Source organism: Ideonella sp. (genome assembly GCF_041287625.1).
Lineage (GTDB): Bacteria > Pseudomonadota > Gammaproteobacteria > Burkholderiales > Burkholderiaceae_C > Ideonella.
Genome location: NZ_JBGGNH010000070.1, coordinates 1 through 96,594, shown reverse-complemented (window position 1 = coordinate 96,594; position 96,594 = coordinate 1). Strand labels below are relative to the sequence as shown.

At 68.3% G+C, this 96,594-nt stretch carries 86 protein-coding genes and 1 tRNA gene; 44 read left to right on the top strand and 43 right to left on the bottom strand.

All coding sequences use genetic code 11. The annotated features are described in order from the left end of the window. A partial coding sequence (locus ACAH41_RS26325) for a DUF3400 domain-containing protein (protein ID WP_370538666.1) occupies nt 1-2,379 on the top strand: 2,379 nt, incomplete at its 5' end. Continuing rightward, on the top strand, nt 2,376-2,849 hold the full coding sequence (locus ACAH41_RS26320; protein WP_370538665.1) for an HIT family protein: 474 nt from the start codon (nt 2,376-2,378) through the stop codon (nt 2,847-2,849). The genes ACAH41_RS26325 and ACAH41_RS26320, both read left to right, overlap by 4 nt. A gap of 1 nt (nt 2,850) precedes the next feature. Here the strand turns inward: ACAH41_RS26320 and ACAH41_RS26315 are convergent, their stop codons facing one another. Then, on the bottom strand, nt 2,851-3,750 hold the full coding sequence (locus ACAH41_RS26315; protein ID WP_325654808.1) for a LysR family transcriptional regulator: 900 nt from the start codon (nt 3,748-3,750) through the stop codon (nt 2,851-2,853). Nucleotides 3,751-3,853: 103 nt separating this feature from the next. Here ACAH41_RS26315 and ACAH41_RS26310 point away from each other — a divergent pair, with 103 nt between their 5' ends. From ACAH41_RS26310 to ACAH41_RS26250, 13 genes are all read left to right on the top strand, one after another. Beyond that, the gene (locus ACAH41_RS26310) at nt 3,854-4,084 is read left to right on the top strand and encodes a hypothetical protein (protein WP_325654806.1); all 231 of its coding nucleotides are present in this window, start codon (nt 3,854-3,856) and stop codon (nt 4,082-4,084) included. A 162-nt stretch (nt 4,085-4,246) separates the two neighbouring features. Beyond that, on the top strand, nt 4,247-5,197 hold the full coding sequence (locus ACAH41_RS26305; protein ID WP_325654804.1) for a sugar ABC transporter substrate-binding protein: 951 nt from the start codon (nt 4,247-4,249) through the stop codon (nt 5,195-5,197). Nucleotides 5,198-5,213: 16 nt separating this feature from the next. Continuing rightward, complete coding sequence (locus ACAH41_RS26300; protein ID WP_325654802.1) at nt 5,214-6,791, top strand: sugar ABC transporter ATP-binding protein; 1,578 nt, start codon at nt 5,214-5,216, stop codon at nt 6,789-6,791. Next, nucleotides 6,788-7,789 (top strand): ABC transporter permease, encoded by a 1,002-nt coding sequence (locus tag ACAH41_RS26295; RefSeq protein WP_325654800.1) that lies wholly within the window; start codon nt 6,788-6,790, stop codon nt 7,787-7,789. The genes ACAH41_RS26300 and ACAH41_RS26295 overlap by 4 nt, the downstream gene beginning before the upstream one ends. 6 nt (nt 7,790-7,795) lie before the next feature. Further along, complete coding sequence (locus tag ACAH41_RS26290; protein ID WP_325654799.1) at nt 7,796-8,821, top strand: LacI family DNA-binding transcriptional regulator; 1,026 nt, start codon at nt 7,796-7,798, stop codon at nt 8,819-8,821. Then, on the top strand, nt 8,818-9,768 hold the full coding sequence (gene rbsK / locus ACAH41_RS26285) for a ribokinase (RefSeq protein WP_370538664.1): 951 nt from the start codon (nt 8,818-8,820) through the stop codon (nt 9,766-9,768). Before ACAH41_RS26290 ends, rbsK begins: the two co-directional genes overlap by 4 nt. After that, nucleotides 9,765-10,154, top strand: a complete 390-nt coding sequence (gene rbsD / locus ACAH41_RS26280) for a D-ribose pyranase (RefSeq protein WP_325654797.1) — start codon at nt 9,765-9,767, stop codon at nt 10,152-10,154. The genes rbsK and rbsD overlap by 4 nt, the downstream gene beginning before the upstream one ends. Nucleotides 10,155-10,185: 31 nt before the next feature. After that, nucleotides 10,186-10,584 (top strand): DUF971 domain-containing protein, encoded by a 399-nt coding sequence (locus ACAH41_RS26275; RefSeq protein WP_325654796.1) that lies wholly within the window; start codon nt 10,186-10,188, stop codon nt 10,582-10,584. 23 nt (nt 10,585-10,607) lie between these two features. Beyond that, nucleotides 10,608-11,339 (top strand): bifunctional demethylmenaquinone methyltransferase/2-methoxy-6-polyprenyl-1,4-benzoquinol methylase UbiE, encoded by a 732-nt coding sequence (ubiE, locus tag ACAH41_RS26270; protein ID WP_325654795.1) that lies wholly within the window; start codon nt 10,608-10,610, stop codon nt 11,337-11,339. Nucleotides 11,340-11,504: 165 nt separating this feature from the next. Beyond that, on the top strand, nt 11,505-12,542 hold the full coding sequence (gene galE / locus ACAH41_RS26265) for a UDP-glucose 4-epimerase GalE (RefSeq protein WP_325654793.1): 1,038 nt from the start codon (nt 11,505-11,507) through the stop codon (nt 12,540-12,542). Nucleotides 12,543-12,666: 124 nt separating this feature from the next. Beyond that, nucleotides 12,667-13,194: a hypothetical protein gene (locus ACAH41_RS26260; RefSeq protein ID WP_325654792.1), complete on the top strand. Its 528-nt coding sequence runs from the start codon at nt 12,667-12,669 to the stop codon at nt 13,192-13,194. A 17-nt stretch (nt 13,195-13,211) separates the two neighbouring features. Then, entirely contained in the window at nt 13,212-14,765 is a 1,554-nt protein-coding gene (ubiB, locus tag ACAH41_RS26255) for a ubiquinone biosynthesis regulatory protein kinase UbiB (RefSeq protein WP_325654786.1), read from the top strand. Between the two features lie 121 nt (nt 14,766-14,886). Next, nucleotides 14,887-15,042 carry a DUF3309 family protein gene (locus ACAH41_RS26250; protein ID WP_325654785.1) on the top strand — a complete coding sequence of 52 codons (156 nt, stop codon included), beginning with the start codon at nt 14,887-14,889 and terminating at the stop codon, nt 15,040-15,042. 58 nt (nt 15,043-15,100) lie between these two features. Here the strand turns inward: ACAH41_RS26250 and ACAH41_RS26245 are convergent, their stop codons facing one another. Beyond that, nucleotides 15,101-16,216, bottom strand: a complete 1,116-nt coding sequence (locus ACAH41_RS26245) for a polyamine ABC transporter substrate-binding protein (RefSeq protein ID WP_325654851.1) — start codon at nt 16,214-16,216, stop codon at nt 15,101-15,103. A 156-nt stretch (nt 16,217-16,372) separates the two neighbouring features. On the opposite strand from ACAH41_RS26245, the gene ACAH41_RS26240 reads away from it, so the two are divergent. The 3 genes from ACAH41_RS26240 to aspS all read left to right on the top strand — a co-directional run bounded on the left by ACAH41_RS26240 (nt 16,373) and on the right by aspS (nt 19,333). Continuing rightward, nucleotides 16,373-16,729 carry an FmdB family zinc ribbon protein gene (locus ACAH41_RS26240; protein ID WP_325654784.1) on the top strand — a complete coding sequence of 119 codons (357 nt, stop codon included), beginning with the start codon at nt 16,373-16,375 and terminating at the stop codon, nt 16,727-16,729. A 13-nt stretch (nt 16,730-16,742) separates the two neighbouring features. Continuing rightward, complete coding sequence (locus tag ACAH41_RS26235; RefSeq protein ID WP_325654783.1) at nt 16,743-17,402, top strand: DUF502 domain-containing protein; 660 nt, start codon at nt 16,743-16,745, stop codon at nt 17,400-17,402. 140 nt (nt 17,403-17,542) lie between these two features. After that, the gene (gene aspS, locus ACAH41_RS26230) at nt 17,543-19,333 is read left to right on the top strand and encodes an aspartate--tRNA ligase (protein ID WP_370538663.1); all 1,791 of its coding nucleotides are present in this window, start codon (nt 17,543-17,545) and stop codon (nt 19,331-19,333) included. A 69-nt stretch (nt 19,334-19,402) separates the two neighbouring features. Here aspS and ACAH41_RS26225 read toward each other — a convergent pair whose 3' ends face one another. Further along, entirely contained in the window at nt 19,403-20,092 is a 690-nt protein-coding gene (locus ACAH41_RS26225) for a hypothetical protein (protein WP_370538662.1), read from the bottom strand. A 144-nt stretch (nt 20,093-20,236) separates the two neighbouring features. On the opposite strand from ACAH41_RS26225, the gene nudB reads away from it, so the two are divergent. From nudB to clsB, 3 genes are read left to right on the top strand one after another with little or no spacing between them, the layout of a single operon-like run. Continuing rightward, a complete protein-coding gene (gene nudB / locus ACAH41_RS26220) occupies nt 20,237-20,734 on the top strand; it encodes a dihydroneopterin triphosphate diphosphatase (RefSeq protein WP_370538661.1) in 498 nt (165 codons plus the stop codon). Next, nucleotides 20,731-21,558: an endonuclease/exonuclease/phosphatase family protein gene (locus tag ACAH41_RS26215; protein ID WP_370538660.1), complete on the top strand. Its 828-nt coding sequence runs from the start codon at nt 20,731-20,733 to the stop codon at nt 21,556-21,558. The genes nudB and ACAH41_RS26215 overlap by 4 nt, the downstream gene beginning before the upstream one ends. Further along, nucleotides 21,558-22,871, top strand: coding sequence for a cardiolipin synthase ClsB (gene clsB / locus ACAH41_RS26210; RefSeq protein WP_370538659.1), 1,314 nt, complete (start codon nt 21,558-21,560; stop codon nt 22,869-22,871). Before ACAH41_RS26215 ends, clsB begins: the two co-directional genes overlap by 1 nt. Nucleotides 22,872-22,886: 15 nt before the next feature. On the opposite strand, the gene ACAH41_RS26205 is transcribed toward clsB, so the two are convergent. Next, nucleotides 22,887-23,378 (bottom strand): DUF805 domain-containing protein, encoded by a 492-nt coding sequence (locus ACAH41_RS26205; protein ID WP_370538658.1) that lies wholly within the window; start codon nt 23,376-23,378, stop codon nt 22,887-22,889. Between the two features lie 146 nt (nt 23,379-23,524). Between ACAH41_RS26205 and ACAH41_RS26200 the strand changes: the two genes are divergently transcribed. The 4 genes from ACAH41_RS26200 (at nt 23,525) to ACAH41_RS26185 (ending at nt 29,017) form a co-directional block, all read left to right on the top strand. Then, a complete protein-coding gene (locus ACAH41_RS26200; protein WP_370538657.1) occupies nt 23,525-25,441 on the top strand; it encodes a PAS domain-containing protein in 1,917 nt (638 codons plus the stop codon). Nucleotides 25,442-25,525: 84 nt separating this feature from the next. Beyond that, nucleotides 25,526-25,942: a response regulator gene (locus ACAH41_RS26195; RefSeq protein ID WP_370538656.1), complete on the top strand. Its 417-nt coding sequence runs from the start codon at nt 25,526-25,528 to the stop codon at nt 25,940-25,942. Between the two features lie 20 nt (nt 25,943-25,962). Continuing rightward, the gene (locus ACAH41_RS26190; protein WP_370538655.1) at nt 25,963-28,494 is read left to right on the top strand and encodes an EAL domain-containing protein; all 2,532 of its coding nucleotides are present in this window, start codon (nt 25,963-25,965) and stop codon (nt 28,492-28,494) included. 61 nt (nt 28,495-28,555) lie between these two features. Further along, on the top strand, nt 28,556-29,017 hold the full coding sequence (locus ACAH41_RS26185) for a metallophosphoesterase family protein (RefSeq protein ID WP_370538654.1): 462 nt from the start codon (nt 28,556-28,558) through the stop codon (nt 29,015-29,017). A 31-nt stretch (nt 29,018-29,048) separates the two neighbouring features. On the opposite strand, the gene ACAH41_RS26180 is transcribed toward ACAH41_RS26185, so the two are convergent. From ACAH41_RS26180 to hutC, 5 genes are all read right to left on the bottom strand, one after another. Further along, nucleotides 29,049-30,446, bottom strand: a complete 1,398-nt coding sequence (locus tag ACAH41_RS26180) for a formimidoylglutamate deiminase (protein ID WP_370538653.1) — start codon at nt 30,444-30,446, stop codon at nt 29,049-29,051. Beyond that, nucleotides 30,443-31,255, bottom strand: a complete 813-nt coding sequence (hutG, locus tag ACAH41_RS26175; RefSeq protein WP_370538652.1) for an N-formylglutamate deformylase — start codon at nt 31,253-31,255, stop codon at nt 30,443-30,445. Before hutG ends, ACAH41_RS26180 begins: the two co-directional genes overlap by 4 nt. Before the next feature lie 62 nt (nt 31,256-31,317). Continuing rightward, a complete protein-coding gene (hutI, locus tag ACAH41_RS26170; protein ID WP_370538651.1) occupies nt 31,318-32,595 on the bottom strand; it encodes an imidazolonepropionase in 1,278 nt (425 codons plus the stop codon). A gap of 4 nt (nt 32,596-32,599) precedes the next feature. Beyond that, entirely contained in the window at nt 32,600-33,214 is a 615-nt protein-coding gene (locus ACAH41_RS26165) for a HutD family protein (RefSeq protein WP_370538650.1), read from the bottom strand. After that, nucleotides 33,211-33,930: a histidine utilization repressor gene (gene hutC / locus ACAH41_RS26160; RefSeq protein ID WP_370538649.1), complete on the bottom strand. Its 720-nt coding sequence runs from the start codon at nt 33,928-33,930 to the stop codon at nt 33,211-33,213. The genes ACAH41_RS26165 and hutC overlap by 4 nt, the downstream gene beginning before the upstream one ends. A gap of 95 nt (nt 33,931-34,025) precedes the next feature. Between hutC and hutU the strand changes: the two genes are divergently transcribed. Both hutU and hutH read left to right on the top strand, forming a co-directional pair. Next, nucleotides 34,026-35,732: a urocanate hydratase gene (gene hutU, locus ACAH41_RS26155; RefSeq protein ID WP_370538648.1), complete on the top strand. Its 1,707-nt coding sequence runs from the start codon at nt 34,026-34,028 to the stop codon at nt 35,730-35,732. Between the two features lie 6 nt (nt 35,733-35,738). Next, nucleotides 35,739-37,289 carry a histidine ammonia-lyase gene (gene hutH / locus ACAH41_RS26150; protein WP_370538647.1) on the top strand — a complete coding sequence of 517 codons (1,551 nt, stop codon included), beginning with the start codon at nt 35,739-35,741 and terminating at the stop codon, nt 37,287-37,289. Nucleotides 37,290-37,293: 4 nt separating this feature from the next. Here hutH and ACAH41_RS26145 read toward each other — a convergent pair whose 3' ends face one another. Then, on the bottom strand, nt 37,294-38,340 hold the full coding sequence (locus tag ACAH41_RS26145; RefSeq protein ID WP_370538646.1) for a ParA family protein: 1,047 nt from the start codon (nt 38,338-38,340) through the stop codon (nt 37,294-37,296). Further along, complete coding sequence (locus tag ACAH41_RS26140) at nt 38,337-39,554, bottom strand: ATP-binding protein (RefSeq protein WP_370538645.1); 1,218 nt, start codon at nt 39,552-39,554, stop codon at nt 38,337-38,339. Before ACAH41_RS26140 ends, ACAH41_RS26145 begins: the two co-directional genes overlap by 4 nt. A gap of 151 nt (nt 39,555-39,705) precedes the next feature. Here ACAH41_RS26140 and ACAH41_RS26135 point away from each other — a divergent pair, with 151 nt between their 5' ends. After that, nucleotides 39,706-41,298, top strand: a complete 1,593-nt coding sequence (locus ACAH41_RS26135) for an alkaline phosphatase (RefSeq protein ID WP_370538644.1) — start codon at nt 39,706-39,708, stop codon at nt 41,296-41,298. A 60-nt stretch (nt 41,299-41,358) separates the two neighbouring features. On the opposite strand, the gene ACAH41_RS26130 is transcribed toward ACAH41_RS26135, so the two are convergent. The 4 genes from ACAH41_RS26130 to ACAH41_RS26115 all read right to left on the bottom strand — a co-directional run bounded on the left by ACAH41_RS26130 (nt 41,359) and on the right by ACAH41_RS26115 (nt 46,038). Next, nucleotides 41,359-41,655: a hypothetical protein gene (locus tag ACAH41_RS26130; protein ID WP_370538643.1), complete on the bottom strand. Its 297-nt coding sequence runs from the start codon at nt 41,653-41,655 to the stop codon at nt 41,359-41,361. 134 nt (nt 41,656-41,789) lie between these two features. Further along, a complete protein-coding gene (locus ACAH41_RS26125) occupies nt 41,790-44,219 on the bottom strand; it encodes a YgiQ family radical SAM protein (RefSeq protein WP_370538642.1) in 2,430 nt (809 codons plus the stop codon). A 167-nt stretch (nt 44,220-44,386) separates the two neighbouring features. After that, nucleotides 44,387-45,526: a DUF748 domain-containing protein gene (locus tag ACAH41_RS26120; RefSeq protein WP_370538641.1), complete on the bottom strand. Its 1,140-nt coding sequence runs from the start codon at nt 45,524-45,526 to the stop codon at nt 44,387-44,389. Between the two features lie 47 nt (nt 45,527-45,573). Next, nucleotides 45,574-46,038 carry a C40 family peptidase gene (locus ACAH41_RS26115; protein ID WP_370538640.1) on the bottom strand — a complete coding sequence of 155 codons (465 nt, stop codon included), beginning with the start codon at nt 46,036-46,038 and terminating at the stop codon, nt 45,574-45,576. 45 nt (nt 46,039-46,083) lie between these two features. On the opposite strand from ACAH41_RS26115, the gene ACAH41_RS26110 reads away from it, so the two are divergent. Then, nucleotides 46,084-46,959 (top strand): DUF429 domain-containing protein, encoded by an 876-nt coding sequence (locus ACAH41_RS26110; RefSeq protein ID WP_370538639.1) that lies wholly within the window; start codon nt 46,084-46,086, stop codon nt 46,957-46,959. Between the two features lie 12 nt (nt 46,960-46,971). Here the strand turns inward: ACAH41_RS26110 and ACAH41_RS26105 are convergent, their stop codons facing one another. The 5 genes from ACAH41_RS26105 to ACAH41_RS26085 form a co-directional block, all read right to left on the bottom strand. After that, entirely contained in the window at nt 46,972-47,682 is a 711-nt protein-coding gene (locus ACAH41_RS26105; RefSeq protein ID WP_370538638.1) for a hypothetical protein, read from the bottom strand. Between the two features lie 84 nt (nt 47,683-47,766). Then, nucleotides 47,767-48,681, bottom strand: a complete 915-nt coding sequence (rocF, locus tag ACAH41_RS26100; protein WP_370538637.1) for an arginase — start codon at nt 48,679-48,681, stop codon at nt 47,767-47,769. 88 nt (nt 48,682-48,769) lie between these two features. Further along, on the bottom strand, nt 48,770-49,708 hold the full coding sequence (locus ACAH41_RS26095; RefSeq protein ID WP_370538636.1) for a TIGR00730 family Rossman fold protein: 939 nt from the start codon (nt 49,706-49,708) through the stop codon (nt 48,770-48,772). Nucleotides 49,709-49,782: 74 nt separating this feature from the next. Next, complete coding sequence (locus ACAH41_RS26090) at nt 49,783-50,544, bottom strand: ThiF family adenylyltransferase (RefSeq protein WP_370538667.1); 762 nt, start codon at nt 50,542-50,544, stop codon at nt 49,783-49,785. A gap of 132 nt (nt 50,545-50,676) precedes the next feature. Next, nucleotides 50,677-52,107: a S41 family peptidase gene (locus tag ACAH41_RS26085; RefSeq protein WP_370538635.1), complete on the bottom strand. Its 1,431-nt coding sequence runs from the start codon at nt 52,105-52,107 to the stop codon at nt 50,677-50,679. A 252-nt stretch (nt 52,108-52,359) separates the two neighbouring features. On the opposite strand from ACAH41_RS26085, the gene ACAH41_RS26080 reads away from it, so the two are divergent. Beyond that, a tRNA-Arg gene (locus ACAH41_RS26080) sits at nt 52,360-52,434 on the top strand. 248 nt (nt 52,435-52,682) lie between these two features. Next, nucleotides 52,683-53,666, top strand: a complete 984-nt coding sequence (locus ACAH41_RS26075; RefSeq protein WP_370538634.1) for an aldo/keto reductase — start codon at nt 52,683-52,685, stop codon at nt 53,664-53,666. Here the strand turns inward: ACAH41_RS26075 and ACAH41_RS26070 are convergent. From ACAH41_RS26070 to ACAH41_RS26045, 6 genes are all read right to left on the bottom strand, one after another. Continuing rightward, nucleotides 53,654-54,316: a GntR family transcriptional regulator gene (locus ACAH41_RS26070; RefSeq protein ID WP_370538633.1), complete on the bottom strand. Its 663-nt coding sequence runs from the start codon at nt 54,314-54,316 to the stop codon at nt 53,654-53,656. The genes ACAH41_RS26075 and ACAH41_RS26070 overlap by 13 nt on opposite strands. A gap of 10 nt (nt 54,317-54,326) precedes the next feature. Next, on the bottom strand, nt 54,327-58,595 hold the full coding sequence (locus ACAH41_RS26065; protein ID WP_370538632.1) for a translocation/assembly module TamB domain-containing protein: 4,269 nt from the start codon (nt 58,593-58,595) through the stop codon (nt 54,327-54,329). Between the two features lie 13 nt (nt 58,596-58,608). After that, nucleotides 58,609-60,732: an autotransporter assembly complex family protein gene (locus ACAH41_RS26060; RefSeq protein WP_370538631.1), complete on the bottom strand. Its 2,124-nt coding sequence runs from the start codon at nt 60,730-60,732 to the stop codon at nt 58,609-58,611. Continuing rightward, entirely contained in the window at nt 60,729-61,898 is a 1,170-nt protein-coding gene (locus tag ACAH41_RS26055) for a VWA domain-containing protein (protein WP_370538630.1), read from the bottom strand. The genes ACAH41_RS26060 and ACAH41_RS26055 overlap by 4 nt, the downstream gene beginning before the upstream one ends. 140 nt (nt 61,899-62,038) lie before the next feature. Then, nucleotides 62,039-64,066, bottom strand: a complete 2,028-nt coding sequence (locus ACAH41_RS26050) for a prolyl oligopeptidase family serine peptidase (protein WP_370538629.1) — start codon at nt 64,064-64,066, stop codon at nt 62,039-62,041. Nucleotides 64,067-64,142: 76 nt separating this feature from the next. After that, on the bottom strand, nt 64,143-64,997 hold the full coding sequence (locus ACAH41_RS26045; protein WP_370538628.1) for an AAA family ATPase: 855 nt from the start codon (nt 64,995-64,997) through the stop codon (nt 64,143-64,145). Nucleotides 64,998-65,200: 203 nt separating this feature from the next. On the opposite strand from ACAH41_RS26045, the gene ACAH41_RS26040 reads away from it, so the two are divergent. Together ACAH41_RS26040 and ACAH41_RS26035 are read left to right on the top strand one after the other, a co-directional pair. Beyond that, nucleotides 65,201-65,851 carry a cytochrome c gene (locus ACAH41_RS26040; RefSeq protein WP_370538627.1) on the top strand — a complete coding sequence of 217 codons (651 nt, stop codon included), beginning with the start codon at nt 65,201-65,203 and terminating at the stop codon, nt 65,849-65,851. A gap of 206 nt (nt 65,852-66,057) precedes the next feature. Continuing rightward, nucleotides 66,058-67,311 (top strand): HD-GYP domain-containing protein, encoded by a 1,254-nt coding sequence (locus tag ACAH41_RS26035; protein ID WP_370538626.1) that lies wholly within the window; start codon nt 66,058-66,060, stop codon nt 67,309-67,311. A 105-nt stretch (nt 67,312-67,416) separates the two neighbouring features. Here ACAH41_RS26035 and ACAH41_RS26030 read toward each other — a convergent pair whose 3' ends face one another. Next, a complete protein-coding gene (locus ACAH41_RS26030; protein WP_370538625.1) occupies nt 67,417-67,848 on the bottom strand; it encodes a DUF1841 family protein in 432 nt (143 codons plus the stop codon). A 43-nt stretch (nt 67,849-67,891) separates the two neighbouring features. On the opposite strand from ACAH41_RS26030, the gene ACAH41_RS26025 reads away from it, so the two are divergent. Then, nucleotides 67,892-68,470 carry a malonic semialdehyde reductase gene (locus ACAH41_RS26025; protein ID WP_370538624.1) on the top strand — a complete coding sequence of 193 codons (579 nt, stop codon included), beginning with the start codon at nt 67,892-67,894 and terminating at the stop codon, nt 68,468-68,470. Next, nucleotides 68,467-69,222 (top strand): sulfite exporter TauE/SafE family protein, encoded by a 756-nt coding sequence (locus ACAH41_RS26020; protein WP_370538623.1) that lies wholly within the window; start codon nt 68,467-68,469, stop codon nt 69,220-69,222. Before ACAH41_RS26025 ends, ACAH41_RS26020 begins: the two co-directional genes overlap by 4 nt. Here ACAH41_RS26020 and ACAH41_RS26015 read toward each other — a convergent pair. The 5 genes from ACAH41_RS26015 to ACAH41_RS25995 all read right to left on the bottom strand — a co-directional run bounded on the left by ACAH41_RS26015 (nt 69,199) and on the right by ACAH41_RS25995 (nt 73,549). Then, nucleotides 69,199-69,831 (bottom strand): YceI family protein, encoded by a 633-nt coding sequence (locus tag ACAH41_RS26015; protein WP_370538622.1) that lies wholly within the window; start codon nt 69,829-69,831, stop codon nt 69,199-69,201. The two genes, ACAH41_RS26020 and ACAH41_RS26015, sit on opposite strands and share 24 nt — an antisense overlap. Beyond that, entirely contained in the window at nt 69,828-70,409 is a 582-nt protein-coding gene (locus ACAH41_RS26010; protein WP_370538621.1) for a YceI family protein, read from the bottom strand. Before ACAH41_RS26010 ends, ACAH41_RS26015 begins: the two co-directional genes overlap by 4 nt. A gap of 31 nt (nt 70,410-70,440) precedes the next feature. Then, nucleotides 70,441-71,286: a PhzF family phenazine biosynthesis protein gene (locus ACAH41_RS26005; protein ID WP_370538620.1), complete on the bottom strand. Its 846-nt coding sequence runs from the start codon at nt 71,284-71,286 to the stop codon at nt 70,441-70,443. Beyond that, nucleotides 71,283-72,506: a PLP-dependent aminotransferase family protein gene (locus tag ACAH41_RS26000; RefSeq protein ID WP_370538619.1), complete on the bottom strand. Its 1,224-nt coding sequence runs from the start codon at nt 72,504-72,506 to the stop codon at nt 71,283-71,285. The genes ACAH41_RS26005 and ACAH41_RS26000 overlap by 4 nt, the downstream gene beginning before the upstream one ends. Before the next feature lie 101 nt (nt 72,507-72,607). After that, nucleotides 72,608-73,549 carry a DMT family transporter gene (locus ACAH41_RS25995; RefSeq protein WP_370538618.1) on the bottom strand — a complete coding sequence of 314 codons (942 nt, stop codon included), beginning with the start codon at nt 73,547-73,549 and terminating at the stop codon, nt 72,608-72,610. A 101-nt stretch (nt 73,550-73,650) separates the two neighbouring features. On the opposite strand from ACAH41_RS25995, the gene ACAH41_RS25990 reads away from it, so the two are divergent. Next, nucleotides 73,651-75,147 carry a PLP-dependent aminotransferase family protein gene (locus ACAH41_RS25990; protein ID WP_370538617.1) on the top strand — a complete coding sequence of 499 codons (1,497 nt, stop codon included), beginning with the start codon at nt 73,651-73,653 and terminating at the stop codon, nt 75,145-75,147. 128 nt (nt 75,148-75,275) lie between these two features. Then, nucleotides 75,276-76,427, top strand: a complete 1,152-nt coding sequence (locus ACAH41_RS25985; RefSeq protein ID WP_370538616.1) for an ABC transporter substrate-binding protein — start codon at nt 75,276-75,278, stop codon at nt 76,425-76,427. 13 nt (nt 76,428-76,440) lie between these two features. Here the strand turns inward: ACAH41_RS25985 and ACAH41_RS25980 are convergent, their stop codons facing one another. Next, a complete protein-coding gene (locus ACAH41_RS25980) occupies nt 76,441-78,405 on the bottom strand; it encodes an aminotransferase class I/II-fold pyridoxal phosphate-dependent enzyme (RefSeq protein WP_370538615.1) in 1,965 nt (654 codons plus the stop codon). A gap of 342 nt (nt 78,406-78,747) precedes the next feature. On the opposite strand from ACAH41_RS25980, the gene ACAH41_RS25975 reads away from it, so the two are divergent. Both ACAH41_RS25975 and ACAH41_RS25970 read left to right on the top strand, forming a co-directional pair. After that, the gene (locus ACAH41_RS25975) at nt 78,748-79,551 is read left to right on the top strand and encodes a TenA family transcriptional regulator (protein ID WP_370538614.1); all 804 of its coding nucleotides are present in this window, start codon (nt 78,748-78,750) and stop codon (nt 79,549-79,551) included. Between the two features lie 44 nt (nt 79,552-79,595). Further along, the gene (locus ACAH41_RS25970; protein ID WP_370538613.1) at nt 79,596-82,244 is read left to right on the top strand and encodes an ATP-binding protein; all 2,649 of its coding nucleotides are present in this window, start codon (nt 79,596-79,598) and stop codon (nt 82,242-82,244) included. Here ACAH41_RS25970 and kefC read toward each other — a convergent pair. The 3 genes from kefC to ACAH41_RS25955 all read right to left on the bottom strand — a co-directional run bounded on the left by kefC (nt 82,231) and on the right by ACAH41_RS25955 (nt 85,336). Next, entirely contained in the window at nt 82,231-84,285 is a 2,055-nt protein-coding gene (gene kefC / locus ACAH41_RS25965) for a glutathione-regulated potassium-efflux system protein KefC (RefSeq protein WP_370538612.1), read from the bottom strand. The genes ACAH41_RS25970 and kefC overlap by 14 nt on opposite strands. 30 nt (nt 84,286-84,315) lie before the next feature. Beyond that, a complete protein-coding gene (locus tag ACAH41_RS25960) occupies nt 84,316-84,486 on the bottom strand; it encodes a hypothetical protein (RefSeq protein ID WP_370538611.1) in 171 nt (56 codons plus the stop codon). A 214-nt stretch (nt 84,487-84,700) separates the two neighbouring features. Then, on the bottom strand, nt 84,701-85,336 hold the full coding sequence (locus ACAH41_RS25955; RefSeq protein ID WP_370538610.1) for an NAD(P)H-dependent oxidoreductase: 636 nt from the start codon (nt 85,334-85,336) through the stop codon (nt 84,701-84,703). 72 nt (nt 85,337-85,408) lie between these two features. On the opposite strand from ACAH41_RS25955, the gene ACAH41_RS25950 reads away from it, so the two are divergent. After that, a complete protein-coding gene (locus ACAH41_RS25950) occupies nt 85,409-86,032 on the top strand; it encodes an AAA family ATPase (RefSeq protein WP_370538609.1) in 624 nt (207 codons plus the stop codon). 1 nt (nt 86,033) lies between these two features. Here ACAH41_RS25950 and ACAH41_RS25945 read toward each other — a convergent pair whose 3' ends face one another. After that, nucleotides 86,034-87,137, bottom strand: a complete 1,104-nt coding sequence (locus tag ACAH41_RS25945) for a M14 family metallopeptidase (protein ID WP_370538608.1) — start codon at nt 87,135-87,137, stop codon at nt 86,034-86,036. Between the two features lie 192 nt (nt 87,138-87,329). On the opposite strand from ACAH41_RS25945, the gene ACAH41_RS25940 reads away from it, so the two are divergent. Continuing rightward, nucleotides 87,330-88,784 carry an NAD-dependent succinate-semialdehyde dehydrogenase gene (locus tag ACAH41_RS25940; RefSeq protein WP_370538607.1) on the top strand — a complete coding sequence of 485 codons (1,455 nt, stop codon included), beginning with the start codon at nt 87,330-87,332 and terminating at the stop codon, nt 88,782-88,784. Nucleotides 88,785-88,787: 3 nt separating this feature from the next. On the opposite strand, the gene ACAH41_RS25935 is transcribed toward ACAH41_RS25940, so the two are convergent. Beyond that, a complete protein-coding gene (locus tag ACAH41_RS25935; RefSeq protein ID WP_370538606.1) occupies nt 88,788-89,534 on the bottom strand; it encodes a DUF4337 domain-containing protein in 747 nt (248 codons plus the stop codon). Nucleotides 89,535-89,690: 156 nt separating this feature from the next. On the opposite strand from ACAH41_RS25935, the gene ACAH41_RS25930 reads away from it, so the two are divergent. The 3 genes from ACAH41_RS25930 to ACAH41_RS25920 all read left to right on the top strand — a co-directional run bounded on the left by ACAH41_RS25930 (nt 89,691) and on the right by ACAH41_RS25920 (nt 92,771). Further along, entirely contained in the window at nt 89,691-90,185 is a 495-nt protein-coding gene (locus ACAH41_RS25930; protein ID WP_325648727.1) for a MaoC family dehydratase, read from the top strand. Between the two features lie 121 nt (nt 90,186-90,306). Further along, the gene (locus ACAH41_RS25925) at nt 90,307-90,993 is read left to right on the top strand and encodes a response regulator transcription factor (RefSeq protein WP_325648725.1); all 687 of its coding nucleotides are present in this window, start codon (nt 90,307-90,309) and stop codon (nt 90,991-90,993) included. After that, complete coding sequence (locus ACAH41_RS25920) at nt 90,990-92,771, top strand: ATP-binding protein (RefSeq protein WP_325648723.1); 1,782 nt, start codon at nt 90,990-90,992, stop codon at nt 92,769-92,771. The genes ACAH41_RS25925 and ACAH41_RS25920 overlap by 4 nt, the downstream gene beginning before the upstream one ends. A 111-nt stretch (nt 92,772-92,882) precedes the next feature. On the opposite strand, the gene ACAH41_RS25915 is transcribed toward ACAH41_RS25920, so the two are convergent. The 5 genes from ACAH41_RS25915 to ACAH41_RS25895 all read right to left on the bottom strand — a co-directional run. Continuing rightward, nucleotides 92,883-93,698, bottom strand: a complete 816-nt coding sequence (locus tag ACAH41_RS25915) for a ScpA family protein (protein ID WP_370538605.1) — start codon at nt 93,696-93,698, stop codon at nt 92,883-92,885. Nucleotides 93,699-93,754: 56 nt separating this feature from the next. Further along, entirely contained in the window at nt 93,755-93,958 is a 204-nt protein-coding gene (locus ACAH41_RS25910) for a DUF3460 family protein (protein WP_370538604.1), read from the bottom strand. A 36-nt stretch (nt 93,959-93,994) separates the two neighbouring features. Then, nucleotides 93,995-94,516 carry an NADH-quinone oxidoreductase subunit B family protein gene (locus tag ACAH41_RS25905; protein WP_370538603.1) on the bottom strand — a complete coding sequence of 174 codons (522 nt, stop codon included), beginning with the start codon at nt 94,514-94,516 and terminating at the stop codon, nt 93,995-93,997. Next, nucleotides 94,516-96,018, bottom strand: coding sequence for a Ni,Fe-hydrogenase III large subunit (locus tag ACAH41_RS25900; RefSeq protein WP_370538602.1), 1,503 nt, complete (start codon nt 96,016-96,018; stop codon nt 94,516-94,518). The genes ACAH41_RS25905 and ACAH41_RS25900 overlap by 1 nt, the downstream gene beginning before the upstream one ends. Before the next feature lie 3 nt (nt 96,019-96,021). Further along, on the bottom strand, nt 96,022-96,594 hold a 573-nt coding region (locus tag ACAH41_RS25895), incomplete at its 5' end, for a proton-conducting transporter membrane subunit (RefSeq protein ID WP_370538601.1).

Here is a 96,594-nt window from a genome sequence, read left to right as displayed (position 1 = left end):
GGCGAGGGCTTCGTGGCGGTGTCGGCGGATGCGCGCAAGAAGTTCTGGCTCGATCGCAAGCGCACCGCGGCCATCAGCAAGCACACCAACGCCTTCAAGGTCAATGAAGACGTGGTGATCCCGCTCGAACGCATGGGCGAGTACACGCTGGGCATCGAGCGCATCAACATCGAGCTCAGCCTGCGCAACAAGCTGGCGCTGGTCGACAAGCTGGAAGCCTTCTTCGCCAAGGGCACTTTGCCGCTGGGCAAGACCGACGACGCCGGCGAGATCCCGAGCGCTGAACTGCTGGAAGACCGGGTGCAGCAGGCGCTGGCGCTGCTGCGCGAAGTGCGTGCGCTGTGGTTGGGTTGGCTGCAGGGCCTGGACGTGGTGCAAGCGGACGTTCAGCGCAGCTTCTTCGACCAGATCCAGGACGGCTCGTTGCGTGCCTCGTGGAAGCGGCAAATCCTCAAACCCCTGCAAGAGCTGTTTGCCGGTGCGGCCTTCACGCCGCTGCTCGAAGAGTGCAAGCGCATCCATCAGGAGGTGCTGAAAGGCCGCGTCTGGATCGCGTTGCACATGCATGCCGGCGACGGCAATGTGCACACCAACATCCCCGTCAACTCCGACAACTACGAGATGCTGCAGACGGCGCACCAGGCCGTGGCCCGCATCATGGTGCTGGCCCGTTCGCTGGATGGCGTGATTTCCGGCGAGCACGGCATCGGCATCACCAAGCTCGAGTTCCTGACCGACGACGAGTTGGCCAACTTCACCGCCTACAAGCAGCGCGTGGACCCGGAAGGCCGCTTCAACAAGGGCAAGCTGCTGCGCGGTGAGGCCTTGCAACGCCTGGGCGACGACGTGCATGCGGCCGACCTGTCACGCGCCTACACCCCCAGCTTCGGGCTGATGGGGCACGAGTCGCTGATCATGCAGCAGAGCGACATCGGCGACATCGCGAACTCGGTCAAGGACTGCCTGCGCTGTGGCAAGTGCAAACCGGTCTGCGCCACGCACGTGCCGCGTGCCAACCTGCTGTACAGCCCGCGCAACAAGATCCTCGCGACCTCGCTGCTGGTCGAGGCCTTCCTGTACGAGGAGCAGACGCGCCGCGGCGTGTCGATCAAGCACTGGGAGGAATTCGAGGACGTTGCGGACCACTGCACCGTCTGCCACAAATGCCTCACGCCATGCCCGGTCAACATCGACTTCGGCGACGTCTCGATGAACATGCGCAACCTGCTGCGCAAGATGGGCCAGAAAAGCTTCCGGCCCGGCAATGCCGCGGCGATGTTCATGCTCAACGCCACCAACCCGCAAACCATCAAGCTGGCCCGTGGCGCGATGGTGGGCGTGGGCATGAAGGCCCAGCGCCTGGCGCATGACGTGCTGAAGCTGGCCGCCCGCAAGCAGACCAGCGCGCCGCCGGCGACCGTGGGCACCGCGCCGATCAAGGAGCAGGTGATCCACTTCATCAACAAGAAGATGCCGGGCGGCCTGCCGAAGAAGACGGCGCGCGCGCTGCTGGACATCGAGAACGCCGACTACGTGCCCATCATCCGCAACCCGGTGACGACCACGCAGGAAACCGAGGCGGTGTTCTATTTCCCCGGCTGCGGCTCGGAGCGGCTGTTCAGCCAGGTCGGCCTGGCCACGCAAGCCATGCTGTGGCATGCCGGCGTGCAGACGGTGCTGCCGCCAGGCTACCTGTGCTGCGGCTACCCGCAGCGCGGCTCGGGCCAGTTCGACAAGGCCGAGAAGATCATCACCGACAACCGGGTGCTGTTCCACCGCGTGGCCAACACGCTGAACTACCTGGACATCAAGACCGTGGTCGTCTCCTGCGGCACCTGCTACGACCAGCTGCAGGGCTACCAGTTCGACAAGATCTTCCCCGGCTGCCGCATCATCGACATCCACGAGTTCCTGCTGGAAAAGGGCATCCGCCTGGACACCTCCAGCGGCGCCGGTTACCTCTACCACGACCCCTGCCACAGCCCGATGAAGCTGCAGGAGCCGATGAAGACGGTGAAGGCGCTGGTCGGCAGCGAGGTGGTCAAGAGCGAACGCTGCTGCGGCGAAAGCGGCACGCTGGGCGTGAGCCGGCCCGACATCGCGACCCAGGTGCGCTTCCGCAAGGAAGAGGAGATCCGCAAGGTCGAGACCCAGCTGCGGGCCGACGGCACCGTGAGCGCGGACCAGAACCTGAAGATCCTGACCTCCTGCCCGAGCTGCCTGCAAGGCCTCTCGCGCTATGGTGACGACCTGAAGAGCGGCCTGCTGGAGGCCGATTACATCGTCGTCGAGATGGCGCGCAAGATCCTCGGCGAGGACTGGATGCCCAAGTACGTGGCACGCGCCAACGCCGGCGGCATCGAACGGGTGCTGGTGTGACTGCCGCCACCCCAGCGCTGTTCCGTCACCCCGGCTGCGCGCTGTGCGAGCCGGCCGCTGCCGGCACCGCGCTGCGCATTGCCGAAGACGCGCGGCTGCAGGTCATTCGCGTGCTGGATGCGCCGGACTTTCCCGCCTTCTACCGCGTGATCTGGCACAGCCACGTCGCGGAATTCAGTGGCCTCAATGCGGCCGACCGCTTGCACTGCATGGACGTGGTCGCCGCGGTCGAGCAGGCCTTGATCGAGACGCTGGCGCCCACCAAGGTCAACCTGGCGGCGCTGGGCAACATGGTGCCGCACCTGCATTGGCATGTGATCGCCCGCTTCAACTGGGACGCCCAGTTCCCGCAGCCGATCTGGGGCGCGAAGCAGCGCGAGGTGGCGGATGCCGCGGCGCGCCTGGCCGTGCCGCTGGCCACGCTGGACCAGCGCGTGCGCGCGGCGGTCGGGCCGCTGCTCGGTCGCTGATTCAGCCCGGCTGGCCCATCTCGGCCAGCACCGCCAGCACCTGGCGTGTTGCGGCATCGAGCCGCTCGGGCACGCGGTGGGCCACGCCGAGGTGGCGTGTCAGCGGCGGGTCCAGCGGGCGCAGCTGCATCACTTCCGGCGAAGGCAGCGGCGTGTCGGCGCTGCGTTCCAGCGGCAGCACCGCCGCGCCATAACCGGCGCTGACGAGGCTCTTCATCGCCTCGGTGTAGTTGAGCTCGATGCGCGCCCGCGGCGCCAGCCCGGCCGCGCCGAACCAGCCGGCCACCAGGCCGTGCATCATCGTGGTCTTGTCGTTGGCGACCAGCGGCTGCGTGGCCAGCCAGGCAGGCGTGACGACTTCCGGCACGGTCCAGCGCGGTGGCAGGAAAGCCATCATCGGATCGCTGCGCCAGGGCTGCAGCAGCAGTTCCGGCAGCTCGGCCTGCGGCAGCGCCACGATGCCGATGTCCAGCGTGCGCGCCGCCAGCCGGTCCATGGTGTCCAGCGAGCCGAGGATGGCGACCTCCACGTCAATGCCCGGATGCCGCTCGTTCAGCACCGCCAGCACCCGCGGCAGCAAATGCACCAGCACGCCGGTGGACGTGCCCAGCCGCACCTTGCCTTCGCGGCCTTCGGCGAAGCGCCGCACCTGGTCGACCGCGTCGTCCGCCTCCTTCAGCAACTGCCGGCCGCGTTCGATCAACGCCGCGCCGGCCGCGCTCATGCGCACCTGCTTGCCGCCGCGTTCCAGCAGCGGCGCACCCAGCCGCGCCTCCAGTTCACTCACGTGCAGGCTCACGGTGGGCGCCGCCAGGTGCAGCGCCTGCGCGGCGGCGGCGAAGGTGCCCAGGTCGGCAATGGTGACCAGCGTGCGCAGCTGGTCAAGGTTCAGGCTTCGCATCAGCTTTCCTGAAGGGTTTGCTCAGTTCTTTCAACTTTTCAAATCTTAATCCCGCCGCGAGCATGGTGAGCCGGCCTTCAAAGGCCTTTCAACGGAGCACACCATGTCCACGCAGGCTTCCCGCATTGCCACCCAGCCGTCCTTGTTCGCCGCGTTGCGCCGCCGGGCGGCCGCGCTGTGGTCTGCCGCCTGCGCGCTGCGGGCCCGGGCACGCGAGCGGGCCGAGGCGCGCCGCGCCCACGCGCTGCTGCGTGAAATGGGCACGCGCGAACTGGCCGACCTAGGCATCGGGCCGGACCAGGTCGACTGGTTCTGCCGCGGTGAAGGGCGCTGAGCCCCCGTCTTGCGGCCGGTGGTTTGGGGTTTTCACTGACAAGCAAACGTTTGCGCAAACGTTTGCTTTCGGTAGGATGGCGTCCGCTGACGATCCTGTCGCGTCCTGAACCGGGCGGACGGGCGATCAGCCGGACACACCAACACAGACCCAGGAGACACCATGTCCTTCACTCGCCGCTCCCTCCACATTGCCGCGGCCCTGGCCGTCACCGGCCTGCTGGCCACGCCCGCGATGGCGCAGGACAAGCCCAAGGTCGCGCTGGTCATGAAGTCGCTGGCCAACGAATTCTTCCGCACCATGGAAGACGGCGCCAAGGCACACCAGAAGGCCCATGCCGGCGAGTACACGCTGGTCACCAACGGCATCAAGAACGAGACCGACACGGCCGCGCAGATCAAGATGGTCGAGCAGGCCGTGGCGCAGAAGGTCAGCGCCATCGTCATCGCGCCGGCCGATTCCAAGGCCCTGGTGCCGGCCATCAAGGCCGCGGTGGACAAGGGCATCCTGGTGGTCAACATCGACAACCGGCTGGACACCGATGCGCTGAAGGAAAAAAGCCTGAACGTGCCGTTTGTCGGCCCGGACAACCGCATGGGCGCCAAGCTGGTGGGCGACTTCCTGGCCAAGTCGCTGAAGGCGGGCGACAAGGTAGGCATCGTCGAAGGCGTGTCCACCACCTTCAATGCGCAGCAGCGCACGCTGGGCTTCCAGGATGCGATGAAGGCGGCCAACATCACCGTGGTCGGCGTGCAGTCCGGCCAGTGGGAGATCGAGAAGGGCAACACCGTGGCCGCCGGCATGCTGCGCGAGCACCCGGACCTGACGGCGCTGCTGGCCGGCAACGACAGCATGGCGCTGGGCGTGGTGGCGGCGGTGAAGGCCGCGGGCAAGACCGGCAAGGTGCAGGTCGTCGGCTACGACAACATCACCGCGATCAAGCCGATGCTGGCCGACGGCCGCATGCTGGCCACGGCCGACCAGTTCGCGGCCAAGCAGGCCGTGTTCGGCATCGAACTGGCGCTGAAGGCGCTGGCCGCCAAGACGCCGCAGGCCCAGCTGCCCGCCGAAGCCAAGACCGACGTGGTGCTGGTGACCAAGGGCAGCAAGTAAAACTGCCGCGAACGCCATGTCCCAAGCACCAACCCCGTCCAGCGTGCCGCTGCTCGAGATCGACGGCGTCGGCAAGGCCTACGGCGGCACGCCGGTGCTGCACGAACTGAGCTTCTCGCTGCATGCCGGCGAGGTGCTGGCGCTGACGGGTGAAAACGGCGCGGGCAAGAGCACCTTGTCCAAGCTGATCTGCGGGCTGGAGCGGCCCACGCTGGGTCGCCTGCGGCTGGCCGGCCAGGCTTATGCGCCAGCCACGCGGCAGGAGGCCGAGCGCCTGGGCGTGCGCATGGTGATGCAGGAGCTGGGCTTGGTTGGCACGCTGACGGTGGCCGAGAACCTGTTCCTCGGCCGTTTGCCAAGCCGCGCCGGCTGGCTGCGGCGCGGTGCGCTGCATGCGGCGGCCAGGCTGCAGCTGGCCAAGATCGGGCTGGACGACATCGACCCGGCGACGCCGGTGTCGCGGTTGGGCATTGGCCAGCAGCAGATGGTGGAAATTGCCCGCAACCTGCAGGACGACACCCGCGTGCTGGTGTTGGACGAACCCACCGCGATGCTCACGCCGCGCGAAACCAGCCGGCTGTTCGAGCAGATCGCACGCCTGACCGCGCGCGGCGTGGCCATCGTTTACGTCTCCCACCGGCTCGAAGAGCTGCGTCGCATTGCCGATCGCGTGGCGGTGCTGCGCGACGGCCGGCTGGTGGACTTGCGCGCGATGGCGGGCCTCAGCGAGGCCGACCTGGTGCAGCGCATGGTGGGCCGCTCGGTCAGCGAGCTGGAGCACCGGCCGCGCCGAGAGGCCGGCGCTGTGCTGCTGCGCGCCGAAGGCCTGGGCCGCGGCACGGTGGTGCAGGACGTGAGCCTGGAGGTGCGCGCTGGCGAGGTGTTCGGCATTGCCGGGCTGGTCGGCTCCGGCCGCACCGAGCTGCTGCGGCTGCTGTTCGGCGCCGACCGGGCAGACAGTGGCACGCTGGTGCTGAATGACGATTCGGGCGAGGTCCAGCGCCGCATTCCGCGCGGCTTTGCGTCGCCGGTGCAGGCGATTGCGGCCGGCATCGGCCTGGTTGCCGAGGACCGCAAGTCGCAGGGGCTGCTGCTGTCGCAATCGATCCGCATCAACGCGACGCTGTCGGACCTGGCTGCCGTCTCGCGCGGCGGCTGGCTGCGCGGTGCACACGAACACACGCTGGTGCGCGGCTTCATCGAGCGGCTGCGCGTGCGCTGCCGCGGCAGCGAGCAGCCGGTCGGGCAGCTGTCTGGCGGCAACCAGCAGAAGGTGGTGTTCGCCCGCTGGCTGCACCGCAGCACCCGCGTGCTGCTGCTGGACGAGCCGACGCGCGGCGTGGACGTGGGCGCCCGTGCCGACCTCTACGCCGAGCTGGACCAGATGGCCTGCGACGGGCGCGGGCTGCTGATGGTCTCGTCCGACCTGCGCGAGCTGATGGCCATGGCCGACCGCATTGGCGTGATGAGCGCCGGGCGCCTGGTGGCCGTGTTCGAACGTGGCGAATGGACCGAATCCTTGCTGCTCTCGGCCGCTTTCTCGAAGTCTTCCGAGCCCGGTCAGGCCGCGGCGACAGCATCCTCTCTTTCATGAACCAAGCCGTGACCTCACAACCCGCCACCCAAACGCCGCCCGCCAAGGCCGCAGCGCCGGTCTGGCGCACCCAGCTCGGCACTTACCTCGGGCTGGCCCTGGTGCTGGTCGGCATGGTGGGCCTGTTCTCCTGGCTATCCGAATACTTCTGGAGCCGCGAGACCTTTGTCACCATTGCCAACGAGATCCCCGCGCTGGCAGTGATGGCGGTGGGCATGACCTTCGTGCTGATCATTGCCGGCATCGACCTGTCGGTCGGCTCGGTGATGGCGCTGTCGGCCGCCACCTCGGCAGCGGCCATCCTGCAGTGGCACTGGAGCGTGCCGGCGGCTGCCGTGCTGGCGCTGGCCACCGGGCTGCTGTGCGGCGCGGTCACCGGTGCGGTGGCTGTCGCCTGGCGGCTGCCGTCCTTCATCGTCTCGTTGGGCATGCTGGAGGCGGTGCGGGGCAGCGCCTACCTGGTGACCGATTCGCGCACCCAGTACGTGGGCGATGCCATTTCCTGGCTGGCCGCGCCGGTGGCCTTCGGTGTGTCCTCGGCCTTCGTGCTGGCGGTGCTGATCGTCATCGCTGCGCAGCTGGTGCTGTCGCGCACGGTGTTCGGCCGCAGCATGGTCGGCATCGGCACCAACGAAGAGGCCATGCGCCTGGCCGGCGTGGACCCGCGGCCGATCCGCATTGCGGTGTTCGCGCTGATCGGCCTGTTGGCCGGCCTGGCGGGCCTGATGCAGTCGGCCCGGCTGGAAGCGGCGGACCCGAATGCCGGCACCGGCGTGGAGCTGCAGGTCATTGCCGCGGTCGTGATCGGTGGCACCAGCCTGATGGGCGGGCGCGGTTCGGTCATCACCACCGCGTTTGGCGTGCTGATCATCGCGGTGCTGGAGGCCGGCCTGGCGCAGGTCGGTGCCAGCGAGCCGAGCAAGCGCATCATCACCGGCGCCGTCATCGTGGCCGCCGTCATCGTCGACACGCTGCGGCAGCGCCGCGGCGCCGCCTGAACGGCCATGGCGACCATCAAGGACGTTGCCCGCCAGGCCCAGGTGTCGGTGACGACCGTGTCGCACGTCGTCAACGGCACGCGGCATGTCAGCCCCGAGAGCCGCGAGCGGGTGGAAGCGGCGATCCGCGAGCAGGGCTACGTGCCCAGCGCGATCGCGCGCAGCCTGAAGAGCAACAACACGCGCACGCTGGGCATGCTGATCCCGAACAGCTCCAACCCGTATTTCGCCGAGGTGGTGCACAGCGTGGAAGACCGCTGCTTCGGCGCCGGCTACAACCTGATCCTCTGCAACACCAAGGACGAGGCGAACCGCCAGGGCAGCTACCTGCAGGTGCTGGCTGAGCGCCGCATCGACGGGCTGATCGTTGTCTCCACCGGCCGCGACGCGTCGCTGGCGCAGCAGCTCGTCGGCCTGTCGATTCCTACCGTGCTGGTGGACCGCGAGATCGAGGTCGGCGAGCAGCCTTGCGACCTGGTCGAGACGGCGCACCGCCAGGGCGGGCTGCTGGCCACGCAGCACCTGCTGGACCTGGGCCACCGTCGCATCGCCTGCATTGGCGGGCCCGAGGGCCTGGTGCCCAGCGAGCAGCGCATTGCCGGCTGGCGCGAGGCGCTGGCCGAAGCCCGCCTGCCAGCACCGGAGCTGCTGACCCACGGTCAGTTCACCAGCCAGGGCGGCTTCGAGGCGATGCAGGCGCTGCTCGCGCTGGCCGTGCCGCCCAGCGCGGTGTTCGTCTGCAACGACCTGATGGCGATGGGCGCGCTGTGCGCCGCGCACGAGCGGCACCTGCGCGTGCCGGAGGCGCTGTCCATCGTCGGCTTCGACGACATCGAACTCGCCGCCTTCACCAGCCCGCCGCTGACCACCGTGGCCCAGCCCAAGCAGCGCATTGGCGCGCTGGCGGTGGACATGCTGCTGGAGCGCATCCACGGCAAGCGGCGCGAGCCGCGCAAGGTGCTGCTGCAGCCCGAGCTGCGGCGGCGCGGCTCGACGGCGGCCTTTCAGACTTCAGATTCCTTGACTGCATGAATGACGCTTTGACGGATCGACCTCGCATCGTGGTGGTCGGCAGTTTGAACATGGACTTGGTGCTGCGCGTGGCGCGGGCGCCCGAGGCCGGTGAGACCGTGATGGCCCAGTCGCTGAACCACCTGCCGGGCGGCAAGGGCGGCAACCAGGCCGTGGCCTGCGCGCGGCTGGGTGGCGAGGTGCAGCTGTTCGGCCGGCTGGGGGCCGACGGCCATGGCCAGGCGCTGCGCACGGCGCTGCAGGCCGATGGCATCGACGCGATAGGCCTGCAGATCGACACGCAGGCACCCACCGGCGTGGCGACCATCCTGGTCGACGATGCGGCGCAGAACCGCATCGTGGTTGCGGCCGGCGCCAACGGCCGTTTCGTGCTGGATGCGGGCGCGCTGACCCACGTGCTGTCGCAGGCGGACTGCCTGGTCGCCCAGTTTGAAGTTCCGTTGGCCGAAGTGCTGGCCGCAGCGCGGCTGGCGCAGGCCGCTGGCTGCCGCGTGCTGCTGAACCCATCGCCGGTGCAGCCCTTGCCGGCAGCGTTGTGGCCGCTGGTGGACACGCTGGTGGTCAACGAGACCGAGGCTGCGGCGCTGGCCGGCGGCGAGGTGGACACGCCGGCCGAGGCCGCGCTGGCGGCGCAGGCGCTGTTGGGCCGCGGGCCGGCGCGCGTGGTCGTCACGCTGGGCGCGGCCGGTGCCGTTGCGGCAGACAGTGCAGGTTGCCGGCACCACCCCGGCATGCACGTCACCGCGGTGGACACCACCGCTGCCGGAGACACCTTCATGGGCGCGCTGGCCGTGGCACTGGGCCAGGGCCAGGCGCTGGACACCGCCGTGCAGCGCGGGGTGCGCGCCGCGGCGCTGTGCGTCACCCGGCCCGGCGCCCAGCCTTCGATTCCCACCGCGGCCGAGGTCGACGCCTCGCCGCAGCCTTCGCCCTGGAGCCCGCTGTGAAACGCACTGCCTTGCTGCATGCCGAGCTGTCCCACGCCATTGCCAGCCTGGGCCATGGCGACATGCTGGTGATCGGCGATGTCGGCCTGCCGATCCCGCCCGGCCCGCGCCGCATCGACCTGGCGCTGACGCCGGGCATACCGTCCACCGCGGAGGTGCTGAAGGCGGTGCTGAGCGAGATGCAGGTCGAGCGCGCGGTGATCGCTACCGAGGCAGTGGAACGCACAGGCGGCGACTTGCCCGATTGGTGCAGCTTGCCCGTGAAGCCGGAAACGGTGACGCATGCGCACTTCAAGCAGCTGTGCCGGGAGGCGCGCGTGATGGTGCGCACGGGCGAATGCACGCCATATGCGAACGTGCTGCTGATCGCCGGCGTCACCTTCTGAGGGCAAGGCCAGCCCGGCTAAACTGCCGGCTGTGCCCACCCCCACTCCCACCGCCCTGACGCTGCACCAGGCCTCGCGCCAGCTGGAAATCAGCTTCGACGATGGCCAGGTCTTCCACATTCCGTTCGAGCTGATGCGCGTGATGTCGCCGTCCGCCGAGGTGCAGGGCCACGGGCCCGGCCAGGAGACGGTGCAGACTGGCAAGCGCGAGGTCGGCATCAGCGGCGTGGCGCCGGTCGGCCACTACGGCATCCAGCCCCAGTTCGACGATGGCCATGAGTCCGGCATCTTCACCTGGGCCTACCTGTACGAGATGGGTTCGCAGCAGCCGGCCTTCTGGGCCCGCTACGAGGCGCAGCTGAAGGCCAATGGCGTGGACCGCGACAGGCCGATGCCGCCCAAGCCCGGCAGCGCCTGCGCGTCGCATTGAACCGAGCAAACGAGAGCCAGCAAATGTCAGAAACCCACTTCGGCTTCAACAAGGTTGACGAGGCCGAGAAGGCAGGCAAGGTCAAGGGCGTGTTCGATTCGGTTGCGTCCAAATACGACGTGATGAACGACCTGATGTCCATGGGCATGCACCGCGCCTGGAAGGCCTACACGATTGCCGTGGCCAACCTGAAGCCGGGCGACAGCGCACTGGACATTGCCGGCGGCACCGGCGACCTGGCCCGCGCCTTCGCCCGCCAGGTCGGACCGACCGGCCTGGTGCTGCACACCGACATCAACGAGGCCATGCTGCGCACCGGCCGCGACCGGCTGCTGGATCAGGGCCTGACGCTGCCGACGACGCTGTGCGACGCCGAGAAGCTGCCGTTCAAGGCCAACACCTTCGACCTGGTCAGCGTGGCCTTCGGCCTGCGCAACATGACCCACAAGGACCAGGCGCTGTCCGAGATGAACCGGGTGCTCAAGCCCGGCGGCCGGCTGCTGGTGCTGGAGTTCTCCAAGGTCGCCAAGCCGCTGCAGAAGCCGTATGACTGGTACTCCTTCAACATCCTGCCCAGGCTGGGCCAGTGGGTGGCCGGCGACGCCGAGAGCTACCGCTACCTCGCCGAGTCCATCCGCATGCACCCGGACCAGGCGACGCTGAAGGCGATGATGAAAACCGCCGGCTTCGGACATGTGGACGTGCACAACATGACCGGCGGGCTGGTTGCCTTGCACGTCGGCATCAAGTGCTAGGGAAGGTGCCAATGAACCGGACAAGCCCGCTCGAGCCGCCACAACGCGCCCACTCGTCGTTGCAAATGCTCGCTGTAGCCCGAGCTACAGCTGTGCTTTGCGCCTAGATTGGACTCGTTCTGACGACCCGCTCTGGCTCGCCCGATCCATTCACACCTTCCAGTCATGCCCACCATCCTGCTCACCGGCGCCACCGGCTACATCGCTTCCCACACCTGGCTGGCGCTGCTGTCGGCCGGCTACGACGTGGTCGGCCTGGACGATTTTTCGAACAGTTCGCCCGAGGTGCTGAGGCGGCTGACCGAGCTGTCCGGCCGTGACTTGGCCTTTGTGCAGGCCGATGTGAACGACAGCGCCGCGCTGGACCGGGTGTTCAGCCAGCACCGGATTGCCGCGGTGATGCACTTCGCCGCCTTCAAGGCCGTGGGCGAATCGACCGCGCAGCCGCTGAAGTACTACGCCAACAACCTCGGCGGCCTGGTCAACACGCTGCAGGCCATGGGCCGCGCGGGCGTGAAGACTTTCGTTTTCAGTTCCAGCGCCACCGTCTACGGCGAGCCGCAGTTCCTGCCCTACACCGAGGCGCATCCGCTCGCCGCGATGAACGTCTACGGCCGCACCAAGCTGATGGGCGAGCAGATCCTGCGCGACCTGGAAGCGGCCGAGCCGGACTGGCGCATTGGCTGGCTGCGCTACTTCAACCCGGTGGGCGCGCACGAGAGCGGCCGCATTGGCGAGGACCCACAAGGCATCCCGAACAACCTGATGCCGTTTGTGCAGCAGGTGGCTGTAGGCCGGCGCGAATTCCTCTCCGTCTTCGGCGGCGACTACGACACACCGGACGGCACGGGGGTGCGCGACTACCTGCATGTGATGGACCTGGCCGATGGCCACGTGGCGGCGCTGCGCTACCTGCTGGAAAAACAGCTCTCGCTGACGGTCAACCTGGGCACCGGCGTGGGCTACAGCGTGCTGGACCTGGTCAACGCCTTCAGCCGCGCCGCCGGCAAGCCCATCCCGTACAAGATCGTGGACCGCCGGCCGGGTGACCTGCCGAGTTATTACGCCGACGCCACCCTGGCCAAGTCGTTGCTGGGCTGGGAAGCCACACGCAGCCTGGACGACATGTGTGCCCACAGCTGGCGCTGGGCCTCACAGAACCCTCGGGGCTACATGTCAGCACCCGGCATCACGGGGACGTGATACCACCCGCCGGGCGGGTTGCGCAGCCGCCCTGGGGCGGCCCGGCGCCGGCTGCTTTCGGAGATGGGCCAGGGCATGCTGTAGCCATCCTGGTCTCGCAATGGCCGTTCCCTACAATCCGAACATGCCTGATCCCCTGACCGCCTTGAGCGACCTGGTGCTGCCTGCAGCCACCGCCCGTTTTGTCCTGCTGGCCAACCATGTGCTCACCGCCGCGCCGGTGGCGCCGGCCCGCCTGAAGGCGCATGCCGGCCGTGTGCTGCGGGTCGAGGTCGAGAACTGGCGCGGCCCCTTGCCGCCACCGCCGGCCCTGACGTTGCGGGTCAGCCCGGCCGGCCTGCTGGAAGCGCGGGAAGAGGGCACCGGAGCGGCCTTGCCCGACCTGCGCCTGCGGGTCGACGCTTCGAAGCCGTTTGCCGCCGCCACCAAGCTGGCGCAGGGCGAACTGCCGCCGCTGCAGATCGAAGGCGACGTGGCGTTTGCCGCCGATGTGAACTGGGTGATTGCCAACGTGCGCTGGGACATTGCCGCCGACCTGGAAAAAGTCGTCGGCCCGACGCTGGCCGAAGGCCTGTCACGCGCCGGCACGCAGGTGCTGGGCGCCGCCCGCCAAGTGGCGCAAGGCGTGGCCAGTGTGCTGCGCCGGCCCTGAGCGGCGGGCGCGTCCAGATGCGGTATTTCGCCCGGCTGGTTTTCATTGTCGTCACGCTGCTGCGGCATGGCGTGGACGAATTGGTGCTGTCCGGCTTTCGCCATCGCTGGATCCGCAGCCTGTCGTGGGTCGTCACGCTGGGCCGCAATTTCGATCAGCCGCGTGGCCAGCGCCTGAGGCTGGCACTCGAATCGCTGGGGCCGATCTTCATCAAGTTCGGCCAGGTCCTGTCGACCCGGCCGGACCTGGTGCCGCCGGACATCACACGCGAACTCTCGCTGCTGCAGGACCGCGTGCCACCGTTCCCGGCCTCGCAGGCGCGGGCTTTCGTCGAAGCTGCGCTGGAGAAGCCGATCGAGGCGATCTTCCGCCACTTCGAGGCGGAGCCGGTGGCCAGCGCGTCCATCGCGCAGGTGCACTTCGCTACGCTGCACGACGGCCGCGAGGTCGCGGTCAAGGTGCTGCGCCCCGGCATGCGCGCGGTGATCGATGACGACCTGGCGCTGCTGCACACGCTGGCACGCTGGGTCGAGCGGCTGTCGGCCGACGGCAAGCGCCTGCGGCCGCGCGAGGTGGTGGCCGAGTTCGACATGTACCTGCATGACGAGCTGGATCTCGTGCGCGAAGCGGCCAACGCCGCGCAGCTGCGCCGCAACATGGCCGACCTGCCGCTGATCATGGTGCCCGAGATGCACTGGGACTGGTGCACCTCGACGGTGATCGTGATGGAGCGCATGCACGGCGTGCCCATCAGCCAGATCGCGCGGCTGCGCGAGGCCGGCGTGGACATCAAGAAGCTGGCGCGCGATGGCGTGACCATCTTCTTCACCCAGGTCTTCCGCGACGGGTTTTTCCATGCCGACATGCACCCCGGCAACATCCAGGTCAGCCTGGCGCCTGCCACTTTCGGCCGCTACGTGGCGCTGGATTTCGGCATCGTGGGAACGCTGACCGAGGTCGACAAGGAATACCTGGCGCAGAACTTCATCGCTTTTTTTCGCCGCGACTACAAGCGTGTGGCCGAGCTGCACGTGGAGTCCGGCTGGGTGCCGCCGGGCACGCGCATCGAGCAGCTGGAGCAGGCCATCCGCGCGACCTGCGAGCCGCAGTTCGACCGGCCGCTGAAGGAGATCTCGCTGGGCCAGGTGCTGATGCGGCTGTTCCAGACCTCGCGCCGCTTCAACGTCGAGATCCAGCCGCAATTGGTGCTGTTGCAGAAGACGCTGCTGAATGTCGAAGGCCTGGGCCGCGAACTGGACCCGGACCTGGACCTGTGGTCCACCGCCAAGCCTTTCCTGGAGCGCTGGATGAACGAGCAGGTCGGCTGGCGCGCGATCTGGCGCCGGCTCAAGGACGAGGCGCCGCTGTATGCCAAGCTGCTGCCCGAGCTGCCGCGGCTGCTGCACCACCGCCTGGCCGCGCCGCAGCAGCAGGACGCGCCGCTTCTGGCCGCGCTGCTGCGCGAGCAGCGCCGCACCAACCGGCTGCTGTCCATGCTGCTGTGGAGCGGCGCGGGTTTCCTGGGCGGCGTGGTGCTGGCCCGCTGGCTGTTGCACTACGGCTTTTATTGAAGGCGGCGTTTCGCTTTCACGTCAGCTTCGCCTGACAAGCAGACCCGCTGACGGACTACCCGCAGGCGCCCAGGGGTGACGTGCAATGCATGCAACACCACTCCTCACCAGGGACGCCAAGATGCTAGGCACCATCCTCCTCGTTGTATTGATCCTGCTGCTGCTCGGCGCACTCCCGACCTGGCCGCACAGCCGCGGCTGGGGCTACTACCCCAGCGGTGGCCTGGGCTTGGTCGTGATCATCCTGATCGTGCTGCTGCTGATGGGCAGGATATAGCGCTCAACCCATGAAAAACGCCACCCGAGGGTGGCGATTTGCTGTGTGGCGCGACCGGCTACTTGCCAGCCTTGAAGCGCGTGAACAACCGGGTCTGCACGCGGCGGATGTCCTGCGGCACACTGTCGGGCGCCGTCATCTTGGCCATGTCGGTCGGACTGAGGAAGACGCTGGGATTGTCGGCCACCTCCTTCTTGACGAACTTCAGCGAGGCCTTGTTCGGGTTCGCGTAGAAGACCTGGTTGGTCAGCGAAGCGTGCACTTCCGGACGCAGGATGTAGTTGATGAAGACCTGCGCATTCTTCGGATGCGGCGCGTCGGCCGGGATGGCCATCGAGTCGAAGAACAGCGTGGAGCCCTTGGGCGGGATCAGGGCCTGCAGGTTGACCTTGTTCTTGGCTTCCAGCGCACGCGACCTGGCGATGTTGATGTCGCCCGAATAACCCATCACCACGCACAGCGCGCCCTGGGACATCTCCTCGATGTAGCCCGAGGACGAGAAGCGCGTCACGTAGGGGCGGATCTTCATCAGCATCTCGCCCGCGGCCTTGTAGTCGTCGGGCGTGCGGCTGTAACCGGGCTTGCCCGCGTACAGCATGGCCACCGGCAGCACTTCCGAGGCCGAGTCCAGGAAGTTGATGCCGCAGCTTTTCAGCTTGCTGGCGTACTGCGGGTCGAACACTAGCGACCAGGGGTTCTCCGGCATCGGCGTGCTGCCCAGCGCGGCCTTGACCTTGTCGACGTTGATGCCCACCGTCACAAAGCCCCACAGCCAGTCGACCAGGTACTGGTTGCCCGGGTCCACGCTTTCCATCTGCTTGAGCAGCGCCGGGTCCAGGTTGGACCAGTTGGGCAGCAGGCTGCGGTCCAGCTTGCGGAAAAGGCCTGCCTCGATCTGCTGCTTGGCGAAGTGCGCGCTGGGCACGACGATGTCGTAGCCGGTCTTGCCGGTCACCAGCTTGGCATGCAGGATCTCGTTGTTGTCGTAGTTGTCGTAGCGGACCTTGATGCCGGTTTCCTTCTCGAAATTGGCAATCGTGTCGGGTGCGATGTAGTCCGACCAGTTGTAGATGTTCAGGACCTTGGGCTCGTCGGCGGCCTGGGCTGCCGACAAGGCGGCCAGGCTGCTGCAGAGGACGGCCAGCGCCGCCGGCCACAAGCGGTTCCACACCATGCGCTTCACATCGTTCTCCTTGGGTGTCGGGTTCAGGGAATTCAGGGGTCAGGGGCGACGCGCGCAGACTGCACGGCCACGGTCCATTCAATTCTAGGATGGCAGCTGCGCTCCGTATAATCACGGGTTTTCGCTTTCTGAATCAAAGATTTAGCCATGCCGATCTACGCCTATCGCTGCGCAGCCTGTGGCCATTCGCGTGATGTCCTGCAAAAGATGTCCGACGCCCAACTGACGGTCTGCCCGGCCTGCGGTGCCGAACAGTTCCAGAAGCAGGTGACCGCTGCCGGTTTCCAGCTCAAGGGCTCGGGCTGGTACGCAACCGATTTCCGCGGCGGCAACAGCGGTGCACCGGCGCCCGCGGCCGCTGGCACGCCAGCCGCACCTGCGGCCGGGGACAGCTCATCTGGCAGCCCCTCTTCCGGGGGCGGCGAATCTTCCAGTGGTGGTGGCACTTCGGCCAGCGCCTCTTCTCCGTCCACTGCCTGCGGCGGCTCCTGCGCTTGCCACTGAAACCGACCCATTCGTGAAAAAGTACCTCCTCGCCGGCCTGCTGACCTGGCTTCCCATTGCCGTCACCCTCTGGGTGTTGCTGTGGGTTCAAGGCCTGCTGGACGGCATGTTCAAAGGCCTGCTGCGTCCGGTGCAGGCCCTGGTCTCGAAGGAGGCCGCGGACGGCCTGGCAGGCTTCAGCCAGTTGCCCGGCGTGGGTGCGCTGGTGATGGTGCTGCTGCTGCTGCTCACCGGCGTGTTCGTCGCGAACATCTTCGGCCAGTGGTGGCTGCGCCAGTGGGACATGCTGATGGGCCGCATTCCCATCGTCAAGTCCATCTACAGCTCGGTCAAGCAGGTTTCCGACACGCTGTTCTCCAGCAGCGGCAATGCCTTCCGCGAAGCGGTGCTGGTGCGCTACCCGCACGGCGAGTCGTGGACCATCGCCTTTGTCACCGGCCGCCCCGGCGGCGAGGTGGCCGAGCACCTGGCGGGCGAACATGTCAGCCTCTACGTGCCGACCACGCCGAACCCGACCTCGGGCTTCTTCCTGATCATGCCGCGTGCCTCGGTGCGACCGCTCAGCATGAGCGTGGACGAGGCCTTGAAATACATCATCTCGATGGGCGTGGTTGCGCCCCCGGCCGGCCTGCTGCCGTCGCCGGAGGGGGCCGACCCCAATCGGGTGGGCTGAACGCGCCCAGACGCCCCGCGTTCAGTCCTGAGGGTTGATCACCCCACCCAGGCCGACCCAAGCTTTTCCCCTCACGGTCCCTGGCGCATCCGGCGCCGAGGTCGACCGCTTCCCGAATACCGACGCACAGGAGTGCACTGATGAGAACCGAATACTGCGGCAAGGTCAGCGAAGCGCTGATGGGCCAGACCGTGACGCTGATGGGCTGGGCGCATCGCCGCCGCGACCATGGTGGCGTGATCTTCATCGAACTGCGTGACCGCGAAGGCCACGTGCAGATCGTCTGCGACCCGGATCGCCCGGAGATGTTCAAGACGGCCGAGCTGGTGCGCAACGAGTTTTGCCTGAAGGTCGTGGGCCTGGTGCGTGCCCGTCCGGCCGACAAGGAAAACACCAACCTCGCCAGCGGCAAGATCGAGATCCTCTGCCATGAACTGGAAGTGCTGAACGCCTCGGTCACGCCGCCGTTCCAGCTCGACGACGAGAACCTCAGCGAGACCGTGCGCCTGACGCACCGGGTGCTGGACCTGCGCCGCCCGCAGATGCAGAAGAACCTGATGCTGCGCTACCGCGTGGCGATGGAAGTGCGCAAGTTCCTCGACGCCAACGGCTTCGTCGACATCGAAACCCCGATGCTGACCAAGTCCACGCCCGAAGGCGCGCGCGACTACCTGGTGCCCAGCCGCGTCCACGACGGCCACTTCTTCGCGCTGCCGCAGTCGCCCCAGCTGTTCAAGCAGCTGCTGATGGTGGCCGGTTTCGACCGCTACTACCAGATCACCAAGTGCTTCCGCGACGAGGACCTGCGCGCTGACCGCCAGCCCGAATTCACGCAGATCGACATCGAGACCTCGTTCCTGGACGAGGAAGAGATCCGCGGCATGTTCGAGGGCATGATCCGCACCGTCTTCCGCAACGCGATGAACGTGGAGCTGCCGGTCTACCCGGTGATGACCTACGCCGACGCGATGTTCAAGTACGGCTCGGACAAGCCGGACCTGCGCGTGAAGCTGCAGTTCACCGAGCTGACCGAGGTCATGAAGGACGTGGACTTCAAGGTCTTCTCGACCCCGGCCACGACCAAGGGCGGCCGCGTGGTGGCGCTGAAGGTGCCGGGCGGCGGCGAGATGAGCCGCGGCGAGATCGACGGCTACACCGAGTTCGTCAAGATCTACGGCGCCAAGGGCCTGGCTTGGATCAAGGTCAACGACGTGGCCAAGGGCCGCGAAGGCCTGCAGTCGCCGGTGGTCAAGAACCTGCACGACGCTGCGATCGCCGAGATCCTGGCGCGCACCGGTGCCTGCAACGGCGACCTGATCTTCTTCGGTGCCGACAAGGCCAAGGTGGTCAACGATGCCATCGGCGCGCTGCGCGTGAAGATCGGCCACAGCGACTTCGGCCGCAGCAAGGGCTTGTTCGAGGACAAGTGGGCACCGCTGTGGGTGGTGGACTTCCCGATGTTCGAGTACGACGAAGGCGAAGGCCGCTGGAACGCGACCCATCACCCGTTCACCTCGCCGAAGGACGGCCATGAGAACCTGATGGACACCGATCCGGGCGCCTGCATCGCCAAGGCCTACGACATGGTGCTCAACGGCTGGGAACTGGGCGGCGGCTCGGTGCGGATCCACCGCGCCGAGATCCAGAGCAAGGTTTTCAGCGCGCTGAACATCAGCAAGGAAGACGCCCAGGTCAAGTTCGGCTTCCTGCTGGACGCGCTGCAGTACGGCGCGCCACCGCACGGCGGCCTGGCCTTCGGCCTGGATCGCCTGATCACGCTGATGACCAAGGCCGAATCCATCCGCGACGTGATCGCCTTCCCGAAGACCCAGCGTGCCCAATGCCTGCTGACCGGCGCCCCGTCACTGGTCGACGAGAAGCAGCTGCGCGAACTGCACATCCGGCTGCGCAACGCGCAAGCGGCGGTCTGAGACCGCCGTCGCGTTGACCAAAGGAAAAGGGCCCTCGGGCCCTTTTTCAATTTCAGATGCGTGGCCTGATCACTGGAACGGCTTGATCAGCGCAGTCTTGCCCAAGGCCAAGGCGTCGAAGTAGCTGCGAGTGAGGGCCGGGAAGTGCGGCGAGTCGTCCCAATCACGTTCCACCTGCACCACCGCCTCGACTGGCTGATAGCTCTCCAGTGTGTTGTCGCTGAGGTTGACGACATACGCGGCGCCGGTCAGCACGCCCTCCGGGTCTCGCAGGGGCCTGTAGTCAGCGTAAGCACGGCGCACACCAAGCGACGTCACCTCGATCACCGCCAGCTTGTCCACGCCGTGGCTTGCTTTGAGGCCGCGGAAGTCGCGCAATGCGCTTGCGGGCTGGCGGCCGGTGAATGCAGGCAGCTGCCCGAGGTCCAGCGCCGCGTCCATCACGCGCACCTGCATGCCTTTGGCCTCCAACAGTCGCGCGATCTCGACCTTGGCCTGGGTGAGGTCCTCGGCCGTCAAGGGCTGCATGTGGTTCGTGAGGCTCAGATGCGTCGTCGCGGCGGCGGCCATGCAGTCCGTGCATGCAGCGCCGGGGAATTCGGTGGTGATCTTGGGCAGCACCACCATCACGATGCCAATCTTGGTGCCAGGCGTGGCGGTGAAGCTGCCCGTTGGGGTGAACAGGGGAGAGGTCGGCGCAATGCCGCAGGCTGCGAGGCAGATGGATGCCGTCAGCGCGGCGAGGAAGGAAAGTCTCATGGGATGACGGCGGTTCAGGCGGGCGGGACCGCTTTGATCCTAGTCGTCGTTCGTGTCATTTCGCTGCACGAGTCACCCTTCTCCTGTGCGCCGTGTAGGCCCCGTCCGGCACGCGGCGGGCGCTGGTCGCGCTAGCATCGCCCCATGACCGAAGCAGTCCATGAAGCGGTGGCGCCTCGGCCCGCCAAGATCCCGGAGTCGGTGCTGGTGGTGATCCACACTGCGGCGCTGGACGTTTTGCTGATGGAGCGTGCAGATGCGCCCGGCTTTTGGCAGAGCGTGACCGGCTCCAAGGACGGCCTGGACGAACCGCTGGACGTGACCTGTGCCCGCGAAGTGGCGGAGGAGACCGGCATCGTGATCGGCGCTGGCGGCGTGCCGGCCAGTGCGCTGCACGACTGGGACCTGGCCAATGTCTACGAGATCTACCCGCGCTGGCGCCATCGCTATGCCGAAGGCGTGACGCACAACACCGAGCATGTGTTCGGGCTTTGCGTGCCGGCCGGGACCGCGGTGCGACTGGCGCCCCGTGAGCACACGGCTTACGCTTGGCTGCCTTGGCGCGAGGCGGCAGACCGCTGCTTCTCGCCGTCAAACGCCGAAGCCATCCTGCAACTCCCCAACTTCCCCGAGATCCGATGACACCACCGGTGCAAGCCCATTCGTTCCGCTCGTCCGCATTCGCCAGCAGCTACGCACCGGGCAGCACGCTGGGCGGGCCGCTGCGCGTGGCGACCTACAACATCCACAAGGGTGTGCGCGGCATGGGGCCGACGAAGCGGCTGGAGATCCACAACCTCGGGCTGGGCATCGAGTCGCTGGACGCGGACCTGGTGTTCCTGCAGGAGGTGCGCCTGTTCCACGCCCGCGAGTCGCGGCAGTTCCAGCGCACCCATGGCGGCTGGCCGGAGCAGGGGCAGGCCGAATTCCTGGCACCTGACGGTTACGGTGCGGCGTATCACACCAACTGCGTGACTCGCCACGGCGAGCATGGCAACGCGCTGCTGTCGCGCTGGCCCATGGGCAACATTGGCCACCACGATGTGTCGGACCACCGTTTCGAACAACGCGGCCTGCTGCACGTGCCGGTGAAGTGGCAGGGCATGGAGGTGCACGCAGTCGTCGCGCACTTCGGGCTGATCCATTCCAGCCGGCTGCGCCAGGTGCAGCGGCTGGCGGCCTTCATCGAGCAGACCGTGCCGGCCGGTGCGCCGCTGCTGGTCGCCGGTGACTTCAACGACTGGGGCGAGCGGCTGGACGGGCCCATGCAGGCCATGGGCCTGCAGCGCGCGACGCCGCCGCAGGCCACGAACACGCCGACCTTCCCGTCACGCGTGCCGGTGTTCGCGCTGGACCGGGTCTACATGCGCGGCTTTCGCTGCGTGCGCACCACCGTGCCGCGCGGCAGTGCCTGGGCCCGCATGTCCGATCACCTGCCGTTGCTGGCGGAACTGGAGCCTGCCTGATGGCCGTGCAGCCGGCCGCGTCGGTCCCCGATGAAGCGCCCGCATCCGACGGCTTCCAGTTTCCCGGTGCCTGGTACACCCAGTCCAAGCCCGTTTTCCTCAGTGGCAACGAGGTGGCGCTGCTGCGCGGCGGCGACGAGTTGTTTCCCGCGATGGTGCGCGCCATCGAGCAGGCGCTGCACGAGGTCTGGCTGGCGACCTACATCTTCCATGACGACCCCGCCTCCGAGGCCGTGGCCAAGGCGTTGATCGCGGCTGCCCGGCGCGGTGTGCGGGTCAGGGTGGTGGTGGACGGCTTTGGCAGCAGCCACAGCCTGACGACGGTCAAGCGCTGGTTCAGCGACAACGCTGTGGACCTGGCGGTCTTCCGGCCGCTGACGCGCTGGTGGAACTGGCTGCAGCCGGGCCAGCTGCGGCGGCTGCACCAGAAGCTGTGCGTGGTGGACGGCACGCGCGCATTTGTCGGTGGCATCAATGTGATCGACGATCGCAACGACCTGCACCATGGCTTCAGCGATGCGCCGCGGCTGGACTTCGCGGTGGCGCTGCACGGCCCGGTGGTCGCGCCCATCGAGCAGACCGTGCGCGCGGTGTGGACCCGCGCCACCTTCGGCCGCGATTGGCGCAAGGAAACGCTGCAGCTCGCCCGCAGCGCCGAGCCGGTGCGGGCCGCGCGCAAGCTGCTGCGGCGCATGCACCTGCTGCCGGCCACGCCGCCACCCTTGGCCGACGACACGCCGGTGGTCGCAGCCTTCGTGGTGCGCGACAACCTGCGCCAGCGCCGCACCATCGAGCGCTGCATGATCGATGCGATCCGCATGGCGAATGCCCGCGTCCAGCTGGTGACGCCGTACTTCTATCCCGGCCGCAGTTTCAGGCGCGCACTGATCAAGGCCGCGCGGCGTGGCGTTCAGGTCCGCCTGCTGTTGCAGGGCAAGCTGGACTACCGGTTGGCCGGACTGGCGGCGCGTGTCATGTACGACGAGTTGCTGACCGCGGGCGTCGAGGTCTACGAATACACCCCCGCTTTCCTGCATGCCAAGGCGGCAGTGGCCGACGATGAATGGGCCACGGTCGGCAGTTCCAACGTCGACCCGCTGTCCCTGCTGCTGAACCTGGAAGCCAACATCGTTGTGCGCGACACCGGCTTTGCCGCCGCCCTCAGCGAGGAACTGGACCAGGCCATGGCCGTGTCCAGCCGCATCCTCGTCGCCCCGCTGCGCACCGGCCTCAGCGCGATGCTGGGCCGCGGCCTGGTGGCCTGGCTGGCGCATTGGTACCTGCGGCTGGCGGGGTCCAGCGAGCGGTACTGACTCTGGCGCCGCGGGTCAGCCCAGGCGGATGTGCTGCGGCTGTGGCCCGAACCGGTTGTCGCCCTTCATGCCGGGCAGCAGGCCGTTGACCACCAGCAGCCACAGGAAGCCGACCACGGGGACCAGGGCCACGAGCACCCACCAGGCGCTGCGGTCGCGGTCGTGCCAGCGCTTGGCGGACACGGCGAAGGCCGGCCAGGCCAGCAGCAGATTGACCAGGCCCTCGACCCGTTCGCCGCGGAAGCCAGCGATGTTCAACAGTGCGGCCAGCACGACGCCCAGCGCCGCCAGTCCCAGCATGCCGCCCCAGAAGCCGCGGCGCGAGATGCGGCCTTTTGCACTGAAGAACAGCTGGCCTGGCGGCATGGCCTCGGCAATCGGCGGCACGGCCTCGGCGGCGAGCAGGTCCTGCCGGATTTGCTTGCCGCTTGGCGAGACTGCGCCGCGGCTTTCGGGCAGGCCATGGGCGCCGAGCGGCGAGGCGTAGGGGGCGGAGCTGCTGGACATGCTGCAAGTATTCCACGCTTGCCGGCGGCGCGAGGGCTGCTGCGTGGCATTGCGGATGGTGCGGCGCGCGGCGGCATCGCAGAATCCAGCGGTCCCTTGCGCTCTTCGCGGCGCGAGCAGTCGCAGCGAATCGGTGGGAGGTTTGCATGAGATCCGGAGCGCCGAACCAGGCCGATGTCGATGCCGTGGCCGCCGCCTGCTGGCAAGCCGCCACCGAGCCGATGGCGGTGGTTGACGAGCATGGCAAGCTGCTGCAGGTGAACCTGGCACTGGCGCAGGCGCTGGACAGGCCGGTTGAAGCGCTGGCTGGCCAGGCGCTGGCCGATTGGCTGGCGCAACCTGGGCAGTCTTTGGACCCGCTGCTGGCCATGCCGGGCGGCGCGGCCTTGCCGTTGGCGGTGCCGGCCTTGCCGCTGCGCGGTCCCTCGGGCCCGGTGCTGACCGGCCCTTTGCAGGCCGGCCCCTGGGCGATCCGCGAAGGCGGCTGGATGCGTTGCCTCAGCTGGCCCGGCGGCAGTGCCGCGGCCGACTGGGCGGTGCTGCGGCAAAGCGAACAGCACTTCCGGTTGTTCACCCAGGCGACAGGCGATGCCATCTGGCTCAGCCGGCCGGGTGAGCGGCGCACGCTGTATGTCAGCCCGGCCTTCTGGCGCATGTGGGGCCAGGAATGCCGGCCGGACCTGGCGGACTGCCATGCCGTGTGGCTGGCCGGCATCCACGCCGAGGACCGGGACCAGGTCGCGGCCGACTTTGTGGCCGCTGCGACGACGGGCCAATACGAGACAGAGTACCGGGTGCTGCGGCCGGACGGCTCGATGATCTGGGTGCGCGACCACGCCTACCCGGTGCGCGACGCGACCGGCCAGATGACCCACATGGCGGGCCTGATCGAAGACATCACCGCGGCGCACGAAGCCCAGCAGCAGCAGCGCCAGCGGCTGGCGGCCGAGGCCCAGTTGCTGCGCCTGGTGGCCACCGCGCCGGGTGTGCTGATGACCTACCGCCGCGCCGCGGACGGCATGGTCAGCGTGCAATTGGCCAACCCCAAGGTGGCAGAGGCCTACGGCCTGAGTGCTGGCACGAGCGCGGGCGCGCACGACCCGCGCGACGTCATCGTGCCGGAGGATCGCGAGCGATTGCGCCAGTCCATGGAGGCCTCGGCGCAAAGCATGGCGCGTTGCCGGGAGGAGTTCCGGGTGCGGCATCCGCAGCGCGGCCTGCTGTGGGTCGAGATGCATGTCACGCCGGTCACCGAGGCAGACGGCGCGATCGCCTGGCACGGTTTCCTGCACGAGGTCACGGCGCGCAAGCAGGTCGAGGAGCAAGTCCTGCGCACCAACGCCGAACTGGAAGCCCGCGTGGCCGAGCGGACTGCCGAGCTGGAGGCGCGGCACCGGGAGATGGAGGCGTTTTCGTATTCCGTCTCGCACGACCTGAAGGCCCCGCTGCGCGGCATCGACGGCTACAGCCGGCTGCTGCTGACCGACCATGCCGACAAGCTGGACGAGGAGGGCCGGTTTTTCGTCGACACCATCCGCAAGGCCACCGTGCACATGGGCCAGTTGATCGACGACCTGCTGGCCTACTCACGTGTCGAACGCAGCCGGCCCACGCTGAGCAGCATCGACCCGGCCGCGGTCATCAACCGCCTGGTGGGCGAATACCAACGCGAGCTGGACCAGGGCCAAGTCACGCTGGAACAGGACTTGAGCTGCACCCGGGCCACCGGCGAGCGCGAGGGCCTGACGATGGCCGTGCGCAACCTGCTGGACAACGCGCTGAAGTTCACGCAAGGGCAGGCGGAGCGCCGCATCCGGCTGCGCTGCGCCGAACATGAAGGCCGCTGCCGCATCGAGGTGCGGGACAACGGCTCGGGCTTCGACATGCGCTATGCCGAGCGCATCTTCGAGATCTTCCAGCGCCTGCACCGCGCCGAGGACTACCCCGGCACCGGCGTGGGCCTGGCCATCGTGCGCAAGGCGGTCGAGCGCATGCAGGGCCGGGTCTGGGCCGAGAGCGTGACTGGTCAAGGTGCGCACTTTTTCATCGAGCTGCCGCTCTGATGCCGGTGCCCACCCTGCTGCCAGCCAGGGCTTGGCTGTATTCTCAGGTTTTCCAACCTGGGCCCTGGGGCCGGAGCATGGGCAATGAGCGGTAACCGGCCTATCCTGCTGGTCGAGGACAACCCGATGGACGTCGACCTGACGCGCCGGGCCTTTGCCAAGCGGCACATTGCCAACCCGCTTGCCGTTGCCCGCGATGGCGAAGAGGCACTGGATTGGCTGCCCCGCTGGGAAGCCGGCGAGCCGCTGCCGGTGGTCATCCTGCTGGACCTGAAGCTGCCGCGCGTCTCGGGGCTGGAGGTGCTGCGCCAGTTCAAGGCCCACCCGCTTTGTTCGCGCATCCCGGTCGTCGTGCTGACCACCTCGCGCGAGGATGCCGACGTGGCCACCGCCTACGGCCTGGGCGTCAACTCGTACATCGTCAAGCCGGTCGAGTTCGAGAAGTTCATCGAAGTCGCCGCGCAGATCGACCTGTACTGGTGCGTGCTGAATCAAAACTGAGCCAGGAAGTCCGGTCGCGCATGAAGGTGCTTTATGTCGAAGACAACGCGCAGGACGCCGACCTGACGCGCCGCAGCCTGGCCCGCAGCGCGCCGCATCTGCAGCTCACCACCGCGGGTGACCTGGCCAGCGCCCGCCGCCTGCTGGACGAAGGCGAGCTGCCGGACATGCTGCTGCTCGACATGCGCTTGCCCGATGGCAACGGCCTGGAGCTGCTGCAGCGCGTGCGCGAGCGCAACCTGCCGCTGGCTGTCGTGATGCTGACCGGCTCGGGCGACGAGGCCACCGTGGTCGCCGCCTTGCGCGGCGGGGCCGATGACTACATCGTCAAGCAGGGTGCCTACCTGGACCGCCTGCCGCTGCTGCTGCAGGTCGCCTGGACCCGGTTCCGCTTTGCCAGCGACCAGCGCGCCAAGCCCATCCGCGTGCTCTACGCCGAGCGCAGCGCCACCGACGTGGACCTGCTGGCCCGCCACCTGATGCGCTTCGCGCCGCACATCCTGGTTTCGGCCGTCAGCACCGGCGAGCAGGTCATTGCGCGCCTGGATGCGGGCGGCCCCGAGATGCCGCAAGTGCTGCTGCTGGACTTCCAGCTGCCGGGCATGAACGCGTTGGAACTGGTCAAGCTGCTGCGCCAGGAGCGCGACCTGGACCTGCCCATCCTCATCATCACCGGCCATGGCGACGAGGACAGTGCGATCCAGACCCTGAAGCTCGGCGCCACCGACTACCTGGTCAAGCAAGACGACATGTTGCGCCGGCTGCCGATGGCCATCGAGAGCGCGCATTTCCGGGTGCAGCTGGAGCGCGAGCGCGGCGCGCTGCGCGACAGCGAGGCCCGCTTCCAGCAGATGGCCAGCGCCATTGGCGACACCTTCTGGCTGGCCGACCCACAGCGCCGCAGCGTGCTCTACGTCAGCCCCGGTTTCGAGCGCATCTGGGGCGAGCCGCCCACCGCGCTGCAGCAAGACTGGATGGCTTGGCAGCGCGTGGTGCATCCGGACGACCTGGGCATGGTGACGAAGGCGCTGGCCGCCGCGGTGGACGGCCATTTCTCGCTTGAATGCCGCATCCTGCGGCCCGACGGCCAGCTGCGCCACATCGCCATGCGCGGCTACCCGGCCAACGACGAGTCGGGCCAGCCCTTCCGCCGTGCCGGCGTGGTGCAGGACATCACCGAGCGCAAGCAGCAGGAAGCGCGCATCCAGCATCTGGCGTATCACGATGCATTGACCGGCCTGCCCAACCGCAGCCTGCTGATGGACCGCCTCGCGCTGGCGCTGGCCCATGCGCAACGCCAGCGCGGCCAGATGGCGCTGCTGTTCCTGGACCTGGATCGGTTCAAGACCATCAACGACACGCTGGGCCACCTGGTCGGCGACGAGATGCTCAAGTGCGTGGCCGAACGGCTGCGCGCGGTGCTGCGCGAGGACGACACCGTCGCCCGCCTCGGTGGCGACGAATTTGTCATCGTGCTGCCGGACATCGAGGACCTGGCCGATCCGGCGCACGTCGCCGAGAAGCTGATGGCCTCGCTGTCGCGCCCGTTCCAGATCGACGGCCACGAGCTGCACGTCACCTGCAGCCTGGGCGTGAGCCTGTTCCCGCGCGATGGCGACGATGCCGAGACGTTGCTGAAGTTCGCCGACACCGCGCTTTACAAGGCCAAGGGCGCTGGCCGCAACGACTACCGCTTCTTCAGCCCCGAGATGGACGCCCGCGCGCACGACAAGCTGCGCCTGGAAAACGACCTGCGCCGCGCCATCGAGCGCCACGAACTGCTGCTGCACTACCAGCCGCAGATGGACCTGTTGACGGGCAGGGTGCGCGGCGTCGAAGCGCTGGTGCGCTGGCTGCACCCGCGCGAAGGCCTGATCCCGCCGAACGACTTCATCCCGCTGGCCGAGGAAACCGGCTTGATCCTGGACATTGGCGACTGGGTGCTCAACGAAGCCTGCCAGCAGCTGCGCCGCTGGCGCGAGCAAGGACAGCTGGGTCTGCTGCTGGCCGTCAACCTCTCGGCCCGCCAGCTGCAGCGCCCCGGGCTGGACCTCAGCGTGGCCCGCGCCTTGGCTGCCAGCGGCGTGCCGGCGAACCGCCTGGAGCTGGAGATCACCGAGTCCAGCGTGATGCAGGACCCTGAGCAGGCGCTGGCGCTGTTGCGCCGGCTGCACCAGATGGGCGTGCTGTTCGCCATCGACGACTTCGGCACCGGCTACACCAACTTCGCCTACCTGAAGCAGCTGCCGCTGCAGGCCCTGAAGATCGACCGCAGCTTCATCCAGGGCATCTCGCAGGCCGGTGGCGACGACGCCGCGATTGCCGAAGCCATCATCGCCATGTCGCGCAAGATGAACCTGCGCGTGGTCGCCGAGGGCGTCGAGAACGCCGAGCAGCAGGCCCGGCTGCAATCGCTCGGCTGCGATGGCATCCAGGGCTACCTGCTGGCCCGGCCGATGCCCGCCGAAGCCATGATGGCCTGGCTGGCCGGCCATGCGGCCAACCACGCGGCTGCAGACGACCCGGCTGCCACGGAACCCGCATCCCTTTGAAGGTTCGAGACCGTCATCCCATGCGGACGAACCAATCGCGCTGGCGGTGCTCCAATCGGCCATGCTCCGCATTGGCCTGATCTCCGACACCCACGGTTTGCTGCGCCCCGAGGCGCTGTCCTTCCTGCGCGGCAGCGACCACATCGTGCACGCCGGCGACATCTGCGACCCGTCGGTGCTGGACCGGCTCGCCACCATCGCACCGGTCACGGCCGTGCGCGGCAACAACGACCGCGGTGCCTGGGCCGAGGCCTTGCGCACCGTCGAGTACCTCACGCTCGGCGGCGTGACGATGGCCGTGGTGCACGACCTGCCCGACCTCGACGTGGACCCGCAAGCCGCCGGGCTGCGCGCAGTCATCTCCGGCCACTCGCACCAGCCGACGATGGCTGAGCGCGACGGCGTGCTCTACCTGAACCCCGGCAGCGCCGGGCCGCGGCGCTTCAAGCTGCCTGTCTCGGTGGGCGAACTGCAGATCAGCGGGGACGCCGTGAGCGGCAAGCTGGTCGAACTCATGAGCTGATCGCAGCAGCGTCGCCCACCCGCCGCCGGCCTCAGTTCCACAGCTCCTCCATCGCGCTGACAAAGCCGGAGGTGATCGCATCGCTGCCGGGCATCTGGTGCTCGCGCAGCTTCCATTGGCCGGCGACCATCACGTCGCGCCAGGGCAGGGTGGGGCTGGAGAAGATCAGGGCGTCCAGGCTGCGGGCGGCGGGGATGCCGGCGAGGCTGGTGTCGCGTGGGTCGGCGACCAGCAGGTCGGCCCGGGCGCCGGGCGTGAAGCCCCAGAGGGGAAAGCCTGCCGCCAGGCGGCCACCGTCGAGCACGCCGCGCCACAGCCGCTCTGCCGTCGACGGCTGGCCGCGTTCGGGGGCGGCCGCCACGTTGCGCTGGCGCAGGCCCAGGCGCTGCCCGTATTCCAGCCAGCGCAGCTCTTCACGCCAGCAGCGGCTGACATGGCTGTCCGAGCCCAGCGAGATCGGCACCTCGGCCTGCAGCCAGCCGGCCAGGTCGGTCAGGCCGTCGCCCAGGTTGCCTTCGGTGCTGGGGCAGATCACCACGGCCGAGCCGCTGTAGGCCACGGTCATGATCTCGGCCTGGTTGATGTGCGTGGCATGCACCAGCTGCCAGCGCGCGTCCAGCAGGCCTTCGCTGGCCAGGTATTCGACCGGGCGGCGGCCGGTGGCCTGGAGACAGTCCTGGACCTCGGCGGTCTGTTCGGCGACATGGATGTGCACCGGGCCGACAGTCTGCTCGGCCATCTTGGCCAGCGTGTGCAGCGAGGCCGGGCGAGCGGCGCGCAGCGAGTGGATGGCCAGGCCTGCGTTCAGGCAGGCATGGGTGCGCTCCTGCACCGACTGGTGCGCGGCCAGCACGCCTTCGGCATGCAGGCGGAAGCGCTGCTGGTCGGGTCGCAGCATGGGCTGGTCGAAGCCGGCGCGCTCGTACAGCACCGGCAGCACCGTCAGGCCGATGCCGACCTCGGCGGCCGCTTCGATCAGCGACTGGGTCATCGCCATCGGCGCGCCATAGGGCTTGCCGCCAGGCGCGTGGTGCAGGTAGTGGAACTCGCAGACCTGCGTGTAGCCGCCGCGCAGCAACTCGGCATAGAGCTGGGTGGCGACCGCGCGCAGCTGGTCCGGCGTGATCTTGCCGGCCACGCGGTACATGCGGTCGCGCCAGCTCCAGAAGTTGTCGGCCGCGGCCTCGCGGCGCTCCGCCAGGCCTGCGAAGGCACGCTGGAAGGCATGGCTGTGGCCGTTGACCAGGCCGGGCAGCGTGAGGCCGGCCAGGCGCTCGGCGTCTGCCGGGCAAGGCTGGCCAGGGACCACGCGGGACCAGCGGCCGTGCGCGTCCACCTCCAGCAGCACTTCCTCGCGCCAGCCTTCGGGGAGCCAGGCGCGTGGCGCCCAGAAGCGGCGAGCGGAGGGGCTTGTTGTGCCGCCGCTCATGCCTGGCTTTCTCCGGCTTGCGGCTGCCAGGCCAACAGCGTGTCCATCATCTGGCGCAGCAGCGGCATGGCGCCCGCGGCTCGCTCGGGCGACCAGTTGAAGGGCGGCTGTTCGTCCATGTAGCAGCACCAGCACATTTCCAGCTGCACCGCATGCCAGCCGCGCGCGGGCTGGCCGTAGTGGCGGGTGATGTAGCCGCCCTTGAAGCGGCCGTCGACCACCTGCGTGAAGTCTTGCTGCGCGGCCAGCAACTGGCCCAACGTGTCGCGCATCGACGGGGCGCAGCTCGCGCCGTTGGCGGTGCCCAGGTTCAGGTCCGGCAACCGGCCCTCAAACAGCCAGGGCAGCTGCGAGCGGATGCTGTGGCCATCGAACAGCACGGCGTGGCCATGCTCGGCCCGCAGCCGCGCGAGTTCGGCCGAGAGCGCGTCGTGGTACGGCTGCCAGTAGGTGGCGCGGCGCTGCTGGACTTCGATGGCGTCAGGCGCCTGCCCTTCGAGGTACAGCGCTTCGCCGGTGAAAAAGCGCGTGGGGCACAGCTCGGTATTGTTGGCGCCGGGGTACATCGGCGTGTTGTCGGGCGGCCGGTTCAGGTCGATCACGTAGCGTGAGTGGCGCGGCACGATGAGGCTGGCGCCGAGTTCGCGCACGAAGTCGTAGAGCTTGTCGAGGTGCCAGTCGGTGTCTTCGACGGTGGCCGCGTGCGGGTGCATGCGGGCCAGCAGGTCGGCGGGAATGTGCTGGCCTGCATGCGGCACGCTGACCAGCAAGGGGCGCGTGCCGCGGTGCAGGGTGTAAATCTCGTCCATCAGGTCTCCGACATCGGACCGGGCTGCCGCTGCAAGGCGTGGGGCAGTGCTCGGCACTTTTTTCAAAACTCGGGGGCGGGGGCGATCCGCGCCAGGTCGGCGGCATCGGGCACGCCCGCATGGACCCGCAACTGGCAAGGCCTGTGCCCGAACGGGTAGGCCAGCTCGTTCGGGTGGTCCACGGCCCAGTGCACGAAGTCGGCCTGCCGGCCGGCACTCAGCTGGCCATGGCTGTGGCCCAGGCCCAGCGCCTGCGCGGCATGGCGCGTCATGCCGGCCAGGGCTTCCTCGGGTGTGAGGCGGAACAGCGTGCAGGCCATGTTCAGCATCAAGAGCGGCGACAGCGTGGGCGACGAGCCGGGGTTGTGGTCGGTGGCAATCGCCATCGGCACGCCGGCCTCGCGCAAGGCGCCCACTGGCGGCAGCTGCTTCTCGCGCAGGAAATAGAAGGCGCCGGGCAGCAGCATCGCCACCGTGCCGCTGGCGGCCAGGGCCTGCACGCCGGCCGGGCTGAGGTATTCGAGGTGGTCGCAGCTCAGCGCGCGGTACTGCGCGGCCATCACGCTGCCGCCGCAGTCGCTGAGCTGCTCGGCATGCAGCTTGACCGGCAGGTCCAGCGCGCGCGCCGCGTCGAACACGCGCTGCATCTGGCTGGCCGAGAAGGCGATGTTTTCGCAAAAGCCGTCGACCGCGTCGACCAGGCCCTCGGCATGCCAGCGCGGCAGCCAGTCGATGATGGCGGCGATGTAGGCGTCCGGCCGGCCCTCGAACTCGGGCGGCAGCGCGTGCGCGGCCAGCGCGCTGGTGCGCACCGTCAGCGGCAGGCGCTGGCCCACGCGCCGGGCCACGCGCAGGCAACGCGCCTCGTGGTGTTCGCTCAGGCCGTAGCCGCTCTTGATCTCCAGCGTTGTCACGCCTTCGGCCATCAGCACGCTGGCCCGTTGGAGTGCGCAGCGCAGCAGCTCGTCGTCGGTCGCCGCGCGGGTGGCGGCGACGGTTGAGCGGATGCCGCCGCCGGCTCGCGCGATCTCTTCGTAGGTCGCGCCTTGCAAGCGCAACTCGAATTCGCGCGCCCGGTGGCCGCCGTAGACGAGATGGGTGTGCGCGTCGATCAGCCCCGGCGTCAGCACGCCGCCTGGGAGTTCGATCTCGTCGTCGGTGCGCAGGCCTGCGGGCAATTCGGTTGCCGATCCGACCCACGCGATGCGCGCGCCTTCGGTCAGCAGCGCGCCGTCTTCGATCCAGCCCCAGGGCTTGCCCGGGGCCATCGTGGCCAGACTGGCACCCCGCCACAGGGTGCGGGGGGCGTCGGCTCGGGAGGGCAGGAAATCGGCGGGCATGGGGTCAATTCTCCAGGGCGATCCACCAGGCGCGTGGCAGGCGTGCGGCAGGCTTGAGTTGCCAGCGTTCGGTCAGCGCTGCGGGATCCTGGCCATCGACCCATCCGGCAGCTTGCCATGCCAGGCTCATGGCCGGCAGCGCGAGGGTGTCAGCAGGTGTGAGCAGGGTGCAGGCCTCGGCGCAGAACAGGCCGCGCCAGCGCAGTGTGCGCTGACCCGCTTCGGCTTGCCACGGACCTTCTGCTGGCCACAGGCGTCCACTGGCGGGTGTTTTCAGCATCAGGTTCAGGTCACGCGTGGCGCTGCCCAGCAGCGTGCAGCCGGGCGGCTGGCCGCCGTCAAAGGCATGGGGCGCGTCGCCAGGCCGCAGGTCGATTGGCTGGCCGCCGTGGTCCAGGCGCACGCCGTCGCCACTCAGCACCAGGAACCAGCGTGCAATGCCAGGGAAGGCCGAGAACGGGCCGTCGCGTTCGATGTCGGCCACGCTGAGGCGCAGCTGCCAGTCCGCTGCGCCCGGCCATGCGGCGAACTCGCGCGTCACGCCACCGCCGTTGCGCCACGGCTGAGCTGGCACTTCGTCGAAGCGCACCAGTTGCAAGCGGGGGGAGGTCGTGATCACGGTGCGAACTGGCCGGTGAGCTGGTAGAGCCGGCCGGGGTGCACGAGGCGCGCCAGCGTGATGGCTGCGTCGCGCGTGAAGGTGCGGCGCACCATGATCAGGCAGGCGTCGGTGGCGGCCAGGTTCAGCAGGCCGGCTTCCTGCGCGGTGGCATGGCCGGCCTCGATCGAATATTGGGCGCGCCAGAGGGCCGTGACCTCGAACAGGTACTGCGTGGGCGTGCTGTGCTGGAAGTCCTGCGCCAGGTAGTGCGGCGCGCAGGCCGGATTCACGTAGCGGTCCTCGCACTGCAGCGGCACGCCGTTTTCCAGGTGCACGATCAGGCTGTGGAACACCGTGTCGCCCTCGTTCAAGCCCAGCTGCGCCGCCAGTGCCGCGCCAGCGGGTTCGGGCTCCTGCAGGTGCACGACAGCCTCGTGCCGGTGGCCGCGCTCGGCAATCTCGTCCTGCAGGTTGCGCAGCGTCAGCGTGGCCGAGACTTTGTGCAGCTGCGCGGCAAACGTGCCTACGCCCTGCACCCGCTCGATCAGGCCTTCGTTCTGCAACTCCTTCAGCGCCCGGTTCACCGTCATGCGGCTCACGCCGAAACGCGCCACCAGCTCGGCCTCCGAAGGCATCAGCACGCCCGGTGCCCAGTCGCCCGCGGCCAGACGGTCCTTCAGGTACTGCTTGACCTGGGCATAAGGCGCCAAGCCGGTTCGGGGCAAAGTGGACATGGCTGCATGCTACTTGCGCCGCCTTGTCTAGACAAGTAGGATGCGCTCGTTCGTTCATCCTTGTTTGACTTCATCCGCCCTTTGCTGGAGCTGCCATGCCCGACCTGAGCTCGCCTTCCGCTGCCACCATCGCCGGACCGCGTCCGGTCAAGGCGCCTACCGGCACCACGCTGCACTGCCAGAACTGGCTGATCGAAGCGGCCTACCGCATGGTGCAGAACAACCTGGACCCGGAAGTGGCCGAGAACCCGGACGCACTGGTGGTCTACGGCGGCATCGGCAAGGCGGCACGCGACTGGGCCTCGCTGGAGCAGATCCTCGCGACGCTGCGCACCTTGAAGCCGGATGAATCGCTGCTGATCCAGAGCGGCAAGCCGGTCGGCGTGTTCCGCACCCATGAAGACGCGCCGCGCGTTTTGATCGCCAACTCGAACCTGGTACCCAAGTGGGCCACCTGGGAACACTTTCACGAGCTGGACCGCAAGGGCCTGATGATGTACGGCCAGATGACGGCCGGCAGCTGGATCTACATCGGCAGCCAGGGCATCGTGCAGGGCACTTACGAGACCTTCGTCGAAGCGGCGCGTCAGCACTTCGACGGCAAGGCGCAAGGTCGCTGGATCTTGACCGCCGGCCTCGGCGGCATGGGTGGCGCGCAGCCTCTGGCCGCGAGCTTCGCCGGCTTCTCGTCGCTGACCATCGAGTGCCAGCAAAGCCGCATCGACTTCCGCCTGCGCAGCCGTTACCTGGACGAGCAGGCCACTGACCTGGACGACGCGCTGGCCCGCATGGCGAAGTACGCGGCCGAAGGCAAGGCCATCTCGGTCGGCCTGCTGGGCAATGCTGCCGACGTGCTGCCCGAGCTGGTCAAGCGCGTCAAGGCCGGTGGCGTGAAGCCGGACCTGGTGACCGACCAGACCTCGGCGCACGACCTGGTCAACGGCTACCTGCCGGTGGGCTGGTCGGTCGAGCAATGGCGCGCCGCGCAAGCCGATGCCGGCCAGCACACCAGGCTGCGCGACGCCGCGGCACAAGGCTGCGCAGTGCACGTGCAGGCCATGCTGGACTTCCAGGCCATGGGCATCGCCACCGTGGACTATGGCAACAACATCCGCCAGGTCGCCTTCGACCAAGGCGTGACAAACGCCTTCGACTTCCCAGGCTTCGTGCCGGCCTACATTCGCCCGCTGTTCTGCCGCGGCAAGGGCCCGTTCCGGTGGGTGGCGCTGTCGGGCGACCCGGAAGACATCCGCAAGACGGACGCCAAGATGAAGGAGTTGTTCCCCGACGACGAAGGCCTGCACCGCTGGCTGGACATGGCCGGCGAGCGCATCGCGTTCCAGGGCCTGCCGGCGCGCATCTGCTGGATAGGACTGGGCGACCGCGACCGCGCGGGCCTGGCCTTCAACGAGATGGTGCGCAGCGGCGAGCTGAAGGCGCCCATCGTGATCGGCCGCGATCACCTGGACAGCGGCTCGGTCGCCTCGCCCAACCGCGAGACCGAAAGCATGATGGACGGCTCGGATGCCGTGTCCGACTGGCCGCTGCTGAACGCGTTGCTCAGCACCGCCGGCGGCGCCACCTGGGTCAGCCTGCACCACGGCGGCGGCGTCGGCATGGGCTACTCGCAGCATGCCGGCGTGGTGATCGTCTGCGACGGCACCGAAGCCGCCGACAAGCGCATTGCCCGCGTGCTGTGGAACGACCCGGCCACCGGCGTGATGCGCCATGCCGACGCCGGCTACGAGATCGCCCGCCAATGCGCCCGCGAGCACCAACTGAACCTGCCGATGCTGGGCTGAACCGACATGACGACCGAACTGACCCTGACCCCCGGCGCGCTGACGCTGGAACAACTGCAAGCGCTGCACGCTGGCGGCGTGACCCTGAAGCTGGACGACGCCGCGCGCCCGGCCATCCGCGCCAGCGCTGCAGTCGTGCAGGCCGCCGCCGCGGGCGACGCGCCGGTCTACGGCGTGAACACCGGCTTCGGCAAACTGGCCAACAAGCGCATCAGCAACGAAGACCTGGCGCTGCTGCAACTGAACCTGATCCGCTCGCACTCGGTGGGCGTGGGCGAGCCGCTGCAGCCAGCAGTGCTGCGGCTGATGCTGGCGACCAAGGCCGCCAGCCTCGCGCGTGCGCACTCGGGTGTGCGCGAAGTCGTGATCGACACGCTGCTGGCCGTGCTCAACGCCGGCCTCGTCCCTTATGTGCCCAGCCAGGGTTCGGTCGGCGCTTCGGGCGACCTCGCCCCGCTGTCGCACATGACGCTGGCGTTGCTGGGCGAGGGCGAGTTCCTGGTGGACGGCAAGCGTGTGCACGCGGCCGGCGTGTTGACCGATGCCGGCATCGAGCCGCTGGTGCTGCAAGCCAAGGAAGGCCTGGCGCTGATCAACGGCACGCAGACCTCCACCGCGCTGGCGCTGCACGGCCTGTTCGCCTTCGAACCGGTGCTGGAAGCCGCGCTGGTGATTGGCGCTTTGACGGTGGACGCCGCGCGCGGCTCGGACGGTCCGTTCGACCCGCGCATCCACGCGCTGCGCGGCCAGCCTGGTCAGATCGACGTCGCCCAGTACTACCGCGCCTTGCTGGCCGGAAGCGCGATCCGCGCGTCGCACGAAGAAGGCGACGACCGGGTGCAGGACCCGTACTGCCTGCGCTGCCAGCCGCAAGTCGTCGGCGCCTGCCTGGACCAGTTGCGCCATGCCTCGCTGGTGCTGGTGCGCGAAGCGAACGCCGTGACCGACAACCCGTTGGTGTTCCCTGAAGACGGGGCGATGATCAGCGGAGGCAACTTCCACGCTGAGCCCGTCGCTCTCGCGGCTGACGCAATGGCCGTGGCGATTGCCGAAGTCGGCGCCATCGCCGAGCGCCGCATCGCGATGCTGATCGACGCCAGCGTCTCGCGCCTGCCGGCCTTCCTCAGCGCCGATGCCGGCCTGAACAGCGGCTTCATGATCGCCCACGTCACCGCCGCAGCGCTGGCCAGCGAGAACAAGTCGCTGGCCCACCCGGCCAGCGTGGACAGCCTGCCCACCAGCGCGAACCAGGAGGACCACGTCTCGATGGCCACCTTCGCCGCGCGGCGGCTGCAGCCGATGGTGTCCAACGTCTCGCACATCCTGGGCATCGAGCTGCTGGCCTCGGCCCAGGCCATCGAATTCCTGCGCCCGCTGCAAAGCTCGGTGGTGCTGGAATGGGTGCACGCACTGCTGCGCCAGCACAGCGCCGCCATGCCCACCGACCGCTACCTCGCACCCGAAATTGAACGCGCGACCACGCTGGTGCGCAGCGGCGAAGTGGGCAGCGTGCTGCGCACGCTGCCGGGCCTGCCAGCGTTGTGGGTGCCCGCTTGAGTCTTCAGGAATCGCCGACTGTGTCCAGATGGATGCGGTCGGCGATCGTCGTCGCCAGCGCCTTGAAGTCTTGCCAGGCGTCTTGCACTGCTTGCGAATGGCTGCCGATGGCGCCGTCCGCCGAGTTCAGGTGAAAGATCGGCTTGCGTACCTCCTGGGACATGGGGATGAGGCTGCGGTAGTGCTTCAGCTGGGCCAGGCAATGGGTGTCCTGGTCCAAGGTGGGGGCCATACCGGGTTGTCCCAACACGCTTTCGCGATAGATCGCGGGAATTTGGTCTGCCCATTTCTTGTAGGGCGAGACTGGGCGGGAAAGCAGCGTGGTGTGGCGCATCACGACATAGCCTGTAGGGGACATGCTTCCAGAAGGCAAAGGGAACTCCGGAGCTTCCCAGTTGTCGGCGCGCTTGCGCCATTCCTCTCGCCAGGTCGTCAATGTGGGGCCCAATTTGCGCAGCCCTTGGAGTGAGAAGAGACTGGCATCCAGCGGAATCACGACGTGGTCGCTGCCAATCAAGGCAGATCGGTTGATCGCGCCCAAGTTGGGGCCGACGTCGGCCAGGATGAGATCGGCTTGATGGGCTTGGGCCGCAAGTTGTGCGATCTGCCAGAAGGCCGTCAGAAAACGGAATGGCCGATACAAGTTGCTGGACATGGCTGCATGCCAGGCGCTGGCCAGATCGTCCTCAAAGCCCGCCAGCGATGGGTCGCCTGGCACCAGGAATAGCCGTGGCGTGATCTGCCGGGTGACGGGCGGGAGAATGTCCCCTGCCTTGGTGAGTGGCTGTACGCAGCGAAAGATCGTGTCCGCCTGGGGAAACGGCTCCTGTGCGCCCCACAGCTCTTCCAATGTCTCCTCTGGCAGGAAAGCCGAGGTCAGGTTGGCCTGGTGATCCAAGTCTATGGTGACCACCCGTTTCCCCATCTCAGACAGCATCCAGGCGAGATGGAAGACCAGTGAAGTCTTGCCGACTCCCCCTTTGTTGTTGAAAAAGGTGAGGACCGGTGTTGGCATCTCAGGGGCCAGGCCAGCATTCGAGCCGTCGCTCATGCCGCCCTCCGAAGCGTGGCCAGCACATTGGTGGCTTCCACCTGGAACTCAGGCGGCGGGTTGCCATTGGCTTGCAGCGCACGTCGGGCTTCGGCGATCCCGAAGCCGAAGCGCTGCACAAAGCCCAATGTCTTGAGCACGCCGGCCAGCACCGGGCTGCGGTAGTCGCTGATGCCGGGACGGCCGAAGTTCTCCTGGGTCACGGCGCCGTAGGGGCCGCCCGGGTTGCTGATCTCGATGCGGTCATCGAACCAGTAGATTCGCACCGGTGCGTTGGTGCCTTCGTAAGTCCGATGCATCACGGCATTGCGTGCCAGTTGTTGCAGGGCGGAAAGCGGATAAGGTGCGGTCCGAACCTCTGTGGTCGTGCCGGACGTGAAGTCCACCGCCACGGCAAGGGTGGCTTTCAGCTTTTCATCCAGCCGTCGCAGCATGGTGTCCAGATTGCCATCTACTTCCTGTTCGTCCACCACTGGGTCGCCCCATTCGGTGCCACGAATGCGCAGGAACTGAATGTAGGCCGAAGGAATCCAGGTGCGAGGGCTCTTGCCCAATGTCAGCAGGCCAGCGACGGTGGGCGTGGCATCGTCCACGGTGGAGATCATGCCCAGGGAGGCCAGGCGCTCTTCGTAGCTGCGACCATTGGCTTCCAGAACGTCTCTCGCCACAGCCTGTGGCAAATATTCGTTCTCGAAATACGGCCGACTCAACTCTTCCAGCGAGCAGCCGTGAATGGGATGAGCGTCGAAACTTCGGTCGCGGTAACGGCGTTTCTCGTTCAACACGCGTTCGTCCTGTGCCGTGGCCTGTCCACGACGAGGTCCGGTGCGGATCCAGATCCGGCCGTCCAGTCGCACTGGCGGAGCGTCCGCCGGCCAGACAGTGATCACAGCCACATCCTGCCCCTGGAGTGTGCGGCGAGCCACGGTCATGGTGGGGGGCGGCGTCAGCTTGCCATCGGTCTTGATGTCAGCCAGGGTCTGGAGCAATTGGTCCGTGACGACAAAGTCGGGGCCCGCGGGTCTTCCATCGTCCTTCACGCCAACGAACAAGACACCGGGCTTTGCATGATTCGGCAGATCGTTGGCGAAGGCGCACACGGCTTCCCGCGCCTTTTCCGGGGCGCTACCCTTCCAACTCTCCTTGCGTTCGGCTCGGTCACTCTCCACGTCATGTACGAGCTGCAACAGTTCCTTGTCAGTCAGCGGCGTCATGCCAGATCTCCCAGGCGCAGGCGCGCGATATTAGCCATGGGCTATTGTCGTGCTTCACGGCTACCGAGGTGGCCGCGACGGTGGGTGGTCGTCATCAAGCTGCCGCAACTCGCGGCAAGCATGGCGGGTTGTCCTTTCAGGAGCGCCCGCCATGTCCAGCCTCATCCTGCCTCGCCGTCGCCTGCTGATCGCTTCCGCTGCACTGAGTGGCGGCGGCCTGAGCGGCATCTTCGCGCATGCCCAGGCGCCGGCGGCAATCACGCGGGACGCGGCGCGGCCGAGTTTTCCGTCCGGCGTGCAGAGCGGGGACGTGCTGGCCGACCGGGGCATCGTCTGGGCGCGCTCGGACCGGGCGGCGCGTTTGTGGGTCGAATGGGACACCACGCCGGCCTTTGCCCATGCGCGCAAGCTGCGCGGCCCGTATGCGCTGGAAACCACCGACTTCACCGCGCGCGTGGACCTGACAGGCTTGCCGGCCGGGCAGGAGATCTTCTACCGCGTGCAGTGGGAAGACCTGGCTGGTGGCGTGCGCTCCGAGCCGGTGACCGGTCGCTTCCGCACCGCGCCGGCAACGCGCCGCGATGTGCGCTTCCTGTGGTCCGGCGACGCCGTCGGCCAGGGTTTCGGCATCAACGGTGACCTGGGCGGCATGACGATTTACGAAGCCATGCGCCAGCGCGAGCCGGACTTCTTCATCCACAGCGGCGACACGATCTACGCCGACGGCCCGCTGCAGGCCGAGCTGAAAGCGTCCGATGGCAGCACCTGGCGCAACACCGTGCTGACCGAAGAAAAGAGCAAGGTCGCCGAGACGCTGAAGGAGTACCGCGGCGCGCACCGCTACAACCAGCTCGACGACCACCAGCGCCGTTTCGCCGCCGAGGTCATGCAGCTCTGGCAGTGGGACGACCACGAGGTGACCAACAACTGGTCCGACTCGAAGGACGTTTCAGGCGACGCGCGCTACACCGAGAAAAACGTCGCGCTGCTGACCTCGCGCGGCGCGCGGGCCTTCCTGGAAAACGCGCCGATGCGCTGGTTCGCGCAGGAGGAAGAGCAGCGCGTGTACCGCCGCATTCCGTACGGCCCGCTGCTGGACGTGTTCGTGATCGACATGCGCAGCTACCGCGGGCCCAACAGCTTCAACCTGCAGCCCACGCTGGACGCGTCCTCCGCCTTCCTCGGCCCGCAGCAGATGGCCTGGCTGCGCGACGGCCTGAAAGCCAGCCGCGCGACCTGGAAGGTGATTGCGGCCGACATGCCCATCGGCCTGCTGGTGCCCGACGGCAAGGACACCCAGGGCCGCGACAAGTTTGAGGCCGTGGCCAATGGCGACGGCCCGGCGCTGGGCCGCGAGCTGGAGATCGCCCAGCTGCTGTCCTTCATCAAGCACCAGCGCATCCGCAACACCGTGTGGCTGACGGCCGACGTGCACTACACCGCGGCCCACCATTACCACCCGAACCGCGCGCAGTTCCAGGACTTCGACCCGTTCTGGGAATTCGTCAGCGGCCCACTGAATGCAGGTACCTTTGGGCCGAACCCGCTGGACAACACCTTCGGCCCCGAGCTGCGCTACATCAAGGCCCCGGCGCCCGGCCAGAGCAACCTGCCGCCCAGCGCCGGCCTGCAGTTCTTCGGCGAGGTGCAGATTGACGGCAAGAGTGCGGCGCTGACGGTGCACCTGCGCGACATGCGCGGCGAGTCACTGTGGCAGACGACGCTGCTGCCGCATCGGGCTTGATTCAGCCCGAAGGAAGCGGCCGGGCCTGTCGGTGCGCAGCCGGGCATCGGTTCAGGAGGTTCAGGCGAAAGTGCCGACAGCGGCCAGCGACGCGGTATGCGCGCCCTTGTGGTTCTTCTTCGCGTGATGGCTGCTCTTCGCGGCGCTGGCCGTCTTGGCCTTCTTGCTGCTGCTCTTCTTGGCCTTGTGCGAGCTCTTGTGCGCCTTGTGCGCGCTCTTGGTCTTCTTGGCCTTGGCCGGGGCGGCCTGCTCGGTCGGGGCTGCGGCTTGCGCCTGGGCGGCGCCGACGGCACCAAACGCCATGGCAAACGACAGCAGCAAAGGGGTCAGGTGGCGCAGGCGGGAAGCGGTGGACATGGGGTTCTCCTGAGGGATTCAGAGGCCGGCGGGCGAGGCGCCAGCTGCGCTGCCATCCTATCGCGGCCCATGGGCGCCGGCCAGCGCAAAAGCGAGTGTGCACTGCTGGCAGACGCCTGTGGGCGCCTGCTGACTCAGCGCGGCTTGCGGCCGCCGGGCTTGGCCGCCGAGGCGGGGCGCCCCGCCGGCTTCGCGGCCACAGGCCGGGCCGCTGGCTTGGCCACGCCAGGACGCACCGGGCGGCTGCCGTTGTCACGCGGCGGCAGGCCGGTGTGCTGGGTCAGGATGCGGCCCGGCGCCGGCTTGGCGGTGGTGGTCTTGGCCACCGGTGTGGAATTGCTGCGGCGCGCGCTCTGGTAGCTGCCATCGGTGGTTGGCTGCCAGGTTGGAATGAGATGGTGCTTGCCGTTGCCGATCAGGTCGGCGCGGCCCATGTCCTTCAAGGCCTCACGCAGAAGCGGCCAGTTGTTCGAGTCGTGGTAGCGCAGGAAGGCCTTGTGCAGGCGGCGGCGCTTGTCGCCCTTGACGATGTCCACACGCTCGCCCTTGCGCGCGTCGCGGCTGATGCCTTTGAGCGGGTTGTGGCCCGAGTGGTACATCGCAGTGGCGGTGGCCATTGGCGAAGGGTAGAAGGTCTGCACCTGGTCCGCGCGGAAGCCGTTGTGCTTGAGCCAGATCGCCAGGTTCATCATGTCCTCGTCGCTGGTGCCCGGGTGGGCGGCGATGAAGTACGGGATGAGGAACTGCTTCTTGCCGGCCTCGGCGCTGAACTTCTCGAACATCGCCTTGAAGCGGTCGTACGTGCCGATGCCCGGCTTCATCATCTTCGACAGCGGGCCGCCTTCGGTGTGCTCCGGCGCGATCTTCAGGTAGCCGCCCACGTGGTGCGTCACCAGTTCCTTCACATACTCGGGTGACTGCACCGCCAGGTCGTAGCGCAGCCCGGAGCCGATCAGGATCTTCTTCACGCCGCGCAGCGCACGGGCGCGGCGGTACATCTTCACCAGCGGGCCGTGGTCGGTGTTCAGGTTGGAGCAGATGCCGGGGTAGACGCAGCTGGGCTTGCGGCAGGCGGCCTCGATCTCCGGGCTTTTGCAGCCGATGCGGTACATGTTGGCGGTCGGCCCGCCGAGGTCGGAAATGATGCCGGTGAAGCCCTTGACCTTGTCGCGGATCTCTTCGATCTCACGGATCACCGAGTCTTCCGAGCGGCTCTGGATGATGCGGCCTTCGTGCTCGGTGATGGAGCAGAAGGTGCAGCCGCCGAAGCAGCCCCGCATGATGTTCACGCTGAAGCGGATCATCTCCCACGCGGGGATCTTGGTCTCGCCGTCGTGGCTGCCGGTGGCGTCCGCGTAGCTGGGGTGCGGGCTGCGCGCGTAGGGCAGGTCGAAGACGTGGTCCATCTCCTCGGTGGACAGCGGCAGCGGCGGCGGGTTGATCCACACGTCGCGCGCGGTGTGGCCTTCGCCGTGGCGCTGCACGATGGCGCGCGCGTTGCCGGGGTTGGTCTCCAGGTGCAGCACGCGGTTGGCGTGGGCGTAGAGCACGTTATCGCTCTTCACCTGCTCGTAGGCCGGCAGGCGGATCACCGTGCGCTCGCGCGGCGTGGTGATCGCGCGGCTGCCCAGCTTCTCGACCGGGCGGCGGATCAGCAGCATCGGTTTGGCGCCGTCGGCCGCGGGTGGCGTGTCGCCAGCCTTCGCGGCTTCGGCCTTGGCACAGCTGGCACCGTTGTCGTCGGCCTGTTCCTCGATGGTCAGGTAGGGGTTCAGCAGCTTGTCGACCTTGCCGGGCGTGTCGACCTCGCTGGAGTCGACCTCGTACCAGCCGTCCAGCGTCAGGTCGTCGGGCTTGCGCATGAAGGCGGTGCCGCGGATGTCGGTGATGCTCTCGATGGGCTTCTTTGCCGCCAGCCGGTGGGCGATCTCGACGATGGCGCGTTCGGCATTGCCGTAGACCAGCAGGTCGGCCTTGGCGTCCACCAGCACCGAGCGGCGAACCTTGTCGCTCCAGTAGTCGTAATGGGCAATGCGGCGCAGGCTGGCCTCGATGCCGCCAATGACCACCGGCACGTCCTTGAAGGCCTCGTTGCAGCGCTGGGTGTAGACCAGCGTGGCCCGGTCCGGCCGCTTGCCGCCGACGTTGCCGGGCGTGTAGGCGTCGTCGCTGCGGATCTTCCGGTCGGCCGTGTAGCGGTTGATCATCGAATCCATGTTCCCGGCGGCCACGCCGAAGAACAGGTTGGGCTTGCCCAGGGCGCGGAAGGCGTCGGCCGACTGCCAGTCCGGCTGCGCGATGATGCCCACGCGAAAGCCCTGTGCCTCCAGCGTGCGGCCGATGACCGCCATGCCGAAGCTGGGGTGGTCCACATAGGCGTCGCCGCTGACGATGATGATGTCGCAGCTGTCCCAACCCAGCTTGTCCATTTCCTTGCGGCTCATGGGCAGGAAAGGTGCCGTGCCGAAGCGCTTGGCCCAGTACGGACGGTAAGCCGTCAATGCCTTTGGCTTGGCATTGGCCTTGGCATCGGAACGGAGGGGGGCTTCGAGGATGGCGGACACGGCAGCGGCAGGGAAGGGGACCGGAAAGACCAAAGCCGGGCGGGCCACAGGCACGTCCGGCATTCGAGAACCGGCATTGTCCCAGGTGTCGGCGTTTGTGGCGATAACCCCACGCGGCGCCCGGCGCGGCCCCGCGCAGGAACGCACGCCGCCGCCGCCCGCGCCATTCAGCGCCCCAGCAGGCCCTTGAACATCTGGCCGACGCCTTCGACCACGCCGCCCACGCTGACACCAACGGCTTCGGCCATGCCGGACGCAAAACGCTTGGCCAGGCTGTCGTTGATCGAGAAGTTCGGGTCGTCCAGCCGGCCTTCCAAGGTGAAGCTCACGTCCAGCTGGCCTTTGTGGGCCATCGTGTCCAGCACCGCCTGGCGGCTGGCTGTGCCCAGGCCGTCCCACCAGTTGCCGCTGTGATTCAGCGCGAGGCCGTTCAGCGTCACGCGGCCTGGGGCGTGCAGATGCTCGTCCTTGACCACGGCCTTGAGCTGCAGGTCCAGCTGGCCGCGTTGAATGCCGCCTTCGGCGACCTTCAGCAGGTAGGGCTGCAGCACCCGCAGGTCCACGCCTTTCAGCTGGGCGCTGAGGTCGGCGTCGTGCGTGGCGGGTGTCAGCTCGCCGTCCAGTCTGAGGTCGCCGTCGTGGTTGGCGCCGCCACCGGCGCCGCGCAGGAGGCCGCGCAGCTTCAGCGTCAACGGCTGGTTCAGCGCGGGCAGTTGCAGGTTGCCGATGCTGGCATCGAGTTCGTCCAGCTGCAGGTGGTGGGGCTTGGCGCGGACCGGCTTCAGCGAATCGTCATAGAAATCGATCTGCAGGTCGCGCAGTTGCACTTCACGGATCACCAGCGTGGGATGGTCAGGTTCGGTGGGCGCGCCGGCGGCCGAAACCGCCGCCGCCGGGCGGACGCGCGCCGGGGCGGCAGGCGGCGCGGCGGCACTGTCGGCAGGCAGCAGCCCGGGCAGCAGGCGCAGCTTGCCGTCCCGACCGCGCAGCAGGCTCAAGGTGGCGCCGTCAACCACGATGCTGTGCACTTGCCATGGCCCGGAGAACAGGCTGCGCAGCGCCGGTTGCACAAAGACGCGGCGGGCGCTCAGCTCGGATGGCGCCGGCCAGCCTGGCGCGGCGGCCAGGCGCAGGTCCTGCACCGTCAGCCCGTTCCAGTCGACCGAGATGGCGCCAACGCTGGCGCGCGGGCCGAGATGGTCGTGCAGCACGGCGGCCAGCCGGTGCAGCAGCAACTGGTAAAGCCCACCCAGGGCCACCAGCGCGACCATGCCTGCGCCCAACCACCACCTGACACGTCGCGACATCCGAACCATGGACGGATTGTCGCCAAGCCTGCGAGGCCAGCGTTGGATCAGGGGCGGCGGTAGGCGGTCGGCTGCTTTGCCCAGTAGCCGCTGTCCAACCGGTCCAGCCGCACCTCGCCGCCGGTGGACGGGGCGTGCACGAAGCGCATGTCGCCCACGTAGATGCCGGCGTGCGTGGGCCGGCCGCGGCCGAAGATCACCAGGTCGCCAGTGCGCAGCTCGCCAGCCTCGACGGGTTGGCCAAACTGGTTCAGCTCGGCCACCGTGCGCGGCGGCGCCACCCCTGCCTGGTTGCGGTAGACGTAGCCGACAAGGCCGCTGCAGTCGAAGCCGCCTTCCGGCGTGTTGCCGCCGTAGCGGTAGGGTGTGCCAACCAGGCCCATCGCATGGATCGCGATGTTCGACGACTGCTCCGGTGTCAGCCGCGTGAGGCGCGGCGGCGTGCCGCAGGCCGCCAGCAGCAGTGGCAGCAACAGACAGAGTCGCCTGGCCAGGCGATGGAATGCATGCATGGCCGCGATTTTGTTTCAACTCCCGGGTCCACGGACAATCCGCCGATGTCTTCTGCTGCGAACCCTGTCTCTTCGGTGCTGCCTGTGTGGGCGCAGCTGCCGCTGCTGCTGGGCGTGGACTTTTCCAGTGCGCCCAGCAAGCGCAAGCCCGTCATCGTGGCGCGTGGCACACGGGCTGGGGCGGTCGTGCGGCTGGACGGGCTGCACGCGCACGAAACACTGAGCGGTTTTGGCGACTGGCTCGCCGCCACGCCTGCCTGGCTCGGCGGTTTCGACCTGCCGTTCGGCCTGCCGCGAGAGCTGGTGCTCCAGCTCGGCTGGCCCAGCGACTGGGCCGCGCTGATGGACCACTACGCCGGGCTGACGCGGGAACAGATCCGTGGCCATTTCTCGGCCTTCTGCGACGCCCGCCCGGTCGGCGGCAAGTTCGCGCACCGTGCCTGTGACGGGCCGGCAGGGTCATCGCCCAGCATGAAGTGGGTCAACCCACCGGTGGCCTACATGCTGCATGCCGGCGTGCCGCTGCTGCGCGCTGCCGGCGCCTGGTTGCCGGGCCTGATGCCGGCGCCGGATGCGCCGCAGCGTGTCGCACTGGAAGCCTATCCCGGCCTGCTGGCGCGCGAGCTGCTGGGCAACCGTTCGTACAAGGCGGACGACAAGGCACGCCAGACGCCGGAACGCCTGATTGCCCGCAAGGACCTGGTGGACGCGCTGGAGCAAGGCCGCACGCGCCTGGCCCTGCGCCTGCGCCTCAGCCATGCCCAGCGAGATGCGCTGGTGGCCGACGCCACCGGCGACAGGCTGGACGCCGTCCTGTGCCTGCTGCAGGCCGCCTGGGCCCAGCAGCAACCTGGCCTGGGCCTTCCAGCGGGCGTGGACCCGCTGGAAGGCTGGATCACCAGCGCGGTGACGGTGGGTTGAGGTTTCCGGAGGTCAGAACGTCGACATCGAGACGGTCGTGTTCACGCCGTTTTGCGTGTACACCGCCGAGATCTTGGCCGAGGAGCCAATGGTGCCGGACGCATTGATCTCGAAGCAGTCCTTCTCGGTAGAGCTGAAGCTGTTGCCGGCTGCCGTCGAGGTATAGGTGTTGGTGACGCAGAAGTACGGCGTGCTGCTTGCATTCTCAACCGACCAGGTGGCGGCACCGGTGCCAATCTGCGGCGAGCCCGCCGAGCAGCTGCTGTATTCGGTCCACGAGGCGAGCGGTCCGCTGCTGCCCATGGCCGCCGAGGTCGGCGGCAGGCCAACGTTGCTGGGCAGCGCGCAACTGCCGTCTGAGCTCACGGTGCCAATGAACGCGTTGCTGGCGTTCAGGTAGTGGGTGACGTAGTCGCTGGACGAGCCGCCGTTGGCGGTCGCGGTGGTGGTCAGCCGGCGGATCTTCGCTGCGTCACCGGTGCCGGGAAAGGTCCCGTCGGCGAGCAGGCTCAGGTCCAGCGTGGACTGCACCGCGGTGTTCTGTCCGGAGCCGCTGACCGTGCCCGACAGCGACCAGCTGTGGGCGCTGGCATACAGGTTGGCCCAGGCCGCATTGGTGGCGTAAACCGTGCTGGAGCCGGATTCGTCGGCGTCGCCACCGCCGCAGCCGCCCAGGATGGCGGCGGCAAGCGCCACCACCGAAATACCGCAGAAACGTTTCATGGGCCCTCCCTGGCCAAAACGAAATTCGAAGGAGGGCGATGCTAGCTGAAGCTGGTGACGCATCGGCCTGGACGGCCGAGCGCCTCACTTGCGCATCAAGGTGCTCTTGCCGAACAGGCTTTCAATGAGGTCCACGGCGATCTCGGCGGTCTTGTTGCGCACGTCGAGTGCCGGGTTCAGCTCCATCACGTCCAGGCTGCCCATGCGGCCGGTGTCGGCGATCATTTCCATGCAGAGCTGGGCTTCGCGGTAGGTCGGACCGCCAGGAATCGTGGTGCCGACGCCGGGGGCGAGGTCCGGGTCCAGGAAGTCGACGTCGAAGCTGACGTGCAGGTGGGTGTTGGCATCCATCGTGGCCAGCGCCAACTCCATCGTGTGGCGCATGCCCATTTCGTCGATGTAGCGCATGTCGTAGACCTCCAGGCCCACCTCGTGCACGAACTTCTTTTCGCCCGCGTCCACGCTGCGGATGCCGATCTGGCGCAGCCACTTCGGGCTGATCGCCGGCACCTGGCCGCCGATGGAGGTCAGCTCGGTCGGGCCGTAGCCGCACAGGCAGGCCACAGGCATGCCGTGGATGTTGCCGCTGGGGGTCAGGTCGCTGGTGTTGAAGTCGGCATGGGCGTCCAGCCACAGCACGCGCAGCTTCTTGCCGGTGTCGCGGCAATGGCGGGCCACCGCGCTGATGGAGCCCAGGCCCAGGCAATGGTCGCCCCCCAGCAGGATGGGCATGCGGCCATCGCTGAGCTCGGTGTAGACGGCGTCGTGCACCAGCTGGTTCCAGGCCGCCACTTCGCTCAGGTGGCGGTAGCCCTGGTCCGGCGGCAGCCAGGGGTTGGGCGGGCCGTTGAGGTTGCCGCGGTCCTGCACTTCGATGCCGTGGCTTTGCAGGATCGCGCCGATGTTGGCCACGCGCAAGGCTTCCGGGCCCATGCTCGCGCCGCGAGCGCCGGCGCCGATGTCGGTCGGCGCGCCGATGAGGGTGACTTTGTTCAGCATGCCCGCGATTGTGCGACGACACGGGCCGAGAACAATGCGCCATTGACCCGCCTGCGCCGAAGGATGCTCGGTGCCCGCATCAGAGGCTTCAAATGTCCTCTTCGAACTCGCGTGCTTGCGGGTCGCCGGCGTGCAGGCCGTAGTCCTGCGCCAGGATCTGCCAGGCCTCTTCGGCGGTCTCGACGAAGCGGAACAGGTCCACGTCGCCGGGGCTGATCATGCCGGTCTCGACCAGCCAGTCGAAGTTGATCAGCCGGGTCCAGAATTCGCGGCCGAAGAGCAGGATGGGCCGGCGCCGGCACTTGCCGGTCTGCATCAAGGTCATGGCCTCGAACAGCTCGTCCAGCGTGCCGAAGCCACCGGGGAAGGCGACCAGTGCGACCGAGCGCATCAGGAAGTGCATCTTCCGCAGCGCGAAGTAGTGGAACTGGAAGCACAGCTCCGGCGTGATGTACGGGTTCGGTGCCTGCTCGTGCGGCAGCACGATGTTCAGGCCGATGCTTTTGCCACCGCACTCGAAGGCGCCGCGGTTGCCGGCTTCCATGATGCCCGGGCCGCCACCGGTGACCACGTAGAGGGGCGTGGCCAGCGTCTGTGAGCGCGCGGTGACCAGGTGCGCGAAGCGGCGCGCTTCTTCGTAGAAGCGGCTCATGCGCAGCTGCATCTCGGCGCGCTTGACCGCCGCCGCGTTGCCGCTGGCCTGCGCGGTGGCCAGTTGCTCGCTGGCCAGCGCTTCCGCCGGAATGCGGGCGCTGCCAAAGATCACGATGGTGCTCTCGATGCCCTGTTCCTGCTGCACCAGTTCCGGCTTCAGCAGCTCCAGTTGCATGCGCACGGGGCGCAGCTCGGGCCGCAGCAGGAAATCGGTGTCGGTGAAAGCCAGGCGGTAGCTGCTTTCGGGACCGTCGTAGCGCGGCGCGGCCGGCAGAAGCTGGGTGGCCTCCTGGGAGGCTTCCTGCTCGGCGCTGGGAAAGTTGCGGGCCGTGAGCTTGGGTTTTGCGGTGTCGGCTTTGGTGGTGGCGTCCATCGAGACAAGGCTAGATCGGAAGACGTGACCGGAACCCCGGAAAAGCGGGGTTTCGATCGCCTGGGGAAGGGAGCTTAACCCGGCGCGGGGCCAGGGTTGCAGACCGGGCAGCCAGCCTGGCGCGCGAGCCGGATCTCGCTCCAGGCCATGCGGCGCGCGTCCAGCATCTGCAGCCGGCCGGCGAGGCTGGTGCCGATGCCGGCCAGCAGCTTCAAGGCTTCCGCGGCCTGCATGCTGCCGATGATGCCCACCAGCGGTGCAAACACGCCCATCGTGGCGCAGCGGGCTTCGTCGGGCGCGCTGTCGGGCGGGAACAGGCAGGCGTAGCAGGAAGAGGCGGGCAGGCGCGGGTCGTAGACCGAGACCTGGCCGTCGAAACCGATGGCGGCGCCGGACACCAGCGGCTTGCCGTGGTGCACGCAGGCGAGGTTGATCGCATGGCGCGTGGCGAAGTTGTCGCTGCAGTCCAGCACCACGTCCGCTTCGGCCACAGCGGCGTCCAGCCACCCGGCATCGGCACGCAGCGCCACGGCGGTGACCTGGGCACCGGGGTTCAAGGCCAGCACGGCTTCGCGGGCGGATTCAACTTTCAACTGGCCGACGCGGGCCTGGCTGTGGGCGATCTGGCGCTGCAGGTTGGTGGTGTCCACCGTGTCGGCATCGACCAGGGTCAAACGCCCGACGCCGGCCGAGCCCAGGTACAGCGCAACCGGCGAGCCCAGTCCGCCAGCGCCGATCACCAGTGCATGCGAGGCCAGCAGCCGGCGCTGGCCTTCGATGCCGATCTCGTCGAGCAGCAGGTGGCGCGAGTAGCGCAGCAGCGCGTCGTCGCTCAGGCCATCGTCTGCGCCGTCATTCAGGCCGTGGTCTTGCGTCATTCTTCAGGCCAACCGGCAGGGTCGGAAACAACAAAGGCGAAGCGGTGGCACAAGGGCCGCCGGCTTCGCCTCGGGTGGCTTGCAGCGCGCTTATTCGGTCGCGGCCTCGGCCTTGCGCTCGGTCATGGACTTGCTGACCATGACTTGCTTGCCCTTGAGCTGGTTCAGGGCCTGGACCAGCTGGAAGTCTTCGGCGCTGCCGAACTCGGGCAGCGGCTTGGGCGGTTCCTTGGACTTGGCGACCTGCTCTTCAAGCTTCTTGCGCGCTTCCTCGCGGGCCTTCTCGCGCGCTTCGTCCTTTTCGTCGCCATTGCCCAGGTGCTTTTCCAGGTCGGCTTCGCGGGTGCGCAGCGCGGCGAAGACATTGCCTTCGGCCGTTTCATCCAGCCAGATGTCCGGCACGATGCCCTTGGCCTGGATCGAGCGGCCACTGGGCGTGTAGTAGCGCGCAGTGGTGATCTTCAACGCGGTGTCGGCGGTCAGCGGGCGCACGGTCTGCACCGAGCCCTTGCCGAAGGTCTGCGCACCCATCAGTGTGGCGCGCTTGTGGTCCTGCAGCGCGCCGGCGACGATTTCGCTGGCCGAGGCCGAGCCTTCGTTGACCAGCACGACCATCGGCACCGTCTTCAGCGAGGCCGGCAGCTTCTTCAGCGGGTCTGCGCCGCCGCGGCGCAGGTAGTTGTCAGGCGTGGCGCGGAAGGTCGCCTTCGATTCGGCGATCTGGCCATTGGTGCTGACGACCACCGAGTCAGACGGCAGGAAGGCCGAGGCAATGGCCACGGCGCCTTCGAGCAGGCCGCCCGGGTCGTTGCGCAGGTCCAGGATCACGCCCTTGATGTTCGGGTCCTGCTTGTAGATGTCTTCCAGCTTGCGCGAGAAGTCTTCCACCGTGCGGTCCTGGAACTGGGTCACGCGGATCCAGGCGTAGCCGGGTTCCACTTCCTTGGCCCGCACGCTCTGCACGCGGATCTCCTCGCGGGTGATCGTGACCGGGAAGCTGCGGTTCTCGCTCTTGCGGAAAATCGTCAGCATGACCTTGGTGGCCGGCTCGCCGCGCATGCGCTTGACCGCCTGGTCCATCGACAGGCCCTTGACGGCCGAGTCGTCGATCTTGGTGATCAGGTCGCCGGACTTCAGCCCGGCGCGGAAGGCGGGTGAGCCTTCGATCGGGGAGACCACCTTGACCAGGCCGTCTTCCATGCCGATCTCGATGCCCACGCCGACGAACTTGCCGGTTGTGCCTTCGCGGAATTCCTTGAAGCTCTTCTTGTCGAAGTACTGGGAATGCGGGTCCAGCCCGGCCACCATGCCGGAGATGGCATCGGTGATCAGCTTCTTCTCGTCCACCTGTTCGACGTAGTCGTTCTTGACCATGCCAAACACCGCGGCGAGTTGCTGCATTTCCTCCAGCGGCAGCGGGCCGTAGGTGTTGCGCGCCTCGGCCTGGAATTGAATGGTCGTCAATGCACCAGCCAGCGCCCCCATCGTGAGGAGACCTGCCACCTTCAATTTGGCACCCATGTGATGTCCCGCTTTCAAACTAGAAGTCATTCGACCAGGCGGTCAGTATAGGACTCGCCACTCACAGGAAGACTTTGAACTGGCCGTAAAGTTGCTTGTTTTTGAAGGCTATTGGCGTGAGCCAACACTCACTGCGCCAGCTTTTCAAGCCTGCCTTCACCGCGCCGTGCCCATCCCGCCGTCCGCTGGTCGCCTGCGCGCCCCGGTGCTGTCCTGAAGTGTGGCGCAGCTGAGGCACAATGCGCGCCGGTCGGCTCCATGGTTCAATGGATAGAACAGCCCCCTCCTAAGGGGCAGATCCAGGTTCGATTCCTGGTGGGGCCACCATTTCGGCTGCCGACCCAGTCGGCATGCGGCCCGGCGCTGTCCGCATCCGGCATTTGCGCGCATGTCGGCCGAAATCAAGGGCTCTCCGCCCCGCCAAGCGCGTCATCTCGCGTTCAACCCCGTCTTCATTGCATCCCCGCTTCAAAGCTGGGCGGCGTTGCGCTGCGTCCCCGGTGGCATCAGCAGGCCATGTCTCTGCCAAGTTAAGATTATCGATAATCAAGATCCCCTACTCTGGAGACAGTCCCATGCAATACCGCGAACTCGGCCGTACCGGCTGGCAGGTGTCGACCATCAGCTTTGGCGCCTGGGCCATTGGCGGCACCTGGGGCGAGGTGAACGACGACGAATCGATGGCGGCGCTGCACCGCGCACTCGACCTGGGCATCAACTTCTTCGATACCGCGGACGTGTACGGCGATGGCCACAGCGAGCGTTTGATCGCCCGGCTGCGCCAGGAGCGCAGCGAGCCCTTCTACGTCGCCACCAAGGCCGGCCGCCGGCTCAGCCCGCATGTGACCGAGGGCTACAACCGGGAGAACCTGACGGCGTTTGTCGAACGCAGCCTGCGCAACCTGAACGCCGAGGCCATCGACCTGCTGCAGCTGCACTGCCCGCCAACGCCGGTCTACTACCTGCCCGAGGTCTTTGGCGTGCTGGACGACCTGGTGCGCGCGGGCAAACTGCGCCACTACGGTGTCAGCGTCGAGAAGGTCGAAGAGGCGCTGAAGGCCATCGAATTCCCCGGCGTGCAGGCGGTGCAGATCATCTACAACATCTTCCGCCAGCGCCCGGCCGAGCTGCTGTTCCGCGAGACGCTGGCGCGCCGCGTCGGCATCCTGGCGCGGGTGCCGCTGTCGTCCGGCCTGCTGTCGGGCGGCGTGACACGCCAGACGCAATTCGCGGCCGACGACCACCGCAGCTTCAACCGCGAAGGCGCGGCCTTCGACAAGGGCGAGACCTTCTCGGGGCTGGACTTCGACAGCGGGCTGGCGGCGGTCGAAGCCTTGCGGCCGCTGGTGCCGGCCGGGCAGACGCTGGCGCAATTCGCGTTGCGCTGGATCCTGATGCAGCAGGCGGTGACCTGCGCCATCCCGGGTGGCCGCCGGCCATCCCAGGTCGAAGACAACGTGCGGGCTGCTGATCTGCCGCCGCTGCCGGATGCGGCGATGCAGGCAGTCACCCGCATCTACGAGAAATACGCCAAGCCGCAGGTGCATCACCTCTGGTGATCGGCTCCCTGCAGGTAATCGAGTTTCGCCAGCTGCAAGTGCGCCACGCACAGCTCGGCGAGCGCCGCGTTGTCACTGCCCTTGAGCAACTGGATCATCGCCAGGTGCGCGTCTGCCGCTGCTTCCGAATGGCCCGCCGCGGCGGTGCGCTGGGCCCGCACCGGCAGGCTCAGGCCCATGTAGTGGCGGATCGAGGCCACCAGGTACGGGTTGCCGCAGCCACCGAACAGGGTCAGGTGGAAGGCGTCGTTGACGCGGTGCAGCGCGCTGAAGTCACGCGCCTGCAAGTGCTGCAGGAACTGCGCATGCAAGGCCTCCAGCGCCTCGACCAGTGCGCCGTCCGCGGGCAGCGGAATGTGCAGCGCGGCCTGCCGTTGCAGCAGCTCGCGCACCTCGTAGATCTGCCGCACCTCGGCCGGCGCCAGCGCCCGCACGCTTGCCCCCTTGTTCTTTTCGCGCACCACGATGCCGATGCGTTCCAGCTCGGCCAGCGCCTGCCGCACGCCGTGCCGCGTCACGCCGAAGCGCGCCATCAGCGGGTCTTCGATCAGCCGGCTGCCCGGCGGCAGGTGGCCGAAGATGATGTCTTCGCCCAGCGCCTTGACCACGCCTTCCGTGTCACTGAACGGTGTCGACTCGGGCTTGGACACGATGTCCCCGCTAGTCCCAGCGCCAGGTCCAGATGGCATCAAGGGCGCTGTCTTCACCTGACTGCGCACGCAACGTGAACCGCTGCGCGATGCGGTAGATCAGCTGCCAGGTGCCGGCGGCGGCGTTGACGCCGCGTTCGTAGCCGACGTACCAGCGCCGCGTGAGTTGTTTGCCGACGGTGACGACGGTGGTCTGCACGTTGTTGGCGTCGGCGGCCTGGCGCAGGGAGAAGTCGCTCAGGCCGATGTTTTCGAGGATGTTGTCGGTCGGGCTGCCGCTGTTGCCCATCAGCAGTGCGAGCGCGGCGCGCTGCAGCATGGCGGTGTCGGCTTGGCCCAACCCTTCCGGAGCGCGGCCCATGACCAGCCAGCTGAGCTTGTCGGTGTCGCTCATCTCGGTGTCGCTGGCCAGGCGCACGCGCGGGTTCAGCGCGGTGCCGGTGATCAGCACGCCGACCTGCACATCGAGGTTCGGACGGATGGCGTAGATGTCCAGCCGCGGGTCGTCGACCGGGCCGTTGAACAGGATGCTGCCGCGTTCGATCGACAGCTTCTGGCCGTAGGCGGCGTAGTTGCCACCGGCGGTGCGCACGGTGCCCACCACCGCCAGCTTGCCGCGCGGGTTGGTGATTTTCAGCGCGCCTTGCAGCCCGGTGTCGATGCCCTTGCCGCGCAGCCGCAGTTTCTGGCCCAGGTCCAGCTGCAGCGCCAGCTGGGTGACACGCTGACTCTGGCCGTTGGCCTTGTCGTCCTGTGCGGCTTCCTCGGCTTCGGTCCTGGCCATCACCACGTCTTCGGGCAGCGTGGGGCCATCGCCGCGGCTGATGTCGATCAGGCCTTCGTCCAGCGTGACGTTGCCGTTCAGGCTCAGCGTGTCCTTGTCCAGCCCGAGCTGGGCCTGGCCGCTGGCGACGATGGTGCGGTCGATGCGGCCCAGTGCCTTGAACTTCTGGGCCTCAATGCTCACCTTCGCTGAAGGTTTGGCACCCAGTTCCGCGGTGCCGGTGGCGCTGATGCTGCCGTCACCGCCCTTGAAGGCCAACTGCTCCAGCCGGGCGCGTTGGCCCTCGAGCAGCAGCCTGGCCTGACCGTTGGTGAGCGACACGCCCAGCAGCGGGTTCTGCAGGCTCAGGCGCTGGCCGGTCAGTTCGCCGGCGATTTCCGGTGCGCCCAGCGTGCCGGCGATCTTGGCCGAGCTGGCCAGCTCGCCGCCCAGGCGCCACCCGGCCGGCATCCACGGTGCCCAGGCGCTGAGCTTGGTGACCTGCAGCGTCAGCGTGCCCTGCATCGGCGAGCCGGTGGCTGGCCACAGCTGGTCCGGTGCGGCCTGGATGGACAGCGCCGCGCCCAGCGCACCGAGGTACTGGCCGGCCAGCGCCTGGGTGAACTGCCAGCTGCCGTCGTGGGCCTTCAGGCTCAGCCGCAGGTCGGTCAAGCCCAGCGGCAACTGGCGCGCGGTGGACAGCAGCCCGTCCTCGTCCAACGCCAGATCGCCGCTCAGGCGCTCGACCACGGCTTCAGCCTCCAGCTTGCCGTCGTAGCGCAGCTGCAGCTGGCCGCCCAGCTTCAGGTCGCCAGCCCACACGGCATCCGGCTGCAGCCGCTGCAGCAGCGGGGCGACGCTGGTCTCCTTCAGCTTGGCCTGCAGCGCCAGCAGTGGAGGCCGGTCGGCCGCGGGCTGGCTGAAGCGGGCTTCGCTCCATTGCAGCGCGGTGCCCAGCAGCGAGAGCTCGCCGGGCAACAGCGCGGCCTGGCTGAGCCGGCCGTCCGGCTCCCAGTGCAGTTGCGCGCTGAGCTCGCGTGCGCCGAACCAGTCCTGGCTGTTGCTCTGCACGCCACGCAGCTGCAGCTGGCTCAGCTGGCCGGTCCAGTCGGCGCTGCCTTGCGGAGTGCGTGCGTAGTGGCCGGCCAGTTGCAACTGCAGCTTGGCGCCAGGCTTGTGGCCGGTGGCGGCCAGCTGCTGCAGCCAGTTGGGCGGCTGCACGGGGCTGTCCAGCGCCAACTGCAACTGGTGTTGCGCGAGGCCGCCGGCCAGCGAGGCCTTGAGCTGGTTCAGCTTGACCTGGCCGACGATGAGCTGGCTGCCGTCGAGCTGCAGGTCCAGCGGCCAGTCGCCGCCCACGTCGCCCTTGCCGTGCAGTTGCGCCTTGTCCAGCTTCAGCGCGCCGGCCTGCAGGGCGGACACCGTGCCATCGGCGCGCCATTGCCAGTGGTCCGGCTTGCCGGTGGTTTCCTGCAGGCCCAGTTGCAGGTCCAGCCCACCGGCGCTGGGCGCCCATGCACTGGCGGCGGCCTGCAGCCTGGCCAGTGGTGCCAGCGTGGCCAGGTGAGGTGCTTTCAGCGACAGGCTGCCGCGGCCGTCGCTGCCGGGGTCGTCATGCCAGCTGGCTTGAAGCTTCGCGTCGTCGGCCAGCAGCTCCGCGTCGGCCTGCTGTTGCTTGTCGTCGTTCTTCAGCTGCAGGCTGCCTTGCAGTGGCAGGCCGGCGAAGGTGCTGGGCGCGAGCTTCAGCGCCAGCTGGCCGCGCAGCGTGCGCCAGAGCACGCTGGGGTCTTGCGCCGCAGCCGGCAACGCGCTCTCCGGCAGGCTGGCCTCGCTGTCCAGGCTGGCATTGAGCTGCTGTGGCGCCTGCTGCCAGGTGCTGCCGGCAGCACCTGGCAACCACACGCGAAGGTCCAGCGCCTGCAACTGGCCGGCGAGCTGCCAGCGCAGACGGGCGTCCGCGCTGCGCTCGATGCGGCCCTTCAGCGAGGCGGACGCCGCATCGGCCTTCAGCTCCAGCGTGTTGATCAGTGCCTGGTGGGTGGAGAGCTGGGTGTCGAGCTGCAGCGAAACCGGGGGCGTCGGGTTGCCACGGCCTTGCCCCGGCGGGCCCTGGCGGCCTTGCAACTGGCCGGTCAGCTTGGCGAGCACCGACAGCACAGGATCGGCGGCTGGCAGCGGGCTTGGCGACGACGCGGCCGAGGCTGGTTCGGCAGCAGCGCCGGGCGCCGGCACCGGCGCGAGCGCGAGCTCGATCGGGCCGCTCAGCAGCAGCGCTGGCAAGCGCTTGTCCAGCGCGGCGGGCTGCCATTGCTGCAGTTTCAGCGCCAGCTCGGCGCGGGCGCTGCCGGCCTTGGCGTCGACCAGGTACCGGCCATCGCCGGTCCAGCGGCCGGCGCCGGCCTGGCTGCCGGGGCCGCTGGCCCATTCGATGTTCAGCTGCGTCAGCCGCAGCTCGCTCAGCGGTTGAGGCGTGCCGGTGGCGCTCAGGCTCAGTTCACGCACCGGCAGGCGTTGTTCGTCCCAGCGGCCGGGCTGGTCGTTGTGCAGGTTCAATTCGGCCTGGGCCGGCTGGCTCAGCCCGCTGCTGTGCAAGGTGGCGCTGCCGCGCAAGGCGGTGTGCGGCGCGTCGCTGAGCAGCGCTGCCAGGTCCAGTGCCTCGGTCTTCAGGTTCAGCTCGCCCAGCGGCCAGGGGGCAAACGGCTGCAGCCGGGTCTGCAGCTGCACGCTGGGGGCGGGCTTGCCAGCGGCCGGTTGGCCTTGCAGTTCGGCCTCGGCGGCCAGGTCGGCCAGCGGGCCGCGCGCCGTCAGCTTGGCCTGCCAGGCCGGGCTGGTGCCGGGTGGGCTGTGCAGCGCCAGCTGGGACTGCAGCGCCATCGTGCCTTCGGTCAGCAGGCTGGCGGCGCCGCTGAGCTGGAAACGGTCGGTGTCGAGCTGGCTGATGGCGATCTGGTGCTGGCTGCCGCCCTTGGCGCCCAGGTGCAGGTTGGCCTGCAGGTTGCGCATCAGGGGCAGGGAGTCGACCTGCAGGCCGGCCACGCGCAGTTCGTCCACCCGCAGCTGGATTGGCAGCCGCAGGTGCGGGGGGGGGGCGCTGGGCGTGGCCGGCGCGGGGCTGGCTTTCGAGTGCCACCGGGCGCTGCGGGCGCTGAGGTGATTCATCGCAATGCCGGCCCAGGCCTGCGGGTCCGGCCGCCAGGTCCAGCGCAGGCCGTCCAGCGAGACCTGCTCCATCACCAGCTCGCCGGCGCCCAGCGTCAGCGTGAGGCGATCGGCGGTGAGCGCATCACCGCCCAGCGCGCCGCGCCAGTTGTCCAGCTTCAGGCCGGGCACCTGGGTCAGCAGCCAGTGGGTGCCGGGCTCGCTGCGCCACAACCAGCCCACGCCGCCACCCACCAGCACGACCAGCGCCAGCAACAACGCGCCCAGCGACCAGGCCAGGCGCCGCAGCCAGCGCCGCTGCGCACGCGTGGGCGCAGCGGGCGCGGTGTCGTTTTCAGTGCTTGGTGAGTCGGACATGCAATGCAGGGGCTCAGAAGGCCACGCCAACGTTCAGGTGGATGCGGCCGCGGTGCAGTTCCTGGCCCCAGGCCCAGTCCAGGCTCAGCGGGCCGACGGGGCTGCGCCAGCGCACGCCCAGGCCATAGCCCAGCGCGGGTTTGAGCGCGGGCAACTGGTCGGCGGCGCGGCCTGCGTCGATGAACACCGCGCCCCAGACCGAGGGCAGCGAGGCGACGATGGGATGCGCGGCTTCGACGCTGGAGGTGAAGAGCAGGCGACCGCCAGTCACGCCGCCGTCTGCCGTGGCCGGGGCCAGGGTGCGCCAGGGGTAGCCGCGCACCGAATTGTCGCCACCGGCACGGAAGCGTTGCGAGTCCGGCACCTGCACGCCGGCCGGCGTGAAGACCTTGCCGAGTTCCAGCCTGGCCTGGGTGTACCAGCTGCCCACCGGCCAGTAGCCGGTGGCACGGCCGTAGGCGCGGGCGAACACGCCGCGCTTGCTGGCGCTGCCATCGGCCAGGCCGCCGCCGAACTCGGTGGCCAGCGTGTAGCCCTCGGTGGGCAGCAGCACGTTGTCGACCTCGCGCCAGGTGTTGTGGGTGTTGGCCGACAGGGCGGCCAGCTTGTCGCAGTCGATCAGCACGCCGCTGTCGCGCACGCATTCGACCGCGCGCTCTGCTTCGACATAGTTCAAGCGGTCGAACTTCGGCTTTTCCAGCGAGCGGCCCAGGCGCAGCCGTTGCGACAGCACCATGTCGTCGTCGGTCCACAGGCGCTCGACCGAAGCGCCCACCAGGTCGCGGCTGAAGCGTTCGTCCGGATGGGTCGAGACTTCGCCGTCGTAGGCCTGCCGGTTGCGGCCCCATTCGAGCTTGTTGCGTGAGGTGAGGGCAAAGCCGAACACGCGGCGGTGGGTGTATTCCAGCGTGGTGCGCGGCCCGCTGGTGGCGCTGACGCCCAAGGCGGTGACGGCCGACTGCAGCGGCGTTTCCTTCAGGTGCACCTGCACGGTGGCGTGGTCGGCCTGCGCCGGATCCGGGTCCATGGTCACGGTGACCTGGTCGAACAGCCCTGCCTTGCTCAGCCGTTCCTGGAATTCCTGCAGCCGGTTTTCGGTCAAGGTGGCGCCGCGCGGGAAGCCCGCCATGCCACGCACCTGCTCGGGCTGGTGGTGGACCAGGCCGCTGATCTCGAAGTCGCCGGCGCGGTAAAGCGGGCCGCTGTCGGCCACGACGAACAGGCGCACGCGGTGCTCGCCTTCGTCGACTTCCGCCGCCGTGCCGCTCCAGCTGGCCGCGGCATAGCCGGCGGCACGCAGCTGGGCCAGCGTGCTGTTCTTGGCATCGGTCCAGGCGTCTGCGCTGAATTCGGCATCGGTCGCCAGCGCCCAGTCGCGCTTGAGCGCGTCGCGCACCTGTTGCGCCTCGGCTGCCCCGGCCGTGCCGGCTTCGGCCTGCTCTGCCAGCGGGCCTTGCACTTCCAGCGTCACCCGGCCGACCCGCGCGCGCGGGCCGGTGTCCACGTTGAGGGTGATCCTGGGGGGTTGGCCCGCGGCTTCCGGCTCGCGCGTGACGACGGCATTGGCCGAGAAGTAGCCCTCGGTCCTGGCCAGGTCCTCGGCCTGCGCCGGCAGTGCGGCGATCAGGCGCGACCATTCGATGTTGCTGATCTGCTGCGCCGTGGGCAGTGCGGCGGCGCGTTGCAGGTCCAGGTAGTTTTCCAGCAGTTGCTTGAGCGGCTCCGGTGCCTTCACCGTCAACTTCGGCACCAGGCCGGTGAGCTGGCTGGCCTGTTCGGCATCGCCTTCGGTTGCGCTGGCCGCAGCGGGCGCCGCGCCGGAACTGGCAGACGAGGCGGGCGGGGCCACCGCCTGGGCCGGGTTGGCACCGGCCGCCTGGGCGGACTCGTCGGCATTGGCCGCAGCCCGCGCCGCGACCTGGCCAGAAGCCGCTGCTGCGGCGCTGGGCGCGGCGGTCACCGTGACCGGTTTGGCCGTGGCTGGGGAGACCGGCAGCGCGCCGGGGGGCGCGGCAGAAGCGGCGGCGGCCGAAGCCTGCGCGGCCGAATCCATCGAGCGCAGGTCGGCGCAGCCAGTCGCCAGCCACACGCCCGTGGCCAGCGCCGACAGCAGGACAGCGTGACGCAGCCGCTTCATTTGCTGAGCAGCCGCATCGCTCCTTCCAGCCCCGCCAGCGTGAGCGGGAACATGCGCTGCTGCATGAGCTGTTGCACGATGCCGATGCTTTGCCGGTACTGCCAGACGCCTTGCGGCTCCGGGTTGATCCAGGCGTATTTGGGGAAGGCATGGGTGAGCCTTTGCAACCATTCGGCGCCGGGCTCCTCGTTGTTGTATTCGACGCTGCCGCCGGGCTGCAGGATCTCGTACGGGCTCATCGTCGCGTCGCCGACGAAGATCAGCCGCCAGTCCTTGTTGTACTTGCGGATCAGCTCCCAGGTCGGGGTCTTCTCGCTGTAGCGGCGGCGGTTGTTCTTCCACATGAAGTCGTAGACGCAGTTGTGGAAGTAATGGAACTCCAGGTGCTTGAACTCGCTCTTGGCGGCCGAGAACAGTTCCTCGACGCGGTGGATGTGCTCGTCCATCGTGCCGCCGACGTCCATCATCAGCAGCACCTTCACCTTGTTGTGCCGTTCGGGCACCATCTTGATGTCCAGGAAGCCGGCGTTGGCCGCGGTGGCGTGGATGGTGTCGTCCAGCGCCAGTTCCAGCTCCGAGCCTTCGCGGGCGAAACGGCGCAGCCGGCGCAGCGCCACCTTGATGTTGCGCGTGCCCAGCTCGCGGCTGTCGTCATAGTCCTGGAAGGCGCGCTGGTCCCACACTTTCACGGCGCTCTTGTTGCGGCCCGGGCCGCCAATGCGCACGCCCTGCGGGTTGTAGCCGCCATGGCCAAACGGGCTGGTGCCGCCGGTGCCGATCCACTTGTTGCCGCCCTCGTGGCGCTCCTTCTGCTCTTCGAGCCGCTTTTTGAGCGTCTCCATCAGCTCGTCCCAGTCCATCTTCGCGATGGCGGCCTTCTGTTCAGGCGTGAGTTCCTTTTCCAGCAGCTTCTGCAGCCACTCGGCAGGAATCTCCTTGCCGAAGTCGGTCAGCATCTGCACGCCGTTGAAGTAGGCGCCGAAGGCCCGGTCGAACTTGTCGAAATGGGTTTCGTCCTTGACCAGCGTGGTGCGCGCAAGGAAGTAGAAGTCGTCGACCGACGGCCCGATCACACCCAGTTGCAAGGCTTCCAGCAGCGTCAGGTACTCCTTGACCGAAACCGGCAGCTTGGCGGCGCGCAGCGTGTAGAAGAAGTTGATCAGCATGGCGGCGAGGAGGAGGGCGGGCGCGATGGGTAACCCGGTGATTGTGCCGAAGGCCAAGAATAACGCGCCCACCCGGTGAGTGACACCAGCGGCGGCGCGGGCGCTGCTTGTCGCCGCATCCGGAGCCGCGGGCCGCCCGCTCAGCCCTTGCCGCGCTTGGCCTTGCCTTTTTGCTGCGTCACGTCGTGGCGGTGCAGCCAGGCGAAGAATTCCTGGTACCAGAGCTGGCTGTTGCGCGGCTTCAGCACCCAGTGGCTTTCGTCCGGGAACCACAGCAGCCGGCTGTCGATGCCGCGGGCCTTCAGCGTGTTGTAGTAGGCCAGGCCCTGCTGGTCCGGCACGCGGTAGTCCAGTGCGCCGTGGATGACCAGCGTCGGCGTGCTGAAGTTCGCGGCGTAGAGGTGCGGGCTTTGCGCGCCGACCTTGGCTGGGTCTTCCCAGTACCAGGCGCCCAGTTCCTTGGCATGCCAGCTCCAGGCGTCGTCGGCGAACATGGCCGTCCAGTCGAAGCAGCCGGCGTGGCAGACATAGGCAGCGTAGCGGCCGGGTTTCACATGGCCGTTCATCCAGGCCACCATGTAGCCGCCGTAGCTGCCGCCGGACGCGAACACCCGCGCCGGGTCGCACCAGCGCTGGCTCAGCAGCCAGTCGGTGCCGGCCTCGATGTCCTGCAGCTCCAGTTCGCCCCAGCGGTGGGTGATGCTGTCCAGGAACGCATGGCCGAAGCCGGACGAGCCGTGGTAATTGACGCTGGCCACCACGTAGCCTTGCGCCGCAAACAGCTTGCTGCTCCAGCGGTAGTGCCAGTTGTCCCCCGGGCCGGTGTGTGGCCCGCCGTGGATGCTGTGCAGCACCGGGTATTTCTTCTTCGGGTCGAAGCCCGGCGGGAAGTGCAGCCACATCTGCACCTTGTCACCTTCGGCGCCGGTGAACCAGACCTCCTCGTGGTGGCCCAGCGTGTAGCGGGCCAGCAGGTCATCATTGAAGCTTTCGATGCGCCGTGGCGCTTCGCCCGGTGCATGTGCGCACAGCTGCGCCGGGTGCTGGGCCGTGTCGGCCAGGCTCACGAGCGTGCCGGCAGCCTTGTCGAAGCCGGTCACCGTGCCGCCTTGCGCGACGACTTCGGCGCGGCGGTCCGGCAGGTCGAAGCGCCAGAGGTGCGTGCGGCCCTGCTGCTCGGCGGTGAACAGCACTGCCTGGTTATCGTCTTCCCACAGCAGCGGCGCGTTCACCGCGTGGTCCCACTGGGCGCTGATCACTTCCCAGCTGCCGAACTCGTCCTCGAAGACCGCCAGTTGCGCCGGCATCGTGTGCTTGCGGCCCTGGTGCGAGGCGAGGAAGGCGATGCGGTCGCCTGTGGGGCTGTAACGCGGTGCGGCGGTGTCCCAGTCTGCGTCGCGCACCAGCTCGCGGAAGGTGCGCCGGCGCAGGTCCAGCTCGACCATCGCGAAGCGACCGTCGACCTTCTTCTCTGGCGCCGGGTCGTAGGCGAAGACGATGCGCTTGCCGTCGGGCGAGATGTCGAAGCAGGTCGCATCCGGCTCGAAGCGCGGCAGCTCGTAAGGCGTGCCTTCGAACAGGTCGGTCACCTTGCCGCTGGCCAGGTCCAGCGTCAGCAAATGCGGCACGCGGCCTTGCGGCAGGTTCTGGTCCCAGAAGCGGTAGGCCGATTCGCTGGTCACGTAGCCAGTCGCCTTGCGGTCCTTGAAGGTCTTGTGCTGCCTGGCCTGGGCCTTCATGCCCTTCAGCTCGGGCCAGAGCCAGGAGATGAAGGCGATGCGCTTGCCGTCCGGGAACCACTTGAAGGCTTCGACGCCGGTGGCCACTTCGCCGATGCGGCGGGCCTCGCCGCCATCGGTGGCAATGACATAGAACTGCGGTGTCTCGTCCTTCTTGCCTTCCTGCTCGCGGCGGGCGATGAAGCCCACGGCGTGGTCATGCGGCGAGAAGCGCGGCTGGCCGTCCTTGTCGCCGCAGTGGGTCAGCGCCCGTGGCCGGCCGCCCAGCGTGGACAGCAGCCACAGCGTGGTGCTGGCCTTGTTCTCTTCCATGTCGTAGCGGCTCACCGTCGCCACGGCTTGCGCGCCGTCGGGCGACAGGCTGGGGTTGCCCAGCCTTTCCAGCTGCCACAGTGCGTCGATGGTGAAGGTCTTGTCGGAACGGGCCAATCGCATCTCCAGTTGGTTCGGCGGGATCGCCGCCGGAAGCCTTCAACGATAGCGCGGCTCTGCCGCCCGCGGCGGCTCAGCGATTCTGACGTTGCATGAAGACCAGCTTCTCGAACAGGCTCACGTCCTGCTCGTTCTTCAGCAGTGCGCCGACCAGCGGCGGCAGCGAAACCTTCTCGTCCTTGCTCTGCAGCACTTCGGCCGGAATGTCCTCGGCCACCAGCAGCTTGAGCCAGTCGATCAGCTCGGAAGTGGAAGGCTTCTTCTTCAGGCCGGGCAGGTTGCGCACGTCGTAGAAGCCTTTCAGCGCCGCGGCCAGCAGTTCCTTCTTCAGGCCGGGGAAGTGCACGTCGACGATCTTCTGCATCGTCTCGGCTTCGGGGAACTTGATGTAGTGGAAGAAGCAGCGGCGCAGGAAGGCGTCCGGCAGCTCCTTTTCATTGTTCGAGGTGATGAAGACCAGCGGCCGGTGCTTCGCGCGGATGGTCTGGCGCGTCTCGTAGCAATGGAACTCCATGCGGTCGATCTCGCGCAGCAGGTCGTTCGGGAATTCGATGTCGGCCTTGTCGATCTCGTCGATCAAGAGCGCCACCGGCGTCTCCGATTCAAACGCCTGCCACAGCACGCCCTTGACGATGTAGTTCGCGATGTTCTTGACCTTCTCCGAATTTTCGACGTCCGCCAGCTGGCTGTCGCGCAGGCGGCTCACCGCGTCGTATTCGTACAGGCCCTGGTGCGCCTTGGTGGTGCTCTTGATGTGCCACTCCAGCAGCGGCAGGCCCAGCGCCTTGGAGGCTTCTTCGGCCAGCATCGTCTTGCCGGTGCCTGGCTCGCCCTTGACCAGCAGCGGGCGCTTCAGTGTCATTGCCGCATTGACCGCCAGCATCAGGTCGGCGGTGGCCACGTAGTTGTCGGAACCTTGGAATTTCATGGCGTGTGGCCGGGGCGAGCCCGGGTTTTGGCGGCTTGGAAATGCGGTGTTGCCAGGGGTTTGGCAGGGGGCGGATCAGTATAAGGTCGTGCCTATAATCGTTGACAAATCGCAAGCCGACGCGGGCAGGCAGGCAGTTTCTGCCATGCCGTGTACCGTACCGGCCCTCCTCGAAACCGTTCGCCAAGACGAATCATTCCGCGATGAAAACCAAGGCAAGCCTTTTGCTGCTGGCGCTGACCAGCTTCTTCTTTTCAGCGGCCCAGGCCCAGGAGGTCAGGGGCGATGCCAAGGCCGGCGAAAAGAAGAATGCGATGTGCATCGGGTGCCACGGCATCGTCGGCTACCAGGCCAGCTTCCCGCAGGTCTACCACGTGCCGATGATCTCCGGCCAGAGCGCCAAATACATCGCCTCGGCGCTGGACAGCTACCGCAAGGGCGATCGCAAGCACCCGACCATGCGGGCCATTGCCGGCTCGCTGAGCGACCAGGACATTGCCGACCTCGCGGCCTATTACGCGGACCACGGCCACGCCGGTGCCGCCGCGCCGCCGCCGGCCGAACTGCCGGCCGCGCTGAAAGACAAGCTGGCCGTCTGCGTGGCCTGCCACGGTGCCAACTTCAGCACCACCCCCGACCCGGCCAACCCACGCCTGGCCGGCCAGCATGCCGACTACCTGACGCTGACGTTGAAGTCCTACCAGGCCGACGCCGGCCACCTGGTGGGCCGCAGCAACCCGACCATGAACGCCATGGCCAAGACACTCAGCGAAGCCGAACTCCGCCAGGTCGCCGATTTCCTGTCCTCGCTGCCCGGCGAGTTGAAGACCGTGCCGCAATCACACTTCCGCTGAACGACGCAGGATTGCGAACACGCAAGCCGGGCCTGCCCGGAAAAAGAGCCGCCACCCGTGATGGGTTGGCGGCTCTTTGCATTCCGGGGCTGGGCTGACCGGGGCTGCCCTGCGCCGCCCGCATGGGGGGCGGCTCAAGACCTGGGCGCGTTGGGTCGATAACGGTCTGTTGCCCAGCCATATGGGCAGGACCACATTGGCCGGACATGCTGAAAAAAATATCGGTTTCGCAGGTCAGACTGGGCATGCACATCCATGCGCTGGAGGGGGCGTGGATTGACCATCCCTTCTGGAAGACGAAGTTCGTCATCCGCGACCACAACGATCTGGCCAAGCTGCATTCGAGCGGCCTGCCGGGTGTGTGGATAGACCCGGAAAAAGGCCTGGACCTGGCCGATGCGACCGGGCACCTGCCGGGCCTGCGGGCGCCGGCCCGTGCCGTCGAGGCACCGGCCGCCGCGCCGGTGGTGCAGCCCGCTGCGCCCGCCTCGAGAATGCCGCCCGAGCCGGACCGCGACCTGAAATCCGAGCTCACCCAGGCCGCCGCGCTCTACAAGGAAGGCCGTGCGCGCGTCGTCTCGATGTTTTCCGAAGCCCGGATGGGCAAGGCAGTGGATGCCGAGCAATGCCTGCCGCTGGTCAACGACATTGCCGACTCGGTGTTCCGCAACCCCGGTGCGCTGGTCAGCCTGGCGCGGCTCAAGACCCAGGACGACTACACCTACATGCACTCGGTGGCCGTCTGCGCACTGATGGTGTCGCTGGGCCGCGAACTCGGCCTGGACGAGGCTGGCTGCCGGGACGCCGGCCTGGCCGGCCTGCTGCACGACCTGGGCAAGGCTGCGATGCCGCTGGACGTGCTGAACAAGCCCGGCAAGCTGACCGACGAAGAATTCACCGTGATGAAGTCGCACCCCGACCGAGGCCACGAAATGCTGCTGGAGGCCAAGGGCGCGAGCGCCGGCGCGCTGGACGTCTGCCTGCACCACCATGAGCGAATGGACGGCAGCGGCTACCCGCACAAGCTGCCAGGCGAGCAGATCAGCCTGCTGGCGCGCATGGGTTCGGTCTGCGACGTCTATGACGCCATCACTTCGAACCGGCCCTACAAGGCCGGCTGGGACCCGGCCGAGTCCATCGCCAAGATGGCCTCGTGGCAGGGCCATTTCGACCCGAAGATATTCCAGGCCTTCGTCAAGAGCCTGGGCATCTATCCGGTGGGCTCGCTGGTCAAGCTGCAGAGCGGCAAGCTGGCGGTGGTGGTGGACCAGAACCCCAAGGCCCTGGTGACCCCGATGGTCAAGGTCTTCTTCTCGACCAAGTCCCAGATGCCGCTGAACCCGCAACTGCTGGACCTGACCCGCTCGATCGACAAGATCGTCGGCCGCGAAAACCCGGCGACCTGGGGGTTCAAGCAGCTGGATGAGCTGTGGGCCGGCGACAAGTTGCCGAAACGTTGACACCCGGTTCGCCGAGTACGGCAAACCACCCGCCGAGCGGGTTGCGTGGCCGCCTTGGGACGGCCCGGCGCCGGCCACGCCTGCCCGCTCGAAGGTGTTGAAGACTCATCGCGTCGCGCGCCGCCGCACCGCGTCCAGGTACGCATGCCCGTCCGGCGGCAGGCCGCTGCGTTGCGAGGCCCAGAGCATTTCGCCCAGACAGTCCATCACCTCGTGCTGCGCGTCGTGCAGCGAGTTGCGCTTGGCGGCCAGCAGTTCGACGGCCTGGCGGATGCCGCGCGGCTGGTCGATCGAGACCTGTTCGCTGATGCTCAGGTGCATGGACAGGTGCAGGAACGGGTTGGTGCGGCCCTCGTCCACGTCGTAGACCGCCGCCAGCGCCGCTTCCACGTCCGCCAGCTCGGCGTGGTACTCGGGATGCTCGGTGATCCAGCCGGCGGCCAGCGTCTCGAGGGGCGAGAGCAGTTCCCCATTGCGCTGCTTGGCCAGGGTTTGGCAGAAGAAATTGCGAACGTCGTGCTGGGATGGCTGGAACATCCGAGAATTGTCGCTTCTTCGCCTTTTCACCGCCGAGCACCGCATGAATGTCACCACGGAACAGCTGTTCACCGAAGCCCGCACCGCCAACGCCTACCTGCCCACGCCGATGCCCGAAGCCACGCTGCGCGAGCTCTATGAGCTGACCAAGTGGGGCCCGACGGCATCCAACAGCTCGCCCATGCGGCTGATCTTCGTCACGTCCGATGAAGCCAAAGCGAAGCTGGTGCCCTGCATGGCGCCCGGCGGCAACCAGGCCAAGGTCGGCCAGGCGCCGGTCACCGCCATCGTCGGCATGGACATGGCCTTCTACGAGCACCTGCCCAGGCTCTACCCGCAGGTCGACTTCCGCAAGATGTTCATCGACAACCCGGCCCGGGTGCCGGACGCCGCGCTGCGCAACAGCAGCCTGCAAGGCGCCTACCTGATGCTCGCCGCCCGCGCGCTGGGGCTGGACTGCGGCCCGATGGGCGGCTTCAATGCGGCCGCGGTGGATGCCGCCTTCTGGTCCGGCACCGCGGTGCGCACCAACTTCATCTGCACGCTGGGCAAGGCCGACCCGGCTGGTGTGCGCCCGCGCAATCCGCGCCTGAGCTTCGAGGAAGCCTGCCAAGTCCTGTGACCGAGCTGTTCGCGCACGGTTGGTCGTTCTATGCCATCGCCATCCCGGCGGTGGTGCTGATGGGCCTGTCCAAAAGCGGCTTTGGCGCAGGCTTCGGCGCGCTGGCGGTGCCGCTGATGGCGTTGGTGGTGCCGGTGCCGCAGGCCGCGGCCATCATGCTGCCGCTGCTGGCGGTGATGGACGCGATGGGCCTGGCCGCGCTGGTGCGCGAGTGCGACCGCGGGCTGATCAAGCTGCTGCTGCCGGCCGGGTTGCTGGGCACGGTGATCGGCACGGTGCTGTTCGGCGTGCTGTCAGCTCACACGGTGGCCGGCGTTGTCGGCGCCATCACGCTGCTGTTCCTGGCGATCCGCCTGGTCTTCCCGCCAAAGGCCGACGCGCCGCCACCGCCGCGCTGGCTCGGTTTTTTGCTCGGTGCGGTCAGCGGCTTCACCAGCTTCGTGGCCCACGCTGGCGGCCCGCCGGTCAGCTTCTACGTGCTGCCGCTGCGGCTCTCGCCAATCCGGTTCACTGCCACCATGGCGGTTTTCTTCGCCGCGGTGAACCTGTCGAAGTGGATTCCCTACGCCTTCCTCGGCCTGATCGACACGCGCAACCTGTGGACCTCGCTGACGCTGGCGCCGTTTGCGCCGCTGGGCGTGTGGCTGGGCCTGCATGTGGTGCGGCGCATCAACCAGGTCTGGTTCTACCGGCTGTTCAACATCGGCATGGCGCTGACCGGCAGCAAGCTACTGTGGGACGCCGTCCGCTGAAGGCGATGACGCCGCCGGCTCGGCGCTGACGGGCGCCGGTGCCGGCAAGGCCAGCGCCACGATCTGGATGCGCAGCGTCACCGCCATGCCCATCCCCAGGTCCTTGCCGATGTCGATGCCGAATTCGTCCCGCTTCAGTTGGCCCAGCGCGCTGGCGCTACAGGCCTCGCGCTGCAGCACGGCGTCTGGCCGGCACTGGAAGGACTGGATCGCGAGCGACAGCGGCTGCGTCACGCCATGCATCTGCAGCTCGCCTTCGACGGCGGTCGGTGCACCGTCCACGAAATTCGCCAGCCGGCCCTGGTAGCTGACGAGCGGGAAGCGTGCGGTGTCGAAGGCCGTCGGCCCGCGCGCCACCTCGTTCAACAGGCCCCAGCCGAAGTCCAGGCTGTTGGCCTCGATGCGCACCGTGACCTGGCCCTCACCGGCCTCGCGGTCCAGCAGGACTTCGCCGGCGCTGCGCGTCAGCCTGCCTTCCATCGTGGACACGCCGGCATCGACCTCGAAGCTGGCCACGGTGCGCGCCGCGTCCAGCGCGAAGCGGACTGGCGCCGCATGGCCGCTGGTGGCGATCAGCGCCAGCGCGGCAATGCCGGCGCGCCAGCTCACGGTGCCTGGATCGCTTCGATCTGGATGCGCAGCGTCACGTCCATCTTGAAGCCGTAGTCCTTGCCTGCCGTCATGCCGAACTCGTCCCGCTGGATCACGGCCAGCGCATCGGCGCCACACACCTCGCGCTTGAACATCGGGTGCGGCATGCACTTGAAGCTGTTGAGCGCCAGGTTCACCGGCCTGGCCACGCCATGCAGGCGCAACTCGCCTTCGACGGCGGTGGGCGCGCCATTGACGAATTTCACCAGCTTGCCCACGTAGGTGATGCTGGGGTATTTGGCGGTGTCGAACAGCATGTCGCCGCGCGCCGCTTGGTTCATCGCGTCCAGCCCGAAGTCCAGGCTGTCGGCGTCCATGCGCACCGTCACCGTGCCGGTGCCGGCTTCCTTGTCCAGCGTGATCTCGCCGGCGCTGCTGTTGAGCTTGCCGCGCCAGACCGACAAGCCGTTCAGGTGATCGGCTTCGAAGCTGGGATAGGTGTGGGCGGGGTCGATCTCGTAGCGGACCGGCGCGGCCTGCGCTGTGGCGGCCGTGGCCGCGAGGGCGGCCAGGAAGAGGCGGTGGTGGCGTTGCATGGTCCGCATGCTGCCACAGCAATTCGGCCCCTCAGAGCCGGATCTGCCCTTCGATGCAGTCCGCCACGTCGCCACCGATCCAGAGGCTGTCGCCGTCCTGGTGCACATGGATGCGCCCGGCGCGGCCCATCGCGCTGCCTTGCGCGGCGACGTATTGCGCCGGCGCTTCACCGCGTTCCATCAGCCACCCCGCCAGGCTGGCGTTCAGGCTGCCGGTGACCGGGTCCTCTTCGATGCCGTCCGGCGCGATGAAGGCGCGCACTTCAAACTGCGTGTCGGCGCCTGCCGGTTGTGGCGCAACCAGGCCCACCCAGGCGAGCGACTTCAGCTTGGCGTTGTCCGGCCGCAGCGCCAGCAGGCGCTCGGCGCTGCGCAGCTGCAGCGCGAGCCATTGCGGGCCGTTGTCCAGCCACTGGCTGGCGACCAGTTCGTCCGCAGCGAGGCCGATGGCGTCCAGCACGGCGGCCAGCAGCGCGGGTGCCACTTCCCGGCGCTCGCACGGTGGCGCGGCGAACGCCAGGCGCGTGCCGTCACGGCGGATGCGCACCAGGCCTTTGGTGCATTGCTGCACCACTTCGCCGGCTTGGCCAGGCTGGCCGCCAGCCGCCAGCCACGCATGGCAGCTGCCCAGGGTGGGGTGGCCGGCGAACGGCAGCTCCAGCGTGGGCGTGAAGATGCGCACGCGATAGTCCGCCCCGGGCTCGGTGGGCTTCAGCAGGAAGGTCGTTTCGCTGAGGTTGGTCCAGCGGGCGAAGGCGGCCATCTGCGTGTCGCTGAGACCGTCCGCGTCATGCACCACGGCCAGCGGATTGCCCCGCAGCGGTGTGTCGGTGAAGACGTCGAGCTGGCTGAACTTGCGCGACGCAGTTCCGCTCACGGCGTGGCCTCAGCCAAGTCTTCCTGCAGGTGCTTCTTCAGCACGCTGCCCAAAGTCGCCACCGCATAGCGGATCTCGTCGGGCGTCAGCGTCACGAAGGACAGCCGCATCGTGCGGATGTCCGGCGCATGGGCATAGAAGGGCTCGCCCGGCACGAAGGCCACGCCGGCGGCGACGGCCTTGGGCAGCTGCGCCATCGCGTTGCAACCGGCGGGCAGGCGCAGCCAGAAGAACATGCCGCCTTGCGGCGCGGCCCATTCGGTGCCGGCCGGCATGTGCTCGGTCAGGGCCTGGGCCATGGTGTCGCGCTGGGTCTTGTAGCGGGCGCGGATGGTCGGGATGTGCTGATCCAGGAAGCCGTTGCGGATGACCTCGTAAACCATGCGCTGGTTGAAGCTTGGCGTGTGCAGGTCGGCCGCCTGCTTGGCCTGCAGCAGCTTGGGTGTGAGCGCGGCCGGTGCCACCACGTAGCCGAGGCGCAGGCCGGGCGCCAGCACCTTGGAGAACGAGCCCATGTAGACCGTGCCTTCGGGCCAGCGCGCGGCCAGCGGCGCGGCGGGCGCCTGGTCGAACCACAGGTCACCATACGGGTTGTCTTCGACCAGCGGCACGCGGGCGGCCTGGGCGGCGGCGACGACGGCCTGGCGACGTGCCTCGCCCATCACCCGGCCGGTGGGGTTCTGGAAGTTCGGCAGCACGTACAGGAAGCGGGTACCGGGCGCGTCGTGCGGCAGCGCGCTGATGGCGTCCGGCAGCGGGCCCTGGTCGTCGCTGGCCACACTGGTGAACAGCGGCTCGAAGGGCGCAAAGGCCTGCAGCGCGCCGAGGTAGGTGGGGGTTTCGACGGCGACCGGCGCGCCAGCGTCCACCAGCACCTTGGCGATCAGGTCCAGCGCCTGCTGCGAGCCGGTGGTGATCAGCACCCGGTCCGCGCTGACCTGCTGGCCTTGCGCATTCAGCGTCGCGGCCACCCATTCGCGCAGCGGGCCGTAGCCTTCGCTGGCGGCGTATTGCAGCGCCTCGCGCGGGCTGTCGGCCAGCACCTTGGCGCTGGCCTCGCGCATCGCCTCGATCGGGAAGGTGTCCGGCGATGGCAGGCCACCGGCCATGGACAGCACGCCCGGCTGCTCGGTGACCTTCAGGATCTCGCGGATGATGGACGGGTTCATGCGCCCGGCGCGGTGCGCGAGGGTCCAGGGGCTTGCGTTTTTGTCGGTCATGGCGTGTCCTTGTGTTGGTCTCGTGCGATGAATTTGGTGAATCGTTGCAGCGCCCAGCTGCGCAGTCCCGTGGGGTGGCTTGATCCGCGCATCCGGTTTGTTCAGCCTGCGCCGGCTTGCCGGGCGGCCGCCGGCATGCGCTTGCCGACGACCACCACGGCCAGCACCGCCAGCGCAAAGCCCAGCGTGTGCGGGCTCAAAGCCTCGCCCAGCACCGGCACCGCCAGCAGCAGTGCGAGGAAGGGCTGCAGCAACTGCACCTGGCTCACGCGCAGCGTGCCGCCCATGGCCAGCGCCCGGTACCAGGCGAAAAATCCGACCCACATCGAAAACACCGTGACATAGGCAAAGCCGCCCCAGGCCGCAGTCGACACTGCGTGCTGCGGCCAGCTCAGGGCCGCGACCGGCAATGTCACTGGCAAGCTCAGCACCAGCACCCAGCTGATGACCTGCTCGGCCTGCCAGCCGGCGCTGAGCCGCGCACCCGAAACGTAGGCCACCGAGGCGCTGAGCACCGCCAGCAGCAGCCAGCCGTCGGCCAGCACCAGTTGCCCATGGCCTTCCCACGCGGCGAACGCCAGCACCAGCGCGCAGCCGGCACTGGCGCAGAGCCAGAAGCCCAGCGGCGCGCGCTGGCGCAGCATCAGCGCTGCCATCGCGGCGGTGGCCAGCGGCAGGATGCCGGTGACGACCGCAGCGTGCATCGAAGGCACCTGGCGCAGCGCCAAGCCGAGGAACAGCGGGAAGCCAACCACGCTGCCCAGCGCGGTGACCAGCAGGTCGCGCAGGTGGCGCTGCTGCGGCAAGGCGGCGCGTGTGAGCAGCAGGTAGACGGCGGCTAGCAGCCCGGCGCCGGCGGCACGGCCGGCGGTGACGAACAACGGCGGCAGTTGCGGCGCGTCGGCCGGGCCGACGGCCAGGCGCGTCATCGGCAGCGTCATCGCGAACATCAGCACGCCCAGCGCGCCCAGCCACAGGCTGCGGTGCAGCGTGGCGGCGCTGGGTGCGGAGGAGGAAAAGCTGGCGGAAGCGGAACTGCCCATGCAGCCAGTGTAGGGCGACGCACCGGTACAGTTCCAGTACAGTACAAGGGTGCACAGCCCGAATCTGTACCGGCTGGCGAGCAGACACAGATGAGCCTTTCATGAGCCCTGCAGACTCGTCCTTGACCTTGAATGACCGCCACCCCGCGGGTGATGGCCCGCTGGCCGCAAGCGACAGCGGCACGGTCGCAGGGGCTTCGGCTGGCACGCTGGCCCGCAGCGCCGGCCAGACCTTGACCGAGCAGCTGGCCGCGCAGTTTGCCGAGCGCATCCGCCAGCGCCTGCTGGCGCCCGGCGCGCGACTGCCTTCGGTGCGCGACTGTGCGAGCCGGCATGGCGTCAGCCCGCACACCGTCGTCGCCGCCTATGACCAGCTGCTGGCGCAAGGCCTGGTCGAAGCCCGGCGCCAGCGCGGCTTTTTCGTGCGCGAGCAACGGGCTGCGCAAGCCGTTCGCGCGACGCTGCAGCCGGACGCGCCGCGCGTGGCACCAGTGGACGCCACCGCGCTGATCCGCGGCATGTTCCACGGCCAGTCGGACAAGCCCGCGCCCGGCCTGGGCACGCTGCCAGCGGACTGGCTGGATCTGCCGCTTCTGTCGAGCGCGCTGCGCCGCGTGCTGGCGCAGGGCGACCCGATGATCGCGCTGCAATACGGCCACCCGGCCGGCGACCGGCGGCTGCGCGACGCGCTGGCGATCAAGCTGGCCAGCTTCGGCGTGCGCGCGGTGCCCGAGCAGATCATCACCTCCACCGGCGCCACGCACGCGCTGGACCTGATCTCGCGCACGCTGCTGTCGCCAGGTGACGCGGTGCTGGTCGACGAGCCGGCCTGGGCCGTGGAATACGCCCGGCTGAGCCAGCTCGGCATGCGGCTGCTGCCGGTGCCGCGCGGCGTGGACGGGCCGGACCTGGGCGTGATGGCCACGCTGATCCGCGAGCACCGGCCGCGCATGTACGTGACGGTGCCGGTGCTGCACAACCCGACTGGCAATTCCATCAGCCTGGCGCATGCGCACCAGGTGCTGAAGCTGGCCGAGGCACATGACTTCTGGGTGGTGGAAGACGACACCTACTCGCATCTCGCGCCCGCCCACCTGCCGCGCATGAGCGCGCTGGACGGGCTGCAGCGCACGCTCTACGTCTCCGGCTTCTCGAAGATCCTCACGCCCAGCTGGCGCGTGGGCTACATGGCGGTGCCGCCGCAGGTCGTGGAGCGGCTGGTGGACACCAAGCTGTTGTCCACGCTGACCACGCCGGCCGTGCTGGAGCAGGCCGTGGCGCTGTGCCTGGAGCAGGGCAGCCTGCGCCGCCACGCCGAGCGCGTCACGCTGCGGCTGGACGCGGCGCGGCACCGCACGGTGCAGCTGGCGCAGGCCCACGGCTGCCGCTTCGTCACGCCGCCCAACGGCCTGTTCGGCTGGCTGGACACGGGCGTGGACACCGAGGCGCTGGCGCAGGTGATGCTGGACCAGGGCTGGCTGCTGGCGCCTGGCCATTTGTTCCAGGCCACGCGCAAGCCCGGCACGCTGATGCGCATCAACTTCGCGACCAGCCAGGACCCGGTGTTCTGGCAGGCACTGAGCGCGGCCAGGCGCTGAAGCGGGCTTGCCGTCGGGCGCATCACATGGTTTGTCCGGTGTTGCGGCGGCCCCCGCCTGTCGCCCCGGGGACAAGGCAAGACCCTTGCGCTGCCTAGACTTTGGTGCTCACGAAACCCGGAGCTGCCATGTCACCTCGTCGCCAATTCCTTGTCCGAAGCTCGGCGCTTGCGCTGGCCGCCACCGGCCTGCCCGCGGCGCGGGCCGCTGACGAGGCACTGGGCGCGCAGCAGGTGACGCTGGGCTGTTCGCTGGCCATGACCGGCCCGCTGGGCGGCGCCGGCACGGCGCATGTGGCCGGCGTCAAGGCGGCGTTTCGTGCGGTCAATGAGACCGGCGGCATCAATGGCCGCACGCTGCGCCTGGCCGTTCGCGACGATGGCTATGTCGCCACCCGCACCGTCGAAAACGTCAAGGGCTTGCTGGAGGGCAATGCGGCGTTTGCGCTGATGTCGTGCATGGGCACGGCCAACACCGCGGCCATCCTGCCGTTGATCGAGCAGCTTGGCGTGCCTTGCGTGGGCCCGGTGACCGGTGCCGCCTCGCTGCGGCGACCGGAGCTGCGCCAGGTTTTCCATGTGCGCGCCAGCTACAGCGACGAAGCCGTGCGCGTGGTGCAGCAGCTGGTGAACATGGGGCTGAAGGACATTGCGCTGGTCTACCTGGACAACCCGTTTGGCAAGGAAGTGACGCGCGACGCCGAGGCGGCGCTGAACCTGCAGGGCGTGAAGTCGGTGGGCCAGTTCGCGCTGGCCGTCAATGGCGCCAATGCCGCCGAACTGGCTGGCCAGGTGCAGGCCGCACGGCCCGGCGCGGTGCTGCTGCTGACCACCGGCAGCGCCACCACCGCACTGGTGCTGGCGCTGCGCGGCAAGTCCGGCGGGCTGCCCATGGTCGGGCTGTCGGTGTCGGTCATCGCCTCCGAGCTGCCGCGGCTGGGTGCGGCCGCCAAGGGCATGGCCATGACGCAGGTTTTTCCGGACGCCGAGAAGACCAAGCTGGCTGCGGTGCGCCAGTACCAGGCCGAGATGAAGGCGCTGGGCGACGAGCACTACGATGCCAGCAGCTTCGAAGGCTGGGTCAATGCCCAGATGATGATGGAAGGCCTGCGCCGTGCCGGCCGCGACCTGACGCGTGACAAGCTGCGACAGGCCCTGGCCAGCATCAAGCGACTGGACCTGGGCGACTACAGCCTGGGGTACGCAGGCGCCGGGCCGTTTGTCGCGTCACGCTTCATCGAGCTGGCGGTGATGGGCGCCGACGGTCACCGCGTCGGCTAGAGAAGCCCCAGCTTCAGCAGACGCCGGGCAGCGCCGCCTGCTCGGCCTGGCTGAGCACGCGCAGGTGCAGCTCGCCGTCCAGCGTGGCGAGGCCGTGCAGGTCGATGGACTTCTGCGTCTGCAGCAGCCGCGCGAGGTAGGCAATGATCGCCGGCTCGATCACCTGGCCCGGCACCAGCACCGGAATGCCGGGCGGGTAGGGCACGATCTGGTCGCAGCAGATACGCCCGGTCAGCGCCGGGTTGGCGCGGCCGTTGTCGTCCAGCACGGGCAGCTTCTCGCCGGCCTCGTAGAAGGCGTCCCGCGGCAGGCAGGCGAGGCGCGTGAAGCGCGGAGCCTCGGGCATGCGGGCGTAGGTCAGCGGCGTGCGGCGGTCCTTGGCCAGGCGCAGCATCGCATCGAACAGGCGCGAGACCTTGCTGCGCGTGGTGCCGATGGTCAGCAGCAGCGTCAGCGTGTTGTGCGTGTTTTTCTCGACCTGGATGTTGTAGCGGCCGATCAGTTCGCCGCGCAACTCGTCCGCGCTCCAGCCGCTGGCCGAGATGTCGATGGTGAGCTTGGTCGGGTCCAGGCGGATGCCGTCGTCCTTGACTTCGTCCGACAGCAGCTCGTCCAGCTCCAGCACTCGGAACGCCCCGGTGGCGTTGATCTTCTGGCGCAGTTCGTGGGCGAATTTCAGCGAACGGTCCAGCAGCCGGTAGCCTTCCATCACCGCCTGCTTGCGCGCCACGTCGAGACTTGCGATCAGGTTGTACTGCGGGCTGGTGCTCGCATGCATGTTGAAGTTCTCGCGGAACAGGTGCTCGTCGAACGCCGGGTCGTTCACATGGATCATGCTGGCCTGCGAGAAGGCCGAGAGGATCTTGTGCGTGCTTTGCGTGGCGTAGTCGGCGCCGCACTCCAGCGCGGTCGGCCGCAGCTCCGGGTGGAAGCGCGCATGGCCGTACCAGGCCTCGTCGACGATGACCTTGATGCCGGCCTCGTGTGCCGTCTGGATGATGGGGCGCAGGTCGTAGCGCAGGCCGTCGTAGGTGCAGCTGGTCAGGATCAGCACCTTGGCGTCCGGATTGGCCGCAATGGCCGCGGCAATCGTCGCCTTGGGCACCGGGCCGAACAGGCCGAAGTGGCGGTTGACGGAGGAGTCGAGGTAGACCGGCATCGCACCGGACAGGATCACGCCGTGGTGGACCGACTTGTGGCAGTTGCGGTCCAGCAGCAGCTTGTCGCCGGGCGCCAGCAGGGTCTGGAAGATGACCTTGTTCGAGGTGCTGGTGCCATTGGTGGCGAAGTAGGTCTTGCGCGCGCCAAAGGCCTTGGCAGCGAGCTTCTGGGCCTGCGCGATCACGCCGGTCGGGTGCAGCAGCGAGTCCAGTTCCGGCACGCTCACCGAAAGGTCGGCGCGCAGCATTTCTTCGCCGACGAAGTCGTAGAAGTCGCCCACCCACGGGCTGTTCTTGAACGAGTCGCCGCCACCGTGGCCCGGCGTGTGCCAGCTGTCCTTGGCCTGGGCCACGTAGTCGCGCAGCGCGTCGTAGAAGGGGGTATCGGCCTTCTCGGCCAGTTCGGCCGCCAGGATGCGGAACCAGCCGTTGAAGTCCATTTCCTCGCGGAAGAAGTAGCCGTCCACCGCGTCGCTGGCCAGTTGCTCGACCAGCAGCTTGTCGCTGTCGTCTTCCAGCAGCATGTAGAGCGACAGCTCGGGCCGGGCTTCGATGATGCGCTGGGCAGTGAGCACGGCGGGCGCGCCGTGGTCTTCGCTGCCGCGTGCGCCGTGGTCCATCAGCACGACCTGCACGTCGGCGCTGGCGGCAGTGGCGAGTGCGGCTTCCAGCGCGCCGCCATCGCAGGCGCAGGCGATGGCCTGCAGGCCAAACGGGTTGTCCAGCTTCGCAGCCGCGGCATTCAGGCCATGGACCACGGCGGCCCGCCAGGTCTCGTCTGCGCTGACCACCAGCACATGGGTTGCGGGCTTTGTCACTTGTCTCTCCTCATTGCACTGCCTGTCGCTGGCAGCCGGCCCGTGGCCCGCTGCCGAATCCCGTCCTGCCGCGCACGGGTGCGCGGGCAGCCCGCCAGTGTAGGAGGGCCCAAGGCGCAGAAAACTCGGTTCAGGGCCGATGGCGGCCGGCGCAGGACCGCAGCGCGGCTGCAGCTTAGGGGTTGCCCGGCGCCGCGTGATGGGCTGCGACCCTGCCACGGGGTCATCGGTCTCCTTGCCGGATTCATTGATTGTCAGCCGGCTGGCAAGTGGTTAGAGTGAATCGGCGACCCGTTGTTCTGTCTCATGGCCGCGAAGAAGGAAGAGGGATCAGGGATCAACATGAACAACGAGTTCGCCTTGCAGGGCGCGCTGACGGACATTCGCAGCTACCCCGACTGGGTCCAGGACCTGGTCGCCGAATGCGAGCCCACCCGGCTGGGCGTGACGCGGCACGAACTGTTCCGCCTGATGCGGGACGCGTGCCTGGCACCCGGGCAGACCCGCAATTTCCTCGCCGGCATCTGGCCGGTGATTGAGCAGTTTCCGCAGTACATGGCGCTGAACCTGCTGAAGGTGGCGCTGGGTCGGGTGCGCGGGCACGACCAGGCGCGCAGGTACCTGATTCGCAACATCCGCGTCGAGCAAAACCATGCCGACCATTGGCAGGCCTGGGCGCTGGCGGCCGGGCTCTCGCTGGATGACCTGATCCACGGCGCGGTGCCGCCCGCCACCGAGGCCTTGTCGCACTGGTGCTGGCACAGCTGTGAGCGCGACTCGCTGGCCGCAGGCATGGCCGCCACCAACTACGCGATCGAAGGGGCGACCGGTGAATGGGCGACCCTGGTCTGCACCAGCGATGCCTACGAGCAAAGCCTGCCCGAGCTGCACCGCACCAAGGCCATGAAGTGGCTCAAGCTGCATGCCAAATACGATGACACGCATCCCTGGGAGGCGCTGGAAATCATCAGCACGCTGGTGGGCACGGCGCCCAACCGCGGCTACGTGGACCTGATCCGCTCTCGCGTGCTGACCAGCTACAACTACATGCAGATGGCGCTGGACAAGTGCCTGGAAGCCCCGTCTCCCGTGCTGGTGCCGCGGCGGGATCCTTCTCGCTACGAGGCGGCCCGCGAGCGGGTTTGACGGAACCTCGGGAGCAGGCGCTGATCCCCCGGCCCTGGCCCATCATGCAACGCCGCCCCGCCAGTCGAATCTCCTGGGTCGTCGTGGCCCTTGGCACCATCGGCCTGTTCCAGGTGCTGCTGGCCATCGTCAGCATTCAGCTGCTTGCCGCCGTGCAGTCGTACGTGATTGGCGAGAGCCTGTATTCCAAGGCCCACAAGGATGCCCACATCCACCTGCTGGAATACCTGCAGTCCGGCACCGAGGCGCATCACAGGCAGTTCCTGGACGCCGTTGCCATTCCCGTGGGCGACCGCGTGGCCCGCGAAGAACTGGACAAGGCGGCGCCTGACTTCGATGTGGTGAGGCAAGCCTTTCTGGCTGGCGGCAACCACCCCGATGACATCGATGGCCTCATCTGGCTCTACCGCTGGTTCCATGATTCGTCGCTGATGTCCGAGGCCATTGCCAGCTGGCGCGAAGGCGACCTGGCCGTTGCCGAGCTGCAGGCGGTGGACAAGCAACTGCAGCTGACCCCGCCGCCCCGGCGGTCTGACGAGGCCTTCACCGCGGAAGTACGGGCCAAGGTGGCCGACATCAATCTGCGCCTGACGAGCCTGGAACGCACCTTTTCCGATCGCCTGGCCTTCAACGCGCGCCTGCTTCGCCGCGGGGCCATTGCCACCAACGCGCTGGCGGCCGCATTGCTCGGGTTTCTCGGACTGGGCATCGTGCGGCGCGGCCTGCGGGACAGGGAGCTGGCGGCGCACGAGATCCGGCGGCGGCAGCAACTGCTGCAGCAACTGCTGGACTCCACGACCGAGGGCTTGCTGGGGGTCGATACCCGCGGCCGTTGCACCTTCGTGAACCGTGCCGCGCTGGATCGCCTGGGCTACCAGCAGGAGTCCGAACTGGTCGGGCACGAGGTGCATTCGGTGATTCATTCTCGTTGCGAGCTGGTGGCGGTCGAACAGGCCTGCCCGGTGCAGCAAACCTTCCTGAAAATGGAGCCGGCGCACCGCCAGGCCAGCCAGTTCTGGGACCGGCAGGGCAGGGCGTTTCCGGTCGAGTACTGGGCCCACCCAATGCACCAGGACGGCCGGCCTGACGGGGCGGTGGTGACCTTCTTCGACGTGAGCGAGCAACGGCGCACCAAGGCCGCGCTGGAGAAGAGCGAAGCCAAGCTTTCGAAACTCATCGAAGCGGTGGCCGATGCGGTGATCTGCGCCGATGAGCACGGGCAAGTCGTGCTGTTCAATCGTGCGGCCGAACAGGTGTTCCGGGTGCCTGCCGAGCAGGTCCTGGGCCGGCCCGTGGCCGAGCTGTTCAAGGAGTTGGGCCCGCTGGTGGGCACTGCGCCGGCCCCGGGCCCTGGAGGCAAGCCACTGGAACTGGTGGGCTTGCGGGGCGATGTGCCATTCCCGGTGGAGGCCACGTTCTCGAGAGTGGACACCGGCCCGGGGCTGCAGACCACCATCGTGCTGCGCGATGTGAGCGAGCAGCTGGCCATGCGGCGCGAGCGTGAGCAGCGCCAGACGCTGGAGGCTCACAGCCGCGCCAAAACGGAGTTCCTGTCCCGCATGAGCCATGAGCTGCGCACGCCGCTGAATGCCGTGCTCGGGTTCGCGCAGCTGATGAACATCGATCTTGCGCATCCGCTGGATCCGCTCAACCAGGCGCGGGTGCGGCACATCGAGCGCGCAGGCGCCCACCTGCTGGCGCTGGTGAACGACGTGCTGGACCTGTCGATGGTGGAGTCCGGCCGACTCTCGCTGAGCCTGCAGGCGGTGGAGGCCCGTGCCGTGGCGGAAGAAGCCAGTTCGGTGGCCGGCACGCTTTCCGAGGAAGGTCGGATCGAGCTCGATGTGACGGCGCCCGGCCCGCTGTGGGTGCATGCCGACGAGGTGCGCCTGCGGCAGTCGCTGATCAACCTGCTGAGCAACGCCATCAAGTACGGCGGGCGCGAAGGGCCTGTCACGCTGTCCCTGCTGCCGCAGGACGACCATTGCCAGTTCAGCGTGAAGGACCAGGGCCCCGGCATGACGGACAGCCAGTTGACGCACCTGTTCGAACCCTTCAATCGCCTGGGCGCCGAACACTCCGGTGTGGAAGGCACCGGCATCGGACTGGTGCTGACGCGTCAGCTGGTTCAGGCCATGGGCGGCGAGCTGGCGGTGGAGAGCGCGCCCGGCCAGGGCACCCGGGCCACCATCACCTTGCGCTGGGCGGCAGCCCCTCGCGAACCGGCTCCGCCGCGGTGGTCACCGTCCGCGTCAAGCACCGCCGTTCGGCTGGACGTGCTCTATGCCGAGGACAACGACGTCAACATCGAGCTGATGTCGCAGCTGGTCAAGCTGCGCTCGTGGGTCACCTTCCGTGCCGCCAACAGCGGTGCGCGTGCACTGGCAATGTTCGTGCAGCGGCGGCCCGACCTGGTGCTGATCGACATGAACCTGGGCGATGTCTCGGGCCTGGAACTGGCAGCCCAGCTGCAGGCCTTGCCGGGCGCTGCGCCGGCCCGGCTGGTCGCACTGTCGGCCGACGCGCTGCCGCACCAGGTCCGCACGGCGCTGGACAGTGGCTTCGAGGGCTACCTGACCAAGCCGATCAACTTTGCCGAAGTCCTGGGCCTGTTTGATCGGCTGGCGGGTGCGCCGGACCCGCTGTCCGGCCACACGGCGGACAGCGCGGGCCCCGGTCTCAGCGACTGGTGATGGGCGGCGGCGGTGGGGGCGGGGGCGGCACGGCTGGCGGGTCGCGCGGCGAGGTGACGGGCACCGGCGCCGGGTGGGGTGGCGGCGGTGGCGACGGCGTGGGCGGGCTGGGCGCGCGGGTCGCGGCCTCGGTCGGTCGGGTCAGCAGCATCTCTTCGTTCATGTCGTCTCCTGTTGATGCCTCTTCGGGCGGTTCGTCGTCGTGTGCGAAAAAGCCATGGCCGTGCCCGCGCTCGGCCTGGGTCTCGCGTTCGCGGGCAAACGCTTCTTCGAGTTGCTGCCGGCCAGCCTTGGCCATGCTCGTCAGCCTGGCCTGGTTGCCGTAGTGGGGTGCCATGTCCTTCAGCAACTGCACGCTGTGGCGGCGGAAGCGCTGGGCCAGCGTGCGCGCCTGGTAAGGCCGCAGGCCCAGGCCTTCCAGCACGCTGCGGCCGCTCATCAGCGCCGAGTCGAAGGTTTCGCGCTCGATGTGCTGCACGCCGCGCTTGTGCAGCTCGTACCAGTGCTGTGCGTTGCGCGCGCGGGCCACCAGTTGCAGCGCCGGGAAGTGGGCCTGCGCGAGGTCGACGATGGCCAGGCTTTGCGCCATGTCGTCCACCGCCACCACCAGCACCCTGGCGCTGCCGGCACCGGCGGTGCGCAGCAGGTCCAGCCGGGTGGCGTCGCCATAGAACACGCGCCAGCCGAACTTGCGCAGGCTCTCGACCTGGTCCGGGTCGTGTTCCAGCACCGTGGCCTTCATGCCGCTGGCGAACATCAGCCGGCCGACGATCTGGCCGTAGCGGCCGAAGCCGGCGATGATCACCGGCGCTTCCTGCGGCTCGTCGATCTCCTTCAGCTCGGTGCCGGTGGCCCGGCCACCGCTGCGCGCGGCGCGGCGCTTGTCCAGGCGGTCGTTGAGCACCAGCAGCAGGGGGGAGAGCAGCATCGACAGCGCGACCACCGCGACCAGCAGCGACGAGGTCGCCGGCTCGATCACGTCGCCATGCTCTGCCGCCTGGAAAACCACGAAGCCGAATTCGCCGCCCTGCGCCAGCAGCACGCCGAACACGCCACGCTGCGCCAGCGGCAGGTTCATCGCCCGGCCCATGCCCCACAGCACCAGGGCCTTGATGGACAGGAAACCCAGCACCAGCCCGGCCACCAGCAGCGGCTGCGCGCGCAGCACCGAGAGGTCCAGGCTCATGCCCACGGCAATGAAGAACAGCCCCAGCAGCAGGCCCTTGAACGGCTCCAGGTCGGTCTCCAGCTCGCGCCGGTATTCGCTCTCGGCCAGCAGCACGCCGGCCAGGAAGGCACCCAAGGCCATCGACAGGCCGACCGCCTGCATCAGCGAAGCGGTGGCCACCACCAGCAGCAGCGCCGCGGCGGTGAAGATCTCGGGTGTCTTGCTGCGCGCAATCCAGCGCAGCGCGGGGCGCAGCACCAGCCGGCCCCCCAGCACGATGATGGCAATCACCGCAACTGCCTTGGCCGCGCCCAGCCAGCCACCGCCGTGGCGGCTGTGCTCGCCGGCCAGCATCGGCACCAGCGCAAGGATGGGGATGGCCGCAATGTCCTGCAGCAGTGCCACGCTGAGCACGCTTTGCCCGCCGGCCGTGGCCATCAGGTTGCGCTCGGCCAGCACACCCAGGCCGATGGCGGTGGACGACAGTGCCAGCCCCAGCGAGGCCACCAGCGCCAGCTGCCAGTCCACGCCGAAGGCCATGGCCGCGCCGCACATCAGCGCGGCCGAACCCAGCAGTTGCAGGCTGCCCCAGCCGAAGATGGGCCGGCGCAGCGCCCAGAGCCGCCTGGGTTCCAGTTCCAGGCCGACCAGGAACAGCATCAGCACCACGCCGAACTCGGCGAAGTGCAGCATCTCCTGCGCATCGGTCACCAGCCGCAGGCCCCAGGGCCCGATGGCAATGCCGGCGGCGAGGTAGCCGATGATCGCGCCCAGCCCGGCCAGGCGCGCCAGCGGGACGGCGAAAACGGCTGCACCCAGGTAGACCAACCCCAGGTGCAGCCAACCGCTGCCGGAAGGTTCAACCGGCGTCATGGGGACTGCAAAGGTTTGAAAGGATCACGTTCAGGACAGGTGTTTCTTCTTCATCACGCATTCGGTGTAGGACGCGCCGTCGTCATCGGCGTCGAGGTACACCGCACATTCTTCTTCGCCCGGATCGAGCACCAGGCTGTGGGCGCTGATGTTCATCAGCGCAAAGGTCAGGGCCAGGACTGCTTTGATCGTGGTTTTCATGACAACCTCCTTTTGCGGTTTCCGACAGGGAGGAAACCTTTCCCGGACAGCTGCTGCGACTGCGCACCGCCTCGGGACGGCAGGCGGGCGCGGGTGGCTTGCAGCATGTTCCAGGCCATTCTTGCCGGGTGTCATGACGTCTTTGATCCTGGGCATCCTCGGGTTTCGGGATCTTTCAGCCAGTTTGGTGCATAACACCTGTTGCGGGGCCGTGCTAGCGCTGTGGCCGGTCGCCGGGGCCGACGTCGCAGGGCTCGGTGTCGGGCAAATCGGCCAGCTCCGGCCAGTTCGGGTAGCTGGCCAGCCGGTCGGCAAACAACGCGCTTTGGGCGGCGACCTCGCGCTGGGCCACGCGGTGCGCATCGTGCACCACCATGGGCGGCAGGAAACGCATGCCGGTCAGCACGGCGGTCTGTTCGTGCGGGGGCCAGAAGGCGTCGATGAAGTGGCGGTTGTGGCCGCTGGGGTGGTAAGCCTGGGCGCTGCCGCCGGTCGACACGACCATCCACAAGTCCTTGCCGCGCAGCGCGTTGGCGCCCGGCCCGTAGGCCCAGCCGAAGCCGAAGACTTCGTCGACCCAGAGCTTGAGCAGCGGCGGCAGGCTGTACCAGTGCAGCGGATGCTGCCAGACCAGCAGCTTCGCCCTGGCCAGCACTGCACGCTCCGCGGCGATGTCGATCAGGTAGTCGGGATAGAGCGCGTACAGGTCGCGCACCATGACGCGCTCGGCAGGCAGCTGTTGCGCGGCCTCCATCAGCATCAGGTTGACGCGTGAATGTTCGAGCCGCGGATGGGCGGTGAGGACAACGATGTCGGCCATGCGGTCGGCGGGATTGCGGAGAACTGGCATTGCAGGGAAAGCGGGGGCCGGAGGCCGGCGCGGCGCCGCTACCATACCCCGGTTTGCATTGTGGAGGCGTCGATGCCGGTGTTTGCAATCGCCAATCCCAAAGGCGGCGTGGGCAAGAGCACCTTGGCCACCAACCTGGCCGGTGCGCTGGCGCACCAGGGCCATGCGGTGATGCTGGGTGACCTGGACCGCCAGCAGTCCTCGCGCCAATGGCTGGCGCTGCGGCCAGCGCAGCTGCCGGCCATCCGGGGCTGGGAAGTGCGCGAGGGCAGCAGCGTGGTGCGCCCGCCCAAGGGCACGACGCATGCGGTGATCGACACCCCCGCAGGCCTGCACGGCAAGCGGCTGGACGCGCTGATGCAGCTGGCCGACCACGTGCTGATCCCGCTGCAGCCCAGCCTGTTCGACATCCAGGCCACCCACGCCTTCCTGAACGAGCTGCTGGGCCACCCGCGGCGCGGGAAGGTGCGGATCGCGCTGGTCGGCATGCGGGTGAAGGACCACACCCGCGCCCGGGAGCACCTGCAGCAATACCTTGCCGCACTGCCCGCCCCGTGCGTGGCCACGCTGCGCGACACCCAGAACTACGTGCACCTGGCCGCGCACGGGCTGACCTTGTGGGACGTGGCGCCCGGCCGCGTGGCGCAGGACCTGGTGCAGTGGGCACCGCTGCTGGACTGGGCCGCGAAGGGCTGAGTCAGGTCGCCGAAAGGCCGTGCACGGCCTGCAGCGCCACCTCGTGGCCCTGCGCCAGCACGGCCGCCTGCCAGGTTGGGGTCTCGGTGTAGAAGGCCTCGCGCATGCGCTGGTGAATGGCGGCGCGCTGCGCCCGGCTGGCTTGCGGATGCAGGCGCAGCCACTGGTCGCCGCGCAAGGCGTCCAGCACTTTCAGCTTGGACTGGGTGCCCACCTCCATCACCATGGCCGTCAGTTCAGCCTGCGGGCAGGTCGCCGGTGCCGCCTGCCACATCTCGCCCATCAGCACCGCTGAACTGGAAGAGCCTTCCTGCGTGCAGGTGAGCCCAGGGCCCCACCAGGCCCGCGCACGCTTGAGCAGCACCGGTTCAGGCCGTCCAGCCAGGATGCGCTCGGCCACGCCGTTCGGGCCCAGCCCGGTGTGAACATCGATCCAGCCGATGCGGCGAGCCTGGTGGCAAAAGCGCGCCAGCAGCCGTTCCAGCGCCAGCCGGCTCCAGCTCAGGCCGCTGCCACCGAAAAACAGCCCTTCCGGGTCCTGGTACTGGCCTTGCGAAATGGTGGCCTGCGTGGCCCGAATGCCATGGCGCAAGGCAAAGCCATACAGCGCCAGCCGGTTGCCCGGCGTGGGCGGCCAGCGCTCGGGCAACAGCGCAGGGGTCAGCCGCGGCAGCAGCGCGTTGTGGGGCCGCGGCCGGCTGAAGTCGACGAAATTGCGGTTCAGGTCCACGTTCTCGTGGGTCACCCGGTGGCTGAAGGAAAAGCCATGCGGATTCAGCGCATGCAGGTGCAGCAGCGCCACGCCAGCCCCGTGGGCCGCTTCGCGGAACGCGGCATCGCGCAGCAGCGCAATCTGCACGGCCGAGCCGGCGTGGCCTTCGATGCCGTGGCAGCCGCTGGAGACGATCAGCAGCCGCTGCGCATCGGCCGGGCCGTCCAGCACCGCGTCCACCGCCAGCGCCTCGCCGTCTCGCCCGGTCAGCGGATGCGGTTCGCTGTGCACGGTCAATCTCGCGGCTTCGGCGGCTTGCAGAAAGCGCCGCCTCGCTTGCGCGTAGTCGGGCGCAAAGCAGTCGCCTGGGATGGAACGCTGCGCGGGGCTCATTCGGGTCGATTGTGGCGCTGTCAGAAGACGACGGGCCGTTCCCCGGGGGCGCCCTGACACATGTCGGACATCCGACATCAACTGCAAGGGTTTGCCATCGGTGCGAACATTGCGCCCACGCCCGCCGCTGCAGCCTGCTGGCTTTGCCCGCTGCAGCGGCCCATGCCTTGACCCGAGACTGTGGAGCACACCATGTCCAATCCCTCGCACCCCACCTATCAAGACACCCAGTTGCTGATCAACGGCGAGTGGGTGGATGCCACCGGCGGCCGCACGTTGAATGTCGTCAACCCCGCCACCGGCGAAGTCATCGGCCGCGTGGCCCATGCCAGCATTGCCGACCTGGACCGGGCGCTGGCCGCCGCGCAGCGTGGCTTCGAAACCTGGCGTCGCGTGCCGGCCAACGAGCGCGCCGCCATCATGCGCAAGGCCGCCGTTTTGATGCGCGAGCGCGCGCCGCAGATCGCCGCGCTGATGACGCAGGAGCAGGGCAAGCCGCTGGCCGAAGCCAAGGTCGAAGCGCTGTCCTCGGCCGACATCATCGAATGGTTCGCCGACGAAGGCCGCCGTGTTTATGGCCGCGTCGTGCCTTCGCGCAATGTCGCGGTGCAGAGCCTGGTGCTGAAGGAGCCGGTCGGCCCGGTGGCTGCGTTCACGCCGTGGAACTTCCCGATCAACCAGGTGGTGCGCAAGCTCTCGGCGGCGCTGGCCACCGGCTGCTCCATCATCGTGAAGGCACCGGAAGAAACCCCTGCCTCGCCGGCCGCGCTGCTGCGGGCCTTTGTGGACGCTGGCGTGCCGGCCGGCGTCATCGGCCTGGTCTATGGCGACCCGGCCGAGATCTCCAGCTACCTGGTCCCGCACCCGGTGATCCGCAAGATCACCTTCACCGGCTCCACGCCGGTGGGCAAGCACCTGGCCTCGCTGGCCGGCCTGCACATGAAGCGCGCGACGATGGAGTTGGGCGGCCACGCGCCGGTCATCATTGCCGAAGACGCGGACGTGGCGCTGGCGGTCAAGGCAGCCGGTGCGGCGAAGTTCCGCAATGCGGGGCAGGTCTGCATCTCGCCGACGCGTTTCCTGGTGCACAACAGCATCCGCGCCGAGTTTGCACAGGCGCTGGCTGCCCACGCGTCCAGCCTGAAGGTGGGCGACGGCCTGGCCGACGGCACGACCATGGGCCCGGTGGCCAACCCGCGCCGCCTGGCGGCAATGCTGAAGATCACCGAAGACGCGCTGAGCAAGGGCGCCAAGGTCGCGGCCGGCGGCGAGCGCATTGGCAGCAAGGGCAACTTCTACGCCGCCACGGTGCTCGACGAGGTGCCGCTGGAAGCCGACATCTTCAACGAAGAGCCGTTTGGCCCGATCGCCGGCATCCGTGGCTTCAACACGCTGGACGAAGCCATCGCCGAGTCCAACCGCCTGCCGTTCGGCCTGGCCAGCTACGCCTTCACCAAGTCGCTGAAGACGCTGCACGAACTGTCGCAGCGGCTGGAAGTCGGCATGGTCTGGGTCAACCAGCCGGCCGCACCTGTGCCCGAGCTGCCGTTCGGCGGCGTGAAGGACTCGGGCTACGGCTCCGAAGGTGGCCCGGAGGCGCTGGAAGCCTACCTAGTGACCAAGACGGTCAGCGTGATGAACGCCTGAGGTTCACGAGAGCAGCTTGGTCAGCGTGTCGGGGTGCACGGCCCAGCCGAGCAGCCCTGACAGGCCCATCAGCACGCCTGCGCCAATGGGCAGCCACGAGAGCCAGTACATCCACCACAGCCGGGTCAGCGCAGTGACCGCGAGCAGCGAGATCGCGATGGCCAGCGCGGCGTCGGACAGGTCGAACTGGTCGTCCCGGTAGTTCAGGCTGTCGTAGTTCTTCTGGTCCTCGGCAGCTGAGGCGCTCAGCGCCTGCTTCTTCTGCGCCTCCTGCACCGCCTTGGCCTGGTAGTGCTGGATCGCCTCGTCGTAGCCGGCGGCCTTGTCGGCCGGCACCGCGAGCCTGGCGAGCTTCAGCTGCGTGACGCTGGCCTCGGCCACGTCCTGGCGGATGTTGCGCGCCTGGTAGAAGTTCCAGTGGTCCAGCTTGTCGGCCTGCGCCTGCTGCATGGCCTGCACGATGTTGTCGTCCTTGACCTTGCAGATGCCCATGAATGTCGCCAGCAGCGCAACGGTGATGGCGACGAAGGTGTTGAGCCTTGCGCCCTTGCGGTCCGCGCGGCGCTCGCGCGCGTCGTCTTTGTCGTCGATCTTGATCAGGTCTTGTGGGTCGATGTCCATGAAGCGGTGCCGGGCTGGGAAACGCAGGCCGGTGAGTCCGTCTTGCAGGTGAGTTAACGCACCCGGCCGTGGTGCGGAAGACCAGCAGCCTGTCGGCTGGCTGTCGCTGCTGACGATGAGCTTGGACACGGGTGAGGTCCCCTTGGTGGTGTTTTCGCCAATGCCGCCTTGTCGCGCTTGAGACAGGTTCGTCCTGGGTTCCCGCCTAGGCTTGGCGCAGGGGCCGCATGGTTAGTTTTTGCAGGCCTGAACAGCCTCCTGGATCCTTCCCGCTTGCATCGCCACATGACGCCTGAACCTGCTGTTTCTTCCCCGGCGCCCGCTGCCGTGACCCGCATTGCGCACCTGGCCGACCTGGCCGGCCGCGTGGGCGAGGTGCTCGGCCACAGCGGCTGGATCACCATCGACCAGGCGCGCATCGACCGGTTCGCCGAGGCGACTGGCGACCACCAGTGGATCCATGTCGACCCCGTGCGGGCGGCACAAGGGCCGTACAAGACGACGATTGCCCACGGCTTCCTGACGCTGTCGCTGCTGCCGTGGATGTTCGAGCACGGCTTCGAGGTCGACGACGTGCGCATGGGCGTCAACTACGGGCTGAACCGGGTGCGGTTTCCGGCACCTGTGCCGGTCGACAGCCGGCTGCGCGGGCATTTCAAGTTGCTGGGCTACGAGCCGCTGGAAGGTGGGGCGCAACTCGTGGTCGAGGTCACGATCGAGGCAGAAGGCGGTGCCAAGCCGGTCTGCGTGGCGGAGTCCATCACCCGGCGTTACATCTGACCTGATATGAACTGATGACATAGGGGGACGAACGACCGCCAAACACGGGGTGGCGTGGCCAAAAAAACGGCCTGTCACGGTACGATGTGGCTCCGCTCACGCTGCCGTACCGCGCCTTCCGATGAAAGTCCTGCTGGTCGACGACCATCCGCTGATCCTGTCCGCCCTGAAGGCGATGATGGAAAGCATCAAGCCGGGCGTTCAGGTCACCGCGCTGTCCAGCGGCAGCGCCACCCGCCGTTCGCTGGCGGTGGACCACGACTACGACCTGGTGCTGCTGGACCTGCAGCTCGGCGATGCACTGGGCTTCGAACTGCTGGGCGAACTGCGGCGCAGCTACCCGGACATGCCGGTGGTCGTGATTTCCGCCTCTGATCGTTCCAGCGACGTGATCCAGGCCATCGACCTGGGCGCGATGGGTTTCCTGCCCAAGCGCATGAGCACCGAAGGCCTGTCCGACGCGCTGCGCCTGGTGATGGATGGCGGCATCTTCGTGCCCACCATGTCGCTTGGCAGCACGCACGCGGCCGAAGCGCCGGTGGCCGAGCCCTCGGACGACGATTCGGCCTACCAGACCCTGCCGTCCTTCGAGCGCCTGGGCCTCACACCGCGCCAGGCCGACGTGCTCAGCATGCTGTTGCAGGGCAAGCCGAACAAGGACATTGCCCGCCGCCTGGGCCTGTCGGTCGAGACGGTGAAGGACCATGTGCAGGCGGTGCTGCGTGCGCTGGGCGTCAGCTCGCGCACCCAGGCCGTGCTGGCCGTCGGGCAGATGACCCGCCAGCGCCGCGCTCCGGCAGCCGAGTGAAAGAAAGTCCGGACGGCCTGCTTGCGGAGCAGGTGGATTCGCTGTTTTCGTTTGCGCCCGCGGTCGCCTTTGGCAGTGCGCTGGGCATCATCGTGATGGTGATGCTGTTCCACAGCGTGGCGCCGCCCGAGTGGCTGTGGCCCTGGGGCGCACTGACCCTGCTGCTGTGGAGCGCGCGCGCCGGCCAGGCACTGTTGTGGCACCGCCTGCCGGCCGCGCCGCAGGCCGATGCCGAACTGCTGCGCTGGCGTGCCGGGTGCTACCTGATGACGCTGGGCTCGGGCGCGCTGTGGGGCGTTTCGACCTGGCTGTTCTTCGACCATGCAGACCCGCTGTCGCAGGCGGTGCTGGTCATCATCATCTTCAGCTTCTGCATTGCTGCGGTGCCCATCCTGGCGCACAAGCCGTCGGTGTTCTACGGCTACCTGGCGCTCGCCTTCGGGCCGCTGGTGCTGAGGGTGGCCATGTCGGGCCAGGACCGGGCGGCCGTGCTGACGGGCGTGCTGCTGCTGATCCTCGGCTCGATGATGGTGCTGGGCCGCAGCACCCGGCGCGAGTTCGAGCGTGGCGTGGCACTGAAGCAGGAAACCCAGGCCTTGCTGGCCCAGCTGCGCGAGGAAAAGCAGGCGGCAGACGTTGCGCGCCAGGCCGCCGAACTGGCCAACAAGGCCAAGACCCGCTTCTTCGCGGCCGCGAGCCACGACCTGCGCCAGCCGCTGCACGCGATGGGCCTGTTCGCCGAAGCGCTGCGCGGCCGCGTCGGGCCGGATCCGGAGGTGCAGCGCCTGGCCGCCAGCATCAACAGCGCCGTCGACGCGCTGGAGGGCCTGTTCTCCGAGCTGATGGACATCACCCGCATCGACAGCGGCGGCGTGCAGGTGCGACCCGAGCATGTCAGCGTGGGCGAGCTTTTCCAGCGCCTGCGGCTGCACTTCGAGCCGGTGGCTTTCGACAAGGGCCTGTCGCTGCATTTCCGCGGCGGCCAGCACCATGTGCATGCCGATCCGGTGCTGCTGGAGCGCGTGGTGCGCAACCTGCTGTCCAACGCGATTCGCTACACCGAGGACGGTGGCGTGCTGGTGGCTGCGCGGCGCCGCGGCAAGCAGTTGCGGCTGGAGGTATGGGACAGCGGGCGCGGCATTGCGCCGGCCGAGCAGCAGCGCATCTTCGACGAGTTCTACCAAGTGGGCGAGGCGCCAGGGGCGGTGCACGGCCAGGGCCTGGGGCTGGGCCTGTCCATCGTGCGCCGGCTGGCCGGGCTGATGGACGCGCCGCTGGTGCTGCGCTCCGCACCGGGTCGCGGCAGCCTGTTCATGCTCAGCCTGCCGCCTGGCGAGGCCAGCCGCAGCCTGCCACCGGCGCTGCCGCAGGCGCAAGGCGTGCTGTCGCTGGCACAGCGCTTGATCGTGGTGGTGGAAGACGACACCGCGGTGCGCGAAGGCCTGCTGCTGTTGCTCGGCGGTTGGGGCGCCAGCGTGGTCGCATTCGACAGTTTCCGCGCCTGCGAGGACTGGACCCATGCGGTCGAACCTTCCATGCTCACGCCGGACCTGCTGCTGGCCGACCATCGCCTCGAAGACGGCCACACCGGGCTGGAGGTGGTGCAACTGATGCGCGCCGTCTTCGGTGCCAAGGTGCCAGCGGTGCTGGTCACCGGCACGCTGGGTGCCGAACTCGAAGCCGCCGCCCGTCACCAGGACTGCCACCTGCTGCTCAAGCCCGTGCTGCCGCACAAGCTGCGCGCGATGCTGGCGGCCAAGCTGCGGCGCCTGGCCTGATGGCAACGCTTGCCTGGCTGGTGCAGCGGGGCCGGCGCCGGGCCGCCCCAAGCGGCCCCGCCAACCCGCTCGGCGGGTGGTTCGCGGTACCCCGCGAACCGGGTGCACCATCTAGGTTTGCTGGTAGGCCAGGCGCACGTAGATGGGCGCGAAGGCCTCGGCCTGTGTGAGTTCCAGCAGCCGTTCGCGGGCCAGTTCCAGCATCGCGATGAAGGTCACGACCATCACCTGCGAACCACGGCTCACGTCGAACAGGTCGTGGAACTCGACGAAGCGTTCGCCCTGCAGGCGGCGCAGCATCTGGCTCATGAATTCCCGCACCGACAGCTGCTCACGCGAGATCTTGTGATGCTGGGTCAGCTTGGCGCGGCGCAGGATGTCGGCCCAGGCGCTGCGGATGTCGTCCACCGCCACGTCCGGGAAACGGGGCTGCGTGGCCTGTTCGACAAAGACCTGGGCCCGCAGGAAGTCGCGGCCCAGCACCGGCAGCGCGTCCAGCCGCGCGGCGGCCAGCTTCATCTGCTCGTACTCCAGCAGCCGGCGCACCAGCTCGGCACGCGGGTCCTCGGCTTCCTGGCCGTTTTCGCTGGGCTTGGGCGGCAGCAGCATGCGCGACTTGATCTCGATCAGCATCGCGGCCATCAGCAGATAGTCCGCCGCCAGCTCCAGGTTGTGCTGGCGGATCTGGTCGACGTAGCGCAGGTACTGCCGGGTGACATCCGCCATCGGGATGTCGAGGATGTTGAAGTTCTGCTTGCGGATCAGGTAGAGCAGCAGGTCCAGCGGGCCCTGGAAGGCCTCCAGGAAGACCTCCAGCGCATCGGGCGGAATGTAGAGATCGGTCGGCAGCGCGAACAGCGGCTCGCCGTACAGGCGGGCTACCGCGACGCCGTCGATCTCCTGTGGCGTGTCCACTTCGGGGGCCACCGGGGGCGGCAGGCCGCCTCCCCTTCCGTCTGCGGCCGGCCGGGCCGCCCCGCGGCTCACTTGGGCTCGGTCTGGTAGACGTAGGCCTTTTGCGGCACCCGGGCGGCGGAGAACTCGGCCAGGGCTTCACGGTCCTGCGGGCGGTCCCACAGCAGGCCGCGGCCGGCGCGCTGCTCGGCCTCCAGCGTGGGCTTCTTGGCCCTCATCTCGTCGATGAACTGGGTGACGTCGGACTTGTAGGGCTTCCAGAACAGCGGCATGGCAGGTGCTTGCGGCAAGCGGGGGAGGGGCTGATTCTAGCCGGCCACCCCCCGCCGGACCGCCGCCAGGACGCCCTGCAGGATCTCCAGCGGCGCCGGCGGGCAGCCGGGCACGGTCAGGTCGACCGGGATCACGTTCGCGACGCGTCCGCAGGTGGCAGGGTTGTCCTCGCCGAAGATGCCGCCGTCGCAGCCGCAGTCGCCCACCGCCACGACGAGCTTGGGTTCGGGCGTGGCCTCGTAGGTCCTTCGCAGCGCCTCTTCCATGTGGCGCGACACCGGCCCGGTCACCAGCAGCAGGTCGGCGTGGCGCGGGCTGGCGACGAAGCGGATGCCCAGGCCCTCGATGTTGTAGTACGGGTTGCCGAGCGCGTGGATTTCGAGCTCGCAGCCGTTGCACGAACCGGCGTCCACCTGCCGGATCGCCAGCGCCCGGCCGAGGATGGCCAGCAGCTCCTCGTGGATGCGTCCGGCCTCGCCGGGCGGAGCCGGGTCGACCTGCGGCGGCTTCTCGGTGGCGACGCCGATGCGGATGATCTGACGCAGAAGCCGAAGCATCAGAGGTCGTGCCCCGAGTAGCTCAGGTTGAAGGACTTGTTGATCAGCGGGAAGTCGGGAACGATGTTGCCGATCACCGCATGTTCGAGCACCGGCCAGTTCTGCCACGAGGGGTCGTGGCAGTGGCAGCGCCGGATGGCGTGGCCCGTGTCGTCCAGCTCCAGCGCGACGAAGACCTCGCCGCGCCAGCCCTCGACCCAGCCGGCGCCAATCGCCGATCCGTCGGGCAGCACGGTCTCGACGAGCACCGGCCCGGCCGGCAGTCGCCGGCACAGCTCGCGCAGCAGTCGCAGCGACTCGAGCGCCTCGTCGAAGCGCACAGTCACACGGGCGGCCACGTCGCCGTTGCGGTGGGTGGCCATCTGCACGTCGAGCTGGTCATAAGGCGACAGCGAAGGGTTGCAGCGCAGGTCCCAGGCCTGGGCGCTGGCCCGGCCGGCCAGGCCCGTGAGACCGAGCTGTGCGGCGAGCGGCGGCGACACCTGGCCGGTGGTGATGAAACGATCCTGCAGGCCGGCGTGCTCGTCGTAGATGCGGTGCAGGAGCCGCACCTCGGGTTCGATGGCGTCGCACTGGGCCACCAGCGCGCGACAGCCGGCATCGTCGAGGTCGACCGCGACACCGCCCGGCACCAGGCGATCCATCATGAAGCGATGGCCGAACAGCTGCATGGACAGGCGCTGCCAGTCCTCCCGCAGCCGCGAAAACTGCGCCATGCCGACGCCGAAGGCCGCGTCGTTGCCCAGGGCGCCCAGGTCGCCGAGGTGGTTGGCCACGCGCTCGCGCTCGAGCAGCACTGCGCGCAGCCACTGCGCGCGCCGCGGCACCGTGCAGCCGGTGGCGGCTTCGAGCGCCATGCAGTAGGCCCAGGCGTAGGCGACCGTCGAATCGCCCGACACCCGGCCGGCCAGGCGGTGCGCCTGCAGCGGCGCGAGCTCGGTGAAGCGACGGTCTATGCCCTTGTGGGTGTAGCCCAGGCGCTCTTCCAGCCGCAGCACCTTCTCGCCGACGACCGAGAAGCGGAAGTGCCCCGGCTCGATGATGCCGGCGTGCACCGGGCCCACGGCGATCTCGTGCACACCCTCGCCCTCGACTCGCACGAAATCGTAAGGCGTGGGCAGGTCCCGGCCCGGCGGGAGCTGCCACAAGCCGTGGTCGAGCCAGGGCCGGGTGTCAGCGGCGCCTTCGGCCAGGATGCCGTCCAGGTCGCGGGCCGCGCGCTGCATGCGGGCGGCGGCGGGGAACCTCGTCGCCAGGTCCGGATAGCTTGCTGGGCCCTGGTCGGCGTCGGCCAGCGGCAGCTCGATCCACGCCAGCCCGCCCTCGGATGAGAAGGCGTAGGCCGCGCAGGCCACCGTGCCGCCCGGGCGCCGGCTGCCCCACAGCGAAACCAGCCGGCCGCCGCCCGATTGCACGTCGTCGGCCACGGCGAGCCAGCCCTCGCGGTCGACCACGCCGTGGCGGATGGGCACGGGCGTCGGCAGCGGCACGAGCATCGACATCGTTCAGCCTCCTGCCAGCATCGCGGCAGCCTGCCGGTACCAGGCATCGAGATAGGGCGGGACGTACAGGCCCAGCATCAGCCCGAGGCCCAGGTGCACGAAGACCGGCACCAGCGCCGGCGGGTGGGCCAGCGGCTTGAGCGTCGTCTCGCCGAACACCATCGGTTGCACGCGGCTGAAGACCGACGCGAACGCCAGGCCGAGCGCGACGAGCAGGAAAGGCGTGGCCCAGGCGTGGTCGCGCATCGCGGTGGTGACGATCAGGAACTCACTGGCGAACACGCCGAAGGGCGGCATGCCCAGGATGGCCAGCGCACCCAGCATGAGCCCCCAGCCCACGGTGGGGCTGACGCGGATGAGGCCGCGGATGTCGTCCATGGTCTGCGTGCCGGCCTTCTGCGTCGCATGGCCGACGGCGAAGAAGATGCCGGACTTGATCAGCGAGTGCACCGTCATGTGCAGCAGCCCGGCGAAGCTGGCGATCGGCCCGCCCATGCCGAAGGCGAAGGTCATCAGGCCCATGTGCTCGATCGACGAGTACGCGAACATGCGCTTCACGTCCTTCTGCCGGATGAT

What these genes read in the sequence shown, in the direction of transcription:
- ACAH41_RS26315 (WP_325654808.1), bottom strand. Translation starts at nt 3,750, where the DNA reads ATGCGAAGCCTGAACCTTGACCAGCTGCGCACGCTGGTCACCATTGCC.
- ACAH41_RS26310 (WP_325654806.1), top strand. Translation starts at nt 3,854, where the DNA reads ATGTCCACGCAGGCTTCCCGCATTGCCACCCAGCCGTCCTTGTTCGCC.
- ACAH41_RS26305 (WP_325654804.1), top strand. Translation starts at nt 4,247, where the DNA reads ATGTCCTTCACTCGCCGCTCCCTCCACATTGCCGCGGCCCTGGCCGTC.
- ACAH41_RS26300 (WP_325654802.1), top strand. Translation starts at nt 5,214, where the DNA reads ATGTCCCAAGCACCAACCCCGTCCAGCGTGCCGCTGCTCGAGATCGAC.
- ACAH41_RS26295 (WP_325654800.1), top strand. Translation starts at nt 6,788, where the DNA reads ATGAACCAAGCCGTGACCTCACAACCCGCCACCCAAACGCCGCCCGCC.
- ACAH41_RS26290 (WP_325654799.1), top strand. Translation starts at nt 7,796, where the DNA reads ATGGCGACCATCAAGGACGTTGCCCGCCAGGCCCAGGTGTCGGTGACG.
- rbsK (WP_370538664.1), top strand. Translation starts at nt 8,818, where the DNA reads ATGAATGACGCTTTGACGGATCGACCTCGCATCGTGGTGGTCGGCAGT.
- ubiE (WP_325654795.1), top strand. Translation starts at nt 10,608, where the DNA reads ATGTCAGAAACCCACTTCGGCTTCAACAAGGTTGACGAGGCCGAGAAG.
- galE (WP_325654793.1), top strand. Translation starts at nt 11,505, where the DNA reads ATGCCCACCATCCTGCTCACCGGCGCCACCGGCTACATCGCTTCCCAC.
- ACAH41_RS26260 (WP_325654792.1), top strand. Translation starts at nt 12,667, where the DNA reads ATGCCTGATCCCCTGACCGCCTTGAGCGACCTGGTGCTGCCTGCAGCC.
- ubiB (WP_325654786.1), top strand. Translation starts at nt 13,212, where the DNA reads ATGCGGTATTTCGCCCGGCTGGTTTTCATTGTCGTCACGCTGCTGCGG.
- ACAH41_RS26250 (WP_325654785.1), top strand. Translation starts at nt 14,887, where the DNA reads ATGCTAGGCACCATCCTCCTCGTTGTATTGATCCTGCTGCTGCTCGGC.
- ACAH41_RS26245 (WP_325654851.1), bottom strand. Translation starts at nt 16,216, where the DNA reads ATGGTGTGGAACCGCTTGTGGCCGGCGGCGCTGGCCGTCCTCTGCAGC.
- ACAH41_RS26240 (WP_325654784.1), top strand. Translation starts at nt 16,373, where the DNA reads ATGCCGATCTACGCCTATCGCTGCGCAGCCTGTGGCCATTCGCGTGAT.
- aspS (WP_370538663.1), top strand. Translation starts at nt 17,543, where the DNA reads ATGAGAACCGAATACTGCGGCAAGGTCAGCGAAGCGCTGATGGGCCAG.
- ACAH41_RS26225 (WP_370538662.1), bottom strand. Translation starts at nt 20,092, where the DNA reads ATGAGACTTTCCTTCCTCGCCGCGCTGACGGCATCCATCTGCCTCGCA.
- nudB (WP_370538661.1), top strand. Translation starts at nt 20,237, where the DNA reads ATGACCGAAGCAGTCCATGAAGCGGTGGCGCCTCGGCCCGCCAAGATC.
- ACAH41_RS26215 (WP_370538660.1), top strand. Translation starts at nt 20,731, where the DNA reads ATGACACCACCGGTGCAAGCCCATTCGTTCCGCTCGTCCGCATTCGCC.
- clsB (WP_370538659.1), top strand. Translation starts at nt 21,558, where the DNA reads ATGGCCGTGCAGCCGGCCGCGTCGGTCCCCGATGAAGCGCCCGCATCC.
- ACAH41_RS26205 (WP_370538658.1), bottom strand. Translation starts at nt 23,378, where the DNA reads ATGTCCAGCAGCTCCGCCCCCTACGCCTCGCCGCTCGGCGCCCATGGC.
- ACAH41_RS26200 (WP_370538657.1), top strand. Translation starts at nt 23,525, where the DNA reads ATGAGATCCGGAGCGCCGAACCAGGCCGATGTCGATGCCGTGGCCGCC.
- ACAH41_RS26195 (WP_370538656.1), top strand. Translation starts at nt 25,526, where the DNA reads ATGAGCGGTAACCGGCCTATCCTGCTGGTCGAGGACAACCCGATGGAC.
- ACAH41_RS26190 (WP_370538655.1), top strand. Translation starts at nt 25,963, where the DNA reads ATGAAGGTGCTTTATGTCGAAGACAACGCGCAGGACGCCGACCTGACG.
- ACAH41_RS26185 (WP_370538654.1), top strand. Translation starts at nt 28,556, where the DNA reads ATGCTCCGCATTGGCCTGATCTCCGACACCCACGGTTTGCTGCGCCCC.
- ACAH41_RS26180 (WP_370538653.1), bottom strand. Translation starts at nt 30,446, where the DNA reads ATGAGCGGCGGCACAACAAGCCCCTCCGCTCGCCGCTTCTGGGCGCCA.
- hutG (WP_370538652.1), bottom strand. Translation starts at nt 31,255, where the DNA reads ATGGACGAGATTTACACCCTGCACCGCGGCACGCGCCCCTTGCTGGTC.
- hutI (WP_370538651.1), bottom strand. Translation starts at nt 32,595, where the DNA reads ATGCCCGCCGATTTCCTGCCCTCCCGAGCCGACGCCCCCCGCACCCTG.
- hutC (WP_370538649.1), bottom strand. Translation starts at nt 33,930, where the DNA reads ATGTCCACTTTGCCCCGAACCGGCTTGGCGCCTTATGCCCAGGTCAAG.
- hutU (WP_370538648.1), top strand. Translation starts at nt 34,026, where the DNA reads ATGCCCGACCTGAGCTCGCCTTCCGCTGCCACCATCGCCGGACCGCGT.
- hutH (WP_370538647.1), top strand. Translation starts at nt 35,739, where the DNA reads ATGACGACCGAACTGACCCTGACCCCCGGCGCGCTGACGCTGGAACAA.
- ACAH41_RS26145 (WP_370538646.1), bottom strand. Translation starts at nt 38,340, where the DNA reads ATGAGCGACGGCTCGAATGCTGGCCTGGCCCCTGAGATGCCAACACCG.
- ACAH41_RS26140 (WP_370538645.1), bottom strand. Translation starts at nt 39,554, where the DNA reads ATGACGCCGCTGACTGACAAGGAACTGTTGCAGCTCGTACATGACGTG.
- ACAH41_RS26135 (WP_370538644.1), top strand. Translation starts at nt 39,706, where the DNA reads ATGTCCAGCCTCATCCTGCCTCGCCGTCGCCTGCTGATCGCTTCCGCT.
- ACAH41_RS26130 (WP_370538643.1), bottom strand. Translation starts at nt 41,655, where the DNA reads ATGTCCACCGCTTCCCGCCTGCGCCACCTGACCCCTTTGCTGCTGTCG.
- ACAH41_RS26120 (WP_370538641.1), bottom strand. Translation starts at nt 45,526, where the DNA reads ATGTCGCGACGTGTCAGGTGGTGGTTGGGCGCAGGCATGGTCGCGCTG.
- ACAH41_RS26115 (WP_370538640.1), bottom strand. Translation starts at nt 46,038, where the DNA reads ATGCATGCATTCCATCGCCTGGCCAGGCGACTCTGTCTGTTGCTGCCA.
- ACAH41_RS26110 (WP_370538639.1), top strand. Translation starts at nt 46,084, where the DNA reads ATGTCTTCTGCTGCGAACCCTGTCTCTTCGGTGCTGCCTGTGTGGGCG.
- ACAH41_RS26105 (WP_370538638.1), bottom strand. Translation starts at nt 47,682, where the DNA reads ATGAAACGTTTCTGCGGTATTTCGGTGGTGGCGCTTGCCGCCGCCATC.
- rocF (WP_370538637.1), bottom strand. Translation starts at nt 48,681, where the DNA reads ATGCTGAACAAAGTCACCCTCATCGGCGCGCCGACCGACATCGGCGCC.
- ACAH41_RS26095 (WP_370538636.1), bottom strand. Translation starts at nt 49,708, where the DNA reads ATGGACGCCACCACCAAAGCCGACACCGCAAAACCCAAGCTCACGGCC.
- ACAH41_RS26085 (WP_370538635.1), bottom strand. Translation starts at nt 52,107, where the DNA reads ATGGGTGCCAAATTGAAGGTGGCAGGTCTCCTCACGATGGGGGCGCTG.
- ACAH41_RS26075 (WP_370538634.1), top strand. Translation starts at nt 52,683, where the DNA reads ATGCAATACCGCGAACTCGGCCGTACCGGCTGGCAGGTGTCGACCATC.
- ACAH41_RS26065 (WP_370538632.1), bottom strand. Translation starts at nt 58,595, where the DNA reads ATGTCCGACTCACCAAGCACTGAAAACGACACCGCGCCCGCTGCGCCC.
- ACAH41_RS26060 (WP_370538631.1), bottom strand. Translation starts at nt 60,732, where the DNA reads ATGAAGCGGCTGCGTCACGCTGTCCTGCTGTCGGCGCTGGCCACGGGC.
- ACAH41_RS26055 (WP_370538630.1), bottom strand. Translation starts at nt 61,898, where the DNA reads ATGCTGATCAACTTCTTCTACACGCTGCGCGCCGCCAAGCTGCCGGTT.
- ACAH41_RS26045 (WP_370538628.1), bottom strand. Translation starts at nt 64,997, where the DNA reads ATGAAATTCCAAGGTTCCGACAACTACGTGGCCACCGCCGACCTGATG.
- ACAH41_RS26040 (WP_370538627.1), top strand. Translation starts at nt 65,201, where the DNA reads ATGAAAACCAAGGCAAGCCTTTTGCTGCTGGCGCTGACCAGCTTCTTC.
- ACAH41_RS26035 (WP_370538626.1), top strand. Translation starts at nt 66,058, where the DNA reads ATGCTGAAAAAAATATCGGTTTCGCAGGTCAGACTGGGCATGCACATC.
- ACAH41_RS26030 (WP_370538625.1), bottom strand. Translation starts at nt 67,848, where the DNA reads ATGTTCCAGCCATCCCAGCACGACGTTCGCAATTTCTTCTGCCAAACC.
- ACAH41_RS26025 (WP_370538624.1), top strand. Translation starts at nt 67,892, where the DNA reads ATGAATGTCACCACGGAACAGCTGTTCACCGAAGCCCGCACCGCCAAC.
- ACAH41_RS26010 (WP_370538621.1), bottom strand. Translation starts at nt 70,409, where the DNA reads ATGCAACGCCACCACCGCCTCTTCCTGGCCGCCCTCGCGGCCACGGCC.
- ACAH41_RS26000 (WP_370538619.1), bottom strand. Translation starts at nt 72,506, where the DNA reads ATGACCGACAAAAACGCAAGCCCCTGGACCCTCGCGCACCGCGCCGGG.
- ACAH41_RS25995 (WP_370538618.1), bottom strand. Translation starts at nt 73,549, where the DNA reads ATGGGCAGTTCCGCTTCCGCCAGCTTTTCCTCCTCCGCACCCAGCGCC.
- ACAH41_RS25990 (WP_370538617.1), top strand. Translation starts at nt 73,651, where the DNA reads ATGAGCCCTGCAGACTCGTCCTTGACCTTGAATGACCGCCACCCCGCG.
- ACAH41_RS25985 (WP_370538616.1), top strand. Translation starts at nt 75,276, where the DNA reads ATGTCACCTCGTCGCCAATTCCTTGTCCGAAGCTCGGCGCTTGCGCTG.
- ACAH41_RS25975 (WP_370538614.1), top strand. Translation starts at nt 78,748, where the DNA reads ATGAACAACGAGTTCGCCTTGCAGGGCGCGCTGACGGACATTCGCAGC.
- ACAH41_RS25970 (WP_370538613.1), top strand. Translation starts at nt 79,596, where the DNA reads ATGCAACGCCGCCCCGCCAGTCGAATCTCCTGGGTCGTCGTGGCCCTT.
- kefC (WP_370538612.1), bottom strand. Translation starts at nt 84,285, where the DNA reads ATGACGCCGGTTGAACCTTCCGGCAGCGGTTGGCTGCACCTGGGGTTG.
- ACAH41_RS25960 (WP_370538611.1), bottom strand. Translation starts at nt 84,486, where the DNA reads ATGAAAACCACGATCAAAGCAGTCCTGGCCCTGACCTTTGCGCTGATG.
- ACAH41_RS25955 (WP_370538610.1), bottom strand. Translation starts at nt 85,336, where the DNA reads ATGCCAGTTCTCCGCAATCCCGCCGACCGCATGGCCGACATCGTTGTC.
- ACAH41_RS25950 (WP_370538609.1), top strand. Translation starts at nt 85,409, where the DNA reads ATGCCGGTGTTTGCAATCGCCAATCCCAAAGGCGGCGTGGGCAAGAGC.
- ACAH41_RS25945 (WP_370538608.1), bottom strand. Translation starts at nt 87,137, where the DNA reads ATGAGCCCCGCGCAGCGTTCCATCCCAGGCGACTGCTTTGCGCCCGAC.
- ACAH41_RS25940 (WP_370538607.1), top strand. Translation starts at nt 87,330, where the DNA reads ATGTCCAATCCCTCGCACCCCACCTATCAAGACACCCAGTTGCTGATC.
- ACAH41_RS25930 (WP_325648727.1), top strand. Translation starts at nt 89,691, where the DNA reads ATGACGCCTGAACCTGCTGTTTCTTCCCCGGCGCCCGCTGCCGTGACC.
- ACAH41_RS25925 (WP_325648725.1), top strand. Translation starts at nt 90,307, where the DNA reads ATGAAAGTCCTGCTGGTCGACGACCATCCGCTGATCCTGTCCGCCCTG.
- ACAH41_RS25910 (WP_370538604.1), bottom strand. Translation starts at nt 93,958, where the DNA reads ATGCCGCTGTTCTGGAAGCCCTACAAGTCCGACGTCACCCAGTTCATC.
- ACAH41_RS25905 (WP_370538603.1), bottom strand. Translation starts at nt 94,516, where the DNA reads ATGCTTCGGCTTCTGCGTCAGATCATCCGCATCGGCGTCGCCACCGAG.
- ACAH41_RS25900 (WP_370538602.1), bottom strand. Translation starts at nt 96,018, where the DNA reads ATGTCGATGCTCGTGCCGCTGCCGACGCCCGTGCCCATCCGCCACGGC.